Below are 115343 nucleotides of genomic sequence, written 5' to 3'. Positions count from 1 at the left end.
TGTAGGTTGGATAGGATTGTTTGTTCCGGTATTCGCAACGGATTGAAGCGTTCCTGGTATTTGTACGCCGTTCAGGAACAAGGCGAAAGCTCGAAGCTCGCCAGCCGCTAACGTGTTTGCATTAGCGTTCCAAGTCGCGTAGTAAGTTTGGTTCGGATCAAGAAGGATATCCGTGGAGCCTGCAACGTGTGATATTGCTGTTCCGTTAATCGTCCCGTTAACAGTAAACGGCACACTGGCATTACCTGCTACGGCTACGTTAACCGGATTTAATACAGTGGCATTGTTCGCCGTTACTAACGGACCTGTTACTCCGGTTGCACCTGTCGAACCCGTCGCTCCTGTAGCTCCCGCCGGCCCTGCTGCCCCCGCTGGTCCTGTAGCTCCCGTTGCTCCTACTGCGCCAGCAGTTCCTGTCGGACCCGTAGGGCCTGCTGGACCCGTTGCTCCTGTAGGGCCTGGAGGACCACCAGATGGACCCGTTGGCCCCGGAGGACCCGTGGGACCAATCGAGATTGGTGTGTTCAAAATACTGCTTAGCTTACTGTCCAATAAATATTCCTTCTTCGTCAATTCACGTATCGTATTTCGTACACTCTCATTCATCGTGAGCAAGTCACTAAATGTAGCTGGAGGTGAAGTCACCCCAGGCAATGTACCAAGCACATACTGAAGCTTCTCTCCTTCAGCGTTTAAGATGTGACTTAAACCAAGCTCCTCCAATGCAATCGATGACAAGAGCAACGTGATTGCATCATCGCGTGTCACAGAGATGATAGGCGTAATATTCGGAATATTCGATTGTGACATTAGATAACCTCCTGGTCTGCTAAGCTATTTTGTAATGATAAAGACATCGTATTAACCCGTAGGTAAACTCGCATCCGGTTTTTGCTGATAAACTTTTATTTGCGCATAAATATAGTTAAATGTTTACGAGATATATGTAGGAGGAAGGGCAAAGAAGACATCTGCACTAAAGATCTAGGGAAGAAGTTGAGATACTAGGGATGTGCAGCGGTAAATGAGCACGGCGACTTTGTCAACCTCACGGCAATACAACAGAGAGTAAGCATCAATGGTGGTTAATCGATTTACTGACATTTTCTCGCCTGCATCATGAAAACCCCGACCACATGAGATCGGGGTTTTGGCTGCGCGATGAACAATATTATTTGGCGTTCTTATCTGGCTGATGAATGCCAAATACATTTCCTTCAGGGTCAATGTAGTACCCTTGCCATGCCATTCCGGGAAGCGCATACTTGGGTAATGCGACCTTGCCTCCAAGGCTAACAATTTGTTCTTCAGTAGTATCATAGTCACCTACTCCAATCGTACATGCATAACCATTCATAGCCTGACCTGGTTCTGGAGAGGCCCCTCGGCGCTGCATCAAAGCACCGTTGATACCCATTTCATTGGCATCGCCTGTCACAGCTCCAAAATAGGGCATTCCAGCATAAGCGCTCCAATCCTCAAATGTCCATCCAAATACCTCTCCATAAAACTTCTTGGCACGCTCCATATCGTCTACGTGAATTTCGAAGTGAACGATTCTGCCCATGATGTCCTCCTATGATTTGATTTCCTTACATGTATCTGTTCCTTTTATTATGCTTCCCTTCCTCGCTTGATTTATTTTGTTGAGTCAATTAGCAGTAGATATGACTAAATTACTTCCACTAATATCGACAGCGTGATCGTTTATATTTTTAGTTAAGCAATTCGTTCCAGCTTATGGTATCGTATTTTTATAGTGCATGTCATAATATAGGGGCTGTATGGAAATGATAGGAAATACAACAGCGAAAGAAATGACGATATTTGATCATGCTGGAAATACAATCAAGACAGAAGATCGAGAGATTCGAATTGTTGCTAAGTATGAGGAACCACTGGTGGTCGTTCTAGGAAATGTGCTCAGTGATGAGGAATGCGATGAGCTCATTGAAAATGCTAGAGAACGATTGCAACGCTCAAAAATAGGTGAAGATCGTACGGTCAATCAAATTAGAACGAGTAGCGGTGTGTTCTGTGAGGAGAATGAGACAATTACAACAATTGAGAAGCGAATCTCTCGAATTATGAACATTCCTATCGACCATGGTGATGGCTTGCAAGTTCTACAATATACCCCTGGCCAAGAGTATAAACCGCATTATGATTTCTTTGCAGAGACGAGTCGAGCAAGTGCTAACAATCGGATTAGTACGCTTGTGATGTATTTAAATGATGTGGAGGAAGGCGGAGAAACGACATTCCCCATGCTTAATCTTTCTGTTTCCCCTAATAAGGGAATGGCGGTCTATTTCGAATATTTTTACAGTAATCATGAATTAAATGAGTTAACTTTGCACGCAGGTACACCCGTGATCACAGGGGAAAAGTGGGTTGCAACGATGTGGATGAGAAGACAAACTTTTCGATAATCTTAGATGTAATCGTGTATATATATGAAATGGCGCCCCTATTTATAGAGGCGCTTTTTTTCATTTATATATCTTATACTAAACCAAATATTTATTATTTAACTAGTATGATCAATTCATTATTATCGATTTTCTTTTGAACTCTTTTTGCTAGCTCTGTATTTGTTACAGAAGAGAGAAATTCGGACGTTTTGACACAATCTCTACCTTTTAAATTGTTATGCATATCCATTGATTTATGTTCTATACCATTAAATCCATGCCAGGATTGTGCTAATTGTTGAACAATTGTTAAACCGTTATTTTCATGAGCTGTTGCAAACTTTTCCGCCAAATCTTTGCCAATAGTTACAGACATAATGGCATTCCATAAAGCATGTCTAAATGCATTACCTTTGTCTCCATCTATCCAGCCTGGGTATTGATCTCTGGTAATTTTATCGGTGTTAGTTTTTGCTAGGTTAACGATTAAAGCTTGAGCAGGATATTCAATAGCTAATGACTTCTCAGCCGCGTTTAAAGCAGCCCAGCCTGAACTAATACTGCGTAAGCTTGCGACCCCGCTACGAACCGGAAATACAATATTGGATAATTCCTCTGTACTGAGTTGAGGATTAGCTTTTTTTAATTCAATGATGTTATGAATAAATTGAATATCACTCTGAGTCATGTATGGACTCATTCTGTCAAGACTTTGAGATGAACCACTCTTGTTTTCTTCTAACAGCATTTTAATTTCATTTTTCATATGATTCAGTTCTGCAGGGGAACTCTTTTTTGAATTGGAATTAAAGCTTGCGTAAGCTGTCCCCCCATCTATAGTTCCGTATGCATTGGCGAATGAGGCTCCGGGAAGCAATAAAGAAAAAGAAAGGACAGACAAAAGCGTAGTTTTGAACAATAATGTTTTTTTCATGTTATTATCCCCTTCCATATTTTGTTTCTAGCTAATGGTATCTTACTGATGATCTTCCTTCAAGTAAAAAATTGTCAAATTATACAATGCAAACTTACTTTTTTATTTAATAGATTTGCAACTTGAAAAAACACTTTATTGCCTTATAATGGTACATATAAAGGAGGTCGGTAATGGTGGTAAATCACTTTGCCAGAACTGGCAACGACTCATGCAAAGCCTAGTATAGGGGCGATTCTTTGCGTGGGGCTGGAAACTGATCGTTAGCGTTTTCGCCCGGAAGCTGATTTCGTTTCTAATCATGGGCTTTGCACCTTATTTGCAAGATTCCACTTTTTAAAATAAGGGGCTGACAAGCATGAGTGTACCGTTTATTAGAAACCATCAGTATAATGTAGTAAAAAAGCAGGCCGATATATTGCACAATGCCTGCAATACGGTCGCCGATCCGAAAGTCGTGGAATCGGTAAGGTTGGGCGCGCACGACAAAATTGTAGAAGCGTTCCCGGATGCGACGGCGCTGCAAAAACAAGCGCTGGAGACGATTTTGGCGTTAAAAACAGCGGGAGATTTTCAGCAGTATTTGCGTTCGCTGGAGCCTTTGTTGGCGGAGTTTACGCCAGTGACGGATAAGCAGCTGAAGAAGCTCTTTCCGAAAAATAAAAAATTGAAGCTTCCCGATTTGGCTGCGATCGATTATCGTTATGTCACGTATCACGGCTGGACCGACATCGCGACGAATAAATTATTCATTGTGTATCATCTGAACGGGCAACTCGTCGGTGTCGAAGGCAGATTCACTCCAGTGAACAAAAAAGTGGTCTGTTTTTTGTGCAACCGACATACAGAGGGTGCGTTGTTCTCGGCAATTACCAAGTCGAAACCGGCTAACGCATCGCCGGATTACTATAAGGCAATCGGTAACTACATGTGCGTAAACAGCGACGCTTGCAATGCGAATATAACAGATGTAGCTCCGCTGGAAAAATTCATTCATGCCGTCATAGGATAATCGAGTTTAAGTTCGAGTTCGATATATCGCCGCGGCGCTTCGAGTAAAATGAAAGCAAAAGCATCGTTCCGCTAATATGGAACGATGCTTTTTAATTAAGATAAGATTTCAGCGTGGATGAACACACTGATACACATAAACACATCTATAGAGCCAATTTTTCATGAAAAATTCGTGTTAGGTTTAAGTAAATCTATATAAGATTTATATCCCACAATGGCTACAATTAAAGAACCAATTAAGAAAAAAATGGACCCGCCAAGAGTAAACAATCGTCCGATAAAGGTTACTCTCGCTTCTTCGATCTGTTCTTTATTGTTTTTCATTTACGTCACTCCACTTGGTTATTTATCTTATAGTATGCCCGCACGAACAATAGGTTCTTAACCGGTGCCTTGGTGGCATCTACGGTTATCGTCGATTAACCCTACATTTGCGACGGGAAACTAAGCAACGGCTTCTCTTCCCTTTTCAAGATTACGAACGGCCATGATGATTTTTGCACCGTTTGCACTTAGTATAGTCGATGCTTCAAGTCCAAGTCCGCTGTTGGCACCTGTAATTAAAATCAGTTTTCCAGCTTGATTTGTAATTTGTTCTGATTACCAACTTCCGTTCCCCATGTTATTTCCTCCTCATTTGTGGTGCTACAACTTATCTTGCGATTAGTATATAGAAAATTGAGAACAGACTGGATAATCGAATCCGTGATCGTTGTAGTTAAAATGAAGAAGATGTCGCGAAACGGTAATCGGAACAGGGAGATCGTTTGTGACGCCACCGCAAATATGAAAAAAGACACCTTCGCGGTGTCCTTTTTACGTTAGATGGTATGTATTCTTTCTCCTGTTTGCGCCGCTAGTTCAATGGCTGTTATTAGTCGGTGTAAATACGACGCATAATGGAAATCGGGGGTTTCGTGCTGATCCCACAGGATGTCACTAGCAAAAGATTGATGCGCGCGATATACATTGGTGAGAGGTGCTTCTTTCGAATCTTCCATCAGGAGGTTGAAATCATCCGGTTGGCTAGAAATAATCGTCTGTGTCGAATCGTACTTTAACAATGAGACACTCAAACCGCCGTATTGCGGATGACCAATAGATCGATTCTGGTAGAGCCGGATGACACCTTGCTCACCTTGGATTTCCAATAGGAATTGAGGATAAGCGCCTCCTTGGAGATGAATGGCGATTGGGATATGGTCATTGATTTTGCCCTGTATAACGTACTGATCCTCTATATTTTTATTCATGATCTGATCGTGATCAACGATACGAGCTTCGGTATAATGGGTGTGGTGATTGGCTTGAACCTCAGTAAACCGTCCGAATAGGAAAGTTACGATATCTAACGAATGCCCGCCATTAATGGATAACAAGGTTGCTCCGTTTGTGCGGTCAAGAATATAGCTACCGCTCGCGTCTACCCAGTTGCCTTTTGCTTGCGTTGCTACTTTCATATTTATAGACAGAACGTTTCCGATTTCGTTCTTATTGATAAGATCTTTAACTAATTTCACTTCATCTGTTTGTCGTGATTGTAGTCCAATGGCATGCCTGATCGAGGATTGACTCAATTCTCGCATGATGGAATCGATCTCGCTTGCAGTGACCGCAAGGGGCCATTCGCAATAGATATGTTTGTTGGCCTGAATGGTGTTCAGTACGACTTCATGATGGTAGGGGGCTTTAACGCTAACAATGATCATATCCACGTTCTTGGATGCAAGCATTTTTGTGTAATCGTCATAAGCTTCAATATCTCCAATTTGCTTGGCTGCTTGTTGGGCTGATTCCATATTTGTTGTCGCAACTGCCGTTATTTCATGGTGCTCACTCTTAATCAGAGCCGGAATATGTGTGGCACTAGCCCAGCGATTGCGAATGGAACCACCGACAATGCCAACTTTTATTTTTTTCATCACAAACGACCTCCCACTATTTACTAACTAGCAGTATAATATGGTCCTGACATCAAAAATAATGTATATATTTAATTGATAAATCAAAAAAAATGATAGGTTAGGGATGGTTCGACATGGATATTGAAAATATGAGGGCTTTTATGGCCGTTGCCGAACATGGGAGCATTTCATCAGCTTCGCGGGAACTGCATCAACTGCAATCCAACATGACAGCAAAAATAAAAAAAATAGAGAGTGACTTCAATACGGCGTTGTTTTATAGAAAGCCAAGAGGAATGGAGTTAAACGAAGAGGGGAAGAAGCTCTATGCTCAGTTTAAGAAGATCGTATTATTGTGGGAAGAAACGATCAGTATGATGAATGAAGAAAGTCCGGCGCTTAGGCTTGGCTTAATGGTAAGTAAACATCCTAGCAACTTCGATCACGCCATGAAAGTGCTATATGAAAAATACGATAACTTGACGGTTACGATAAAAACAGGGAGCACGCAAAAAATGGAGGAGGAACTTGCGAACGGGATCATTGATATTGGATTTTTAGTGGGGAAAACGAACGTGAAGTCGCTTCAGCATGAAAAATACGGAACTGAAAAACTAGTACTAATCGGTAAAAACTGCGATAAGCCGCTACATACAGTTCTGCAACATGAGAATCTAATTATTTCTTCTGTAAATTGCTATTATAAAAAAGTTTTCGATTTGTTGCTTGAGGAGCATCAGGTGATTCGAACCGATTTTGTTGAAATTGCGGCCTTAGAATCGATGATTAATATGTGTCAACTGGGTATGGGCGTGACTTTGATACCCGAATCAGATGTTGCTAGTTTAGGCATACATAACTATAAAGTGATCGATCATCACGATTGTGATATTGAATCATTCATCTGCTACCGCAAAAATCATAAGATCACAAGAGTTGAGCAACAATTAATGAGGATGGTTGTAACAGCGGATGAAATTGAGAAATAAATCAGTCTGATTAAAAGTTAAAGATCTAGACAGTTACGGGGCAATTTCGCAGGTGATTCAGAATTGTAACTACACCAATAGAAATTTATGTAAGATTATCTTACTATTATAGGATTCGTCCCAGCTTGCAGTACCGCGCAGGTTTTGAAACTGGATAGGCATTTAAATATATGTGAGTCTATATGAACCCCGGGTAAGCAACTGGGGTATTTTTGTGCGTAATTTCATAACAGTTCGACATTATGTACAGGGATAACTTTTGTTTTTTTTAATGGACCGATGTTTAATTATCAATGAATTAAATACATATCAAAGTTTTGTTGAGTACACCTAGTGTTTGTTCTTCTATAAAAAAGTATGGAGTAAAAGGAGGCAGTTATTAAATATTTGGTAGTTTTTATGAGTGATGCTCAGTAGTACAACATTAATAATTGAGCAGGAAGATATTTAAAGTTTATAGAAGAATATGATGACTATTACCAATTAATATGACGACATTTTAATTATTTTGCTGACATTTTTCGACAGACATAAATTTATTTTTGTATTATACTACTAAAAACATCTTAGTTGATCACTCATAAGAGAGGTGGATGACGTGTCATGGTATGCTTTGTTTTTAGAAACAGGGAAAGAAGAACAAGTGAAAAAAATGCTCGAAGACAAATTTCCAAACGAACAAATCAGGTGCTTCAATCCACAGAAAGTTGTACCGGAGAAACGACAAGGCATTATTACAGACACGACGAGATCTTTGTTTCCGGGGTATTTATTTCTCGAAGTGAACCTTACAACTAACATTTATTACAAGATTCTTGATACGCCTAAAATACGTTATATGGTAAATTCAGGTAGAGTTAAACGAGATCATAGTTTTAGTTATTTTACATCTATTTCGGAGAATGAAATTGAGTGGATCTTAAGTTTAACGGATTGCGGAGGAAAGCTTGTAAAGAGTGATGTGTTTGTACATCACGAAAAAGTAATAGTATCTTCCGGCCCGCTAATGGGATTGGAATCAAAGATAAAAAAAGTAGATAAAAGAAAACGGCGAGCGAAGTTAGAAATTTCACTCTTAGATCAAGTGTTTACGATAGATGTTGGCGTTAATATACTTAATAACCTTCCAAGCTAATTCATTTATAAAATAATCCAATGTTTACAATCGCTGTTTTGATACGTTGCAAAGTTGGAGGAACATAGCTATCTCCTGCGGTAGTGCAATGTTAGTGTTGCATGAAAGGGCGGAAGCATGCCAATTTACGGCCATTTTTGCGGCATATGCTTTCGTGAGATCAAGCGTTACTAAGATGAAAAATTTTTCTGGAAAATTCATAACGGACTACAAGACAGGGATTGGTCATAGCCCCGTCAAGTGGACAGTAAAAAAAGAGTATGTTAAGCGGCGATCAATTCCCGGCATTCTACTGGGGAGAGGTCGCCTAGTTTTTTCTGAAAGCGTTCGTGGTCGTAGTATTCGATGTAATTCATAATGAATTGGTGAGCTGTAGTGAAAGCTTTCGATTTTTCCAAATACAGTTTTTCTGTCTTCAGGTGTGAGAAGAACGATTCAACACATTATGGAATACAACAGATGGTTTAAAACCAGCGAAAGGACGCTTTTTAGGTGGCATAGAAAATCCCCTCCGGTTGACAGTGTTAAATCCATGATACCACGGACTCTTTTTTTACTGTCTACCATGAGGGGATAATACCACTATAACACGCTCGAAAACTTGTTCTTTACGTAGCAATAAATCGAATTTGTATGCATCGCAGGTCAGCTCGTATAACTAAGGGAGATAAGGACTGCGTGCAGATGCGATGATGCAGCTATTATTTCAAGTTCGGTGTACTTGCAGGAACTGTTCTAGCTTTAGTCGCTTGCTCAAAGGAATAAGCAAGGTTAAGCAGCTTTTGTTCACTGAATGCTGTACCGAAGAACGAGATACCCACCGGTACGCCTGCTTCAACTGTTCCCGCAGGTACAGTTACTTCAGGGAAGCCTGTAGCGGATGCCACATAGCTTGCTGCATAAGTATCGTATGCATTACAAACATAGCTAGAATCTTGTTTGTCAAAGCGGTTGGAAGCAGGGCAAGACATCGTTGGGAACACGATTGCGTCCAGCTTGTTAGCCTTCATAATTTTTTCAATTTCCTTACGAGTCTTTGGCATTTCTTTTTTAACGATGTTTTTGTACTCTTTGGAATAAAGCGTATCTGCTTTAGCCAATGCTGTCTTCAAGCCTTCCAAACGCGCTGGGTTAACAGGCGTCGCGGAGTTCAATACTTCAGGAGATTCGCTGATCGCGATTACCTCTTGCAGCGTTTTAGGTCCCCCCGGAGGAAGCGTGCTCAAATATTTTTCGAACTGGCTTTTGAATTCTGCACTGTCCACAGGTCCAAGAATTGGCGTCCAAAGGTAATTGGTTTGCTCAGAGAATGTAACGGGAACAACTTCTGCTCCCATGCTTTTCATTTTATCGATAGCTTGGTTCGTGATCGCATCTACTTCAGCATTGTCGCCGAAGAATTCAGTTGCTACACCGATACGGGCATTCTTCATCGAAGAACTGTTCAACGAATTAGCGTAGTCTTTCACATGGCGGTTCGCAGAGCTTGTCGCTTTATCTGCTTTGTCTCTTCCAGCCATTGCCGTAAGTACCAAGCTTGCGTCCTCAACACTACGTGCCATAGGACCTGTTACATCTAAAGAAAGGGAAGAAGGAATAACGCCACCACGGCTAGTCAATCCCATAGTTGGTCTGATACCTACTAGACCAGTAGTATTAGCTGGGCCTCTTACAGATCCGGAAGTATCTGTTCCAAGTCCGAATACAGCAAAGTTAGCTGCTACAGCAGCTGCGCTACCACTACTAGAACCGGAAGCATCGCGATCCAAGTTGTAAGGGTTAAGTGTCAATCCACCCATAGAGCTATAGCCAAGTCTGCCGTAAGAAGCAGCAAGCTCGGACATGTTTGTCTTAGCGATAACAATTGCACCAGCATCGATAAGCTTCTGTACCGTGAATGCATTCTTAGTCGGGTATTCCTCTTTCAGAGCTACAGAACCAGCTGTTGTCGGCATGCCTACCACGTCAAAATTGTCTTTAACGACAAATGGAATACCGTGAAGCTTGCTTCTTGCTCCTTTATATTTGCGTTCAGCATCAAGTGCTTTTGCTGTTTCAAGTGCTTTCTTGTTAACCGTGATAATTGAATTAATTGCAGGGCCATTTTTATCAAAAGCCTCAATACGTTTCAGGTAATATTCTACTAGTTCTTTCGATGTAGTTTGCTTTGTTCTCAAAGCGTCTGACACTTCATCGATGCTCTTCTCAAACGGGTCAAATGTACCTTTTGCTCTTTCGGCATTTGCAATATTCCACGGTAAAATCGCGGAAAATAGCAAAATAGCTAGGAAAGCTTTGAAATTCAAACTTTTTTTGCTCATGTTGTGTTGTGCCTCCTGATGTCTTTTTGATAGTTCAAATTGCTTATTTTTCTCTCCCCTTAACATTTATCGTACGATCCTCCGAAAAAATGAATAGAATCCGACAAAAGTCCTCATATTTCGCAAATCTTTCGACAATATATAACAAATTTTTATTTTTTGCCGATAATATGTAATGAGATCACTTCAATGTTTAGCAAAATGGGGGAGAAACAACTTGAGAATGAAAGTGCAGTGGAATCTAAAACTCCAACTATTGGTTACGATGGTCATTCTGGTATTATTATCGACATTATCGATGGGACTCACGATAAACCAGGAAGTCAGAAAAGATATGGAAGAGAAATTCTACGAAGCTACAAGCAAGGAAATTAAGCAAGTAAGCGGAGCTATTAACTTATATTTCACTACGGTGAATGAATCGGTTGAATATTTTGCTAAAAACAATCTCGTTAAACAGATCGACAGTTCCATTACCTCTTATGCGAATGCAGTGGGAAAAGATGGAACTATTCAGATGACTCCGGCTAAAAATGGAGGTCTAGAAGCTCAAATTTATAACTTCTTCTTGGATTATTCCAAGACACATCCAAACGTGCACTATATTTATATGGGAACGAAGGATGGTGGATACATACAGTGGCCAGACGGAACGTCCGTCGACCAATTTGACCCAAGATCTAGAGCGTGGTATACACAGGCGATAGAGAATCCCGACAAAGTCATGCGTACGGGAGCTTATGCTGCTTTAACTACTAAAGCACCGATTGTTAGCTCATCAAAATCCATTAAGGATGCCAAAGGCAACATCGTAGGTGTTCAAGGTGTAGACGTAAGCTTGGATTTCCTGACTAAGATTATCGATGAGATGAAGATCGGTAAAACAGGTTATGTCATTTTGACGGATCAGTTTGGTACGATTCTTGCAAATCCTAGAAACCCAGAAACGAACTTTAAACAGCTAAAGGATCTGGGCGTCGCACAATTTGCTGACATCGACAAGATGTCAGGCAAGAACGTGGACTTCACTTTGAATAAGGAAGAAAATACAGCGAGCATTTACATTTCACCTGAGAATGGGTGGAAATATATAGCGGTTATGGACCAGAGTGAAATAGAGGATTCGGTCAATGCGATTCAAAAACTCATTTTCCTTGTCATGGCTATTATTGCTTTGATCGCGATTGGGGCAGCCTTGTTCGTATCTAGCGCGATTACGAAGCCGATAAATGCTGCTGTTCAGTATTTGCAACAAATCGGTGGTGGTAATCTGGCGATCGATATTCCGCAATCCATGCTGAACAAGCGAAGTGAAGTAGGCACCATGGTGCGGGCAATAGACGCAATGAAACGAGATATCCAGGACTTGATCGGTGGGATTTCTAGTTCGGGGCATATCGTTTCTCAATCGGCAGTCAGCCTGAAAGACAGTATGGATCAGACGCAGAAGGCTTCGTCATTAATTACGGAGTCCATCATTCAGCTTGCCTCTGCTTCAAGCGATGAAGCGAATACCGTTACGGAGGGCTCTGAAAAAGTTGAAGAACTTGGCGGCGCGATTGATCAGGTTACGACATCTACTCAGGAAATACTAGAGATTGCTCGTCGTACAAGTGAACTGAATCGTCGCGGTATCGTTATTGTGCAGGAGTTGGTCGGAAGATTTAACAGTACGTTGCAATCTTCAGAGGATACGGCACAAGCGATTAATCAAGTGAATGCAAGCGCTGGCGAAATTAGCAGCATACTTGCTACTATTCTTGAAATTTCCGGCCAGACGAATTTGTTGGCCCTGAATGCGTCGATCGAGGCTTCAAGAGCAGGTGAATATGGACGTGGATTCTCTGTGGTAGCTGCTGAGATTCGCAAGCTCGCGGAGCAATCTGCTTCCGCTGCGAACAATATTAGCCACATTATTTCAAATGTAAATAATCAGGTGGGAGCGGCTGTTCAGGCCATCGGCACATCCCGCGAACTGTTTAAGGACCAAGAAACAGCGGTTCGAGAAACAGAATCGATCTTTAACGATATTATGGTTTCTGTGAACAGCCAAATGGATAAGACTAGCAAGGTTGACGGTCAAATCCAGATGATGGTTGAGAAGCGATATGAACTGACGGACGTCTTTACGAATATTTCAGCGATTACGGAAGAAAATGCTGCTATTACCCAAGACGTGTCGGCGGCAGCTGAGGAGCAGTTGGCTACGATTGATGATGTGGCCGTTTATCTGACGCAGCTCAAAGGACTTTCCGAGGAGCTTGAGGAAAACATTAAGAAATTTAGCATATAGACGATACGTAGTTGATACGTAGATGATACGTGAATTGTGCATCGCATTGAGCCGACTGAATATGGTCGGCTTTTTGCTTTAGCTGCTACATATCGGTAAACTATTTGCAGTGGAACGTCTGTATGATTCACATGAGGAGGCAATAAGGTTGAACATTATCGAAACAGAACGATTAATCATTCGTGAGCTAACAACTGACGATGCGGAGTTTATTGTTGAGCTTCTAAACACGCCCTCGTGGCTGCAATATATCGGCGATAAAGGCGTAAGAACGATTGCGGATGCACACGGCTACATTTTGAACGGGCCCGTTGAAATGTACGCCCGATTGGGCTTTGGTCTGTATTTGACGGAGCTGAAGGAGAATGGGACTCCTATTGGGATCTGTGGATTAATAAAGCGGGATACTCTAGACGATACGGATATTGGCTATGCGTTTCTTCCTGAATACTGGGGGCAGGGGTATGCTTATGAGGCAGGTTCTGCAACGATAGATTACGGAACAAATGTATTGGGCCTAAGTCGTATTTTAGGCATAACTTCTCCAGACAATTATCGCTCAGCGAATCTTCTGAAAAAGCTAGGGATGCAGTTTGAGGGAATGGTTAAGCTTTCGGGTGATGCAGAAGAGATAGGCTTGTATGCATTTGATGTGCAATAGGTAGGTACGTTTCGACATGAAAAAGGACACCACGCGGGTGTCTTTTTTTGCGTTGGAACGGATATGGGACTCGCCCCACATACAATCAAACCAAGCTCTTTATGTCACGTAGCATCGTGTCAGCAAAATCAGCCAACAGCTTCTTTTCCAAGCAGTCGCTACCGCCGCATGTGCGCTCATGTCCGGCATACTCCTCCAAGCACGTTTGAATGAGCTCGTGGTACTGACTTGGCAGAAACTTGAGGCCCCACTCGCCGCCCTCTTTTTTAGAACAAATTGAGCTTTCCTTTAAATAAAACAGTACTCTACACAAGTTCAACGTGATGTACATCGTATTACTCAAAATGTCCTCTGAAGCATTCTCGATATCATAAAGAATCGACGCTAAATAATATTGTCTGTCGATAGGCTTATACAGCTCGCTGAGCGGCTTGCCATATAAGGTTTGTCCGCGATAATAGGCTACTACGAGTTGGGAAGCCAAGTCGTTATCCTCGTACCCTCCGCACAAATAGTTGTCATCCGATGCGTATCTTACGCGATGGAAGTCGGAGTAATGGAACTCACACGGCGTTGGATAGACGAAAGGATCTAGGACTTTTTCCAAAATGACATGAAATTCAGGTCCTCGTGCATCCGATATTTCATCATGCAATGCCAAGGCTATTTGCGTTATATGTTTATGATTGTCCGCTGTTAAACGGTCTTTGACGACGACGATAAAATCCACATCACTTTTGTGGGGATTAAAGCAGCCCATTGATAGCGAACCATGTAAGTAAATGCCTAGCAAATTGTCTTGGAGTTCTTCATGAAACAAGGCAACAATGTGGTCTAAGTATGACTGAATGTTCAAGTCGATTCCGCCTTTGCAACGTGATATTAAATACCCACGAGTAATTGTAATCGCTTTATTTCCTACGCAAGTGTATCATGTCCATCCATTAAAAGGAATGAAATCGCACCAACTTCAAACCGGCAACATACAATAGCCTATATGTTAAAAATAACCACGGGGGGAAGACGATGATCCAAATAGCAGGTATGAGCCCAGGGCAAATCAATATGTTGCCATTAACGTTCTTTGAGAAAAATATTGTGGTAAAGAAGGCGAACAGCCCCGTACTATATCGTTATGATTCCCTTGCAGCATTAAACTTTGAGTTGAAAATGAGATCGAATATTGTGCGAGCAGCTAACGCTTTACTTGCTAGTGGCGCAGACTTTGCCACATTCCAAGAGTCTCGATGCAACGAGCAATTTTGGTTGCGCACGGAAAACGGCGGATTCCAATTGAGAAGTGATGTGCTGTCCTCTGATGGGATCGACGATATTTTTCGAAATGGAAGGCTCTATGCGTTTGAATGTGCGGAGGCTGTGGTCATCATTTTGTATAAAGCGGCTTTAGATACGCTCGGTAGAGAGAAGTTTAACACGTACTTTAACAACTTGTTCTTAATGGGTTGGAATCATGACAGCAACTTGCTGTTGAGAAGGATAAATAATAGCGAAGAGGCTTACCCGGGAGATGTACTTTATTTCGAAAATCCTGACTATGATCCTAGGACCCCAGAATGGCGGGGGGAGAATGTCATTATGATTGCGGATGACTTATATTTTGGACATGGTATAGGGATTACAACGTCGGCGGCTATTATTAATTCCCTCAATAAAGCTAGAGCACCTGGTAGCTACACTTCGGCTTATCTGAAGGATGAAGTGATTTTCGTGGACTTTGAGGAGCTTCGTAAGTTGAAGGCCAGAGGATTCTTTGTGTTATTGGATCATGGAAATGTGGTTGTGGCGAAGGTGGGTTCGACGAGTTACATTTGGAAAAAGAAGCAGGCGAGTGCATTTAGGCGGGGTTGAGTAGGTGACATTGGTTTGGCGATATCTTCGGTCAGGGACAGATTCTCATCCTTACCAACATGAAAAAGGACACCGTAGGGGTGTCTTTTTAATGAAACTCATAGTTCACACAGTGTTTTTGAACTATAGCTACTAGATCTGAAAATTGATATTTGTGGTTTACCATGTCTACTGTGAAGTCTTCAGCTTTTTGGAGATCCATTTTAAAGTGCAAGCCATTGTATCGTAAAAATATGACGAGAGCAGTAAACGCAGTACGTTTATTAGCATTTTGAAAAGGATGATTTTGACCGAGTGATTCAAACAAAGCGGCTGCTTTTTGGAAAATAGTGGGGTAATCATCGGTTCCAAAAGCTGATGATTGTGCCCGGAGAATAGCAGATTCGAGTAGACTGGGATCTTTTACTCCAATCTGCTCTCTTGGGCTGTAACGCTGAATCATAGCAACATTGATAGCAATAACTTCCTGAACGGTTAAAAATCTAGTCTGCGTCATCTATCCTTGAGACCCCGTAGTGTTTGATCGTATTCGCCTATGACGTCGGTTAAAGTATCCATAAAATCATCACTTATACCCACAGGTAAGGTTACTTTTGTTGATTTTTTAATAATAATTTCTCCAGTGGATTGATTTACAACAATGCTCACTGTATCCCCTTGTTCAAGTCCAATTTGTTTTAAAGCATCCGTCATGGTTAAACCTAAGCTGTTACCGAATTTAGTCACTCTTCGTTCCATTTCGCTCTTCCTATTCAATGAAGTTCCTCCTTTTCATAGTATTCAATTGTTATAACGATTATACATGCTGCGATTCATAATTTAACGGGAATTTTCCATAGAGCGCCAAAAACAGAATTTGCTTTGGTAGATGTCGTCAATCTGAATCCTACACACTGCCGAACAGTCACAGTTCAAGTATGAAGTCCGCATTACTCAGGCGGAGGATCGTAACCTGATTACGAATGTGACAGGGGTAACGAAAGTTACTTTTGCACCACAGCAGGGAGATACCGTGCTTCAAAGCAATCTCGTAAAAATAACTTAAAGTGACTCGGTTTAAAGAGCCTATTTTGATCTGTAAACAATTTCGAAATGGGTTCTTTTTTATGTGCCTAACGAATTGGTTGACATTGGAACATGCTACGACTATATTATATATAACCTTATGGTTATATGAATGATGGAGTGGTGCACATGACTGATATATATCGGGCACTAGGTGACCCGACGCGCCGCACTATCTTGCATTTGCTGGCAAGAGGGGATAAGACGCAGACCGAAATTGTGCAATCCTTCAGCATTTCACAACCTGCCGTTAAGAAGCATTTGCAGATTTTGCTGGATGAAGGTCTTATTCGTGAACAGAAGCAAGGGAAATATCGGCTTTATTGTCTGGAACGAACATTGGTGCAAACGGCGTACCAATCCCTGCTTGATGATTTAGGCTACATACTTGAAGACCAGTTGTCCAATCTTAAAGTGTATCTGGAGAGAGGGGAAACGAAGCATGAGTAACGTTCAATCCACTAAGTCTATTGAGTCTGTTAAGTCTACTAGATCTGTTAAGTCCGTAAAAAGAGACATTGTCATTCAAGCACCTTTGGAAAAAGTATGGCAGGCGCTTACAGTGCCCAAGCATTTGAATCGGTGGTACACGAGAGAGGCGGAAGTCGATTTCCGTATCGGAGGGCGAATGAATTTGGCTCACGGATGGGGAGCGTATACAGCAGGCGTTATTACCGAAATTGCTGATTGCAAGCGGTTCGTATTGCAAAGCGAAGACATGTCGCTCACGATTACGACGTTGGCGCAGGAAGCCGACGGCGTGCGGGTGACAATTGAGTATCAGATGGAGTTTCCGTTCGGAGAGGAAGGACAAGCCATGGAAGAGAATATGGCTTATGGGACGTTGGAGTTTCTCAAGAACTTGAAAAGTGTATATGAAAACGATCAAGATCGGCGCGCTAATATGTGGAAAACGTGGCTGGGAATTCAGCATACGACGGTGGGGGAGAGCGAGGAGCGAGTGGACACGGACACACTTGTGCAAGGCACGAAAGTATTATCCGTTCGTGAAGCAACGCCTGCTGAACAAGCGGGTCTTCAGCCAGGAGACATCATTACGAAGGTGAACGATAGAGCGATTAGTAGCTACGCTGAATTGGAAATGGTCGTGAATGAATGTGACATTCATGAACAATTGACATGTACGATATGGCGTGATGGCCGATTCATACAACTGCAAAGCGGCCTCGCGCCATACCCAGTCGCATATAGCGCCTAAACCGTTAGAAAAAGAAAGAGCAGGCTTCTGTACTAACATCGGTTGCCTGCTCTTTTTTGCTTTACGGGTGAAGGGTTACTCACACCATTATGTCAGTAAGTTTCTGACTCCGAAGAACATGTGGAAGTAGAATAAGCTTGCACAATCCGCGCGGCTTCTTCCTTAACTGCTTCCGCTAACGATAAAGGCTCGATAATTCGAGCCTGTGCGCCCCAACCAAGTAGCCAAGGGATCACGTCTTGCACTTGCCGTGCCTTAAGCTTTACGACAAGACAATCTGTACGTTCATCAATAGATTCCATGTAATAAAAACGGGATTCCTTCACTTGTTGCGATAAGCTTAACGGAAAAGTGACTGTAACCAAAAGATTGCGGTCATCCGCGGGCATATGCGCTGCTAATGAGAAGTGATCTGGCCGTTCAAAATACTGTTCCAGCGCTTCGAGCGCACGAATTCGATCCAGCCGGAAATGGCGGATCGCTTGGCGCAAGCAGCAGTAGGCAACTGCTACCCACACATCTCCGGTATGCACAATACCGTAGGGGTGGATCGTGCGCTCCGTCTCGACCGATCCGTTATTCTTAGCAGGCGTCTCATAGCGAATATGCAGCGCTTGCTGGCGCTTCACGGCTTGCTGCATACTGCCTAGCAGCGGCTCGGTCTTGTTACGGTGCAACGGCGTAACCGTACAATCATGTGGCAGAAAGCACAGCTGCCCATGAATGTCCTTCACCCGATGAAGTCCGGCCTCGTTCAGAAGATCCTTCATCTTGGCGCGTGCACCTTGTGCATACGCCAACCAAGATTCATCTAGTCTACCGCCGATATGTTCCACTCCCGTCAGCAACAACATCGCCTCCTCGGGATGAAGCAGCACCGGCGGCAAAAAGTACCCTTCCATCAGCGAATATCCGATGCCGGGGATTGAAGAAATAGGCACTCCCATTTCTGTTAGCGCCTGAATATCTCTGTAAATCGTGCGTACGCCGACTTCATACAGCGCAGCCAAGTCCTCCGCTCGACATACACGTCGCTGTCGTAGTTCAAGCACGATCGCCATCCGTCGATCGGTTCGATTCATTCGATTTCCCCCGTTCCTGTACATTCGATCCCTTTTCCTCAGTGCTTGCTGGCAAGCTTCCTGAAACCGCGGGCTTTCAGGATTGATTTTACAAACCAAGTTCGCTATGCTAAGGCCATCTGCTATCTTACATTTGAACGAGAAAGTGAGCCTAATTCACAATGAACAAATGGATTGATTATTGCATGACCAAAAGAGGGACGAGCCTGACCAATCCTTTTGGCCCTGATGTACATGTTATGAAGGTTGGGAAGAAAATGTACGCGTTGTTTCCAACGGACGGAACCCCTCACGTAAGCTTGAAGTGTGATCCACAACGTGCAGAGGCGCTGCGCGAGCAGCATACCGAAGTCACGCCAGGTTATCATTTAAATAAAAAGCATTGGAACACGGTCTCGCTAGACGGGAATCTAACCGTTGAGGACATAGAGGCGTTCATTGATCATTCCTATGAGCTAGTCGTTCAGTCGATGACGAAGGCGGAAAGAGCTGCTATCGGTTCGTGAGCCTGCAAGTAACATGCCCATATATGATAGAACCAGAACACCGATTCATGATTTTTGAAAAATAGAAAAGGATGTGCTCGCTCGTGAGCCCATCCTTTGTTTGCGTTCTTTTACGTTTTCCAGGTACTGAGTCCTATATGATTTCCGAATTCGTACGGTATAATCTAACCAACAACTAAATACTATTTTCTAGGAGGTAATTAATTGGAACAGTTAAAGAGAATGTTGATCACATGTTTACTGTTAGCCTCCATCGCGACTCCTGTGAATGCTTCATCCGCAACCGCTCCTGCCAACCCATCAGACCAATCACCCATGACCATTCATGAAATCTATCGCCCACAAGGCGAAGGAACCTCAAGTTCGAACAACATTTCTCCCATGCAAATCAAAGGTGACCTCAGGTATTGCAATAAAACGAAAGATACGGGTAGTTGGTTCTTAAGAATTGTGGAACATGAATGTAAATACGAAACCCATCGAACAATGGGTTCTAAGCTCGTGAAATATGATTCCAAGCCAATGACGAATCAAGTCATGTTAATTAGTGTCGCTAAAGGCCAGTCACAGCGATTAACCTCATCTGTCACCCAATCCAAAACGATAGAAGTCTCACAAAGTGTAAGCGCAAGTATTTTTGAAGTAATCAGTTCATCATTAACACAAACCGAAACAGGCACCATTTCCAAAACGTATGAAGTTTCGACCGAATACACAGGCCCTGATCCTTCTTCCCCTTACAATTCACGAGATTACTACAGCGCGGTAGGATATGATCAAAATGAGATCACTATTGGATATGGAGATATCATCACTCAGCGAGTAGAAGTGTATATGAATAATAAGTTGAAAAAAAGTAGTGAAGTTGTTAAAAGCACCCACGATTCTCCTTTTCATTCTATTTTTACAGTCCAAGTCCCTAAAATTCTAACTTACTCCGTTGATGTAAATCGGCAATAACTTGAGAACCAGAGCACTATGAAGTGTAGTTTACAGCACATAGCAGACTAATATCACATAAAAAAGCTGCTCAAACAGATGAGCAGCTTTTTCGTGATCTTATTTTATAGTGTACGGGGTCGGGTATAAACGCTTTTGTGCGCGCTGCTGTTCCAGTATCTTCATCATCCACTCTTGAACATTTCTGCTATGAAGCGTTGCTACCGAAGGGTGGGCAAGGTTACATGTTTCAAGCGGATCGTCAGTTAAGTTATACAATTCATACTCATCAGGAACAGGTTCTGTTTTAACATTCATTTCCCATTGTTCGGCTGGATCATTTCCAACGGGCTGGCAGGTGACATCTTGCTTAGCAGGATGGCTCCAAAATTGTTTGTTATCAAAGTAGCGGGAGAATTTCCACAATTGCTTGCTGTTATTGCTTGGGAACGTCATCAGTACGGTCTCAATATGGTTAGGCTGAATAACAGACGAATAGGGCTCGCCCAATGGATTTACTTGGTGCTGTCCGCGAGTAACATCATCTTCTGTCATAAAATAAATGGGCTCATCCGCTATTTTGTAATCGTGCTGCCCGAAGATGAGGGGCGTAAGGTTACGTCCTACAAGTGGGTGGGCATCACTAAACCTTGGCTGCAAGCGGCGTTGAATTTCGGCGGCATCTATATTTGCTAGTCCAAGCATAGTAGGTATGAGGTCGACATGGCTCGTCAGTGTGTCCATATGTTTGGAGTGAGGAAACAGATGCTTGTTATGAATAAGGAAAGGAACATGTAAAAATTCTTCATAAGCACAGTAAAACTTTTGATGAAGATTTCCATGAGCGCCTAACAAATCCCCATGATCGGATGTAAAAATAACAATGGTATTGTCATAAAAGGGGGATCTGGTAAGTGCATGAACCACTTTTAACATTTGTTGATCTGCATTTTTTTGTAGCTGGTAATAGAATTGACGGTAAAAAGGTCCATCACTAATAGGTTGTAAAGCCTTTGGATACACATCACGATAGCTGGCTTGGCAGCGCGGTTTTGTAAATAGCGGTTCGTTTATGGTCGGAGGGGGAGGAATCTCTGGCATGGGATCAACTTCGAACCTGAAAAAAGGAATCTGTGCAGTAAGATCACCATACAGCACAATATCGTGCGGGTTCACAAAGGAGGATACGATTAACCACGGCGGCATATTATGGCCTGCCCTTTTTTGGCGACTTAGAGACTCGATGAGTTTAACGGATTCATCGGCGTACACTTCATCCCTACCGCTTAGCCCAATAGCTGCAGAGGAAGCGGAATTTCGTGGATTTTTCCCAACAGGGTCGGGGCCGATCCAATCCGAGAATCCGTAATCTTCTAAACGATTAGCCTGAAAATATAGTTCCTCAAGTCGTCTATCAGGTACACCTGTCCACGGGTGATAACTAGGGATACTCTTGTGTGTGCCAGGGGTGGTAATATCCGCATTGGATATATGCCACTTCCCTTTATAGTAGGTTTGGTATCCGGCCTCACGAAAGTAGTCTCCCATGGTTGGGACGGTGTTTCTATCTAACCAGAACATATCAGAGTCGAAAGCTTCTTTTGCGATTCCATCTGTCTGGCTTACTCCATGTAGTGAAGGATAGTGGCCCGTAAACAGAGTAGCCCTACTGGGACAACATGCCGTGCTTCCAATATAATGGCGGTGGAACTCCACACTGTGAGACTTTAAATATTGGTGTGTTGTGAGATGGTTTTTACGCCATTCTTTTATTTCGGGAGTTTCATAAATAGGAGGATACCGCTCTTCATCTACGAGCAGTACGAGAAAATTAGGCTGGTCATTCATAGCATACACATCCTTGATTAGTCAGGTTGTTCCTATAGTTTATGAGGTGTGCTCTTTTTGTATGTTGGGGAAGTTGCGAATGGCACTTTGCATGACAATTTTATGAACGCTACCGTACAGATATATTTTTCCATCCCTTGTTATGCTACAATGCAAGTAAATGTACGGTATCGTACAGAAAGGAGGTCGTTGTAAGGTGCCCAAAATTATCGTAACAGAAGATCAATGGATTCAAGCAGGGATAGAATGCTTTGCACAGGGCGGAGTAGAGGGACTAGTCATTGAAAAAATGTCAGCGGCATTAGGTTGCAGCAAAAGTAGTTTTTACTGGTACTTTGATAATCGTAATGAGTTTATTAAGCGCATCGTGGAGAAGTGGGTAGAGCAGACGACGAATCAGGTCATTCTCGACACTTCGAAACAAGAAACGGTAGATGAACAAATCATCAATTTGTTGGTTCAGATGTTCTCCGTCACAAGAAAAGGAGATTTCTTATTTTATTTAAGAAAGCTTTCTAATCATGAATCTGCCTATTGCTCCATGCTAGACAATGTAGAGCAAGTAAGGATGGAGTATGCTCAGGGGCTATTTTGTAAGGCGGGACTACCAACCGAGATTGCTAATCAAAAAGCATGGCTCCTCTATCATTATTTCCTAGGTTGGTACGAGCGTCATAAACAGGATCATTTTACGGAAGAAGAAGTTCATCTTCATGTTGATATGCTGCGGAAGAACTTAATCGGAATCTAGGGAGGGCTTATATTGGTTACTTTTCTAGCTTGGGTTACTGGGGGAATATTGTTTCTGTTGAGTGGCGTCCATATTTATTGGGTGTTAGGTGGGAAAAAGGGGGCTGTTGCAGCCATTCCTAGCAATGGCTCGAAGCCACTGTTTAAACCATCAAAGATCGGTACCTTGATTGTTGCGGGAGCTTTGGCAATAGCAGGGTGGCTTGTGCTTGAACTAGGAGTCATGAAAGGCCTGCTTTTTCCTGATTGGTTAATAGGATATGGGGGATGGGCGCTATCAATCGTATTTATTCTCCGTGCAATCGGTGAGTTTAAATGGTTGGGCTTCTTTAAAAAAGAGAGAGGCACCCTGTTCGCAAAATGGGACAGCGCTCTTTATTCTCCGCTCTGTTTGGTTATAGGGATTTGTATTGTTTTTATTGTTTCGGGGTGAAAAGGGTTTAAAGCTTTTTTCAGGCTTGGGTTCAATGTGGTCACTATTTCACTGAGCCTGCTTTATGATAAAATGGAAATCATAGAAATGATATGGAGGTGGCGAAATGCGCTGGCAAGAAGTACAGGAACGATTTCCAGAAGAATGGGTTGTTTTAGAGGCTACGAAGGCTTATTCAGAGGGGGGATATCGATACATTGAAGAAGTTGTTGTAATTGATAAGTTCGCTGATTCTACGGAAGCTCTTCGTCGCTACAGCGAGCTGCATAAGCAAGAGCCAGGTCGCGAATATTGTTTTTTTCATACTTCCCGATCTGAGCTGGTAGCTAGGGAACGTTATGTTGGGATTCGAGGATCAAGATGAATATAACTGAAGAATATGGTCTGCCTTTTGTACGGCTGAAGGTGGTTTTTAAGGGTAAGGAGCTAGAATTAAATAGGGTGCTATTAGATACGGGATCGGCAAGTACAATATTTAATGCCGACTTGGTTCGAGATATTGGGATCATTCCAGAAGAAAATGATGTAGTGGAAACCATTCGAGGAGTGGGTGGAGTTGAGTATGTCTACACGAAATCTTTGGATGCCATTCACTTTGAGGATAGGTCGATCATACATTTTCAAGTCGAGATCGGAAGAATGGACTATGGTCTTGAGATTGATGGAATAATTGGTTTTGATTTTATAAAAGCAGCAGGTCTAGTGATTGATGCTAGTGAAATGACAATAAGATATTAGTTGTCACTATAGGCGTAAATTCCAGAGTTATTTTTTAAAAAGCCTCATCATTAAAAAAGCGACCTCGTAATCGTAAGGTCGCTTTTTTAATCCGAACTATTATTTCTTACTCAAATGCTCCCAATACAGCTTGGTCTCGCTAACCACCACACCCGACAAGGCCAGTAACGCTACGAGATTCGGCAAAGCCATTAAGCCGTTCACAATGTCCGACAGCTTCCAGATCACATCCAGCTTAATAAATGCACCCATGCCGATGATACAAATAAACACAATGCGATAAGGCAATATAGCCTTCACCCCGAACAAATAAACGATGCAACGCTCACCGTAGTAATTCCAACCGAGTATCGTTGTAAAAGCGAACAAGATCAGGCATACCGTCAAGATCACTGATCCAAACGGCAGCACCGCGTCAAAAGCTGCCTGCGTCATCGCAGCGCCTTCTGTCGAGCCATTCCATACGCCCGTAACGATCAGCGTTAAGCCCGTCAAGGAGCACACAATAATCGTATCGAAAAAGGTACCCGTCATCGACACGAGTCCCTGCTCTGCCGGCCACTTCGTCTTCGCGGCCGCAGCGGCAATTGGCGTGCTGCCTAGTCCGGACTCGTTCGAGAACACGCCGCGGGCGATACCGTTTTGAATCGCCATCATAACCGTGGCTCCAAGGAATCCGCCGCCAGCCGCTGTTGCGTTAAAGGCGCCGTGAAAGACGAGTGATATCGCCTGCGGAATTCGATCCGCGTAGGCAATCAGTACGATACAGCTTGCTACAAAGTACACGATAGCCATCGTAGGCACGATTGTTGTCGCCGTGCGGCTAATGTTCTGAATGCCGCCGATCGTCACCAAGGCAGTTAGCACCGTAACAACCGCTGCGGTGATCACGACAGGAATGCCTAGGCTTACCTGCGTGGAAGAGGCAATCGCGTTAATTTGCGGGAACGTACCGATCCCGAATAACGCCACAAGCACCCCGCTAACTGCAAAAAAGACAGCCAATGGCTTGAACTTCTTGCCAAGCCCTTTCTCTATATAATACATCGGACCGCCTAGCACTTGTCCGTTGTCATCGATGCTGCGATACTTCACGGCTAGCAGCCCTTCCGCATACTTCGTCGCCATACCGAAGAACGCTGCCATCCACATCCAGAATAACGCACCTGGCCCACCAACCTTGATGGCGGTTGCCACACCAACAATATTACCTGTCCCGATTGTCGCAGCCAGTGCCGTAGCGAGTGCACCGAAGCTGGAAACATCACCTTCGCCTTCATTTTTAGCCTTAAATACAAGCTTCAAAGCCAAAGGCAGGCGAAACAATTGCAGTAAGCCAAGCCGCAACGTAAACAAGATTCCCGTTCCGACCAGCAATATAAGCAGCGGCGGCCCCCATACAATTTTACCAATACTGTCCAACCATTGTTCTACCATAATGACCATTTCCCCTCGCAAAATGTAAACATAAAAAGAGCCAAATCAGCTGATTTGACTCTGGGGACATGTGTGCAGAATAATGTTCATAGCGTAAGTTAGTTCTGCAATTTGCAAACACATGAAAAATGATGAAAATAAACGAAAATTCATGTATTACCATGCAAAAACAAGTAAACATTCGCAAACTTGCGAATGTACGTGCATACATGCAGCAAAAATAACATAGATACAAATCACTTACGATATCTATTTCTACATCCCTGTCCTTTTACCTGAGAGTTTGAGCGAGTCTATCCAACTCGCTTTGCCCCTTCGGTGCCCCATAACGGAGTCTCTCCAGAGTCCTGTCCATTTACGGTCCTGCTTGCCACAATCAATAATCGAATCCATTGATCTGATCAAGCGCCTGAGAGCGTACCCCTTCGGCCAGACATATGCCTATCTCCCGCAAACTTCATCCAGTTATAAAGTTGTAAATTACATTGTAGAGAACAGACTACCATTTCGCAAGGGGGAAACTAATGGTAATGAAAGCCATATTTCATTCAAAACGTCACAACAGTATCAATAAAAAGTGACTTCAGGAAACGCGTCACTAACACCGTCCATTAACTCGCCGCCAGTTCCTTTTAAATGCTTATTAAAAAAGTCCAGTACGTACTGATTCACAATAAACGCGGATCGTTCGCCGTGTATTTCGCCCGTTGCGCCCGTAAACTTCAATAACTCAGAAAACAGCTGGAAGTCTGTAAAGTTAAAATGACCACTACCTTCTACAAATAACAAGCTACCACCATGTTTAACGACACGATCCATAATGGCTAACTCAGCAGCAATATGTTTCTTGAGTTGTGCATCGGGAACTTGACCTTGCTGGCTCTTTTTAATAATGTCTCGATAATTGTCGGTTTTCATAAATAGAAATGGCTTATTAATGTCCGTTCGATTGTCCACTTCAATAATCGTTCCATCCATGTTAATCACGGCTTTAATGTGAGGGTTCAAGTAACCAGCATTGAAAGCCGTAGCTCCTCCAAAAGAATGCCCCATCACGCCGATGTTATGCACATCTATTTTCCCTTTAAATGCACGGCCCACCGTTCCCATCGTTCCAGCATTCAGCTGCTGAAATTGTTTAATCACAAAATGAACATCTTCCGTCCATACTGCTCCAACTTTTTTACCAACCTCATAAAAATTACTTCCATTTATCTCTGTCGTATAGCCAGTGACGTTTCCAGCAGGAAAAGCGGTTGCCACACTACTATAAGTGTGATCGATGGCGGCCACTATGTACCTATGACTAGCTAAATGTTCAGCTTGTGCAGTATGCATGATTCTGCTCGTTCCCATCCCATGGCTGATTAGCACTAACGGATATGGCTTTGTAGCAGGGTGCAATTCTGCATGTTCGTAAGAATGGCTGCGCGCATATTTCCAGTAGTCTAGTAAAGATGAGGGCAGTTTAAACAGTTTCGCGTACTCCTGCATATAGGTTTCAAATATGTCCCGTTGTTCTGGAAAAAGCGCTTTGCTCTGCCTACGCGTGTTCTTGTCAGCTAGATCAGCGGGATACCAGACTTGCACCATTAGCTCCCGTTTGTCGCTTTCATCGTCAGTGAACATTTCATCTCGGTTCGTGTCCGTAAAATGAAAAGTTTGAGTGCCTACCTTAAGCAGTCCGCTCGGTTGGGGAAATTGGATAACGGGTAGAGACACGGACAAATAAGTAGACACGCCGATCATGAGGAATGCCATCGCATATGAAATATAAACGACGGGTCGCCACATCTTGATTCGGACACGACTATTAGCCCGTGCATTCCTCAACAAGACGCTACCAATCAACACAATTGTCACGACATACGCCATAATGAGCTGCCATCTGTAGCCCTCAACAACGAGGTGGGTGACGAGCACAAGCATGCTTACTATACCGGTAATCCAGCTTGTTTTGCGCGGGAACTTGGTATGGAATATGCTCGTAATTAATAACGCAAGGCATGATACAACGAGTAAGATTTCATATAGTCTCATGGTCTTATTTAGACCTCCTTGTTAGATAACGATCATATTGGGGTGTCTATATCGTAATCATGGGAGGTTAAAATGAAGACGTTATTTTGTTTAAGATTGGTTTAATTTCACTTGTGAATGTACTGGAAAATGAATGCTATACCCATGACACCTGTCATGTATAAAGATATCAATTAAAATGATATAATAATGCTCAAATACTAATATTAGAACCTAGTACTAAAATATAATTTTAAACTAGATGACTATACTATATAGAATGGAACTTGATGACGATGAAAATAGCATGGATTACAGATAGTACTGCATTCATACCTGAAGATTTGAAAAATAACCCTGACGTATATGTGATGCCGCTGGGCATTATTTTTGGCAATAGCGAAGTTATCGACGACAATGGTGTTGATTTAACGACTGAAATGTTATATCGCCGTATTCGCGAGGAGAAAGAAACTCCGAAGACGTCGCAGCCCCCGATCGGTAAGTACGTAGAATTGTTCGAACAATTGAGCGTCAACTATGATTGCGCCATTGCTATTCACGTCTCCGATAAGCTATCTGGAACATTAGCAGGTTGTATAGCTGCTACGGATCTAGTTTCATTTAAAGTTGAAGCTGTGGATTCGAAGTCGATGTCCTATGCCATCACCACTCTAATTTATAAAGGAATAGAGATGGCTGAACAAGGAAAAGACTATAAGGATATTGCAGAATTCTTACGCCAAGAAGCTTCTAAATCGGAAAACTATATTGTGTTGGGCAATTTAGATCAGTTCTACAAGGGCGGCAGAATGTCCGGTACCCAGTATTTATTGGGCTCTTTGCTCGGCATTAAGCCGATGCTGCGCATTCATTCTACAAGCGGGGAATTTGAGCTGTTCGAAAAAGTTCGGTCAGAGAAAAAAGCATACTTGCGCATGGTTGATCTATTTAAACAAGCATACGTGAAAAATAATATTCAACAGTTGCAAATTATGCACGGCAACGTACGAGACAAGGCAGAAGCGCTCAAGCAGGAGATTAAGAAGCAGTTCCCAAGCTTGCAAATCATCGTTGGTGAGATTAGCTCTGTTATCGCCGTGCATGCTGGCGAAGGCACGATGGCTGTGATTTGGCATAACGAAGAGCAGAAATAGCATCGCCATAGCATGGATGATGGTGCCGTTCCTGTTCAGAACGATAACTATGGTATAATACACGTTATCAACATAGTTTATGGAGGAACGGATATGCTTAGTTTTGCAGAAAAGTCCGCTATTGTGGACGCATTTCCTGAATTAGAACAGAAGAAAGTGTCGCTTGGACGCCTCAATTACCATTTTGAGGAGAGCGCTTACGATAAAAAGATCGTCGTGTACCATTTGCATCCGAACGGTAATGGATTTGTGTACGCAGGTCATTTGGACGATTATGATACGGACGATAAAGGGTTTGTGAACATTCGTGAATTTTCAGCGGAAGAGTTGAAGTCCATTATTGAGCGTTCGATACGTTCTTTGGCGACTAACGAAGCTGATTTGTCCACGCAAGCAGGACAGTCTGAACAGGCTGAGCAAGCTGAGCAAGCTGAACAGTCTGGACAGTCTGGACAGTCGGAATCGGTAATGCTGGGACAGACTCATAAAGAGCGCTGGACGGATGAGAACAATCATGTGCTTGATCTTTACTTAGATGACGAGGATCAAATGTGGTATATTTACGCAGGCGAGAACTTGGATACGATATTTGAATATTATGAAGAAGCGGCTGAGTACCTTGCAGAAGAAGGATTTTCTCTTTCGCACTCTTAGGCGATAGCTGTATATAGAGGGAGTCGATACGTGTAGTACATCCAAGTGATTGGACTACACGTATCGGCTCCTTTTTTACGTCCTTTTCACATGGTAATCTGCCCAATGGTCGTTTCAATCAAACCATACTTCCTTTAATGTTCGTATTCCGTCATCGATGTTATCCTCATCAATCCCGCCAAAGCCGACGATAAATTCATGAACTTTAGGTACAATTCCATGTTCGTCACACTTGTCCTTGCCCCACCATGTAAACGACATCGGAGCGATACGTACCCCAGCCTCTTTGGCAAGCTGAACAAGTTCCGCTTCGGAACGCTCATGTTCGATTTTTAACATAAGATGAAATCCAGCATCCTTACCTGTCACAACCGCCCGATCACCCATATGCTGCTGAATGGATTGGATCATTTGGTCATGCTTCCTGCGGTATAGCAGCCGCATTTTTCGCAAGTGTTTATCAAAGTAACCTTTTTCAAAAAAATGATGCAAGGCAATCTGATTCAATCTTGAAGCAGAATGCTCTAAATACAAATCCCATTTCAGCTGATGATACGCATACAACATAAACTTCGGCAGCACCATGTAATGAATACACAACGCGGGTGCAATCACTTGAGAAAAGCCGCCCAAATAAATGACGGGCGCATCTTTCACCATCCCCTGCACGGACGGTATCGGCCTGCCGTGATAGCGAAACTCCCCGTCATCATCATTTTCGATAATAAAGCCGTCCGTCTGCTTGGCCCACTCTAACAGCTGCATCCGTTTCTGAATCGGCATCGTAATGCCGCGCGGGAACTGGTGCGACGGGGACGTGTAGACGACTTTTGCCTTGCTACTATACAGATGGTCGATGCATAATCCATCTTCCTGAAGCGGGATCGGCACAACCTCATAGCCATGCTTCAAAAAGGTGGCCGGCAGCAAGTGATAGCCAGGATCTTCAATCCCGATGCGATTGCCGCTATGATTTTTTAGCAATAGGCTCAACAAGGAGGCCAATATGTACTGATCGGCGCCGATAACGACTTGCTCGGCGGTGCAGCGCAATCCGCGGAATTGTCGCAAATACGTCGCGATACTTTGTCTTAGCGCAGGCTCTCCTTGCGGATCTCCATACTGAAGTAGTTGAGGATTGGCAAGGTGCTCCTGCAAGAGGTTTTTCCATATTCGATAAGGGAAAATGGAAAAATCATTTTTGGAGATATGAAAATCGTACCGGTAGTAATGGGGATCGCGCGCGGTTATGGCGCGAGCGGCGGCTTGATTCATTTGTCCCGTTTGTCCCCAGTGATGGTCTGTTCGTTGATAAATAGGGTGTAAAGCTTGCACGTAGTAGCCGCTTTTTGCACGGCTTTCGATAAATCCTTCTGCTAGTAGCTGTTGATAAGCGAGTTCAATTGGGGTTGTGCTGATGTTAAGCTGCTCCGCTAGCTTGCGCAATGAGGGTAGGCGCGTACCTGCCGTCAGATTTTCTGCGATGATTTCATGTTTAAAATACTCATATAACTGGATGTAATAGGGGGATGTGCTCTGTTCATCAAGCAAAGGGGCCAGTAACATGTCATGTATCCTCCATCTGTCCTTTTATATTATGTAATTCTGTCTATTTGAAAGTATACAGTTATTCCATACGATAGGTACATATTCTAAAAGGGGGCTGCGATGATGAATACGAAGCAGAGTAGATTTTTGGTAGGGGAAAACGTGTACTTACGTCCACTGAATCGGGAAGATGCGGAGCTGTACTATGAACAATTGTACGATAGTGAAACGAGAAAATTTACAGGTACGCATAAACATTACACAAAAGAGCAAATCGCCAACTACATAGATAGCAAAGCTCACGATCGTTCGAGTGTACTATTATTAATCGCATTAAATGAAACCGATGAGGTCATTGGCGACATTGCGCTTCAAGATATGGATGGCATTAATCGCTCAGCAGGCATTCGTATTGCGATTAGCCATGAAGAACATCAGGGACAAGGCTATGGACAGGAGGCGATGTTGCTTATGCTTGAGTACGGATTTGGCTTGTTAAATTTACAGCGCATTGATCTAGAGGTGTTCGCTTATAATGCCCGTGCGGCTCACGTATATGAGAAGCTAGGCTTTGTCAGGGAGGGCGTTCGCCGACAAGCACTCTACTACAATCATCAGTATCATGATGTGATCTTGATGGGGATGCTGGTGGACGAGTATCGGGCGAAATATGTGAGCCGCTAGAGTCGATGATCAGTGTGAGAAGAAATAGGCTCTTCATATTGAAGAGCCCCAACTTGTCAAGAAACCTCTGTTTTTTACGAGGAGGGTTTCTCTTCATTGAGATAACGGCAAGTAGCTTCGCGCTTATCGGTTGGTAGTCAGTTGATCCCTTGTGCCCTTGTGCCCTAACCGTAGGTGGTCAGCTGATTCATGGTGCCTCCTCTCTTAACGGTCGCCACAGTTGTTATTTCAGCGAATATGAATCCATTCAATATGTAACGGTTATGATGGCGCTTATTACGATGAAAACAGCTGGATTTTGAATGAAATTCGAGAAATAAGCTCACCTATAACCATTAGAAATCAAAATGAGCTAAATCTGGCGATATAGCCATTGTGGCAACCGTTAAGAACTAACTTTGCTTTCTCGACAGCCTAGGCTCTTCATAATGAAGAGCCGTTCTTGTATGAATAATTATCATCCGCTTGCAGTAAAATAGTGCTGCCTATGAGAGTATAGGCAACACTATTTATAAACACACATTATTTCGTTTTATGCTGTTTTACTAGATCCATACAACAAAATCAACTTCATTATTTTCTGATCTCCAAGCAGAGCCTGAACCAACCTTTTTCGTTTGGAATAAACTTTTATCAAAAATCTCAAAGCTAGTAACTTAGAATCGAGGATAAGCGTACCATACAAGACAGTTATTGTAGGGGACTGCTCTCATTAGAGTTAATTTCTATCCGTAAATTAGAGCCTCCCGATTGAATTCCGTTCATATGGAAAGAAATTAGTTTTAAGTCTAATAGCCCTTGCATTCGTTTTAAATCCGACTATAATGATATGTATACACAGATAAATAGATAAATAAGGGTGAGATAACGATGACGCAAGCTGTAGATTTCATTGGCCGACGGAATGACGACTATTTGGATTTATTGAACTATGCGATCTCGATTGGGGATAATGAATGGAAGCAGCACATTGTGAAGGTTCTGAAAGAGCTGAACCATTCTAAATGTTATATACAGCAAGAGTGGAAGCAGACTGTGGTTAATATGCTGTGGCATCAGTTTGACCAAATTAACGAAACGATAATGGTGTTATATCAACACATTCGTGAGAGTCAGGACGTTTATGACAGGCGGCAATTGTTCGAACAAATTTGGGAGTTGAAGCAGCAGCGGTTAGCTGTGACGAAGCAGATTCAGCGAGAATCTTTAAATGAGGGGATTTGAATGGATTCCATTCTCGTTTCTCAGGTATAGAACGAGAAATTAAAAACGGGCATGCAGTTAACTGCTCTGCCCGATGAAACGGTTCTCGGCAATGTTACAGATTGCCGGAATAAATGAAGTTTATGCGATTGTCTCGAAGCATTAAGGCCACGGAACGTTATACACGTAAATTATGATCAGCTATTCGTGTGTTTGTCCATTACATGCTAGCTTGTTTCATTTCACGCATCATTTGCATCATCATTGTCATCATTTCATCGCAGGCTTGCATGTTGTTCATCATCATGTCCATGTCCATTCCCATGTCCATCATGCTCATATCCGTTTTGCTGCAACATTCCATCATCATCTTCATGCTGTTCATTTTGCACATCATTTCTTCCATGCACATATTCATCATCATTTGCATACACATCTTGTCCATTTTTTTCACCTCCTACCTAACTCCTAATACTTATTTTACCAACGATGTAAGGGTACTATATATTTCATCATTTTTCAATACATTTCCAAAATAAATTTTGATATTTTTATTATATTTTCTTTTTAATCCCAACTATTCTGATTATTATTCCACGACTAGGGGGATACGCCACACAAAATGGAAGCGTATACAATAGTCGATCCTACGATCAAATCTTAAAAAAACATTAAGATTGTACTTTTAGGCTCGATTACATGAAACATTTTCCTCCTTTTCGGACTCTATACTATAGGGAGAATTATTTTGCCCAAACCAAGATAACTGGGAGGACGAAACGAGTGAAAAGGAAATTTACCGTGCTTGCTGCATTTATTATGTTGTTTTCTTTTTCGAATCAGGCGCAAGTAGAGGCTGCCCCGACTATTCAAATTAATGTCGATGGCAGCAGAGTGTATACGGATCAAGCACCAGTAAAAGTGAACGGCCGAGTGTTGGTCCCTTTTGCAGCGATTTTTGAAGCGATGGATGCGAGTGTGAATTGGAACCAAAGAACGAAGACGGTTACCGCTAGCAAAAGTGGCAAGACTATTACGTTGAAACTTGGCTCAAAGACAGCTGTAGTCAACGGTCGCACTGTAAAGCTAGATGTTCCCGCACAAACGAAACGAGGGAGAACATTGGTCCCAATTCGATTCGTTTCCGAGTCCATGGGAGCTAGGGTGTGGATGCAGTCTAATACGGTATATGTAACTACACCTAGTGATCATTCATCTGGCGGGTCCGGTGGAAACAACGGAGGCTACAAACCACCTACAGACCATTATGACAACTTCACTTCAGTAACGAGCGTAAATGCTCATGTATCTGGAAATAAGGGAGACGGGCGTGATATTTCGGTCAATTTCTCCAGAGCATCGAATGAGAGCAGCGTGAGTCAGTACCGAGTTATGGTTGTGAAATCAGAGAAAGCATCCAATTTCTTCACATCAACAGCACGCTCGGTTTCTTACAGTAATTATACATCTGTCTATAAGAACGGCAGCGATCATTCCCTTTCCTTGACTTCAAGTACAAGGGATGTAGACGGTGATCTGTTGCGGGCTAATCAATCCTACAAAGTATTTGTATTAACGGACGGAACCAATGGCAGAAATTACGGTCTTTCTAATCCTTCACAGACGATTTCGCTCACTGAGGGTAGCTCTGTGTTAGGTGTCTCGAATATCCAAGCTTCAGATCGCAGTGATTATGGAGATGGACGTGATGTATGGGTAAGCTTCTCCAAAGCGCAGCAAGAGGATCAACTGTCGAACTATCGCATTATGCTTGTGAAATCAAGTGATGCGCACAGATTCGATTTGTCGGCTGCAAATGCAGTATCAAGCTCGAACTACTCGATCTTGAACAAAAACGGCAACTCGACGATGTCCACTACGTTAAGTTCGTCAGCTCGTGACACGTCTGGCAGCTACATTCAAGGCGGGGTCACTTATCAAGTATTCATATTGTCCGTAAGTAATAGTTCAAGTCAGTATTCGAATAAGCTGACGCAAGGACCTACATTTACGTTGAGCCACTCGATTGGAGTGCCTACGATTTCGAAAGTCGAAGATGTAAGCAATCATGGCGATGGCCGCGACTTGCAAGTTCATTTCAGCCGTCCATCTGATGAGTCAAAAATAAGCTATTACCGCGTCTTTGTCGTTAGACAACGTGATGCATCCAACTTCAATCTGAGCGATGCTAACAATGCGTCTAGCTCAAGGTATTACGATGTGTCGAAGTCGGGTTATTCCGACTACAAGGTAACATTGTCATCCAGCACGCAAGATACTCAAGGCCATTCCATCCGTAACGGAGAGAACTACCAAGTATTCGTTATGGCGGTTTCGAACGATAGAAACAATAACAGCAATACATTGTCAACGGCTTCTCATTCGATAACGTTGTCGCAGAACAATTCCAGTACGAACGCGCCAACTTACGTAACAGCGCGCGACATTGCTGACTATGGCGATGGTCGTGATTTGGAAGTTTCGTTCAATCGATCTTCAGATGAGTCGAACATTAGAAATTATCGGATCATGGTTGTGAAATCATGGCGTTCAGGCAATTTCAACTTGTCAGATGCGAACAATGTAAGTAGTGGGAATTTTACGGAAGTAGACAGAAGATACAGTCATAATAACAGCTATTATACGACGACGCTGTCAGCTAGCACGCGCGACACAGATGGTAACTTGATTAGAGCTGGAGAAACGTATCAAGTATTTGTATTGGCAATGGGCTACAACAATTATTCCAATGGATTATCATCTGCTTCCAGTTCCATTCAGTTGTCAGGCCACTCGAATACCGGAACGGCAACAAATGTACATGTAAGAGATATTCATGATTACAATAATGCATCGGACTTGGAAGTATCATTCCAAAAAGCCGCCAACGAATCAAACATTAGTCACTACCGTGTAATGCTCGTGAAGTCATGGAATGCAAATCAATTTAATCTGACAGATGCAGAGCGCGCGCACAGTCTGAATTACACGTATGTGAATAAAACAGGCAGTGATATTCGAGTGACACTTCGTGCGGATGCCCGAGATGTAGACGGTCACGAAATTAGAAGCGGTGTCAAGTACAAGGCTTTTGTATTATCGATGGGTGATAGTTATTCCTCAAGTCGAAACGCACTGTCTTCTTCTTCAAATGAAGTTGAATTAACAGGCCATTCTACTGTAGGTGCAGTTACGAATGTAGCCGCATATACAGTAAGCAATTACGGCACAGCACGCGACATTGAAGTTACATTCAATGCAGCACCTAATGAGTCGAACGTAGCTGAATACCGTGTAATGGTTGTGCGTTCCGATCAGCCATTCCAATTGTCTGAAGCAAATGGCGTATACAGTGGCAATTACACTTCAGTATCAAGACAAGGCAATGGTAATTCTGTTAGATATCCATTGTCAGATTCGACAAGAGATGTAAGAGGGAATCACATTGTATCAGGCGTTTCGTACCGTGTGTTCGTATTGACGGTAGCGGACGGAAGAGGCTCACAGAACGTGCTATCTGCTAGCTCCAGAGAGTTCACACTCAACGGCCATGCGACTCAGTCTGCTTCAAATGTGAGAGCAGAAAGTGATAGAAATAGCTCAAGCGCCAGAGTGTATTTCGAAAAACCGAGTAACCAAAACAACATCGCTTATTATACCGTTATGGTCGTTCCATCAGGCACTAACTTTACTTTGGAAGAGGCGAATCGTGTGTCCTCGAACGGTTATAAAGTTGTTAACACGTCTGGGGACAGCTTGACGATACTGTACACCTCTGATAACGACATATACGGTAGAGCAATTACAACTGGAACCGTGTATAAAGCGTACGTTCTCTCCAAAGGGTACCAAGATGGAACAAGTGTATTATCAGCTTCATCGAATGAATTTGCGTTATAAAAGAGTAGGCTGACATAGCGATGCTGTGTCGTTCAAAGGCTGTTCTGTGAGTAGTGTGGGTAGTTGTCAGCCACAGTAAACCAGATGCCTAAAGAGTTGCTTTTCAAGAAAAGGTCGAGTTCGGGTGCAGAGTGGTACCCGGACTCGGCCTTTTTATTGCTGGAAGAGCGGACGGGTGTATATGAAAAAAAATAAATATGAAAACGTATACAAAATACTATTGCTAATGTTTCCGAAAGAATCTATTATGGGTATATGTGGAAGTTGGTTTATTTAACAGTGGTTAATGCATCAGTCAAAGTATCTTGTACACAAAGTTGAGGAGGAATTAGGATGATTAAAAAAGTGATCTTAGTTGGAGTCCTAGGAGTTACAGGTATGATGGGCGCAAGTTTGTTGGATAACGGGGCGACACAAGCAAGTGCTGCTAATTGGAGTAACAATCAAGGGGCTCTAGCCCACGTAGAGCAGTCTGTAAGTTCACAGCAAAGCGTGACCAAGCATTACTCCATTACAACGGGCGGATCTTCCGCTAAGGAACCTTTTTATGTAAAAAAGGGACAGCGAATTCATATTCAAAAAAAGGGTAGTCCCGAGGTTTCTTATACGCTAAGCGACAAATATGGTAACAAAATTGGCAACTACTCGCACTCCATTATTTATACACCTAAAGAAGAAGGCAACGTTTATGTTCAATACCACGCTCCATTTGTTTATGAGGAGAAGTTGAACTTTACTGTAACGTATACCATTCAATAAGGGTTTAGCTTAAAGGACGGGCCATCTCTATTGTAGAAAGCATCTACGGTAGAGGTGGCCCTCTTTGCATTTTTATAGGACGTGAGCTTGTCTACCTACTAAGGGCTGATGCGATTGCCTGTGGTTAGGGAGACTGGGAGACGGGGAGTCCGCCTGCGCATATACCATTCGGCTATGAGCAGGTTAGGAACCCAGCACAGCCAAGCGATGACGATATAGCTGGTCTCAAAAGCCTCGCCCCCGAATACAAATAGAAAGAGGGGAATCCATATACGCAACGTCACGCTTGCGAGCGTAAGTGCAAAGCTGCGAATCATCCAGCGGCGATGAGCCTGAATGTCTTTTTGCAAAATACGGCGAAAGGCCATGAACGTGCAAAGCATCCACGCGATAGATAATGCTGCGAAGCCTAATCTAGATACTGGCCCTCCCGTTGCATACATGGCTAAGTAGAGTCCGCTTATTCCCCCGAAGGCAATGCTAACTACATAGATCTTGCCTGCCATACGGTGTGCTCTTAGCCAGCGTTGTCTCCATTTTTCATACAGGAGAAAAGGTCCAAGGACAAGCGGGAACAGGCTGCTGCAAATATGAATGTATAGGACGATATACCAAATGGATTTTAGCTGCCCCATGATTGCGATTTTACTGGTTAAAAATGAATTGTGACTTGCATCAATGAACGTGTATTGAGCGATTGCATAACCGGCAATTGCGAGTGAACAGAAGAGTAGTAGTCCGAGTTCCCATTTTTTCATTATGATCACCTTTATCGTTATTTATTGATTAATCAATCACAAATACTCGGAAAAAAGGCTGAACGATGTTGTATCGTCAGCAAGGTTTAAGATGAGGCATATCAAGTACCGTAATGACATTAAGCAGCATGCCGACGGATAAGAAGTAAAACGTTCTTGTTTCAGGTTGCTCTAAGCCTGCTGCTGTAAAACGTTCGAGTATAGCATCGTGTACGCGCTGGAATGAGGCACGCATGGCTTGACGGATGGGTTCGTCAGGGATCGCTTGAGCTTGAACCTGAAGAATAATTTCTTTGCGATACAGGTTGGTCAGTTCTGTATAGGCTTCTGCCATATGGGCCTCCAATTGATCAAATGGAGCTTCGATCCGATTAAAGGCGTCCACGATACGTTCGCATGAACGTTCCAAGGCCGCAATAAATAGGCCCTCTTTGCTTTCGAAAAATTTAAATACGTAGGGCTGCGAAATACCTGCCCGTTCGGCAATTTGTGCTGTCGTGGCACGGTAATAGCCTAGCTCGGAAAACACTGCAACAGCCGCTTCAATAATATCTTCGCGGCGGTTAATTTTAGCTTGTGGGGTGCCTTTTTTGCTATTATTCGTTGCCATGCCCTAGCTCCTCTCTGTATGTGCTGAACTGTTAGTGATTAATCAATCACTAACATCATAAATCGTATTGGAAAATTATTCAACAAAAATGTGTAGTGTAGACATCCTCGTTATGTGAGGACGAAAAGGCGAGTATTATTATTCATATTTTCGGTAAAATGTGTTATAATAAGAGTATTGAAATTAGCCGTAGGCCTAATCATAATGCCCCGAACAAACCGTGTTTGGGGCATTTAATTTTAAGGCTTATGAGTCCAGAATAGAAAGAGGGACGGTCCATGTACAATTCTCGGAAAAAGCCTCAAGATGAAATGGTTGAAGAAGTCACTTCCATATGGTCTTGCACAAACGATGAGTGTAAAGGGTGGATGAGGGACAACTTCTCCTTCGCCAGTGAGCCGACTTGCCCCCAATGTAAATCTCCAATGGTCAAGAGCGAAAAGAAATTGACTGTGCTTGTCAACACAAGTCCGAATCAGTCCAAAGACTAACGGCTAGGGCTAATATGGAAGCCGATCTTATTCATGAGGTCGGCTTTTTGCTTTGGACGCGTGAGTGCTTACACGCCTGCTTTCACGGGGTTGTCCCACAAGCAGTGTTCAGCCACAGTCGAACAGCTACTTAAAGAGTTGATGTTCAAAAAAAGGTCGAGTTCGGGTTAGGATGGACGTCTGAACTCGACCTTCTTAATTGACTTAAGAGTGGGGCGGTGCATTTTTTAACTCAATAGCGGATTTTTCGTCCATGATGGGCGAGTAATTTGACTGTTGAGATACCCAGATGCTACGTGTATCTATGTGCCTACGTGAATCTTACTTTCGGACAAGCGTCATATGCCAGCTATCTGAGCGGCTTAAGGAGCGTGTGTTTTTGGCTGTGTTTATCGCGCTGACAAGGAAAAAGATAAGGACATCGGCCCCAGAATCGTTGTTGAATAACACTTTATTCGGTGTTAACTCGCCAAACCCACCTTTTGCAATGAACTTACCAGGTGAAGGTTCTGCCTCTATTTTAAGCGAGAAAGCATCATTATTAAGTAAAAAGTTAAGATCCCTCAATATGAGCTTCTGCCCGTTCGGAACCCCAATTACAATCTGTTGCAGCAATACGGTTTTACCAGGACCGACGTTAATTGGACACTTGCCGCCAACGATCCCATTAAGCTGAAACTGTGACATCATTCATCCTCCTCAAAAGTCTAGTACGATAAACTATTCGACAGTAGCTTGAATGGATATAGGACAGTGTCACGCTGTAACCCTTTAAAAGGAATAAAAATAGCCCAACTTGTTAGAGCCAAGTTGGGCTATGCTGTGCGGAACTACTCGGTTATGTGCTATGCAAACGTATAATACAATAAATTCCTATAAAATGGAATTTAAATTACTAAGGGGTTGCGTTCCAGATGCTCGTCCTATGGAATGGACTTTTATTGAAAGTCAGCGTCCCATTGATACTGTTCACGTTGGATGCGATGAACCTCATCGAACAAGCCGCCCCAAGGCTCATGCGGATATTGCACCATCATCCGATACAGCCGCAGGAAGCGGTCCTTCGGCAACTTGTGCGCGTAGCGCCGTACAAAGTTCGGGTACGCCAGCACATAGTGCTTCGAGCGAACAGCTGCGCCAGCGATGGCTGCTAAGCTGTCAACGCCGCGCGTCATGCCGAGAATTTCGGGCTCGAAGGACACGGTGTAACGGAACGTCGCATCTTTAATAAGTTCACGTTTAACCTTGGCTACTTCGCTAATGTAATCGACCAGCAGAGGGTCATAGTGATTTATCATGAGCGAGTCCAGCTGCAAATCCATATCTTTACGCAAGATAAAGAAGTGGAGCAGGGCGAGCTGCTGCAACCGGATTTTGTCGTTTCGTATTAGCGTAGCAATTTCGCGCAGCTGCTCATACGTGAGCTGCTTATCGTGTTCCCATGAGGCAATTGATGTTTCCCAATTGCGATATAAGCCGTTCATAATGAGGCTCTGCTCACGGTGGATGAGCGCGTCGAGGTGACGATGAACGTCAATCGCCGCGTTCTTCCGCTGGAATAGCCAGAGCAGGGTCACAAGCAGAGCTCCTGCCAGTGCGCAGATGACAGCTTGCTCTCGTGTGTCGCTAAATACGACACTACCTAGTGCCAACACAGTCGCGATAAGTCTAGTTGTCCATCTGGAGCGGTTCGCAAGGCGGGCAGCCTTCTTCTCAATAGAGGTGAGTGCCGATTTGCCGCAAAACGTACATTGCTGCTCTTGCAGCACCGTGAACTGAGTACACTTGTTGCAAGTTTTTAACTTTTGGTACGCATATCTCGTTATATGATAGGGCTTAAAATGTACAGGTTGTTTTTTCATTTGTAATCACGCTCTGGGTTCAGCATGGCAAGCAGACGACGATCTATTTCTTCTGGCGCTGGCGTATGCTTGCGATGGTAATAAGAAATAATCAGCTTTACGACGACAAAAAGAAACAAAATACTCAAAAATCCGTATCCAATCATAGAGGGAACCTTCCTTTTGCTGATTGTATAAGTAGGTAGTATAGCCTAGCTACTACTTAACAGCTAGCTAACCATAATCGTAAATAATGTTCAAGTTATTAGGTTAACATTATAGCACACCGTCATAGGTATGGTAGAATTAGTAATTATATTGTCATTTCTTAAAAGATTTTGTTAGAATTTTGTCGGGTCGGTATCAGTAGTAGTACTCGTACTACTAGTATTCAGTAGCAGTACTGGCATCGGCATTGTTCGACCGAGAAACAACGAGTTAACTATCAACCTATAAAAAGGAGTATTTATATGCTTCGAAGAGCGGGGAGAGCGCAGATGACAGCACAATCACAAAAATCACGAAAAGCACCAGCATACATTATCGTTCAGCTGCTGCTTATCATTTCAATGTTTATGGCGCCACTTATCGGCAGCCTACCAGTAGCAAGCGCTGCTACGCAGCAATCTTCCAAGATTGACGCTATGCTCGTCGTGGATGTCAGCAATTCGATGAACACCAGCGATGCCAACAAAATCGGCAACGAGGCGATGAAGATGTTTATCGACATGTTGTCCACACAGGGGGACAGAGTCGGGATTGTCGCATACACCGATAAGATCGAACGTGAAAAGGCGCTGCTAGAAATTCAATCAGCTGGGGATAAGCAAGAGCTGAAGCAATTTATTGATCAGCTTAATCGCGGTGCGTACACCGATAATGCGGTGGGGGTTAAGGAAGCGGTAAAGCTGCTTAAACGTGGCGCTGATCCTGCTCATGAACCGATGATTGTCTTATTGGCTGATGGAAACAATTATTTGAACAAAAAATCTTCCCGAACGCAGGAACAATCCGACGAGGAGTTAAGCCAAGCGGTAGCGGATGCGAAAAAGCAAGGCATTCCGGTGTATACGATCGGGCTCAATGCCGATGGGAAATTAAATAAGAACGTATTGGCCGATATCGCCAACAAGACAGGGGCAAAATCGTTTATTACGGATTCAGCGGACGACTTGCCGCGTATATTGAGTGAAATTTTCGCTAGCCATCTTAAGCTTAAAATGGTACCGATCCAATCGATGAAAGGAAATGGCTCCTTTCAAGAAGTGACGATTAACGTACCCAATGCTAACGTACTGGAAGCGAACATTTCGATTATGTCAGCGAAGCCTGTTGAGGTTAGGTTGACTGACCCTGCGGGTAAGAGCAGGACGATTCCTTCCCAAGATGTGATGCTGGCGAAGTCGAAGAGCTACAGCTTATTGAAGCTGCTTCAACCAGAGCAAGGCGATTGGAAGTTGGAAGTCAAAGGAGTTTCCCAAGACAATATTGATATTAATCTTGTATTTAACTACGACATGGAATTGACGATGGAGCCGATTCCAGCGAAAACATATAAGCAAGGCGACGAGATTGACATTCGCGCTCAGTTAGTAAGCAACGGGCAGAAGGTACAGAACTCGGAGCTTTACAAAAATATGAATGCTGTGCTGCATGTTAAAGATGTGGATACAGGTGACGTCGAAGAAATAAAGCTGAAGCATGACGGTGATCATTTTGCCGGAACGTACCAAATTGCAGAGAAGCATGACTATGAATTAAAAGTAAGAGCCGAGGAGCAGAGCTTCTATCGGGAAACGAAGCCAGTCAAGATTAGTGCCAAATCGGGCAACGGAACAGCGGGATCGAGCAAATCAGGTTCAGGCTCGGCATCCGAGTCAGACGAAGGCTTTCCTGTCGGAACGGTTGTGATCGGGACAGGAATAGCTATCGTGGTTGCTGTTGCCGCATATTTCGCATATGCAGCGTACAAAAAGACAACACGGGGCTTCGTTGGTCAACTTGTCATTGAAATCCGTGATGAAAATACAGGCGAAAAGACGCATCCGCAATATAGGAAGTTGACGGGCTTTAAAGGCAAATTCAATCTCCATCAAGTGCTTCAACTTGCTGCGGAATTGAAGGAAACCGACAAGATTGTATTCGTTCCAAGCAAGAACGACCGCATCATGCTGCGCAGCGGCGCGGACAGTACGATTGAGAAGTCAGGTCGTGCAATCGACACGAGCAGCGGCTATGAACTGAAGAGCGGCGATCGAATTACGGTTCCGCTGCGTAACGTGGATAAGACTATTTTGATCGAATATCTCGTGTAAATTAGCGTGTAATACAGCGTGTCATACAGTGAATGGAATGGATTGAGTTGTTAGAACTTACAGCCTAGGAGGAAATGAAATGAAACCGGTAGTGCGCGAACATATTCAACAGTTGGATGTATCACTTGGCGGTGGCATTGTCAGTGAAAAGATTCGTGTCGATACGATCGACAACCCGATACTTATTATCGGGCTAGGCGGCACAGGGATCGATGCGCTGCTGCGCTTAAAATATCAAATTAACCGCCGCTTTAAGCTTCCACAAGATCCGATTTCGAAAAAGAAGCTTGATAAGCCAGCTAATGTAGAGTTTCTAGCGTTTGAAACGAATGAGCAGGATCGCGGCAAGCGATATAAAGGGATCGGACTCGACCCGTTAAATGAATTTGTGCTGCTCTCCAATGCCGAGATCGGCGGGCTGCTGCAGAACCGCAGCATTTTGGAGCCGTACATTACGGATTGGCTGTCGCCAGAGCTCAGCATTACGGACGGCATGAACGGTGCGGCAGGTGTCCGCCAAGCGGGCCGCTTGCTGTTGTTCACAAAGATCAATCAAGTCGTACAGGCGATCGACAAAAAAATTAAAACGTTGTCGGTCGGCACGAACAAGAAGCTGATGGTGTTCCTGCTGACAGGTTTATCTGGCGGAACAGGTAGTGGCTGCTTCCTCGACATTTCGTACATTGTACGAGGTATTATTGAGCGCGACCACGGTTCGGCGGGCATTGACCGCGTCAACACACTCGGCTATTTGTTTACGCCGGACGTGAACTTATCGAACCGCAGCTTGAGCGAGCATACGCGCGAGTATATTAAGAAGAACGGCTATGCTGCATTGAAAGAGCTGGACTACTGGATGAACGTAGACAGCCGTGGTGAGCGGTTCCAGCAGCGTTACGGCAATATTTTGACGGTTAATTCACCGTTAGCGCCATTCAACTTATGCCATCTCATTTCGGCGACGAATACCGAAGGCAAGCTGCTTGAGAACGCCTATGACTATTGCATGAACGTAACGGCTGAGAACATCACGAACTTCATTTCCAGCGAGGAGAAGCAGTCTGGTGAAGAGTTCGCAATTCACGACTATATCAGCAACATTCGGACGAATATCGCGCAAATGAATAAGGCGTACCCAGCCAACTATGAGTACAACATCATCGGTGCTTCTTCGGCTGTGCTGCCGATCGAAGAGATGACGACATATTTGGGCTATCGCCTGTTTAGCAAAATGGACAAAATGTTCGAAAAAGCACCGACTCAGGACGATGTTGAGAAGTTCGCCCGCAAGCTGGGCCTTGATCTCGATACGATGGTCAAAACGTTTGAATCACGCGTCCCAGAGCCGTTACCGGGCTATGAAAATAGCGAGCGCTTAAGCTACAACAACGTGGTGAAAATGCAAGTCGTCAACATGGACACCGAGCTGGAGCAGAGCTTCTTGGCGCGTGCCCGCGAGGAGTACATTAAAGCGAAGAAACAGTTGCCAGGTGAAATTGTCGGACAGTTTACCGACCAAATTCGCCGTATGTTCCTTCATCCCGAGCAAGGACCGTTCTACGTATCACGGCTTATTCATACGGAAAAAGGGTTCTGCTTGCTGAAGATGCTGCTCTCGTACATTGAAACGCTGAAGGAAAATCTGCACCATATCCCACGCGACATCGAAACGGCGCAAGAGCAAGCGATGCAGAAGCTGGGGGATGCGAAGAGTGCATTTGTGTCAAAGGATAAGAAGAAGAACTTCTATATCGATGCAAAAATAAACGAATATTGGTTGCATGCGGATTTGGAACGTACCGAGCAAATGATCGAGTTCTACGAAGATTTGCATGCGCTGCTAAATAGAGAGAACAACCGGATTTATAGTGTGTATACCGAAATATTGAATGCCCTTAATTCGATCTTCGATAAGAATGGCGACATTTTGATTAACGGTGATGAACAGACCGACCATAAAGGCAATCGCACGTATTACTGGAATATCGTCAGTGTGCCGGACATCGCCAAAACGATTAGCAAAGTGATGGAGCAAAAAGAAGTCGACGATCTGATTCGTGATTTTGCTACTGAACTGTTGGAACACTCGGATCAATGGATTAAAGAGCAGGATATCGACATCGTTAGCTCGATTTCCGAATTTTTGACCGATAAGTTTGGCGACTTAATTACGCAATCGATGGAAGAGTTCTTAATTATGAAATTCGGTCACGATGAGTCGATTGAAAAGTTTGTCGAGCGCAACATTGCGAGCAAGCTGGATGACGAAGCTGTTCCGGTATTCCATTTAAGTAACAGCTCCGGCAACTTGTACTTCCCGTCATGGGGCTTCGTATCGGTACCGTTGCAGGCACCTAGCATTTTGAAGGGGATTCGCAACTATCAGAACAATTCGGTAGGTAAATCTCACTTTACGATTAAAGAGAGCAACGTGAAGAACCGTATTTTCTGGTTGAATACGAAAAACGGCGTGCCGTTGTTCGTCTATACACCGCTTAAAGTGTACGAGGAAAGCTACGAGCGGACGATTTTGGACAAGGAAGGCATTGGACGACATCTTGTGCAGACGGACAAAGTGAACTGGACGTATTTGCCGTCACCGATTCCACAAAAATCGTGGGGAGATACGTATGTGAATTCGCGTGTCCAAGATTACAATGGGCGTATTCGGGCAGCATTCGACAAGGCACTTGAGTTGAAAGTCATTGTGGAAAAAGGCGTAGATCACAACACGAGCAATCGCTTTGAAGTTAAATTTACGAAGCCATTTGATCTGGCAAAAGTGCTTGGTGGCTACGATATGCAGCTGCAAGCATCGAAGCCGAATTTGGGCGAGGTGAAGCGGGCATTTATCGACTTGAAGCGTATGCTGACGGATGGGCTTGAGCCAGAAGCGACGAAAGATATTTTTGGCAGCATTAATGAAGAGTTGGCGAAGGAGAACTTGATCCGTACTCCTGAATTGATTGACCGTGTTCGTGAAGAGTTGGCGAAGTATGAAGCGATTCGTGCGAAGGCGGCTGAATTGGAGCAAGTGCTTAGCTTGCATCAGGATGAGGAGAAGTTGCAGGATCAATTTATCGAAGCATTGTATACAGGGACGATTTGCAAAAAAGGTGCGCTATTCGTCTACGATCGCGATCCAGAGGAAGAGGCATGGGAGCCGTTTGCGAATCTGATGAAAATTCGTAGTTACGTGGAGTTCGAGGTGTACGAGCAGTTCCGTGCTTTGGATGAAAAAAGCCGCAGCACGCTTATGCGCAAGGCGACACGACGTGCTGGCGAGTTGACGGCGTCTGAAGACGTTACGCCGCTCTTGGAGAAGCTGGAAGAGCTGTACTCGGCGTTCCTCGAAGCGCGCGACAGCTTGGAGTACGAGAAAGTCGAGTTGGCTAACGGTGAGGAAGCGTATCAATTTTACAAGCAATTAGTTACGAAATTAAACGCTATTCGCAGAAAGTTGAAATAAATGATGAATGCATTGTTGGAACCATTCGCAACTGAATATGCGGCTGCGGAAGAGAAGTTGACCGATCAGGGCGACGATCAGAGCAGCATACATTATCCGGCTGTATTTTTGTTTATCGGAGATAAGACGGTCGATGCGATTGACCCGATCATCCAGATTAACGACAAGAAGTGGGATAACAGTGATGGTGTGATGTACGTTCATATCGGTTCACAAGCAGCTACAGGCTCGGCTGTCTCAGCGGACTCAACTAACCCGAAGAACTCGACGTTCTCGAAGAGCTCGGAGATTTCGACAGTCTCAGCAGACTCGACGATCTCAACAGCCTCAGTAGATTCGGCAGTCGCAGCAGGTTCAGCGGTCTCCTCTGTTTCACAAGGGGAGACCCAGGAGACCCGCGAGACTGGCAGGCAGCAAGGGCTAAGTCGGCTAAGTACCCTTGCTCTTCCTGTGCCTGCACGCTCAGATGCAGAGAACGGGAAGACGTTGCGCAAAGAGGTGTATGACGCTTTTTACCGCGAAGAACGATTGCTCGTTGAGTTGAATCGTATGCTGCGGCAAGTTAGTCATCAGATTGCGGATTACGGCCGATTGTATTCGTCGTTTGATCGCATTCATTTGTCCATCATTACGCGGGTCGATGATCCGCTTAATGTGTTCGTTCCCGAAATATCGCTGCTGGCGAAAGCGATTTTCAATCAGTCGTTCAAATCGGTGCAAATGGATTTGTTTACGTTAATTAGTGAGCGCGAGCAGGTCGAGACGTTTGGCTACTCCAGCTCGGTAGGCGTCGCTTTTTTGCGAGAGCTAGATGGCATGCAGCGTGCGGATTATACCTTTTCCGCCCGCTTGCAGGTGACGGAAGATGGCATCTCGATTCCGGTAACCCATGCGGCTTCGCCGTTGTTCGACCTTGTCTATTTGCTATCAGACAAAAATGAACGCGGTATTTCATCATTTCGTGACATGGACGACAACTATGAAATCATTTGTCACGTCAGCTTGCTGAAAAACCGCAAGTTGAAAGATGCGGCTCATGAGTTGAACTTGAACAGTTACAATAATACGTCGTTCAAAAATAACATCATGACGGAATCGGGCCGTCAAGGCTATGTGTCCGCTGGGTTTTCCAAAGTAAAGCGGCCGAATGAATCGATCGCGTTGACGGTGCTATATCATTTCTATCGCCAATTGCTGCTGCGCATGCAAGCCGAGCTTCCGTGGTCAGCGAAAGAGAAGCTGACCTTCTTCGGACTTGATGCGGCGGCCATGGCAGGACGCACAGCCACTGCTGTCCCTGATGAAGGGAAGCTGGGCGATATGAGCGGAATTATGACGCACGATATGAGCTACAGCAAGCTGAAGCGGATGTCTTTGCGTGAGGCGGAAGACGCGCTATTCGGAGATGGCTGCCGCGTATATTTCCGCAGCAACTATGAGCGCGAAGCGGAGCAATACGTGGAGCAATTTGCTGCTGCCGAGCAATTGCGTGGTGCTGTTCAGCAGCATATGACTAACCAGCCGCAGCTTAGCTTTTTCCACATCTATCAATGGACAGATGAAGCAAATGAGAAGGATAGCGTGCTCAAAGAGCTGCGCTTAACGATTCAGCAAATAGCCAAGGAGCTGGAAGCGTTGAAGATAGACCTTGAGCAGCTCTATGTGGAGCGGGTCGAGGATCAGTCATTTCAACGATTGCCACTTATGGATAAGCACAATTTGCGCAGCTTTATTCGCTGCTTCTTCGATAAGGTGTATCGCCATAAGCTTGAAATATTACGCTTAGAAACGGAACTTAAGCTGCATCGTCGTTATGAGTTGGAGCTTGCGCATTTGCATGCGGACTGCAAACGTCAGGTGCAGCAGTTGGAGCAGTTGGAGGAACAACTGCAACGAGCAGCCACGGACAGCATTCGTATGGCTGACGATTATATCGGACAGAACATTTTAGAATATTACGGACGGGTTACCGAAACCGTTATGCACGAGTTCGAGGCTAAGCGAGGCGCTACGGCTTTCTTCGAAGAACGGTATATCGGTCATATTCCGCGGCTGCTAGACCAAGGAATTGCAGCACTGTGCCAGCGATTGCTGCACGTGTGCCGTCATGAACTACTCACGGCTGAGCCGTTTCAGCAGACGTTCGAAGAGGAGCTGTTGCGACGGGCCAATGTGGCGGTCGATTATAGCAACAAGCAAGTGCTGTCGAAGGCGGAGCTGTTTAAAAAGCTGTACGCCACTTTGGAGCACAACGCGGAAATTAATATTCGGCTCTTTGATTACACGCATGAGCATCGCTATGAGGAAAAGTATTTCTTCGGCGATCATACGAGCGAGTTTATCCGCTATGCCCGAAGTGCGGACGAGACATCACGCATTTACAAGTTGGGCTGCGTGCATGAAAAGCGGAGCAGTGGCGTGGAGAAGCTCAATTTAATGGGTGGCTTCCATCTCGAGGATCTGATGTATTACCGGAACGGTAAAGTGTACTATGAGCACTATGTGGCGAGCGGTTACGAGTTTCATGGTATGGAACAGAGTAGACTGCCTGAGCTGCGCTAATGTCGTGAGTGGCTACCTAGTTCTTCATTTCTACTTAAACGTTCAGGGAACTTTTTGAAACGTCATAACAATAGGATACCTTGTGAAAGGATGCAATCAACATGCAGCGAAAAATAAATTTGCTCTTAGTGTTGTTCAGCTTGATCGGAGGCTTTATTGGCTTTATTGCGGGTGAAATTGTGCTGCAAATGTATACGGGTGAGCTGCCGGGTATCGTGCTGACAGGCCTGTACTTCGGCATTCTTGCCTTGTGTATCGGCCTGTCTTGCCTTGTGGCTGAAATGATCAAGCCACAGCTCAACGGTCAATCATGGCGACAGCGGTATGTGGCCGCTTCTTGGAAGCTGCTTATACCAGCGACACTCGTAATGCTGTTTGTACTCGGGCTGGCGCTCGATTTTGTATACAAAGTCAATCTTGGCAGTGTGAAATCTGTTAAAGATATTGTGCTCGTGATCGACAATTCGGGCAGCATGGAAAAGACCGATCCGCGAGACGATCGGTATAAGGCGGCTAAACAATTAGTAGGTGAGATGGATTCAGATAAGAGAGTAGCTATCATCACGTTTAATAGTCAGGCTGAACTGTTACAGCCGTTTGTGCAATTATCGGATCAAGCTACCAAGGATAGTGTAATGGGGAAGATAGATTCCATTAAGAAAACGACAGATGGTACAGACATTGGTCTCGCTATGACAGAAGCTATGGATCACATTCGGGATCATGATGAATCTGGACGCGGTAAAATGGTCATTTTGCTGTCAGATGGGTTTAGCCAGCTCGATCGCAACAAAGTGTTGTCTCCATATATCGAGCAGGGCATCGCAGCGAATACGATTGGGCTTAGTCTAGTAGATGCGCAAGGCTCGAATCTATTGCGAGACATCGCAGAACAGACGGGCGGACGTTATTACGATGTTGCCAATACCGAAGATTTGTCGTTCATATTCCAAAAAATTTATGACAGCATCGATGATCGCTCGCTTATTACCGAGCGGAAAGGTCCGTTGAGTGATAGCACCTACTATGCAGTACTACGCGTTGTAGCGCTTGTTCTCATTGGCGCGGCAATCGGTGTGGCACTTGGCCTCGTGTTCGACAATCGCTTTCTTGCTAGAAGCTTTGCGATCGGCGGCGTGGTGGCTGGACTTATCGCTGGCTTGCTGCTGGAAGCGGGCTTGTCAGGGCAATGGTTTACGGACGGTGTAACGCGCTTGTTAGCAGACCTTATTTTAGCAGGTGTGATCGCCATGTTCACGATTATTGTCCCGATTAAGGAAAGCGGTCAGCTATACGATGCTAGAAATCGGGCTGGTCGTGCCGGGCGTGCAGGAGATGGCTTTGCCGAGCGGCCAACGGATAACACAAGCAGAGGATTTTAAAGACGGGGAGGATTAACGACTTATGCAGTTCATCGAAGCGGATTCCACTTCGCCCGTTATTTCCGATTGCGTGCACCAAATTGATGACGATCGCTGCACACTGCGCTGGCGCTGGCCGGACGGTGTGCAGGCCGTATTTATTCATAAAGCAGATGCGGATGCTGTTAGGAGCGAGCCGACTTCTGCCTCTCAGATGAAGCTATATACGAAAGATGAATACAAAGCGAATAACGGTTACCATGACCGAATTGAAGGTATCGGGCGGTACGTGTACACGATTTATGCCTGTGCCAATTCGGCAACGATTGCAGACACCGTGCTTATTCGTCAGCAACACGGCGAGAATCAGCTGCTAGTGAGCACAGGCAAGGCCAAAATTTATTTTTCCATTCGGCATAAAAGCAGCTTGTTTCGCAAATACAAGACGGTGCAAATCGAGGTGAAGGCGGAAGTGCCTTTTTCCAAGGACGTGCTCTGTTATGTCAAAAAACAAGGCGGTTCGCCGCTGAACAAAGAGGACGGAACGATGTATCCGTTCGTGGGGGATTTTGCAGCTGGTCGCAATGTGCTGCCTGTGATTGAAGTAGGCAAGGACGATTATGTGCGCTTATTTTTTACCGATGGTCGTCGATATGGGCATATGTACGAGTTAGTACCGGAATAGGGAGGCTAATGAGATGGGCATTTTTGATTTGTTCAAAAAAAAACCGAAGGCGGCACCGAAGCCGCTATTTTACGATATTGTGTGTCCGTACTGCTTCAGTAAATTTTCCCCGGAGGATGTCGTCTTTCGTGCGGCCCACCATCGGGAGGACGATGAAAATTACGCCTTGGGCGAGGATGAGCTATTAAACCGGTATCGGGAGCGTTTTGGTCTCGATACCGTTTACGATATTGAAGCGATTATTCAGCCGCATGATATACCGGAAGAGCATCGTATGTATTCGGATAACGTATTAATCGGACTGAATGACCGCTATGGCGTCATGACGCGACGCAGACTGTGTCCGAAATGCCATAACGAGCTGCCTGTAACTGCGGGCAAGGTCCCGAGCAATATTATTTCGATTATCGGAGCGTCGCAAGTCGGGAAATCGGTGTACATGACGTCCTTAATTCATACGTTGCAGCACATGACTGCGGACCATTTCGATGCAGCGTGCATGCCGCTGAACGCGGAAATTAGCCGCAAATTCCGTACGATGTACGAAGAACCGCTATTTGAGCGGGGCGATTTGCTCGCTTCGACGCAAAAAGAGAAAATGCAGGAGCCTTTCATTTTCCAATTCGTGTTTAAAGATGAGTCGAAGCCGCCGCTTACGCTAGTGTTCTTTGACGTCGCTGGTGAGGGGATGGTCGATCAGGACTATCTCGGGCTGCACGGTCAGCATATTAAAAACTCAGCGGGCATTTTATTTATGGTTGATCCGCTGCAAATCCGCTCGATTCGCGAGAAGCTGCGTATGAAATACGGCGACAAGCCAGGCGAGTGGGTGTCGCAATACGATGAGCCGCGTGACGTTGTGCTAACGATGTTCGGCGATTTCATCGCATACGAGGACAAGACGAAGACGGACATTCCGACAGCGGTCGTGCTGGCGAAAAGCGATATGCTGCATTCATTGAAAGATGAAGATGGCGAATATATTAAGCCGAACAGCAACATTTTTCACAATATGGTGCACCGAAAATATTTGGATTTGACCGAATTTGAGAACATTGATGGTGAGGTTCGTCGTTTTATAGAGAAAGTAGACCGCCCGTTCAAAGGCACGATGGATGTGTATTTTTCGGATACGGCCTATTTTGCGGTGTCTGCACTCGGTAGCAATCCGGTCAACCAGAAGCTGCAAGGGGTAGTTAGCCCGATTCGGGTTGACGAGCCGTTCATTTGGTTGCTTTATAAATTGAATTATATCGAAGGGAGAGAGGAACAGTGAGTTCATTTCATCCCAAGCCGATTCAGCAGCAAATGTATACGCGGGAGAGAAGAGGTATTTTTCGCTCTACCGAAGGTTACGATACGATTGCCAAATCGAGAGGGCTGGATAGCTCGTTTATTAAAAAGGTAATTCACCCGTTCTGCGTATACGATGCCCCGACTGAACTGACTGTGCGTGGCGAGAAGGATGCTGCGTTATATCCCGCAGCGATGCATTTGTTTCATACCGATAGCGGGGAAACGGTGCTCGGGGTCAGTCAGTATCAGGCGGCGGACTTTACAGGTTTGCGCAGTGCCTTTTTTGCGCACAACTATATCATTTCTGCGGAGCAGTCCGCGGAAATTGTGGCGAACTACCCGTCGTGGCTGAACGCCTCCTTTACGGATAGCTACGATATTGAAAGAGGCATGGAGCTTGCTGAGCTGGAACGCTTGCCTGTGGTCGGGAAGCAGCTTGCAGCCTCATCTCACAAGGCGCTACTTACAGAATTGAACATCCACGAGAAGCTGTTCAAGCAATTGCTGTTTGCGGTTATGTCTGCTGTCGCAGGCAAGAAAAAAGTGTACGTCGCGCTGGACGTTCCGATTGAGCACGTATCGGAACGAGCAAAGCTGCTGCTCGAGGTGCTGTATGCATGTTTGCCGCATGCGATTCGACGGCAGCTCGGGTTTATGACTTATGCGAATGAGCCGCAAAGTAAAAAAGCGATTCATTTGATGTTCGTGGAGAAGGGCAGCTTGCGCCCTAACGACCGCAATATCGAGAAGGATTATACTTTCGATATCGCTACGGGGCGGGTAACGAATGTCGAGTTGGATTGGTCGGCCCAGCCGTATTTGGATTTCGCATGGAGCAATCTTGGTCGTCTGGAGCGGGCAGAGAGCTTCTATTCGTTTGCCGAGTTGATGCTGGCGGATATGGAACTGCCGCGTAAATCAGCGCTGACCAGCTATCATGAACTAGCTGTCCTCTACCAAATTGAAGAGGGCGGTATCGCTAGTTATGAGGCGAATAAAAGTACGGTTCTGCGGAGCTTGCTCGATTATTTGGCACCACAAGGAGCACTCGTAGGCAAAAGAAGGCTGAATGAGTTGTTTCTCGCGTTGTTTAAGCGCGAGTTCGACGCTGTTAAGTTAGGTGCCGTACCGGAGCCGTCGCTTGTTGAGTGCTTTAAAGATTACTATCGACTTGCTGGGAGCGGCATCGAAGGTGCGTTGGTCGAATGTATGATTCGCACCATTAATAATGCGTCCGCACCTGCATTTTCAACATCATCTTCGTTTGCATCGTCTAATTCGCCGAGTCGCAAGACGGGAACAGGTGTCTCAGCTTTTTATGAAATAGTTGAGCAGAATCCAGCGCTTAGTAAGGCTTTCTTTGATAAATTGCTCGACAGTGGGCTGGCGGCCACATTGTTTGAGCCGTATATATTGACGAAGTTTCAAGCAGCTCCACGAGCAAGGGATGTCATTAATTCGGTGCAGGAGTGGAGTAGAATTCACCCACAGGTGCTGAGGCTGCCTGCTTTTGCGGACTTGGCAAAAGGGCAGTTGGTGGACAAGCTTGAACGGGAAGTGGATTTAGTTGCGGCAGTGAATGAGGCACGTGAGCAGTTAGGGAAGTTGCGTCATGCTTCGCTAAGCGATGAACTGTTCAATTCCTTTTACGTGACGGTAAGTTTAATGTTGTTAACGAATGTGAAACTGGACTCGTTGACGAAAGAACAGTTGCTGCAAATGGATTTGTTCAAGCAAGCAGGCGAAGTTAGTGCATTAGTGGCGCCGCTTGAGCAACGGCTGAAATCGAAGGCAGCGGTCATGCAATCCGCTTATCGCTGGTTTAGTGAGCGTGCCCCTGATGAAACGGTATTCGACGGCATTACGTCGATGGAAATGGACAGTGTGCAGCAATTAGGGCGCTCTTGGTTGCAGCATGAAGTTGAGCCAACTCAATTCGAGCGCATGGTGCTGGCCTATTATCGGATTGCGAATGACGACATGCTGATTGAGTACGGAGCATTGCTTCATTTTGTGCACAAGCATGCAAAAGAGAAGCAAACCGTGTATGCGTTTATCAATTGGTCGGCCAAGCATCCTGACTTTACGCAAGGAAGAAAGCTGCATCCAACTTATGCAGCGGCCATTTTAACTTATTTTAAGAAGCATGATCGGGATGCGTTTAAGAAACGGTCTAATCGCAAGCAATATTTCAACACAGCGGTTCCTACGCTTAAAGTGGTGTATGACAAGGCCAAGTTGGAGTTGTCATCACCGCTGATCCGATTTTTTTCACGCAGCAAAAGATCGATTCTGCTAGGTAGCATCATCTCCGTATCCGTTGCCGTAATTGGTGCGGGGGCTTATTATGGGCTACAGGCCGCGGGTGTTATTAATAAGGATAAGGGGCCGGTTGCACAGGTCGACGTTCCTGCGTTAACTCCTGTAGATACTGAAGCTTCGAAAGAGGCAGGAGCCACATCTAAAGATCCGAAAGCTGGGGCCGAAGAACCTTTGGTGTATGTGGAGCAGGTGCAGGGAAGCGGGAAGGCAGGCAGTACTGGCAACGCTGCGGGCAAAGGCGGAAAGATGCAAATGGTGTTCCGCTTCGCAAGCGAGCAAGTGTGTCAATCTTTTAGCGCGACTAGTATTGTGATAGAAAAGCCTGATGGTACAAATGAGGCATTTGGCGCGTTTAATCCGGTATCGATGTGTGATGCGAAGTCCGATGATAACCCGGTTAAAGCAAATAAGGGCAGCCAAGACGGTGAAAATAGCAGTACAAGTACGGCTAACAATGAAACTGCAGGTAGTACTCAAAATAATGAACGTAATGAAAGTAATGTAGCGAACAACAATTCTAAAGCGGCAGTAGGAGAAGGCGAGAAGCCACAAACGCTGCAAACGCCGCAGGATGGACAGGCGCAGCCTAATTTAGAGGCATATCCTTATTCGGTCACATTCCAGCTTGGAACAGGTGTCGACATACCTAAGGATAGCAAAGTCCGTATTGGAGAGAAAGTGTACCCGCTGTTAGATATGCAGAGTGAAACTGTGAAGAAAGAAGGTTCGAAATAGGCAATCGGATAGGTTATCAATGAAATTGTCACTGCTTTGAAATAATAAGCAGTGACAATTTTTTGCTTGATACATGAAATAATAACGTCAAGTTTACTGCTCTATCATTCTAAACTGTAACGCGTAGGATGGACACTTTTTAAAAAAATGCTATTACTCCAACGGGCTACCGTTCACCTAATGATAAATAGGGACTCGATTCTTTATTTTACACAAAGTAATATCATACCCATAAGTTGATTGAAATTCTAAAAAATAAAACAATTGAGACAATTGATTATTTTATACCAATTTTTTAAATTATATGTATAATGATAAATGTAGTACATTTCATATTTATGGGAGGTAATGTTCATGTTGAAACGTTTTACTTTTTCACTCCTTTCGGTAGCGATGTTGCTATCTATCGGAACAGGTGCTGCTTTTGCACAGGAAGCGCCAAAACCGACTGTTAAGGCAGCTAAGGTTGAAGATGTACAACAGCAAAGAGGGAGTTTGTACATCTCTTGGAACAAGAAGTTTAGAGCTACTCATTACCAAGTTTCCTTGAGGGAAGTGAACACTGGTAAACATGAAATTCCAGAAGAAGTAGTTCGCCACCCTAGAGATTTTTTCAATAAAGCAGGCTTGCCTTTTGGCAAATACAGAGTTTGGGTTGGCGCATACATTGGACATCCCAAATTTGGTGGACAATTAATAGGGAGCTCTTCACAGGAACTCTATATTTCCGGCCATCAACAAGTGCATCTTAATCCGTAAGGTTTCCCCCCTCATCTAGAATTGTCAGGTCTACTAACAATCGCTTAAATGCCCCTTAGCTGACAGACACTTTATCCATCAAGAATAACAATGTTATTTACGTTGTGGGTAGTGTCAACGAAGGCTGTCACTGCCCACTAATGAACTCAATCCCCCATCACTGTAACGATCTCAATGAGTAATGTAATTACCTATATTAATGGGAGGTTACGTTTATGTTGAAAAAGTTTACTTTTTCTCTGCTTTCCGCTGCGATGTTGCTTTCGCTCGGAACAGGTGCTACATTTGCTCAAGAAACTGCAAAGGCGACTGTTAAGGCAACTAAGGTTGAGCAAGAAAATAGACTGTACGGAGCAATCAATATTTCGTGGAGCCGAGTTAGAGGAGCTACTCATTACCAAATTTCAGCGAGAAATCTGAATACTGATGAGCATGTAATTCCAGAGGAAGTAGTTCCATCAAGTTTTTTTAGCCTAAAGCGCAGTGTGCCTTATGGCGATTACAGAGTTTGGGTTGGTGGATATGTTGGACATCCCAAATACGGTGGGAGATTGTTATTGCAAGATCAAGTGCATGTCACTATTAAACGTCCGAACACTAGTGTACGGTTAACTCCAAACAGGCCATAAGTTAGTTTTCAGTAAATTATCAACATACTAACAAGTGTTTACGCTCTAAGTGGACAGATACATTCCCAACATGAATATTGTAAGTTGTTTAAAGGGTAGTGTCTTTTTCAGACACTACCCTTTAAATCATGTATACGTAAAATAGTTTTAGATGGGCTCTACTTTGTTGGACAGAAAATCACATAATTTTTCAGAAGAGAATGAATTTATTTATTGCTTTACGTTATCTCAAAATCAACGGTATGCCAACTGCTGTCTAGATAAATATGTTATTTCGGCTGTATGTAAGTGAGTGAGGAAAAGCTGATGTTGATACAAAGCTAGTTAATTACTAGGTCTCACTTTAAGAGCGCTGTGATTGTTGAAGTTTTGCAAAAATACGCCATATATCGTATGTTGAGCAAGAGGTGATGAGATGAAGACGGTGCTCGTCGTGGATGATGAAGCCAAAATACGTGAAGTAATCGTGTCATATTTACATCGTGCCGGCTATCGTACCGCAGAAGCGGGTACGGGGCTAGAGGCTATACATATAATTGAACAGCAAAATATGAATATGGTTGTGTTGGATTTAATGCTACCTGATTTGTCTGGGGAGGAAGTGTGCCGCAGCGTGCGCAAGCTTAGCTCGGTTCCTATTATTATGCTGACGGCAAAGTCATCGGCATCGTCGAAAATTAATGGCCTGACGCTAGGTGCGGACGATTACATCGTCAAGCCGTTTGACCCGAATGAGCTGGTAGCCCGAATTCGTACGGTTCTGCGGCGGACAGAGGGAGAATCGCTGCTCGCCGATCGGATGTCGTTCGATAACGATGCACTCACCTTAGATGCGGTACAGCATAAAGTATATGTGCATCAATCAGAAATAGGCCTGACGCCTAATGAGTACAAGCTGCTACTCGTTATGGCTAGGCACCCGCAGCGTATGTTTACACGTGAAGAGTTAATTGAAAAGGTGCTCGGCTTTGATTATGTGGGAGATGAACGTACTATCGATCAACACATCAAAAATTTACGCCAAAAGGTAGAGGCTGATCCAAAAAAACCGCGTTACATTGTGACGGTTTTCGGTAAAGGCTATCGTTTTCAGGGCAGCTAGGGGTTGAAATTATGCGAAATCATAATCGTTTGTCTGTCCGTTGGACGTGGATTTTATTTTCATTAACCGCGTGCATTTTGCTTATGGTGACGGTTATCGTCGTCTCAAGCATTCATATGCATGTAGAGATGTTCCAGGCTGAACATGCGCCAATTTCGGATGTGCACATGACAGACAATTGGGGCAAACATTTAGAGCAGGCCATCGTGGAATCGATATTGTGGACGCTGTTAGGCGCCCTATTGTTGGCGATTATCGTCAGCATGTATGTCGCACGGAAAATTTCAGCTCCTCTAGTTGAGATGAAGCGTGTTGCCGAATCGATGGCGCGCGGAAAATATGCCGCGCGGATCGCACATCATCATACGGACGCCGGTGAGTTGGGGCAACTAAGTCAGGCTATTAATCATTTGGCGGCTAGGCTTGAGCAGCAGGAGCAATTGCGCGTATCGATGACCGACAATATTGCCCATGAGTTGCGCACACCATTAACGACGTTAAAGAGTCATATGCTTGCTTTACGAGACGGCGTATGGGAAGCAACGCCGAGCCGCATTGCGTCTTGTTACGAGGAAATCGAGCGCCTAGCTGGCCTCGTCGATGATTTGCAGGAGCTGAATGAGTTGAAGCAGCCTGAATTTGGGCTCTCATTTTCCGAAGTGAAGTTGGATGAATTGGTGCAAGAATCGATTCAGCTAATGGAAGCCGCTTACTATGAAAAAGGAGTCGCCATTTCTGCTCACCTTGCAAGTGACGTACATATGAAGGGCGATCCCCAGCGATTAAAGCAGGTGCTGCTTAATTTATTATCGAATGCGTTAAAATTTACGCCTGCATCGGCAGGTCAAGTTCATGTGCTTGTGCAAGACAATGTGGAACATATTGAAATCATCGTCGAAGATAATGGCATTGGTATTGCGGCTGACGATATTCCGTTTCTGTTTGAGCGATTTTATCGTGCAGACAAGGCACGGGGGCGATCAACAGGCGGAAGCGGGATTGGGCTATCGATTGTGCAGACAATCGTAGAGGCGCATGGTGGCGAAGTGTGGGCGGAGAGTGGAGCGCAGGGCAGTCGCATTCATGTGCAATTTGTAAAAGAGAAGTTGTAATCGGGCGGTTTCGGGTAGCTGATCATTAACCCCTCTTCATCATTTCTTCAAAAGTTATCGTTACACTTATGAGACGGCGTATGCTGTGGAGAAACTATTGAAGAACGTATTTACGAAGAGGGGCTGATTGAGGAATGAAGCAACATTGGGTAAAAGGGACGGTCATCTTTACAGCGGCTGCCTTATTGTTAACAGGGTGTTTTGAAAATGAAAACCAACCAACGACGGGTGCCGTTGGTACACCAGATACAGCGCAATCAGCGGTCGGTAACACGAACGGTGCGATCCCTTGGTTAGCTACAAAAAACACGACCCGCATCAACACTTCCGATCCGTATGAAGCGGCTGTGCTCGTATCGCAGACATTATGGATGGCGAATCGGGATGACAATCGTCCGGGCGGTGTCGTAATCGCCAATCCGGACGCATGGCAAATTGCCTTAGCGAGCACGGATCTCGTGCATCATCCGAACAATGGGCCCGTCCTATACGCGAGCAAGGACGAGATTCCAGCTGTAACCTTGAATGAGTTGAAGCGGCTGCAGCCAACAGGTGTGCCTGCCAATCAAGGCATACAAGTCATTTTGGTCGGAGACTTTTCGGCTAAAGTCGAGAATCAGTTGAAGCAGGCCGGCTACAAAATCGATAAGCTAGCAGGCTCTGACCCGGTGGAAGTCGCCAAACAAATCGACGCCTATTACGCCAAGGCTGCTGGAGAGTTGCCGATGTCTGTTGTAGTCGGCAACGTAGATGCACCAGACTATACGCTCCCTGCGGGCAACTGGATTGCTCATATGCCAGAGCCGCTATTGTACGTGAAGCAGGACGAGCTACCGCAAGCGACAATAGAAGCTTTGCAATTGCGAAAAGGCAAAGCGAACATCTATTTGATGGGCCCAGCGTCGATTATTTCAGACAAGGTTGCCCAACAATTAGGGCAATACGGTAGTGTTAAGCGCATCGCAGGTAAGGATGCGTACGATCAGGCCGTAGCCTTTTCCAAGTATCAAGATAAGGCTACTGGCTTTGGCTGGGGAGTTACGACACCTGGTCATAACTTAAGTTTCCTAAGCAAAGACAGTTCGCCAGCGCTAGTCGTTGCTGCTGCTCCGTTCTCGCATTTAGGCAAGCATGCGCCTATGATTTGGACGGATAAGGACAAGATGCCTAGCTCCGTCATGGACTACGTTATGAGCTTGCAGCCGAAGTACAAGCAGTCGCCAGCGGAAGGGCCATACAACCACGCATGGATTACGGGTGGAGAGAACCTTATTTCGGGACCAGCTCAGGGTGAGATCGATGCCATGCTGGAAATCGTCTCCGTTACAGGCGCTGGGCACGGTGGTGGCCATGGCGGTGGGCATGGTGGCATGAATCATGGTCAAGCGCCAGCTGCTGGAGGACAGCCATCGCAAGCGTCACAACCGGCAACGCCAGCACAGCCTTCAGAACCGTCACAACCAGCAGACGCGACAGACCCAGATAAAAAGGAAGAAGATACTCATAGCGGTCATTAAGATGCGACGGTTGGTATTGCTAACTGACTCGGCGTCTCGATAAATGTGCTGGATTAAGGTCAGGGAGAACGATAAGCTTGGAGCTTCTCCCTGACTTTGTTATGTTTACTTCCTTGCGCCCATCTATGGGGCTGTTTTTGAACGATGTTCATTCATAACTAAGCTGAGTTTCTTAATTAGCTCTTGCTGGGTAAACGGCTTGGAGCGTCCCCACTGTATGACGCGTACCATAAACGGTTTTTTCGGATTTTTCATATGATAAAATCCGGGGAGGCGCATGACGCGCGCTAAATTTTTGACAGCAGGATCAGAATCGAACCTGCGGGCAAGCGCGTCTTGGATGGCGACAAATTGCTTGGTGTCGCCGTTCTTAATTGGCCAGTACACATGATAGCCGTTATACGTTTCGACGATTAGCGCATTTTTAATGTAGGCCCAATGTTTGCGGAGGAAGCGCCGTTTGAGCTGGACGATACGTTGATCGCTGCGGTTGGCTGTAAATTGGTAGCCGCCGTGTTTATTCTTTTTTACCGTGAACGAATCGAGTGGGTCATAATGGTACTTATTTAGCTCTTCGATACGCTTTTGCAGCATCGGTTTGGTTGTAAATGTTTCTTTTACTTTATTTAAATCGACGTCAATAAATTGAGCCTGAACGTTATTAATTTCGTGATCTTTTGTGCCACCTTTGTTAATGACCATACAGATCGCATAACCAGATGCATTTTTTTTCATCACATCGCTATTATCGCTGGAACTTGTAGATTGGGTTTGGGCTATGTTTTTTTCGAGGCTGCTTAAAGATTTAACGATCTTATACGCTTTTTTCGGCTTAACCGCATAGTGCGAAACCGCAAGCTGGGCATCGCTTACTAACAGTAATCGTAGTTGGTCGCTATCTTTGTAGCGCAGCTTCGTTATAAATTGATGCGTATCGCTGAAAATTTGGCGTGTGCGTAAAGCGTACTTCGCAGCCTTATGTGGCACGCTCATACGAGACCACGTTCCTTTCATCGAGGGTACATATCTTCGGCGTTCTCTATCATTCATATTCGAGTCAGCTTAGACAAGTGTGGTGGTCGGCACCCATTTTTCAGCCTAACATGTAACCATGACGAGTGAGGACTTATACATATTGCCGCAAAAAGTGGAGCATTTCCTTCCACGTCTCGCGATCACCACTTGCCGCGGCTGGCACCGTTACTTCGTCGTTAAGACAGTTCGGTGGCAAGTTCGGCACAAAGAAGCTGTGTCCAGCATCAGGTAGCCGCAAGTGCTGCACCGTATAGGGGTATTGATGCTGTGCTAAGTGATCCAACACCTCTAGTGACATTTCGGAAGTAGGCCCTAGTTCATCCTTATCGCCAGATATAAGGAGCAGGCTCGCTTTCATCTGTTGGACAGGAATACGGGAGCGCTCTACGGCAGCTTCATTCTGCATAGCTCTTATATGAATATCGTGTAACTGTGCGCGGTCAAAGTTCAGAGAAGGATTGTAGTCGTCTGGATAAGGCAAAAAGGCAAACGGCTGCCCGTTATATGACCATGAGGACACTGGTAAGGAGCCGCGCATGGTGATCCCTTGCATGACACAGTGAGCTGGGGCGTAGGCGACGATTGCCTTTAGCTCCTCGGGAAACGTCGATCCTAGCAGTAGAGATAGCTCGGCACCTTTCGAAATCCCGATCACACCGATACGATTGCCGTTCACTTCGGGGCGGGATTGTAGCCATTTGATACAGGTGCCAAATTGCTCTAACGGCACATCAACCAACTCAGCGGGCAAGCCATAGCTGCCAGCGTAATCAAAATACGCTACGGCCATCGTGTTGAAGCCACGAGAGGCCAGGAGTGCGGCTACTGTCTCGGACCATGCGAAGCCGCCTCCTGATCCGCCGACTACAATTAAGGCGGGCAGCTGTGTTGCTTGATTAGTTAAGGCCATAAAATATTTACCTATAAAACCTTCGTTCGAGTCGGTGCAAGAGATGCATGAGACGCCTTGCGATAAATAACGGAGTGCAATGGATGTTGTTGCTAGTAAAAGGGAAGCTGGAATGGATGCTTGCTCTTGGTGATTTTGTTGCGCCTGATGTGCTTGTTGGTCTTGTTTCTCTTGGTAGTGTTGCTGTTCTGGTTGCGTTTGGTGTAGTTGGTGTACTTGGTGTACAGAGACGGTGTAGGTCGTAGGAGTAAGATCTGATTTTAAAAAATAGGGAATGGATCTGGGGTCCATCCAAGACAGCTCGCCCGTTGGCTGCTGGAGTCGAGCTGACCAGAATAAGCCTGCGGCATCCACGCCGTCGTAGCTGCCTTCGAGCGGAGCCACGGCGGACAGGTCGATCACACCTTGCTCGTCCGCGATAAACGTCGCTGCGGATCGCCAAGTGCGTCCGATATCGTCCAGCATCTCTGCGCTTATGTGATAAGGCTGATCGGGTTCCAAACCGATCATACGCAATTGCGGTATTTCATCTGCAAGTACACTTGTTCGTTGATCCAATATCATAGGGGCCATGTTACATTCCCTCCTTGTTTATGATCATTCTTTATTAGGATTCGCCGGCATACGTGTTAAGCAATCTTGCAGCTTGTGCAGAAAGCGCAGCTGCATCTCATGCTGCTCGTAAATATGTTCGAAGCATAGCGTGATATATTCTGGCAGCAGAGTGGCTGCCTCTTTAGCGCTTTGCCCTGCCTTCATATCGACCAAGTCTGCTTCCACTTGGCGAATTTGCTGGCTTACCGCTGCTGTTGCTATGTCTGGCGACAGCATATGAAGGAACGAAATGGCCGTGTACAACGTCGTTGGCAGTTGAACAGACGAAACCGTGAGCGAATGCTGCAAGAGCTGCATCAGTTCTGCTCTGCCTGCTTCGGTAATCGAGTAAATCGCTTTTGTACGATGTCCGGTGTGCTCCACTTGCTCGACACGCACAAGTCCTTCGGCTTCCATTTTTTTTAGTGCGTGATAAATAGAACCGGGTAGGATGCCTGCCCATTTATCAGTTTGGGACATTTGCATATGCGTCTGCATTTCATAGCCAGACATTGACTTGTAAGTTAATAGTCCGAGGACCATTAGACGTGTCAATTACATCACCTCAAATATGTTTATTCAACGTTGACTATACGTTGTTGACTATAATATAACGCGTATTTTGTTGTATGTAAATATTTTCTTTTGAAAAATGTGGATTTAACGAAAATTAGTGTTTAACTTCTCGCGAAGAAATGATAAATTGTAGGCAACATCGTGAAATAAGGAGGAGCTAGTATGCCGAAGACATCATCTCAATATATGACCATTGGCGACCTCATCAAGAAATACAGATGTGATTCGCATTTAACCCAAGTTCAAGTGCAATCCATGTCAGGCGTTACTACGGCAAGCATATCGAGAATCGAAAGTGGAGAAACAAGGCACTCTGATTTTAAGACGATTAAAGCTATTGCAAACGGCCTGAACATTCCCTTTGATCTCTATATCCCTCTTTACATTGAAAATGAAAATAGACCGGATTCGCTGCTCGCGATTTTACAAGAAGCGATCCAAGTCTCAGCTCCTATTGCCATTACAACTCACATCGCTACCAAATTTCTCGAATCACCACTGGATGATAGTATTGATTTAACGGAGAAATTGTACAAAACCACAGCAACAATGACCGATCCCTCCATCCAACTTATGTTATACAACACGATCATTCACCACTCTCGTGAACATGGAATTATGACCTACATGGCTAAAGGAATGTACCAACAGTATATGATTGAGCGCAATGATTTCAGTAAGCTACTTCTTACGTATCAGTCTGGGAGAAACATATTACACTACGTCAACTTTTTAAGTGATGATGAGAGCATCGTGTTTCATTATAGTTTAGGTGTGCACGCTCTTAGCCTGATGCTTTATGAAGAATCGATAGAGCTTAGTGCATTTGCTGAGCGGAATGATGCAGGGAGAAATAAATGGAACGCGACGAAAAACCTCTTTTTATGTACATATCATTTGCAACGGTTTGATGAAAGCAAGCATTACTTGGAAAAGTATAAGAAATTGAAAGATACACAAATTGATAACGATGCAATCATGTTCGAGGCGATGTTAAGCAAATATACAGAAAGTACAGCCGCAGCGTTGGAGAAGCTGAACTCTTATCTGGAACGTTCATCACAGTACAATTTGGTGTATGTCGTATCGGAATTGGTTGATATTTATTTGCAGATCGATGATTTAAGCGCAGCGGTTGAACTGCTTAAATATGAAGAAGACATGGTGGAATCATTGAAAGATAAGCGTGCAACACCTGATAAGAGAGCTAGATTAGCTTATTTTTATCGAATAGTTGGAAAGGCGTTCTTACATCAAAATACGGAACGAGCTTTCGACTATTATCTCAAGAGTGCAGCGGCGTATATGCAGATAGGCTTGCATGAAAAAGCGTTGGAAAGCGTATCTTACATACACGATGCGATCATTGAGGATAGTTCGCGGTTTAGTACCGATATTTTAGTCAAAATCAATGCTTTGTATGCAAAGGCGATGAATAAAGCGTACTAAAGTTGCAGCAAAGACTGGCTAAGCCGAAGCGCCCCTTGAGAATGAACATCTGGATGTTTCCAATGTCTATTCTCAAGGGGCGCTTCACAGATCGACGGGAAATTTCATGTGATGGCTAGTATCTACCTTACTTTCGGCTCCGTTTTCGTCCGTGTCACCCACGCTCCACCTATCAAAAACAAGCCGCTAACATAGAAAACAGCGACTAAACCTGCCCAAGCACCAACTACGCCAAATAGGAGTGGGGCAATCGTTTGCGACAGTCGATTCGTAGCAAGCCGCAATCCAAGCACTTCCCCCGTGCGTGAAGGTGGCGAAGCGTTGTACGTTGTCGTCATCGATAGGGGTTGTCCGCAGCCTAAGCCGGCGCCCATAAGTCCGCTTAAACAGGCCAGCACGATTACATGAGACGTTGTTGGTACGAGTAAAAAGGATAATCCAGCTACGATAATAGAAGCGAATAGCACCTGTTCTCTACCAAGAGACGTTGTAAGTTTAGATAACAGTAGTCTAATTGCAACCATCGTTACTCCTTGAATCGTAATAATCCACCCGATGGTCGACAGGGACAAGCCCCACTGTTGTCCCAAGAGTGGGAAGTACGCGATAAATATATCGCGCGAATAAAGAACGAGAGCGCTGGTAAATAGCGCTGTGCGCAACATCGGACTGCTGAGTAATTGTAGTGACTGGAAGAAGGAAGCAGGGTGTTTCTGTTTGGAACCTTTATTTGATACGCCATTAGATGGATGTAGATCAGAGTTGGATACGGATTTCGTTATTTGAGGGATACAAAAAGACAAGACAATGGGTACTATTCCTACCATGCAAGCAGTCAAAAATGCTGCTCCATAAGAGTAGTATTGTGCCAAATAACCGCCAGCAATGGGCCCAATTACGCCACCTAATGCGACAGACATACTGAACATACTGAAATAATGATCTCTTTTTTCGGGTGTAGCCATATGGCCGAGTACATTTTGTAGTGAAATATTGATAAAGATATGGGCGACGCCTACAACAGCTTGGGAAACATATAACGCCCACATGAAAGGGAAAAAGAAGGGTAGCGATAACGCAAGTGTCATACTTATAATGCCTACTATGACAGGAAGCTTGTCCCCGATTTTATCGGCTATGCGTCCAGCTTGGATGGCGAAGATGAGCGGGAAAAAGGCATACGTGGCAGTTAAGAGTCCGATTTCAGTCATGTCAGCTCCTAAAGTGAAGGCTTGCAAGGAGATGATAGGCCTCGTAATGCTTAACATGATTTCAAAGCCAAACACGATACTAATGACGTAAAAGATCATAGATGATCCCTCTCTTTGTTCATAGTAAAATGTTTTGCTATTATAGCATGCTTAAAAGAACGAACGGAAGATGACCATGGCCAACGGTCGGAGCGTAAAAAATATGAAAAAAATGATCATTATTGATACTTATTTAAGATTTGACGTTAATGTATCCCTGACGAGGAGAGCATGATAGGATGTCAATAACTTAATGAAAGCGCTGTCATAAGTGAGGGCGCAAGGAGGAGACGTTCATGAAAAGTTACAAACAACGGTGGTTAATAAGCTTCGTAACGATGCTGACTGTGACGATGATGGTGAGCGCATGCGGTAGCAGTGGAAGTGGGAGCAAGGGAGCTAGTACGACGTCAACGACTACGGAAACGAGTGCAGGAACGAGTAAGGAAACGTCCACATCGAATGCAGCTACGAATTATCCGGAAAAGGCGATAACGGTCATTGCCCCGTCTGGTGCAGGTGGCGGTCTGGATGCAACAGCACGTGCGCTGTCCAAGGTAATGAAAGAGACGAATCTCGTTAGCGAATCCATTATTGTGGAAAATCGTCCAGGGGGCGGGCAAGCAGTCGGAATAGCAAGCTTTGTGAACAAGGACGGCAAAGACTCACACAAGCTATTCCTCCCATCGGCGCCGATCATTATTAATCATTATAAAAAAGAAGGTAATAGCCCTTATTCGCATAAAGATTTGAAGCCGCTTGCGCAGTTGACCAAGGATTACGGCGCGATCGTCGTCAAGGCGGACTCTAAGTACAAAGATTTAACCTCGGTGCTGGATGACTTGAAGGCCAAGCCAGGCGATGTCACGATTGCAGGCGGCTCTGCTCCTGGATCACAGGATCATCTGATCGCGATGTTGCCAGCAGTTAAGGCAGGAGTTGATCCGAAGACGATTAAATTTGTCTCTTATGATGGCGGCGGGGAGGCGTTGACCGCTTTGCTTGGTGGTAATGCAGACGTATTGTCCTCTGACATTTCGGGACTTGGACAGTATTTAAAGTCCGGTAAGGTGCGGGTGTTAGGCGTATCGGCCCCAGAGCGCTTGAGCGGTGAATTCGCGCAAATTCCGACGTACAAGGAGCAGGGCGTGGAGGCAGAGTTTGTGATTTGGCGTGGCGTATTCGGTCCGAAAAATATGGACCCTGCTGCGATTTCATTTTGGGAGAAGGCGTTAAAGGATATGACCGAATCGGAAGCTTGGAAAAAGGAACTGGCGACGAATGGCTGGGAAAATGGCTACAAAAATGCAGCAGATTTTGAGGCATTTCTAACGGAGCAAGAAAAATCGATTCAGGAAATACTTGGATCTTTAAGTATGTTAAAATAGAGTTGTTCTATTGAAAAAGAGAGGCACGGATTGTGCTCTCTTTTTCCGCTTCATACTATTTTTCCGCAGAAGGGTAGGTATTTAGCATGATGAATGAACAAGACGTAAAGGCTTCTGTGCAAGAAACGTTTGGAGCTAACGCTCACAAATATGTCGCGAGTGAATCGCACGCCAAAGGCGATGATTTATCACTAATGGTAGAGTGGATGCAGCCGCAGACGGATTGGACGGCACTGGACATTGCGACAGGCGGAGGACATGTAGCCAAGAACTTGGCGCCTCATGTTGCCCACGTAACCGTAACAGATTTAACACGCAACATGCTGGCTGCGGCACGCGGATTTATAACCGAGCATGCCGACAATGTCAGCTTTGTCGTCGCGGATGCGGAGCAGCTGCCTTTTTTGGATGGCACGTTCGATATCGTGACATGCCGGATTGCGGCGCATCATTTTCCGAACCCGAGCCAATTTGCTAAAGAAGCGGCACGTGTGTTGAAGCCGCATGGCAAGCTGCTCTTTATTGATAATATTGCTCCAGAGGAGCCTCATCTCGATACGTTTATGAATACGGTCGAGAAATTGCGCGACGACAGTCATTTCCGCTGCCATACGATCTCGGAGTGGACGGCGTGGCTGGAAGCGGAAGGGCTTGTCCATGTGCAGTCGCGCACACGTAAAAAAACGCAGTCCTATCCAACATGGGTACGTCGTACAACGCGTTCTGACGAGCAGATCGAGCAAGTGACGAAGTACATATTGGATGGAACACCGGAGCAGCACACGTATCACGAACTGCAAGTGGCCGACGGCAATATCGTGTCCTTTTCGATTGATGAGTGGATGGTTCTGTTTGAAAAAGGCGCTGACAACTAATTTTTATTTCTAATTATTAAGGTAGTAAACGTTTATACTTTCGTTCAGGGCGGCCTACCGTCCCGTAAATAATATCAATTTCCAGCTCCTGCTGGGACACCATAAATTCTAAGTATCTACGTACCGTAGAATGGCTCATGCCAGCTAAGGCGGCAAGTTCATCCGCGCTGACAGCATCGCGAGTATGGTTAAGATGGTCGCGAAGCCGCTTCAGGGTGAGCTTGTCAATGCCTTTAGGCAGCATAGTCGCAGCCAAAAAAGAGGAACTCGAAGCTCCGCCGGTAGTAGCGGCTAGGGGTGTAACAGTAAGAAGGGTCGTGTCCCGTTTACTGCCCGTACTCTTGTCACCGGGGATAAACAGGCGATCGACCTCTGTTTGCTCCATTAACAAACCTGTTCGCAATTGCTTTCGCACAGTCGTATAACGTTGAAGCATATCGTTAAAACGATCGATCATAATGGGCTTAATCAAATAACCGAACACGCCCCCACGTATTGCTTCGCTCACCGTATCCGCATCATTTGCCGCCGTAATCAAAATAATATCAACCCCACGGTGCTTACGTCTTATGTTCCAGAGCAGTTCAATGCCACTCATATCAGGCAAATATACATCTAGCAGCACGATTTGTGGCGTAAACACTTCTAGCAAATCCAGTGCTTGCTGCCCCGTGCTGGCCGTAGCGATGACACGAAACGAATTACGTTGAGCGAACTGCTCAACGATTTTTGACGCAATCTCATCGTCTTCGACAATCATAGCTGTTATCTGTTCTGTGCTCATGTGGTTTACCAGCTCCTTGGTCAGATTGGTGCTTGCAAGTTCTACCGCCGCAAGAACTACAACGGTCACATCGGTCATGTATCGTCTGTTATTTTTGGAATAACGACCGTAACACGGGCCCCCCCTAGATGACTGTGATCCATATACAACTGTCCACCTATAATAGAAAGAGCATGCTTAACGAGCGCAAGTCCGAGTCCGCGGTTCTCTCCTTTTTTTGTCGTATAACCGTCTATAAATAAGTACTGCTCATCCTGTACCTTAATGCCAGTTCCGTTGTCTTCAATATCAAATACGATGTCGGCTCCTAAATCGGTAAACGAGACGCGCACGATGCCCTGCGTGCCATTCTGTTCCTGCGCAGCTTCCATGCCATTGTCGATAATGTTGCCCAAAATGGTGACCAGTGCTTTAGCGTCAGTCTGAGGGTGCAACTGGGTTAGGCTGCTGTCGGGATCAATATCGAGTGTCACTTTTAACTCTTTGGCGCGATTTAGCTTGCCGAGCAGACACGCAGCCAGAAGCGGTTCAGTAACGGAGTTCATTAAAAAGGCGATCGTATCTTGCCTTTCTTTGACTTCATTAGAGATAAGGTGCAGTGCTTGATCATACTGCTCAAGCGTTATAAGTCCGTATATCGTATTCAAGCGGTTTAAAAATTCATGGTTTTGCGCTCGAATATGGTCCGTTGCGGCTTTCATTTTGGTAAATTGCTCGACTAATTGTTCGGCTTCTGACTCGGTCTGCAAGGTGAATACGGCACCGCGTACGGTATGATTCAATTGAATGGGGGCGGCTTGCATCGCGTAGAGCTGGTCTTGGATAAAAATACGCTGATGGCTTAGCTCGACTCCTGTTCGCGCAACGGTTTGCAGCGCTTCATGGAGGTGAGGTAGTTGCAGCTGTTCCCCAACATTCCATTCGCTGCCTTGCAGTAGTTCTCGTGCACGCCGATTCATCGAGACGATGTTGCCTTGCAAATCGACCGCGACTATGGCTTCGCGGATCGAGTCGAGTGTGGCGGCTTTTTCTTGGAACAAAAAAGCGATCTGCTCCGGCTCCAAGTTGAAAATAAGTCGCTTCACTCTGCGAGCAATGGCGTATCCCGCGAGCAGTCCTGCGGCAAGAATGATGGCCGTGAAATATACAATGTGGCGACGATATGTCATAATCGTCTCATCAATATCATGAAACAGATAGCCGACCGAGGATACGCCGATAATGTCGCCGTTGCTGTTGCGGATCGGTGTTTTTGCTTTGATGGCCTGACCGGAAATACCTGTTCCTTCATATATAATGGATTCGCCGCGGGCAAAGACTGGCTCATTGCTGGAACCCATCACTTTGCCGATATGTTCTGTCTTCTGGTGGGAGTAGCGAATGCCGTCTCGGTTCCCGATGACGACGTAGCTGGCTCCCGTATGAAGGCGGATCGCTTCAGCGATGGGTTGGATGATGTCCGAAGGTGCTGCGGTTGCAAAAGCTTGCGCAATTCGCTCATCCATTGCTGTAAGTTTGGCGACGGACATGGCCTGGTCGCCGATTTGCTTATGCATTTTATCGCTGAACAGCATAGAAAAGACAGCGCTTGCAAAAATCATGCTGGTGCATACGACGATCGCGATGAGCAGCATGATTTGGGTGCGCAGTGTAAGGCGAAATGGGATGCTGGGCATGTGAATATGCATGTGGAACGTCCTTTTGAATATGTTTTTGGTGTGCTGTTTATGTTGAGCTTGAAATTTGATGTTGAACTTGGGATTTGATATTGAATTTGGAATTTGATATCGAACTTGGAATCGAACGCGAATTTAGGAATGAATTCGAGATTGAAATTGAACTTGGAATTGAATGCGACCTCGAGATTGAAGTTGATTCAGCTAAGACGTTCCTTGCAGACTGTATGTCTACTTTCATGACAGAGAAGCTGTCAGTCCACGATAGCAATATACTTCGAAATGAATAGGGATACTAAGAGTTATTGTTGCATGGCGAAATTGTTGCTACGGAACAACTTATTGATATATTAGCAGAACGATCGGTGGAATTCACTAGTTTGTCACAATTCGCAGGGATAAGTGGAGTGGCTGGCACAATTGGTAGGTTGGTAGGTTGGTAGGTTGGTAGGTTGGTAGGTTGGTAGGTTGGTAGGTTGGTAGGTTGGTAGGTTGGTAGGTGTGGGGTCTGGGTATAGAATGTGGCATTCACTCTAATGTGAATACTGTAAATAATGTGAATGTTGTGAATGCTGTAAATTGTGTAAATGCTGTGAATGTCGTGAATACCGGACGTAGCGTAAATACGGTGAATACGAAAAGGAGAGGTGAATGAGATGGATCAGGAATTGCAACTATTCGAAATACCGGATCATATCGCGCCACAGCTGCGCATTTTGTTTGTAGGCTATAATCCGAGTCTGAAATCGGGGCAGACGGGGCATCATTATGCCAACCCGCGCAACCGATTTTGGACGATTATACATCAGGCGGGCTTGACGCCGCGTCGTTATCACGCGGAGGAAGACAGTGAGTTGCTGAAGCTTGGCTATGGCTTCACCAACATAGTAGCCCGCCCGACGCGCACAGCCGCGGAAATTACCCGCGACGAGTACGCGGAAGGGCGCGAGCAGCTACGGGCGAAGATTGAACGCTTTCGCCCACAGTACGTATGCTTCGTTGGCAAGGGCGTGTACGAAGCATATAGCGGCAGAAAGGATGCCGTTTGGGGCATCCAGCCGGAGTCAATTGTAGCGGGAGTGCGTGATTTTGTCGCGCCGTCATCGAGCGGCTTGGTGCGCATGCCGTTGGCCGAAATCGTGAGCATTTATCGAGGGCTGGGAGAGGTCGTTGGTGATAAAGGTTAAGCGTTTAGAGGGGGGGGGAGCATTGTCCAATGGATGATGGATTGAATTCAATCCATCCGATTCTACCTTTGAGACGAGGAATGCGATTTATTTTTGTAAGATTGAATCCATTTCATAATACCTTTAGCTGCTTAGTGATTTGAGAAAGCCTAAAGCTAACAAAAGTAGTGCCAAAGTGGAGTCCATGATGTTTGTTGAGTTGAGCGCACCCGACACCGATCTATGGCAAGCGTACTGTGGCTATTTATGGGTCGCCCCTCATCGCTTACCTCTAACGGTTACAGCAGTTGTTATTCCTAGAAATAACCGCAATTTTAAAATCTAACGGTTAAGGTGGAGCTTATTCTAATGAAATTAGCTGAAATAGCATTCAAAACGTCAAATAAGCTTTCTAAATAACCGTTAGAAATCAACATCGATGAATAGGAGCGATATAAGCTCTGTAAGATCCGTTAGCGGCGGGTACCATGCCATGAGAATCAATACTCAGTTGAACGCTTTATGGTAACTATGGTGAATGTGATAACTTTTGCACGACATATTACAATCGGTCACATAAAAAAGAGCCAAGGATTAATCCTTGGCTTTGTAAGCTTATTTCACTGCATTGAGTTTAGAAGCTAACTGTAGAGTGCAGCAACACTAAAATATACGGGACTCTCGTTACTCTTTCTGGTAGTTTAATGACTTATGAACGATCATCAACAAATGAGTTGTCATGTTGCCTCTATTAGCAGCACGACGACGGTTGATATTGCTGAAACAACAGCATTTGAAAATTGTGCCTACGTCATTTGTGGCAGCCGTAAGCTATTTCTTCTATATAAACCACATATATGATCTCCAAAAATAAATACTAGCCTGGCCCCAAGAAGGTTTCATGCTGACATCATTATGTTCTATACCGAATGGTGAGCTGTCATATTTGCAGTCAGCATCCACTCCAACGATGTAAAAAGATGCGGTAAGAGGAGTTCATTTTCATCCACTTGAGCAAGAAACTGTCCGCCCTCCCACATCGCGACGATGAGTGCGGCAGTCTGCTTTACAGGCAAGCATTCATTTAGTTGCTTGATCCGAATTCCTTCATCGAGTAGTTGCTCTATGACAATCAGTTGATCCATAAAAAATCTTCTTACTTTCTCGCGAACAGCTTCGCTTTCTCTGGCAGTCTGGGCAAACACAGTGAGAAAAGGGCAGCCTGCTTGGCAATTCCGCTGAAAAGGGTCAAAGCATAACATACGAAGCATAAATTCAATGCGGGCGACGACGGAAACGTGATGTTGGGAGACGATAGATGACGTTCTTTCAGAATAGTACTCTACCATCCGGTCGATAATGGTGAGCAGAACATCCTCCTTACTTTTAAAATGATAATAAATATTCGTCTTGGAAACTTTGCTTGCGGCTACAATATCATCCATGCTTGTCATTTGATAGCCAGTTGTTAAAAAAAGTTCAGCAGCGACATGAACGACAATTTCACGATTAGAATGTTTTTTTCGACTCATATTGGTAATTTACGCCATTTTAAGACAGTTTTCAACTTTATAATTATGCATATATAGTAAAAAATAGGTTAAAAAACATATATTTCGGATAATGGTTTCAAGCAGAATTGCTCACTCTGATCGCCATTAGGATAAATCGTCATCGAATTGACCCAAAATCAATAAATATCGTATTTTGTCGACTCTTGAGAGATTTTGTTAGTTGAGCTATAATCAAACCTATACACAATATATGATTAAATATTCACATGAACAGATATGGTTAAAATAACAGAAAAGAGCACACTATTCGAAAGGATAGGTCGCAAAGCTATAGGGGCTACCGCTTGCATACTCTACGCAGGTTAAGCCAGCCAGTTGCCTGTCATCGCAACGGTTATAAAGAAGATGACATTAAAGGGATGAAGCTTCTTCATCCTGCACAGAAAGGTCCTCCTCTAACCAAGGTAAAGGTCTCTTTCTTGCTGCAATGTCGTCTTTTTTTCTGCCCTTATAGAGCCCTTTGTCTCTTTGAAAGGAGGTTATAGATAGAGAGGGACAAGTTCTAATATATCTCTAACATCACGATTACAATTCTAGGAGGAGAAACATGCGAACTAATTTCAAAAAATGGACAGTATTGTTGATGACGACGGTAATGTGCTTCTCGATCTTCTCAACAACTGCTGGTGCAGCAAATCGTCCAACAACAATGGCACCGAACGGAATCGTTACAACTCCACACTACTTGGCTTCTGCTGCGGCGTTGGAGGTTCTTGAAGAAGGCGGTAATGCGGTTGATGCGGCTATCGCTGCACAAGCGGCTTTGGCGGTTGTGTATCCACAATACACAAGCATGGGCGGAGATGCATTCTGGCTCATCTACAACGCGAAGACTCAAGAAGTTAAAGCGTTGAACGCAAGTGGTCGCTCGGGCGAGAAGACGACAATCGATTTCTATAAAAATAAAGGCTTCGATAAAATTCCTTCCCGTGGTTACTTGGCAGCTAACACAGTTCCAGGTACGGTTTCTGGATGGGGCGAAGCTTACAAATATGCAGAAAAAACAATGAAATTGTCCATGGACTGGGATGAGTTGTTGGAGCGCGCAATCCACTATGCGGAAAAGGGCTATCCTGTAACACCTAACCAAGAAAGATGGACAAAAACGGCTATGGATCCTTCGAATAAAGAGTTGAAGGACTTGGGACGTTTCAAAACGTTTACGGACGTATTCATGAAGCCTAACGGCGAGTACTACAAAACAGGCGATGTTATGGTACAAAAAGATTTGGCTAACACGCTGAAGAGAATTGCTGATAAAGGCGCTGAAGAGTTCTACAAAGGCGAGACTGCTAAAAGAATCGCTGCTGACATTCAAGCTAACGGCGGCTCCTTGACTTACAAAGACTTTGCTGACCACAAAGCGGACTGGGTAAACCCAATCTCCGTTGACTACCGTGGCTACAAAGCTTACAACGTACCACCGAACTCTCAAGGTATGGCTTCCTTGTCTATCTTGAACATTTTGAACAACTTTGACTTGAAGGGTATGGGCGAAGGCACAGCTGACTACTACCACGTGATGGTTGAAGCTACAAAGCAAGCATTTGCTGACCGTGATAAATGGTTGACTGATCCAGAATTCGTTAAAATTCCAGTTGATCAATTGTTGTCCAAAGAGCATGGCAAAAACTTGGCTGCACGTATCGATATGAAAAAGGCAGCTGAAAATGTAAAACCGCTTGACCCTAAAGGTGACACAGTATGGTTGGGAATCGTTGATAAAGACGGTAACTCTGTATCCGTAATCCAGTCTCACTATTTTGACTGGGGCGCAGGCGTAGTTGCAAAAGACACAGGTGTTCTGTTGCAGAACCGTGGTAGCTTCTTCTCCTTGGATAAGAACCATATTAACGACTTGGAGCCTAAGAAACGCACATTCCATACATTGAACCCTGCAATGTTGATGAAAGACGGCAAGCCGTTCATGTTGTATGGTACGCAAGGTGGCGAGGGACAACCTCAGACACAAGCGGCACTTGTTACACGTTTCGTTGACTTCGGTATGACGGTTCAAGACGCTATTGAAGCACCAAGATGGTTGCACGGCCGTAACTGGGGAGAATCTGCTAACGGACTAAGAATGGAAGGTCGTATTCCACAATCCGTTATGGATGAAATGATTCGTCGTGGTCATCCGGTGAAGAAGATTGAAGACTACACAGACCAAGTTGGTCAATCCGGTATGGTCGTAATTGATCCGAACACCAACGTTAAATTTGCTGGCGCTGACCCACGTGGTGAAGGCGCAGCTATCGGCTATTAATCGTTAATATAACGGTAATGACGGATGAGGCAGGTCCAGGTGAACTGGACCTCCTCTGAAGTCCCCTCAACATATATAGCATGTAATCACATCATGATGCTAATACACACCTTCGAACATACATGCGGCTTACCCATAACTAGAGAACTTTATAGGATAGAGTGGAGGAATTATTAATGGACGCAAATGTCGGACAAGATTCGGCTCATAAAGCCGACAGTCTGATTCGCACGTGGTTTACAGGGAACTTGAAAAATAAGCTTATTGTCTGGTTTCTAGTTGTATCGTTTATTCCGCTCATTTCAACGTCTCTGTACGTGTACAATACAGGTACACAAAAGACGATAGAGAAACAAAGTGATTCTTATCTAGCACTTACGAAAAGCACGGCAATGATGATGGACTCTTATTTAGATGAACGTATGACGGAGATACGCTTGCTAGCGTCAACGACAGACATTCGCTCAGATGATCATGTACAGAAATCGGCTTATTTGCAATCGTTAAAAAAGGTAACTCAGGCGTATGACGGCAACACGTTTATTGGTACGGATGGCCTTGTGAAAGCAGACACATTCAAAGACAGTATCGGCATCAACTTGGGAATGCGTCCGTTTTTCAAAAACGGGCTGGAAGGCCAAGAAACGTTTACGAACGTAATCTTAGCCAAGACAACGGGCAAACGCTCTATTATTATGGCCTCTCCTGTTAAAGGAGTTGACGGCAACGTAAAAGGTGTGTTGACAGGGCTTGTCAATTTTGAAGGATTTACATCTAAGATTATGAAGGATTTGTACATTGATAACGGTGTCGGCTATCCGATTGTCATGGACAACCAGGGCAAAATTCAACTCCATCCGAATAAAGAGCTCATCGGAAAGACGGCGAAAGAAGCGAAGCTATCTGCTGGATTGACGACGATTTTGGATGGGAAGAAGGCGGAAGCGGCTTCATATACATATAGCGAAGCGGGACATAATTATACGGTAGCATATGCGCCAGTATCAACAGCTGGATATAGTGTGTACATGCATATCCCAGAGGATTCAATTACGGCTGCTGTAGCGTCGATTAAGACAAACGTAACGATTATCGTTCTACTCGTAAGCTTAGCTGTGATTGCACTTGCTTACTTTATTGCACAGCAAATTACACGACCAATTATAGCGGTGTCAAATGCAGCGGAGCTTATTTCTCAAGGCAACTTGAGCCTTGATGAGTTGCCGGTGAAGTCGCAGGATGAGGTCGGCAGGCTGACGACTGCGGTCAATACGATGATTAGGACGCTGCGCAGCTTTATCGTGCAAGTTAACCGTACGGCTGAAGACGTAACTACGTCAGCCGAGGAGTTGTCGGCAAATGCGGATCATACGAGCAAGGCGACTGAGCATATTGCGGTGTCGATCCAAGAGGTAGCGGATGGCACGGAGAAGCAAGTGAAGAACGTCGAGGAAAGCGTGCGCTCGATTCGTGATGTAGCGGAAGGCGTGCAGCAAATTGCAGCTAATGCGCAAGGCGTGGCCAACTCGGCGATGAGTGCATCCGAAAGTGCTGAAATTGGAAATCGTGCTATTCAATCGGTGGAGCGTCAGATGGAGTCTATTCATACGACGGTGAACACGATTAATGAGACGGTGAAACGCCTTGGTCAGCGTTCGGCAACAATTGATAACATTGTGCAAGTGATTTCCGGTATTGCAGGGCAGACGAATTTGCTGGCGCTTAATGCGGCCATTGAAGCGGCACGTGCTGGTGAGCATGGGCGTGGCTTCGCAGTCGTTGCTGGCGAGGTGCGCAAGCTGTCCGAGCAGTCGGGGGAATCGACGAAACAAATAGCGGAGCTTTTGGCTGCGATTCAAAAAGAAACAGCAGAGGCGATTGAATCGATGGAGCGCGGTACGCAAGAAGTTGCGGTCGGCATCGAAGTTGTCAATCAAGCGGGCGAGTCATTTAATGAAATTATGAACGCGGTTCAATCCGTAGCTTCACAAATTCAAGAAGTGACGTCTTACTTGGTGCAAATGAACACGAGCACCGACTATGCGGTCTCTCAAGTCCATGTCATTACGCAAGTGGCAGAGCAATCGGCTGAAGGCACGCAGAGTGTATCTGCGGCGACTGAAGAGCAGCTGGCTGCAATGGAGCAGGTTAGCTCCTCGGCGACGTCATTGGCGAAGATGGCGGAAGATTTGCAGTTGCATGTGCGTCAGTTCAAGGTGTAGAATTCGTCAAATCGATTTGACGGTAACTTAGAATAAATAGAAGGCCTTTAATTCCACGTAGTGGTTTTAAAGGCCTTTTTTTGAAATCAAACGCGAAATTTAGTTGTAGTAAAGTGTAAAGTCGAAAACGATTTTAGCGTATCTAATTTTGAAAAAGTAATGAAAGTACCACTTAAAGTCATCGTAGTCTACTAATCGTTGAGCTAGATTTATACTACGATAGAGCCAAGGAGAAATCCTTAAATTTAAGAAGGTCAAGGAGGTTTTGAACATGAAAAAAGTGCTATTAAGCTTGGTCGGTGCAGCGTTGATTACGGGTGCTTCGGCAGGTTCGGTGTTTGCTCATGGTAATTCTTTCGCTAAAGCTAGCGAGATCAAGAAGGTGGCTGAAGAAGGAAGTGTAACCTGGACGGATGATGATTATTTTTACTTCATCCCTAAATCAAGTCGTAATTACAGCATTAGATTGATTGGCTTAACGGCAGATGCTGCTTTGCGTCTTTATGATAAAAACGAGAAGAGCATAGCTAAGTCAAACAACCCAGGCACCGCAAATGAAGAAATTGTTCATTACTTGGAGGCCAATACAAAGTACTATATCAAAGTAATTGGTATGGATAAAAATAATAAATCATCTTACATACTAGACATCAACAACGCGAATTAAAAATGGACTCGACTCAGCCAACTTCTACGAACGGTAGAAGTTGGTTTTTTTATTGAGCGCTTTATAGCTATTATTAGAAGGAGTTACAAAGATACAATGGTTAAATTATAATAGTTGAATATACTAAGGATTATAGGAACGATCCTTAACACTTAACAGTTAACAAGTTGGACGACAATTGTTTGGGAGGTTACATTCATGGCCATTGCCGAAATTACAGTGATTCCAATTGGGACAGCCACAACGAGTCTGAGTGAGTATGTCGTGGGCATGCAGCATGCGCTGGAGCAAGTAGAAGGCATTCGTTATGAGCTAACATCAATGGGTACCATTGTGGAGGGGCCGCTGGACCGGATATTTGCAGCGATTCAAGCGCTGCATGAGAGCCCGTTTCAAGCAGGGGCACAGCGCGTGTCTACTGCAGTTAAGATTGATGATCGCCGTGATAAGGTGGCTTCGAGTGAGCAAAAGCTGCAATCTGTACGGGACAAATTGAATCAATAAATAGGTCGTTAGAAGCATTGTCAATGGGAAATCCAACTTTACCATAAATTACATATGAACTAAATGTTACATGCATACCGCTCCCTATGATAGAATATTGGCTGTTGGTTTTTGACAACCTAACACAACATGGTATTGCTATTGTACAAAAAGGGGAGCTTATTGTAATGAGCAAAGAAACACAACAAGTAAGAGTGGCGACCATTGATCCAAGTGCACTTGGATTGTTCGGTCTTGCGATTATCACACTAGTAGCTTCGTCCTCCAAGCTTGGTTGGACGGACGGGATTGCATTTGTACTGCCTTGGGCTATTTTCCTTGGTGCATTTGCACAATTATTCGCTTGTATTCACGACGCGAAAAAAGGTAACACGTTCGGTGCAACAGCATTCGGTGCCTTCACGTTCTTCTGGCTTGCAGTCGGTATGTCGTGGATGATTCAAAATGGCGTATTCGGTGAAGCACTTGCTGCACAAGCTGATCCTCGTCAATTGGGCGTTGCTTATGTCGGTTATTTGATCTTCTGCTTGTTCATGACAATTGGCGCAATGGAAACGAACAAAGTATTGTTCTATACATTTGTAGCGATTGATTTCTTGTTTATCGGTTTGGCAGGTAACGCATTTGGAATTATGGCGCACGCGATGCACATGTTGGCGGCTTACTCTGAATTTGTTATTTCCATGCTTAGCTTCTACGGTTGTGCAGCATCTGTGCTTAACATCCACTTTGGACGCACATTCTTGCCAATCGGTAAGCCTTTCGGCATTTTCAAAAAGTAATTCATAGCTTATATATAAACCCGGTCTGTTGCGGATGGAATGTCCGTATACAGCGCCGGGTTTGTTTTATGGAATCTGAGGAATAGAGAGTACGGTCTTGATATACGGCTCTTGCAGCAGGTCGACCGTTTCCTTGGCCTCGGCTGTGATATCTGTAATAATGCCGTCCACACCTAACGTATAACATTTCTCCACGCCTGCTGGATCGTTGACGGTCCAGACGTATAGCGGCTTACCTTTTAATTTAGCCGAAGTAATAATGCGCGCATTCACCCATGACTCTTCTAACACGAAAAAGTCGGCGTTGAAGTCCACGTCTCGTGCAAACGTGGCGAAAATAACATAACCTACTTTCAGCTCAGGTGCTGCCTTTTTTAAGTCCTGAACGAGCTCGTATTCAATGGCCTGCGCGACAACCCACGATTCTGCCTTATGGCGTCGTATCGTGTCTACAAACGTACCTACTAAGTCATGTTCATAACCGTGAGTTTTTAACTCGACATTGAGCTTGACCCGTCCCTTCATCGCTGTCAGCACTTCATCAAGCGAAGATACATAACCTTCAAACCCATTTTGGTGCAGCGGAAATTGTTGCAGCTGCGAGAGTGTCAAATCGTATACATTGACGTTATGCCCAGACAACCGCTTTAAATTAATATCGTGAATAACGGCTAATTTCCCGTCCTTCGTTTGCAATACGTCAAGCTCAATGTAGTCAGCGCCTGCAACGATAGCAGCATCGAATGCTTGCATCGTATTTTCAACGCCAGATTGGACATCGCCACGATGAGCCATAATCGTGAACTTATCCGGTGCTTCTCCGAAATGAGTTAGTTGGGCGGTTACACCCCAGCCGACAGCGATCATAATAAGCAGGCCAAACGTTGCAAATTTAGTCCGGTGCTGCTTTACAAAATAACGACGCTGCTCGCCTTTCTCCCATACGGTCAAATCCAAGTCGTCCGAATGGAGCTTAATGCTGCCTTCGCCTGCATAGCGCAAATATAGTCTCGTAATGACGGTAATAAATAGAGGCGTCATCACAAGCGTAAGCGTATAGGCGAGCACACTAATCAGCCAACTGCCGCCCAATATGACCATCTCGGGAATTTCCCTACCGCCTAGAAAGCTAAGTGCGACGATGAATAGAATAAACACGAACAGCAAAAAGCCAACAAAAAGCATGACCCACTCGATGATCATTTTGAACAGGGACCATTTGCTCTTCCAGAACAGCTTCATGCTTTTTCGAGCGGCATACCAGAAATGGTTTGTATGTTCCAATACGAGAATAGGTAAAGAGTATACACATAACAAATTTAAGACGAACACGAATGTCGCAAACAATATAAATATGGCTGTACCTAAGCCAGACTTCATTAATTCGCCTGTAATAAAGTTCGGAATAACAATGTTAGGTAGCAGCGATGAGCCAAAGCCTGCGCTAAGCATCGGGAACAACAGCAGCAAGTACATCGTTAAGCCGAATACACCGATACGCCATAACCCAGACAGACGTGACATAGCCTTTAGCAATACAGGGCGGATGCGAACGGTTTGACCTTTAGCGCCGTAATAGGCGATATAAATGAGGACGGCAAACTCGACGTAGATGAGCATCACGGCGACAGGTGCCATTAAGATAAGGCTGAGCAGCCCGTATTTACTGAATATGAAGCGTAGTAAATCGTGATTGGCTACGGTGTTATACCCGCCAAGATCGAGCATTTTATTAAAAATGAGCGACATAAACGGAATAAACAATCCAAGTGTAAGCAGCTTATATACAAGTTCGAATAGTAAAAATGGACGATAGGCATGTTTCCACACTTGAATGATGGCTCGTGTATTTTGAAACGATAATAAGCGTTCTTTTTTTTGATTGATTCGATTGAATAATCCCATATATTCAACTTCTTTCTAAGTGGAGCTAAGTGTATGACGACATTTTACATATGTACTACTTCACATTATAAGGCTTTTTCCTAGAAAAATATAACTACAAAATGGAACGTATATTCGCTAGTAAATGATTGTCATCACGTTATTGTATGAAGAAAAGGGGATTAAAGTCGTAACTAGCTCTGAAAATAAGGAGGAAGACCTAGGTTGTTGTCGAATACCCAATATTTATATAATTTCATGTAATTTTCAATATGGTGATGAAGGAGAGTTGTCGTTGCAATGAGGTTTCTAAATAAATTCGGCGTTGAAATTATCGTCGTTAAAACGAAAGCTTTTCTTCACAAGAAGAGTTAGTACAAGCCATTACATCCATCCTGCATAAATTTTCACGCCGTATCTAAGGACTAAGAAAACACAAGAAAAAAACCACATCATGGATACTATAACACTCGATAAAATTGAAGGTTTTTTTAAACGCCAACATCAAGGGCCATTTTAACGGTGCATATAAGTATTTATCTACATCATAACCATAACATTGAGTTTGAATTCCCCTGTTAAATAGATAAAGTACTAGGTATAACGTTCTGCTATTGCAGGCGTTTTTTATTTTTATATGTCGCAAGGTAATCAAAAAAAAGGATAGCTTTGCGCATTGCTGTATACTCTCAATCAGATAATTTGTGCACAAGTGGTGTAGGGAAATGATGTGCAGCAACGATGAACTACTGCTCCTTATAAAGAGAGTCTTAAAAAGTGCAGCTAGATAATGCGATAAAGGAATAAAAAGAATGTCCGGTCTATAATTACGAAAAGGAAGGTCCTATAATGAAGCAGCCTCGCAAATGACCTATGCAGTACCGAGGGTCTAAAACGCAAAAAGTTGTTGCAAAATCAGCATGTAATAATCGAAGCTCATACTTCAAAATTGAGACGGGAGGGCGTACATCTAGCACTCCTGTAGCCATGCGTATTGGTAAAGTTTCGAGATTTAATTGGTATCTATTCTTTGAGAGGGATTATACGTTTACTGGTGACCAATTAAAGACTGTGTCTACTTACTTAATAGAGGCTCACTGTGTCCGCAACGATAGTCATTAGCCGCAAAATGAGAAGAGAGATGCCCTGTCGTCATGTTCAACGACTTTCGAGACATCCCTCTTCTCACGAAACGGCTTGATCCAAGCTATTGTATCTACTATGAAAATTTATAAAAATTCAATCCTCAATTTACACCCAACCGCGAGCTTGCATTGCCTCGGTAACGCGCTTAAGCGAAATCATATACGCTGCCGTACGAAGATCCGTATCGTACGTCTTCGCTAAATCACGAACCGCTTCGTACGACTGTACGATCGTCGTTTCTAGCTTCTCCAATACTTCGGCTTCGCTCCAGTAGTAGTTCATTAAGTTCTGTACCCATTCAAAGTACGACACCGTAACTCCACCAGCATTCGCCAAAATATCCGGAATGACGATGGTACCCTTTTTGCTCAAGATGCTGTCTGCTTCTGGCGTCGTAGGGCCATTTGCTGCCTCTGCCACGATACGTGCCTTGATGCGTGCTGCATTTTCCTGCGTAATTACGTTCTCAAGCGCAGCTGGAATAAGGATATCTACATCAAGCTCTAGCAATTGCTCGTTCGTGATATGACACGATGGGCCATAATTAGCGATAGATGATTCGTCTTTCAATTGTTCCACACGGTCAATTTGCAATCCGTTTGGATCGTAGATACCGCCACGTGAATCACTTACGGCGATGATTTTACAACCAAGTTCAGCTAACAGCCGTGCTGCAATGCGTCCCGCGTTGCCGAAGCCTTGAACCGCGACAGTCGCTTGTTCAATCGGTAGGCCGATGTCTTGCAGTGCGGAGCGAATCGCGTATACGCAACCTTGCGCCGTAGCGTTCGTACGTCCTTGAGAGCCGCCTACGATAATCGGCTTCCCTGTAATGACGCCTGGAGAATAATGTCCTTTAAGGCGGCTGTACGTATCCATCATCCAGCCCATAATTTCTGGTGTCGTATATACGTCTGGTGCGGGGATATCACGTTCAGGGCCGACAATGTCAGCAATTGCTTCCATAAAAGCACGGCTCAAACGCTCGAGTTCGCGCTTGCTCAATGTGCGCGGGTCGCATATAACGCCACCTTTACCGCCGCCGTAAGGCAAGCCGACAACGCCACATTTGAATGTCATCCACATGGATAGCGCTTTAACTTCATCCAGCGTTACATCGGGGTGGAAGCGAATGCCACCTTTTGTTGGCCCGATAGCATCGTTATGCTGGGAACGGTAGCCTTCAAAAATGCGTACCGTGCCATCATCCATTTGTACGGGAAAGTTGACAGTGAGTACGCGCTTTGGTCGTTTGAGCAATTCTGTAATATGCAGAGGGAGTTGTAGCTTAGTCGCTGCTGCATCAATTTGCTGTTTCGCGATTTCGTACGGATTTAGCGTTTCTGTCTGCTCGATTTGTGCGGTTTTCATAGATATCAACTTCCTTTCAACTGGAAAATAGGAATGCTTTTCAAACATTATAAATACAACGTACGGATTTGAATATAGAAAACCAAACAATAAATGGTAATATTTATATGATAACGCGATCTTTTTTGCGTATTTTTATCCAAAAAAATATGTTTTTAATACAAAAGCTTTATGTAAACCCTTACATTTTGCGGTTATGCATTTTTTAAACACGTATCGTGACATTAATGAAAGGATGTTGTCATGCAAATAAATGTGTAGATCGGAGGGGCTGTGCTAATATACGAAATATCACAATATATAGAAGGTGAACCAATTGAAAAAAGTCGCGATTGCATTGATGGTTGTTGTCGTATTTGGTGTCGTGCTGGGTGCTGGATTGGTGCTCTCGGGAGTAGACCTCGCAAAGGTGAAGCAGCAATGGGGTGCCACGAAAATGTACGTTCAAATTACGAACAATGGGGATAAGCAAGGTGCGGACGAGGACTCGTCACGTTATTACTATCAACTAAAAGCGTATGATAAAGATGGCACAGAGACGCCAATTACATTTAGCGCGCATAAAAACTTGAAACAAAATGCTTATCTCCTTGTGCATGTAAGGGAGTATACAGATGATAGAGGAAATCACGAAGTAGCCACCTATGAAGAAATTCAATCTGAGGAAATACCGCAAAAGGCTAAAGAGAAGATGGACAACACAGTACAAATGACGAACTAACTCATTTCAAATAAGCCCAGCTTATCCTATCTTACTATAGCTCACTCTAGCTCATTCTAGATCGTACATGCTCATTCATAAACACTTGCTTGTTTTTACTGCTAATCAGTTAGTCAGTAAAAGGAGCAAGTGTTTTTTATTTTCCATGTACAGATGGGAATGATTCAACACTGTTGCAAATGTTGGGATGAAATGGTATGAAAGTTATGGTAGGATACTTCGTTATTAGAAGTATGGCTTAAACGTATAACGAGTTAATATTTTCGCGGTTTCACGATTCAACGATTTAACGGTATAACGAATTCAGGAGGATAGCAAATATGAAATCTTATCGGTTGTTTCTTACCACACTAACGGTCACAGGCTTATTGCTGTCAACAGTTCCTTTGTATGCAACTAACGTGTCAGCTGCATCGAAACAAACAGCTTCACAAGAAGTGGAAACGATGACTGAACGCGAGTCTGAGCATAATGAGCTGACCATATCTCATATAGATGCCCATGTTAAGGATGCTGCATTACAAGCAATAAGAGAAATTGCACCTAATAAGGTAGTAGAGCTGAATGAGGTCGTGTTATTGCCAGATAATCGGTATGTGATTTATTCGAAGGAAAAAGATGTCGATGTCACAGTCGAGCAGTCTGGCAAGGTACGTTCGGTTAATGTGCAGTTTAAGCTGCACGAAGTAGACCCTTCTTTAATGGATATGGTAAAAGGTCATTTGCAACAAATGGATGCTAAGCGAACGTATACGTTCGATAAGATAACGCGCAGTAAAGCTCATTTTTCAAATACAGATAGGTATTCCTTTATGGGCAATAATAAATTGTTTGTGGAAGTGAATGCAAAGAGTAATCTGATTACGTATGTGTCGACTGAATATGCGGTAAACGGTGTCGAGAAGAGTGCACTGGATACGGCAAAAACGGCGATAAAGCAGTTTTCGGGCAAAGATGTGGCTTTTGATAAGGCGCTGCGCGTGCAAGTCGGTAGTGTTGACCTATGGAAGCTATATGATCTAAAGGCGGATTATGTCGTCAATATTGAGGCAAACATGGGCAATGTCGTATCTATTTTGGCCAAAAATAAGTACATCGCACCTAAGCAAGGGCAAACGAAAAAAGACGTGTTTGCTGTTCCTTTCTATTCAAGTGAGCAGGCGATAAATGCGGCAAATTCCATGGTTCAACAGCTATTTAATGTTCAGTTAAGTGGAACTAGCGTAGATGTGAAGTTAGATATGTACACGTTCACGAAGCAAGGGCAGCCTTCCATTCGCGGAGTGATTAATAGTAAGGGAGAGTTCTGGCAGTTTAAAATGTTGGAGACGAGATAACAGCTACATATCGTGTCATATTCGTCTTATGACAGTTTGTCACTATGCCATATGACAAATGAGCAGGTATATTCACCCTTAGACATCTGATTGGTGTGAACACATATTAGGGAAAAGGGTGAATGTATTTGTTTAAGAACAGTGTAAAAATGTTGATTGTAATCATGCTATCGGGAATGTTGGCGCAAACGAGTCATGCTATGATTGTGCCGCCGAAGCCGACCGAGAACACCAGCCTTATTGTGCAGGATGTTACTATAGTAGATGTGAAGACAGGGAAGCTTAAGCCGAATCAATCGGTTGTAGTCACAGACAACCAAATCGCACGCATTGATGATACGAGTGATATCGATGTTCCTGATAAAGCTCGTATTATTAAAGCCTCGGGGAAGTATCTCATTCCAGGCTTGTGGGATATGCACGTGCATATGGATAATTATATGGATAGCGCCGTGCCTCACTTTTTGGCAAATGGAGTGACGGGCGTTAGAGATATGGGCTCTAGTCTCCATCATGTTCAAATAACACACAAACTAAATCAAAAAGGCACGTTAACTCCCCGCATCGTGTATTCCGGCAAAGTCGTTAATAAATTTCCGAATAATCAGGTGCCACCGCATCAATACAATTTGCAAACTGAAGCAGAAGCCCGTAAAGCGGTGCGGCAGTTGAAATCATACAAGGTGGATCATGTTAAAATTTACTCTCACATTTCGGAGAACATGTATAAGGCTGTTGTTGACGAAGCAAACAAGCAGCAGCTACCGATTAGCGGTCATTTACCTTTTACCGTAGGAGCAGGAGTAGCTTCTAATGACGGTATGAGAAGCTTTGAGCATTTGCACGGTATGCACATAGCTACGGCTTCTAAACAATCAGGCCTATTCAATCGATTTGTGAAGCAAGCAGAACAAGGCGCTCTCGACAAAGATCATTTGCTTTACTATGAATATGAACTTCAAGCAGCAGCACAGTATGATGCTGTGGAAGCTGGGAAACTGTTTGAAATTTTTAAAAAGAACGAGACGTATCAAGTTCCCACGCTTGTCACGATGACAAGTTTAAATACATTGGCTCCGGATGAGCGTATTCGATTTATTCAGCCAGCTATTCAACAGCAATGGGCTCAGATCATCAAACAGTCGCTAAAAGATAAAAAAGCGGGTGTTCTTCTTAAGAAAATGGAGCAGATTAATTTGGATTTAGTTCGCAAAATGAATCAGGCGGGTGTTCCGATTATGGCTGGTTCTGACGTGACGTATGGCATGCAAAATTTATATTACGGCTTTAGTTTACATGAGGAATTACAGCTGCTAGTTAAAGCGGGGCTTAGCCCGCTGCAAGCTCTGCAGTCCGCTACGATCAACCCAGCACGCTACTTGGAAAATGAGGATCAGCAAGGCACGGTTGAGGCAGGGAAACAGGCGGATCTCGTCTTACTAGACGCTAATCCGCTGACGGATATTCGCAACACAACTCGTATTCATGCGGTTGTGATGAATGGGCATTTGCTCGATAAGACAGCGCTCACTAACATGGTGAAGACGTATCCTGTCATTGAGGAATTCTCGCGTTCTCGTAAGAAGAAATAAGAGACTGCATGTGATAAATATGTTTATCGATGGAGGAACTTTAAATTACCCGCACTAGGCACTGCTTTTATAGCGGTGCCTTTTTGTTTTCGATTTACGAGATAGGTAAAACACGGTGAACTATATACCATTATTTCATGTCAAAAGGAGGGCACGCATATGTCCACGGGTTCGCAACTATATTTAACTATAGGCGATCTCCTTAGACAGCACAGAATAGACGCAGATTTGTCTGTCCCCCAACTACAAGAACTGTCAGGAGTTCATCGCACAACGATTGCAAGAATTGAAAATGGGGAGATTAAGCGATCAGAGTACGCCACTATTCAAAACATTGCCAAATCCTTGAACACTCCATATGAAGTGACTGTCGAACACTACATCTGTGTCGTTCCAAGAATTGATATACTGCTTTCGATTTTAGAAGAAGTTATATCATTAGGCAGCGCTTCACTAGCTTCAAAAATAGCCATCAAATATTTAGAGTCCCCAAACGAAGATAGCTTTGACGCAATCGAGAAACTTTACGATATAACAACCACCTGTAAAGCCGAGCCAGCACTAAAATATTTGTTGTTTCAAACCATTATTGATTATTCCCGTGATCACGGAGTCATGCTGTATCTAGCGAAGGGACAATTGCAATCGTACTTCATAGAACGAAACGACTTTACTCGATTGGAGTCCACGTATCAATATGGGAAACACATCTTAAATTATAAAAATTTCCTTTCACACGACGAAAAAATTTTGCTGTACTACAAGCTGGCGGTTCATGCTTACAGTTTGACACGTTATGATGAGTGCAAACATTATTACAACAAATATATCACTTTCAAATTTGCCGGAAGTGCTGAAAAACACCGAGTGGCTAACGCCTTAGTTGAAAGTAAAGTTGGTAACACTGCCTTTGCAAAGATTGAGCTAACTGCCTGTTTGCAAGATGCAGCGGACAATAATTTTATTCACATTGTAACGGGGCTGCTTGAAATTCATCTGCAAAATGATGACATTGCCGCAGCTCAAAAATTGTTTTCCTACGATGATAAGATACAGGGGATCGTTTTTTTAACGCCGATGGTAGGAGCTGAAATTGCTCGCTATTATAGAATAAAAGGGCATGTATTATCGGCTTTAGCAGAGTTTGATTGCGCAGTTGACGCCTACTTGACGAGCGTAGAGAAGTATACCTACATTTCAAAACGTGAAGAAGCGTTCGATAGCTTCCACCACGTAACGGAATTACTCCTTAACAACAACGAACTGATTGGCGTTGAGACTATTCGCAAAATCAACTCCGTGTGTGCTGCTCTACGAAAAAAAGAAGAGTTAATATGAAAACAAAGATAATCGGATTCATTTGTTTAGTGGTATTAATTATTGTGGTACCAGTAATAGACCCATCCGCTATTACACCAATGAGTGTGCCAGGCCCTGAATGGAAGCCATGGTAATTTAATTGTTAGAGCAGGTAACCATAAGTAAACCACATGAGGATTTGGGAAATAGCTGGCCTCATCGACTATAAGAAGAACTCACGTAAAGGTCAGTTTCAGACTGGCCTTTTTGAGTGTCGAAATACCTCCATATTTCCCCGTGGATTAATTAACCAAGTGATTATACACTTAACTAAGATGCCCGATCGGCGTATACGATGTATGTATACCAATGTACATCAGAGAAATCATTTTAGGGGGTAAACACATCATGAAATGGTACAAAAAAGGTTTAATCGGCTTGAGTGTAGCCGCATTACTTCTATCCGTTTCGCCTTTTACGACTGTAGTAACCGCATATACAAAAGAAGTCAGCCTTGCAAATGTGGATAAACAAATCATTTCCGTTGTTAATCAGACCATAAAGGAGTTAGTACCTAATCATAATCTAGAACCTGTAGCCGTTTCTGAATATAAAAACGATTTTGGGGTTCAAATCATAGAATTTGAATTAAGTGATGAATCTTCAAGAGTGTTAGTAAATAAAAAGAGTAAGCAGCTCATTTCGGCGTATATCCCATTTACGGGTGAAGAAGTTGATCCTGCGATAATGGAAAATGTGCTTGACCAGCTAAAACGGTATGATAGCGAGCTTGAATTTGAACTCAGTCATGCTACGCGCCTCAAGGAAGTAGAAGATAAGCGAGATGAGTGGATTTTTTATGACAAAAAATCATATGCGAATCATCTTGTTATGGATAACAAGACAGGGAATCTAATCGAGGTTCAGACAGACTATCGTATTTCTAAGCTAAATCCTAAATTAGTACAAGTAGCAAAAAAAGCCTTAGTGGATATGAAGGGGAAATCAGGAGCGGTCAAGCATGTTGAGCGTCATACGGCTAAGCGATATAATTATGACTTTTTTACGATTACGTTTGCTAATGGAAATAGGGTTAAAGTGGATGGTAGAACCCATAAGGTATACGTTGTCTACTTGAAGGAAAAGGATAAAGGCTCTGCTTCCACATCATTTACAAGCGCTAAAGTGAAAAAAACAGCAACACCGCTCGTTAAAAAACTATTTAATATTGATTTAAAAGATTACACGGTACCAAAGCCTATTTATGCATATGCTTTTAAAAAAGGTAGTAAGCCTACGATAAGTCATCCTGAAGTAGGTGGATACATCAATGATAAAGGTGAATTCTATCAGTTTTGGATTGATACGGGCGAAGCTATTTTTAATTAGCAGGTTAGGTTGAATTGTATTTATCTTGGGGGAACGCGTAGCATGAAATGGTACAAAAAATTAGGGATTGGACTCCTCATAAGCAGCTTCGCATTTATCGGTTGGTAGTCAGCTGATTCACTGTGCCTCCGCTCCTAACGGTCGCCACAGTTGTTATTTCAGCGAATATGAACCCATTCAACATTTAACGGTTATGATGGCGCTTATTACGATGAAAACAGCTGGATTTTGAATGAAATTGGAGAAGTAAGCTCACCTATAACCGTTAGAAATCAAAACGAGATAAATTTGGCGATATAGCCACTATGGCAACCGTTAAGAACTAACTTTGCTTTCTCGACAGCCTGAAGAGATATGCACTTATTAAAGTGCATATCTCTTTTCCATTAGCCGAAATAGATAGCGTACTGAAGGAAAAGGTATTGGCACAGCTTAAGAAATATAATCCTCAGCTTACATATGAATTAAAGAAGGATACGTGTATTAATACAAAAGGTGAGTTCTATGAACTGACCATTGCCATGCAATACGTGGAGTTGTTAGAACGCGTCGAATAAAAATAGTTCGGACCACAATGCGTGGAAGTCATTTTCTAACGGCATTGTGGTCTTTTTTTGCCTCGAATGCCTGCCGATCGATTTTTATCCAGACCAAATAGAAAAATTTTATATTAATTACTTAAAAATATTTGTTTCCTTATGAAACACAATAAAGGATTTTAAATTTAAAAATGGTAGTTAATATTTTTAAAGTATAAACTTACAAAACTAATTATGGATTTATTTACCTATAAGTCCTATAATCATATCGAAGTTAATTATACTAGGCGTTGTTGTTTCATAGTCGTAGTCATAAAGGCACAGCACATTCGCTCTTAATTAGGATGAAGACGGTGATCGTTTCTTGATGAGTGCATCAAGAAATAGTCACCTTTTTTAAATGAATGAGCTTAAGGAGGCACTTTCAATGCATGTAAATAAGCTGGAATCGAAGTCGCTTAAATCCATTACTGCTTTACTTGCTATTACCGGGCTACTAGCCACAGCAACACCGTTACATGCCGAACCTACATCTTCGACCAAAGATATATATTTTCCCGAATCTATATCTTTCAATGAAATTATAACTATTCCTGAATTTTCATCCGATACGGTGAAGATTTATTTCGACGAGAGCGGTAAACATAACTATGTGAGTAAGAACAAACACATATCGGAGATGGATAAAAAGTTCGTAGACGCAGCGCTTAAGGCGATTAAGCCATACTGGAAAGGCAAGGATGTGAAGCTAGAAAGAGCAGTTGTTACCGGACCCTATATTGATTTTTACACCAAAAACGATGAAGCGAACGTTACGTTAGATCAAAAAGGGACTCTCCTCTTCCTGCATATCGAAATCGAAGTCGCAGACGCTGGCGCAAAGGTGTTGGATGCCGCGAAGCAGTATTTGAACAAGCTAGATGGCAATCGCTCATTTACGTTCGAGAGGGCCAGTCGCTTACATGATGAATCAGGACAGAGTGTCAATCTGTCAGGGCATGATGTGCATATTACGGTTGATGTTAACACGAATAAAGTAACGAATGTAAATGTAACATTCAAAGCTGGGCAGGTAGATTACAAGACGCTCAAGGTTGCGCAGCAAGCGAGTGAGAGCTTTATCGGCAAAAAGGTAACTTTTACGGGAGCTTCGCGGATTATAGACAAAGAGGACAATTACTGGTCGCTTGAAGACGAGAAGACAGGATTTCAGGTGGCGATTGATGCGAAGTCAGGCCTAGTTATGCACATAGTGAAAAATAGCAAGCCAGTATATTATAAAGCGGGAGAACAGCCGCCGAAGCCGTCTGCCAAGCGTTATTATACGAACAAGAAGGCGATCGCAGTGGCAGCTCCTATGGTGAAAAAAATATTTGCAGTCGATATAAGCAAAGACTACGTCGTGAGTGGGGATTTGGAACTTTACATTTTCAGTAAAAAAGGGAAGCCTGATATTGTGGGGATGGTAGATGCCAAAGGGCAGTTTATTTCTTTTAGCGTTGATAACAGCTCTAGTAAATAAAGGAGAGAACCTTGTCAGGTGATGAGATGATCCATGGTTTGCGAAGCGACACCTCGGTATTCCGACAAGGTGTCGCTTATTCATCGTTGCGTTAACTGCGGCCGTTCATATGACAGCATAACATATCGTACATAAGGTCAATTTTACGTACGATTGCTTTGCTATAGACAAGCTCAACCTTTAATAGCACTTTCGTGATTAAGCCTAGCGTTTGAAAGGCTTTGCTAAAGAGATGAATCTTGGCATATTCGAGCGCACTAATAAAAAAATGGTCAAAAGCAGCATCATATTGCTCGATTCGGCAAAATAGATCCCCTTTAAGCCTAAAATAATAGGCTCGTTTTGACTGTTGCAGAGGTGTATTCATCGGCAGATTTAAAATGATGTCTTCGTAAGCTAGCAGTTGCAAAGCGGTGCTAGTATCGTTGTTGGCTAAAAGCAACTCCATTAATCCAGTAATGATATAAAGAAGACTGGCGTGTGAGCCTTGTTGCAGACAGTCATCTAAACATGTATAGAGTTGTTCGATAGCGTCCTCTATATGCCCTAGCTTTCCGTTGATTAGCGCGGCTGTAATGTTAGTAACTTCGGACGCTGCCGTAGTATGCGGGCGATTGGACATGCTTAACAAATGCTGTCCTTCGGCATATAGGCCTAGCTCATAGTACGCGCCACAAATGGTCAAGCGAGCGTACATGTTCATGCTGGGAGAGATTCGATGCTGTTCGAGCACGTAAGTGCATAACTGGATAGCGTCCTCGTACAGCATCATATTGTAGGCTTGGACGCCCAATATGTAGTGAAGCTCTACGCGATCTTGTGGGCATAAAAATTCAGCGTAATAGACCACTTCTTGGCCAAGTTTGTAGGCAGATTCATACTTGCAGGGGTCATTTTTCTCAATGTAGTATCGTTGAAGAAGTCCTCTAGTAAAATATTGTTGGATACCGTGGCTTCGCGAGTAATCCGTAATGATTTGGTATAACATCAGTTGCAGCTGAACATCTGTTACACTCGTCGCTGTCTGGTACAATTGTGCGACAAGATCATAGCTGTCTTCGCGCGGAGATTGTAACAATCCGGTGGCAAGCTTAATCATGGAGGTAGGGTCGGATGCTTGAATAGCTTCCAGCATTAATTCGTGTAGCACGTCGGGTCGGTCTTCAACCTGAACGTAATGGTGAATCAGTTCTTCATGCGGGATGTGCAAAATGGCAGCTAACGCTTGCAGCGTTCGAAATTCGGGGCGTTTTGTTCCTCCGTTTTCGATACGGGACAAGCCTGCTTTGTCGACGCCTGACAATTGTGACAGTCGCCTTAGTGAGAGCTTTATTTCTTGTCTTCGTTGTCGAATAAGGTCGCCGATCGTGGTGTAATGCAGCGACACGGTCTTCATCTCATCACCCTTTCGAGTAATTGATGGGTTACAGCTTGTTACAGCTTTTGACACTATATTACCATCATAGACCTTTTCTGTAAATTGATATTATAATGCTGAACGCACTTTTTCACCATTTTTTTGTTTGCGATTTCGTGCATAACGCTCTGCCCAATAACGTTCGCCCAGTAACGTTTATTCCAGCAACGCCTGTCCCAACAACGTCTGTCCCAATAACGTCCGTCCAGCAACGCCTGCTCAACGACGCCCGTCCCAATAAGAACAGAGCAGATTCGTCAGCCGCCCTGTTCTTATTTATCCTTTTTATAAGGCGGAGTTCTTCGCAATCGTTAAAGCCTTGCGGACGAGCTGATCGGCCTGACGCGTTGTCTCTGGCAGCCGATAATGCGGCGTCAATTGTAATATCCAATCGCACGCCGTACGTACCGAAATACGATGGCCGATGGACACATAAATCGGCTTAATGTTGTGCTGGGTCCGCAGTACGTGACCAATAACCTCATCCTGATCAAGCATAGGGGCAACAGAACCTCGTGCAGCGTCTGGCTCTTGTGCATCTCCGAGTAACTTTGTTTTCCCACATCCGATAGTAGGCACATCGAATAAGACTCCCAAATGACTTGCTAACCCAAATCTTCTAGGATGGGCAAGCCCTTGTCCATCACACACGATTAAATCAGGTGCTGTGGCTAGCCCTTTCAGTGCTTTCACGATCGGCGGCAATTCTCGAAATGAGAACAAGCCTGGAATATACGGGAACTGGACAACATCTTCCGCTATAACTGCCTCGACAAGCTCAAGCGTACTTGCATCCAATACCGCCACGGCCGCAATAAGCCGATCAGAATGTTCACTGTACGCGACATCAACACCTGCCACATATCGCACATGATTCAGTTGGTCGATCTTACTTACTTTAGTCGCTAATTGCTGTTGTAGCTTGATGGCGTCGGTTTCGCTTAAATTCCAAGGATGTTCTATAATTGGCTCCACGCTGAAAATCCTCCTGTTGTATCAGAATCCATTTTACCATTCGGGTGAAGGGAAACACATATGTGGTGGCGGAGGCGGCTGCTTTGCTTTTTCCTTCGGGTCCTCTACCAACTTAAACTCTATCATGTATTTCATCGTCATGTTCACAATTTCGAACACTTTACCGTACATATTTATTTTTGAATAATGTAACGAGCTGTAGATGTATGCGGGAACAGCTTCGCGAGCCATTTTTTTGCGTATAAAAAAGTCACCTTTAAGTTTATGAAAATGTGCTGTCCGATAATCTTGTAGGGGTGAGCTTATTGGGTATTCCATAATGCGGTCCTCATCTTGGATCAGATCGGCTGCGGCTTGGAGGTCATTTTGCTTCAAATATAATTCCAATAATTCCGTTGCAAGATGGACGTAGTTAGACGGTGAAGTAGTTGCTAAGCAAGTTTCTAGTTCGATTATGGCTGTTTTGGTTTGTCCTGTTTTGCCGTATAGCATGGCGGTCATGATGTTCTTGTTTTGTTCGGCGTCTGGTGAAGAGGATGTATTGTACATGTGCAGGAATCGTTTCGCGAATTTATATTTACCTAAAAAGTAAAAAGATCGGCATGCGGCATAAATAGCTTCCATTTGGTGGAGCTCATTTTTTTCCTTGCTATTAATGACGTGTGAACATAGAGCGATACAGTCATTAAATTGCAATCGCTTGAAAGCGTGTATGCTCATTTTGGCATATAATAATATCTTTTCTGGAGCAGAAAGTGACTTCACGTGCTCAAGCACTTGTTGGCCGAACTCGAATGCTATATCTAGTTGAGTGTCATCTTTACATTTGATTAAATATTGCTGAAGCAGGCTCTTCGCGATAAATATTCGGATGTGATGTGTCGTGCAGTATTGAATAATGGTCTCGTATAAACACAATTGAAGTCTGTCGTCCCATGACGTGGTCGTGATCATATCGTATAAACGTTTCACATTGAAAATGTTATACAGATTAGGGGACTCTAGCAATTGTGCGGCGATTGATGCCGTTAACTCATACTCATGAAGTGGGATCGTTGCGATTAGTAGGGAAAACCACTGTTCAGGTTGCTGCTTCGTGTCATTAAAGATGCTAATGATCATGGTAGGGGGCAGCTTCAAGCTTGTCATAATGGGAAAAATGGTTGCTAGATCAAGCTCCGTACCTAAACCTTCTTCTAGTTGTAATACAATATCTTGATGTACACCCGAAAGCTCTGCCAACTCGACTATGCTTAATTGCAATTCTTGTCGCTTCTGTTTCATTACACTGCCTATTTCTCGGAGTAATGTTTCTGGTGGCATGTTAAGCTTCATGGGCGTCACCTTCCGATTTATATTCATTACCCGTTTAAATTACCATATTTTTATGTGTTTGTGAATAAAAAAGAGAAGCTTCTTAATGAAGCTCCTCTTGTAGTCGTTAAATGTTCGGTTTTGGTTAGCGCCGTTGCTTGCGTAGTTGCTTACGCACTTGCTGTACGTTTGCGGTCATAATTGCGCTTCCAGTCCAGCAAGCCGTCGACACAAAGTGCAAGGTTAATAACAGCCAAAATAATCATGACGTACAATTCTGTCGACAGGAACACCACGATCGTAACGATGTTGTACACAATCCATAAATGCCATGTTTCCAAAATCTTTTTACTAAGCATATATTGCGCTATTAATCCAAGAACAGCTGTCAGAGCGTCCAAGTAAGGGAACTCGGAACCTAAGTATTGAATTTGATACCAGCTCCAAGCAAGCCATGCCATGACAATGATGATGCTGTAGATCGTCCAACCTTTTGCATCTAAACGAACCGTAGAACGTACATCTTCCGTACCGCTGCTCGTTTTCCAATAATACCAGCCGTATACGTTCAGCACGAGCTGAACCGCTGTTAACACGACCATGGCATAAAGTCCTTGCGTATAGAAAATGTAAATAAAGGCGGATACGGCCATAATGCCGAACGCGAAGTTTAGCACTCTCTCACGCGCTAACAGCCATACATTAATGATGCCTGTAACAGAAGCGAAAATCTCGATGTAACTCGACTTCATCGTGAGGCCGACAACAAGGCAGATGATGCTCGCAATAAGGACAAATATCGGACTTCTGAACACGACTTATTCTCCCCTTTGTGTCTTCTAATTAGGATGTAATTCCAGCTGGTATAACGTGAAAAATGTTACGCTCTTCAGGTGGGACTGTCAAGGAAAATACAGGTGCATACATAAAAAAACAAGGCCCCTAGCTTCGCGATTGCCGCGAGGTTAGAGGCCCTGTTCGGGGTTACAAAGAAAGCATATATACATGGGTTGTAAGCATCTTTGCAAATTACTGATGTAATATACTTTGAGTGTAAAATGAGATGCACAATATGTCAAGTTTTGAGTTGTCATATTTTGTTATTTAGTTTACAAATGCACAATAATGCGTGGTAAGTAGGTTGCCGAGTGAAACGGGGCTACTTTACACGGGAGTTATTTTTTACAAAATGAATAATATCAGCCACATAACCAAAAGCCAATGCGGTAACCGTGCCGGCCGCACCATAATAAATGGCGATTCGTCCAGTAGGGGCGTCGACCAGCGATGCACAAGGGAAAGCTACGTTTGGTACGTCGCCGACGATCTTGATTTGATTCTCGCTCTGGATTTGATTTTGATTTTGATTTTGATTTTGGTTCTGGTCCTGGTTCTGGGTCTGATTCTGGTTTTGGCTTTGGCTCATACATAAATCTCACTTTGCATTTGTCATGGTGATATAGCTATGTAACGGGAACCATTATTGACGCTGATATGTCGACGATTGTCGCCATATGGGCTGCACAGCGACACGAATAAGCTCTTGTGAGCGTTCGGGGTGTGCCATTCGCCATGCAATCTGTTCTCCGGCCCGCATCCCCATTTGTTCTTTAGGGATATGCACGGTCGTTAATGGGGGATGGGCGGTAGCGGATTCAGCAAGATTATCGAATCCGGTCAGTGCGATATCCTCTGGTACGCGCAGTCCGGCTCGCCGAGCGATCCGCTTCATATCAAGTGCTATTGTGTCATTGGCACAGACGAAAGCGCTAGGCTTGTTCGCCATTCGCGCAAAAGCTCCTTCCAGCTCAGCCTCCATATAATAGTGACGCGGGAGCATGTTCGTAATGCATTGCTCTGATCTTACGGGCAGCCCGAATTCGCGCATCGCCTGAACATATCCTTGCCAGCGCTCGGCGTAGCTTAGGCATGAGCCTATGTCCCCGACAAAGCCAATGTCGCGATGCCCTTGCGCTATCAGGTGGCGTGTCAGTTCAGTGGTACTGCGCTTGTTGTCGACAAGCAGCGTATCGCATTTCAGCAGATGCATGTCAAAATCAGCATACGTATCTACGAATAAGGCAGGAATACTTGTTGCGGCAATGCGTTCATAATATTGGCGTAAAAATGGGCCGATTGTAACAACGCCTGCGGGAGGTTGTTGCATAAATAGTTGAGGCAAGCGCAGCTCGCTCTCGTCTTCCATATCAACAAGCGTCATGGCTAGCGTATAGCCAGCTTCTTTTAAGGAGAGGTTTAACCCTTTTATAAACGGTGACCAAAAATGATTGCCCATATAATCGGAATGGGTGATTAAGGAAACAAGGTAATTGTTTTTACTCGCTGTTTTTGCAGTTTGCGCTGCTTCGCTTGCAAATCCATGGGTTAATCGATTTGCTGATTGCTTGGCCGATCCGTATGCCAAGTCGTGTGCTGATCCGCTCCATGTTGTACTCGCTTCACGACTGACATTCAGCTCGATGCTGGGATGTAGATCAAAATGGAGCTTGGAATAACCAAGCTCAAGCGCCTTTTGAACAATGCGCTGCCGCGTTGCAGGCTTCATACCCGGCTCATTGTTCAGCGCTTTCGAAACCGTGTTGCGCGAAAGGTGTAAGGCATCGGCAATTTGCTGCTGCGTAACTTTTTGGCTCATTGTGCACGCTCCATACTGGTGTTAGCAACAGTATAAGGGAGCTTTACATTTTTTACAAATGTAAAGTTGAGCGATTACGCTAGTCATTGGCTTAGCGACCTTTTTGCACCAGCTTTGCAACTATAGGTTAGCGTTGCTTGCCGGACGAGGACAGTGGACAGCAGGCAGTGGACAGTGGACAGCGGTGACAACATCTTGTGCGAGCAAAACCGCGTATAGCCAGCGATAGATCGTGTTAAAGCTTACTCGGATTTCAGGGGCTTCTAGCTTCGATCTTTCCGCTGTGCTAAAAATTTTTTCGTATGTATGTTATCCAATTAAACGTAAGTGCTCGAAATGACTTGGGTAACTTGTAAATCATACAAGCTGATAGAAACGCTAGAGGTCCGAAACTGCTTATTGACTGGAGGAAACCTAGAGGAGACTTGAAGCAAACAGAAATAGTGTCCAAGAGAGGTTAATGGTGTTTGTAGAATGGAGTGCACCTGACACCGATCCATGGCGAACGTACTTTGGCTATGAAACGCCCCTTATCTCTTATCTTTTACCTCTAACGGTTACAATTGTCGTTATTCTTACGAATAAACGCAATTTTAAAATCTAACGGTTCAGGTAGCGCTTATTCTAATGAAAATAGCTGAAGATGCAACAAAAAACGTTAATTAAGCGCGCTGATAACCGTTAGAAATCAACATCGATGAATATGGGTGAAATAAGCTTCGTGAGATCCGTTAGCGGCGGATGCCATCTTTTGCATGAGAACGTAGCGCTTCGCAAACTACCTACTCGTCAGGGGATCGTTCCCGAACTTCTTTTGAGCATCTTCTGTGCATCTTCTGAGCGTCTTCTGAGCGTCTTCTGAGCGTCTTCTGAGTGTCTTCTGAGCGTCTTCTGAGTTTCTTCTGAGTTTCTTCTGAACTTCTCCTGAACTTTTTCCTAACGCATTCAACCACCTCCACAAGGTACTGGCTCTCTTGCAAAAAAGTATAATAGCACGCTAGAGAAGTGCCTCCAATCGAGACGCACACCGAGTGACCTGTTTCTTTGTTATTTTGGCTTTCGTGACTTTTCCTAAGTTTACTGTTGTCTAAAATTTTGAAATAATGAAATGATATCGATAACACAAGCTAGATTATATGGATATTAGATTGTATGGATATCAAATGGTAGCAGAGGGAGTCTTTGAGAATGATAGGAATTGATCTTGGAACGACCAATAGTTTAGTTGCCTGCTGGGATGGCGCTCAGGCAGTTATCATACCGAATGTGCTAGGGGAGCATTTGACTCCTTCTATAGTAAGTGTTGATGACAACGGAGATATTTTAGTAGGTAGAGTTGCACAGGAAAGGCAAATTACTCATCCCCATTTGACGGCCTCCACCTTCAAGCGATTTATGGGGACGGATAAAAAGTATCATTTGGGCCAGCTGACTCTCACGTCGGAGGAGCTATCATCGTTCATCCTTCGATCGCTCAAAGAGGATGCGGAAGCTTATTTGGGTAAGCCAGTCACAGAAGCGGTCATTAGTGTGCCCGCGTATTTTAACGATGTGCAACGCAAAGCGACCAAGTATGCGGCCGAAATGGCGGGATTAACCGTAGAGCGGCTTATTAGCGAGCCAACAGCGGCTGCACTTGCTTATGGGCTGCACCAAAAAGGACAGGATACGAGCTTTCTCGTGTTCGATCTTGGCGGTGGAACGTATGATGTGTCCATCCTAGAAATGTTCGAAGGAGTCATGGAGGTCAAATCCATTGCTGGCGATAACTATTTGGGTGGCGAAGACTTTACCGAACTGCTCGTTACTCATTTTATCGAGCAGAAGCAGATTGAGTTGACTGATCCGAAGGCAAAGTCTGCTCTGTACAAGCAAGCGGAGCAGTGCAAGCGCACGCTTGGCGAGGAGCCTGTTGCCACAATGAGCCTGACGGTGCATGGGCAAGAATATAAGCTGCAAGTAAGTAGAGCAGAGTTGGAGCAGTTGGCGCTGCCGCTGCTTGTTCGTTTGCGTCAGCCTGTGATCCGAGCGTTGCGGGATGCTTCCCTTCAACCTACTGATCTTGATGGAGTTGTCATGATTGGAGGCACCACCAGAATGCCGCTTATTAAGCATACGATCGGACGAATGTTCGGCAAGGTGCCTTATGCGAGTATTCATCCGGATGAGACTGTAGCTTTGGGGGCAGCGGTTCAGGCTGCCTTGAAGCAAAGAGATGAAGCGTTGGAGGAAATGATACTGACGGATGTATGCCCGTATACGCTTGGAACGGGTGTAATGAAGAGATTGGACAACGGGCAGTTATCCAGTGGACATTACTTTCCGATTATTGAGCGAAATACCCCGATACCTGTTAGCCGAGTGGAACGATTGTACACGATAAAGGACAACCAGAAAATGATCTTGGTCGATGTATACCAAGGGGAGAGTAGACGGGTCGATAACAACCTAAAGCTTGGTGAGGTTGAGATTAATGTCCCGCCGGCTCCGGCAGGGGATCAGAGCATAGACGTAAGGTATACATACGACATTAACGGCATTCTTGAAGTCGAAGTCATTAGTGTAACGACCGGCAAGAAAGAGCGAATCGTGATTGAGCAAAATCCCGGCAAGCTGACGAACGAGCAGATTGAAGCCCGTTTGCTAGAGATAAGCAACATTAAGATTCATCCTCGCGACCGCGCGGAGAACAGGTTGCTGCTTGCTAGTGGGGAGCGCATGTATGAAGAGGCGCTGGGAGAGAAGCGTGAAATGATAGCTCGCTGCATACGAGAATTTGAACAAGCCTTGCAGACGCAAAATAGCCGAATCATTGAAAAAGCTGCTGAATTGTACAAGCAGCAGTTGGCTCATATGGAAGGATGGGAATATTTCACGTGAGAATATGGGATGTACTAGGTATAGAGCCTACGAAGGATATGTCCGTTATTAAAAAGGCGTATGCGGCAAAGCTCAAAATACATCATCCGGAGTCAGACCCGAGTGGCTACCAGCAGCTGAGGGAAGCTTATGATACTGCTCTGAGGCAGTCTAGACAACAAGCGGCACAAGCCGCATTTAGCGAATTGGATGAATTAGATGACTCCTACAATGAATCAGCTGAACTGACTGAACTAACTGAACTAACTGAACAGGTCGAACAGATCGAACAGACCAAGCATTCTATGGAGACTGTGCAAGTCGAGTTCAGACAAGAGACGTGGATGGAAACATACATAGCTGAATCTGACGAAGATGATACAGAGGAAGATGGCAACAGCCCATTTTATCGCCAACTTGAGAAGTTGTATGAAGATATTTCGCTGCGTGTGAATCTACACCAATGGCAAGCGCTGTTTAACGAAGACTTCACATGGGATATCGGGGAACACGAAGCGAGACTGGATGAGCTAATGGAGTTCTTGGGACGGAACAGTCATTTGCCGCATGAAGTGTGGAAATTGTTAGATGATACATTTGATCTTCGTGAAAATAGGGAAGAAATGCTGGAATGCTACGAAGAAGGGCTAGTTACGTATGTGTTGCAGCAAGTAGAAGGAGTCATGGCGCTTGGCTATATCTGTTTTGCGATTAAGGAGCCAGATGCTGCTCATGTTGAAGAATATTTAAACTTGCGTCAATCCGCGCAGTTTATGCTCATGAAAGATGACCCCGATATGAGGGGATTTCTTGAAAGCACGTTAGCAGAGGCTAATGACTTATATCAAGATGATCCAGACTTGCAACTGATAAGAGCGAAAAATTTTATTCAGCTTGAAAAAGTGGACGAAGCGCTAGTATGCCTCAATCACGCCATCGCGTTGCAACCTGTTCAAATGGAAGCGTATTTGCTGCGTGCACAACTACTATATGACGAGCGACGCTACGAGGAAGCATGGGTAGAATGCGAATCGCTGTTAGAGGGTTATCCTGAGCAGCAAGATGTCATATGCTTGTCCTTGCAATGTCATGTCGCAGTGGGGAATGTGGAAGCGGCATGGCAGCAGACGGAGCAGAAAATGGTCGCATTAAATCGCTTCTATCATTTTCGCCATGGTGTACAGATGTTGCGTTTGCGAAATAAGAACTTACATTCACAAAAATATAACAACTTTAGCCCCGAAATAAGGCGAAAAACGGCATGGTACGATTTACTTAACCATTTTGTTGTATTTTTAAATTTAAGCTGGATGACTTTGTTGGTGTATGGGGTATGCGAATTGTTCGTAGATCTATCTTACGTCTGGACGATTGTAGTCCTGTTTATTGTACTCAAGAACTTGTGGAAGACGTGTAAGACAGCGTATTTGTTCTCAACCTAACATCAGGAGGATGCTGCATGCTCAGTCAATACTCAAAGAAACAAAAAAAATCACTAGAGCTTTATTTTCGCTGTCTTACATCCGGCTGTATCCATGGTTGGATGAGGAACTACTATGTAGCCTATGAGTTTAAGCTCATTAATAAGCTATGGTGGAAATGGCCGTTTTTAGACGCGTTTAAACTATGGGAACTCAAAGATGATGACGATTTGAAGAAACAGATTGCTTGGCTGCTGGACGATGGGTGTCGTGAAGAGTATCGAAGTTTGCATGCTCATTTATTTGCGCTCTCCGAACAGGCACGCAACAAGTATGTGGAGGTTGGCGATGAAAAGAGTGATCATGCCAAGCTGGATGTCGTTCATAAATGTTTATACCAGCTACCTTCCGGTAACATTACCGCGTTTGGATGTGCTTGGGCAATTTATTTGAGCCGAATCGGTGTGGCCAAGAAGTACATTACGGAGGAAGAGGCTTGGGAAAACAAGATCAGAGCGGCCCGATTAATTCAGCAATCGTATAGCAGCTGGGATGACTTTTACATAGCATTTTTAGTGGGGAATCAATATTTCTCTGCTCACGAAGGCATTAAGAACTATGTGCGTATTACCGCGATGTTTGATTTGATGAGCGGCAGCTCTTTACTGTTTAACAAAGTGAAATGGGAGCAACCTTTGTTGCCGCATTAATCGTATAAAGAGTAGCGACCGTTTCCCAGTGGAGCTATTGGGAAACGGTCGCTGCATGTTATTCGGGTCTACTTCACTTGGAAGAACCAGACTAACTTATTTTTTTACCATACGGTTGTCCACTTTAGGGGACAACTCTTTTTTGTTGATGATGTAATCTTCAACAGTTTCGTACAAAGTAACGCCTGTGTTCAGCGCTTTTTTGCCTTTGAACGACTCGTAGCCGTCGCCGCCTGCGATCAGGAAGTCATTCGTAGCTACACGGTACGTTTTAGCTTCTTCAAGCGCTTTGCCGCCAACTTTTACGTCAGTAACACGGCTGCCAGCAGGTTGCTTCACGTCAAATGTAAAGGACATGCCGCCAACTTGTGGGAAGCGTCCGCCACCAGCTTCGATATCGCTAACGCCATTTTCAAGCGCAGCTTTCAAATCAGTGCCCGTAACTTCTACAACGGCTAACGTGTTAGGGAACGGAAGCACGTCATACAAGTGGCGTTTTGTAACTTCGCCGGCTGGGATAGACGTACGGATACCGCCGCCATTTGTCAAAGCAACATCTGCTTCGAAGCCTGGCATCGAGCGTGTGCGCTCCAACATTGCGTCAGCGATCATGTTACCCAAGTTCGTTTCTTCGGAGCGGATTTTATCACGGCCACCGTCCAAAGCAACGCTTGCTTTAGCAATTTTCTCGCTCAACAGTCCGTCAGCGTCTTTTTTCACTTTATCGACAAGCTTCGCAACTTCTTCGTCTGGCTTCGTATCTTTGTTGTACTCGATCAAGCCGCCGGAGAAGTGAACAAGCTCATCCTTGTGGTAGAACATATCTACGCGGCCAAGGGATTTGCTGTACTCCCAGTCTTGTACGATGTACACGCCATTTACAAGCTCTGGCTCATTAAGTTGCGTATGGGAGTGACCACCGATAATCAGGTCTACACCTTTAACTTCTTGTGCAATTTTGCGATCTTGTGCCAAGCCGGAGTGGGACACGAGAATAACGTGGTCCGCTTCTTTTTGCAATTTAGGAACCCATTGCTTCGCTGTTTCCACTGTATCTTCGAACTTCAAGCCTTTTACGTTGTCAGGATGCGTCGTAATTGGCGTTTCATCTGTTACGAGGCCAAGGAAAGCAAACTTCTTGCCTTCGATTTCTTTAATTACGTAAGGCTTCAACATTGGTTTGCCTTGTGCATCAAATACGTTTGCACCCAATACTGGGAACTTGAACATTTTTGTTAATTTCGTTAATTGTTCATGACCGAAATCAAATTCATGGTTACCAGCGACCATCATGTCATAGCCGAGTGGGTACACCACGTCTGTAACGGACTCGCCTTTGGACAAGTTAACGTAGATTGTACCTTGAATCATATCGCCTGCATCAATAAGCAGCGTATTTTTATTTTCTTCGCGAAGCGCTTTCATGAGTGTCGCCAATTTAGCGTAACCCATTTCTTTGCCGCGAGTATCTTCAGTAATGTGACCGTGCACATCATTCGTGTGTCCGATTGTCAAATGCATTGTGATGGAATCGCCCAAAGCTTTAAAGAACGCTTCACGGGAAATTGTTTCACCTGTCAATTCAAGTTCAACGCCTGCTGCTTTAGCTGCTTGCTGCACGAACGATGCAGAAGCTGGAGTATTCAGTTGCTTCAACTGCTCGGAAGTGACAACGTTCTCTTGCTTCGCCCATGTCAAAGCCTTGCCAGCCCAGTGACGGATAGATGCGTCAACTTGAGTTACCGATCTCTCTTTATCTTGTACACGTGCCAACATAACAACAACTTCTGCCATTGTGACAGGGCGCTCTAACGCCAAACCGTCTGTAGAACCAGAAATGTATTGCTTGTTCTGCATCCAATCGATATGATTAATCGGTTTAAGTGGTGCACCATAAGCTGGACTTGCAAGTACTGAAGCTAAAATCGCCGTTAAAGAAACGGCTACCCCTAATTTCGTGCGTTTCATTATGACCCCTCCGCCATCTGTGTATCATTAATAGTAGTATGGTACTAATACCATCGTAGGACATGTTCGACATCTCAACAAGAGGGAAAATAAAAGTTTTTTAAGGAAAAGCAGTTCAAAATAATCCTCTATTGTAAATCGATCACATATATTGTTTACTTTTTCTTCAATTGAAATTGAAATGGATATGGCATTTTCTGAAAATTTTATTTATTTTGAAATATGTGCTGCAAGTAGGTTGAAAATGACGACTGGAATTTGCGTTGGCCTGTAAAAAAAATGATGTTAGCGGCCATGAGTTACCGCGCAAGATTGCTTCCATGTTAGGTGAAGCGGGTGTGGGCTCGTCCACGAATGAAATCAGGCGCCTGCCAAGGGTTGGAGTCGCCATATTCGTATGCAGATTAGCTTTTCTTTTTACGTCTTACCGCAATGACTTTTATAGAAGCAAGTTGTTTGCTAGTGAGAGGCTTCACATAGGCGTAGCTGTGTTTGCGCTTGTTTTTTACACGTCCAGTTCCAGACACGACATTAGGTTTAGCTACATCCACATCGAATATTTGTGCAAGCCAACTAAAAGGATAGCTAATCGAACGTAGTCCATTTGAAGTCGATGCAAAGTTTACGGCGGCAACAAAATTGTCGCTATTGCGCAGCCATACAGAGCCGGAGTCACCTGGCAACGACACGGGAGTTGTACCTAGGACAATGGTTTGATTGCGGAACTGGATGACACCGAGATTTGCATATGTTCCATAATCGACATTAATGTCGGTACTTATGGACTCAACCGTTCCTGTAACGAATCCGGTTGTGCGCCCCTCTTTTCTCTTATTTTTGACACATCGTATGCGCCTGAATTTTCAGGGGGACTGGGCAATTAAACTATTTTTAGGGACACAAGCTGATGAAATCACAATAGCATACTGTCTAATATCCTAGATTTAAAAAGCTGACATCTCATTTACTAGATGTCAGCTTTTTGTAAGGAAAGATAAGATAAGTTCCGTGTTATCCCTTCATTTCAATTCAGCATTAAGGTTGCAACGCTTGCTTAAACTGCTCCGTAAGCAGGGGGACTACTTCAAATAAGTCGCCTACGATACCATAGTCGGCAATTTTAAAGATAGGTGCCTCGGGGTCTTTGTTAATGGCGATAATGACCCGTGATGAGCTCATACCCGCGACGTGTTGGATAGCGCCGCTAATGCCTGCGGCGATGTACAGCTCCGGCGTGACGACTTTGCCCGTCTGCCCAATTTGCAGCGCGTAGTCGCAATACCCCGCGTCACATGCTCCGCGTGAAGCGCCAACCGCGCCGCCCAATACGGCGGCCAGCTCTTCCAGCGGCTTAAAGCCGTCTGCGCTGCGTACGCCACGGCCGCCTGAGATGACGACTTTGGCTTCGCTCAAGTCGATTTTGCCTGACGTGTTTCGTACCACGTCACGGATAATCGTGTGCAGCGTAGGCTCTGGATAAGCAATCGCCTCCGTGTCTGCCGTGCGCGTTGCATTAGGCGCCAAAGGCGTGATATTGTTCGGGCGCACCGTCACGATCCAAGGGAAAGCGGTGAACGCTTTTTTCTCCAACGCTTTGCCAGCATAAATAGGACGTGTAAATAACGTCTCGCCGCTACCGTCCACTTCAATCGCAGTAACATCCGAAATCTGACCAGTGCCAAGCTCGGCGGCCAACTGTGGCGCCAAATCTTTGCCGATGGCGGTATGCCCGAAGAAAATGGCATCGGGCTGTGCCGATTGCACGACCGCATGTAGAGCAGCAAAATAAGCTTGCGGGTTGTAATGTTCTAAGTCGGCATGCTCGACTGTATATACGCGATCAGCGCCGTACTGCGCCAACTCGTTCGCCAATGCGCTTGCGCCAGCCCCAAGCAGCACGGCTGCTACAGCCGTATCGGTTCCGCCAGCTGTGCGTGCTGCGCTAATCGTTTCATAGGATACTTGGCGTAAAGATCCGCCTCTCGTTTCAGCTACAACAAGAAATGTTTTGGACATGATAAAGTCGCCTCCTTATGAATGCAAAGAAATAGGAATTAAATGACCTTCGCTTCTGTACGCAGCAGACGGAACAACTCTTGTGCCTGCGCTGCCGGCTCGCCGGAAATGATTTTTCCAGCTTGGCGGGCAGGGGGGAGCTGTAGCTCTGTGCGTGCTGTACGCGCAGCAACAGCTCCAACATCAAGATTCAAATCGTCAAGCGATAGCTCGCGGAACGGCTTTTTCTTTGCCTTCATAATGCCTTGCAAGGAAGGATAGCGCGGCTCGTTCAAGCCTTGCTGTGCTGTAAACAAAGCGGGAAGCGGCAGTTCAACCACTTCGAGATCGCCCTCAGCGTCGCGGTGAACGACTGCTTTGCCAGCGGCGATGTCCAGCTTCGTAATGGAAGAAGTGTGCGGAATGCCAAGCATTTTTGCCAATCGGACAGCAACTTGACCTGCTCCGTTATCGACGGAGAAATTGCCGCCGAGAATGATATCGTACTGCTCCTGCGCGATAAAGGCGTGCAGCGCCGCCGCTACAGCTTGCTCATCATGGCCGATGCGGTCGTCATGAATAAGCACAGCTTCGTCTGCCCCCATGGCCAGCGCGGTACGCAGCGCTTCTGCCGCTCGTTCAGGGCCGACCGACACGACCGTTACTTTTCCGCCTGCATCGTCGCGAATTTGGATAGCTTGCTCAACCGCATACTCGTCATAAGGATTAATGACGAATTTAACGCCGTCTTCGTTTACCGTACCTTGCTCGACAACGATTTTTTCCTCCGTATCAAACGTTTGCTTTACTAAGACGATAATGTTCATCTTGCACTACCCCTTTCGTTCATAAATGGATGAAGTAAGAGAATGCCGAGTAACCTCGCAGCAAATGCATCTAAGGAGAGTAACATACAGTTACACAGGCCAACATTAGGCTAAAACTCAAAAGAGTGATCTTCGACAACGTTAAACGTTACAGCTTGCTAAGGTGCTTCAATACCCTTGAAAAAGAAGTTAACCGTCCCATCAACTTGCGCGGACAGCGAATATTTTCGGCCGGAAATCAACCAAGAAGTTACGACCTCATCCATCGCTCCAAACAAGAGCAATCGTGTCAGCTTCACATCTAGATCGGGGCGGAATAGGCCCTCTTCGATCCCTTTTTGCAGCAGCTGCTCAATTAAGGTAATATATGGTTTGATCGCTTTACCTATTTCTTTGCGCAGATCTAGCGAGCTTTGACGCAGCTCAATTTGAGTCACGAAGGCAAGGTCAACATTGCCCTCCAGCTCCGTATAATGAATCTCACACACCTTACGCAGCGCTTCCTTCGCGCTGGTCGTCTGCTCGATGGTTGCGTGGAATTTACTCACAAGCTCGCCCAGCTTCTCCTGAAATAGCGAGATAAGAATATCCTCCTTCCGCTTGAAATACAAATAAATAGTACCGTCAGCGACCCCAGCCTCTTTAGCAATCCGAGCAACTTGAGAGCGGTGATACCCGTGCTCGGCAAACACTTTTAAGGCGGCTTCGAGAATTTGGGTATATTTTTCTTTTTTATTACTTGTCATGGAATCACCTCGGTGTTAAAATATGGCTAACCGATGAATGAATACTCATTCAGTTGCTGCTATCATAAAATACAAACATTTCCTTGTCAATGACATTTGCGACTTCTATGCGATGAAATCGTGCAACTGTCGGGGCGTGTAGAGTGGTCTACTAAGCTATTGTCTGATCGTGTAGGGGGAGTCGAGTTTGTATCTTCGTTATGAAGGAGCAATTGAAAGCGCTTTATTATAAAATGAATGAATGTTCATTCGTTTTCTATCATTCACTCGATAATTAAGCCATGGACATCTCAGAAAGGAGTTGGTTTTGATGCCAGGAGCGTTCGTACAGCTGTTGCTGTTTTTGGGCGTCACTGGACTCGGCGTCTATTGGTTCGCCAAAGCGGTTTACCATCGTTACTTGTACGTCAAGTTAGGGCAGCCAGTTGATTGGAACGGGCGAGTTAAGCACAATTTGCGCGAATTTATGGGGCAAGTATTCGGGCAGACGAAGCTGATGAAGGACCGCAAAAGTGGAATCATGCACTTGGTAATCTTTTATGGATTCCTCATTTTGCAGCTGGGCGCAATTGATATTATTTTCAAAGGACTGGCAGGTTACTCGTTGCCCATTCCGGGATTTGCTGCCTTCGAACTGCTGCAAGAGGTGACAGTTGCTTCTATTCTAATCGCGATGGGCTATGCTGCTTACCGCCGTTACGGAGAGAAGCTGAAGCGACTGAAAAGAGGCTGGAAGCCGAGCCTAGTTCTTTTCTTCATCTATAGCTTGATGCTGTCTGTCTTGTTTACCCAAGCATTTAGTCGTTTACGTGAAGGGTTGGAGCCGTCATGGCATGCTCCATTTTCATCGCTAATTGCAATGCCGTTCGAATGGTTAGGCATGTCGACAGGGGCAGCGACCGTGCTGTATGTCATTAGCTGGTGGGCTCACTTGCTCATTTTGCTTGCCTTTCTGGTGTATGTGCCGCAGTCCAAGCACTTTCATCTTATTACGGCACCGCTTAACATCATTTTGCGGCGTACAGAGCCTGTAGGGCGGCTTCGCAAGCTGGATCTCGAAGACGAAGAAGCGGAATCGTTCGGCGTCGGCAAAATCGAGGACTTGACGCAGAAGCAACTGGTTGACTTATATGCATGCGTGGAATGCGGCCGTTGTACGAATGTATGCCCAGCCGCGAGCACAGGGAAATGGCTGTCGCCGATGCATATGATTACGAAGATGCGTGACCATTTAACCGAAAAGGGTGCGGCTGTCACCTCGAAGTCCCCTTGGGCTCCTGCATTTGCGTTCTCAGGCGTGCAAACGCATGCGATGCAACTGGAAGGGCAGGATCTTGGAGCATGGAACGGGGCAGGCATCACTGATATTGGCGCGACGATGCAAGCACAGACTCAGTCTTGGTTGCCTGTGGCAGACGGGCGAGCGCCAGGCGAACTGGAACTTGTCGGCGACGTGATGAGTGAGTCGGAAATATGGGCTTGTACGACGTGTCGCAACTGTGAAGACCAGTGTCCCGTCGGCAACGAGCATGTCGATAAAATTATTGATATGCGCCGTTTCCTCGTCCTTACGCAAGGCAGTATGCCGCATGATGGACAGCGTGCGCTGCAAAATATTGAGCGCCAAAGCAACCCATGGGGCATCAGTCGTAACGACCGCATCAAATGGGTGCAAGAGGTTGACCCAGAGGGCGTTCTGAACGTCCCAACGGTCAAGGATAACCCGAATTTCGACGTGTTGTTCTTCGTCGGCTCGATGGGTTCCTATGACAACCGCAGCCGCAAAGTGACGCGGGCGTTCGTCCGCTTAATGAATGAAGCGGGCGTCAATTTCGCTATCCTCGGCAACGAGGAGAAAAATTCCGGCGACACGCCGCGGCGCATGGGCAATGAATTCCTATTCCAACAGCTGTGCGAAGAAAATATTCGCACTTTCCAGAAATACAATGTGCGTAAAATCGTCACGACTTGTCCGCACACGTACAACACGCTCAAGAATGAGTACCCCGAATTCGGCCTTGAAGCCGAAGTGCTGCACCATAGTGAGCTGCTTGATGAACTTGTTCGTCATAGTCGCATCGTGCCTAAGCATACGGTAAGTGAGCGTGTAACGTATCACGATTCTTGCTACTTGGGGCGCTATAACAACGTGTACGACCAGCCGCGCAACGTGTTGCGTGCGATTCAAGGCGTAGAGCTGTTGGAGATGGAGCGTACACGGGAAAATGGCATGTGCTGCGGGGCTGGCGGCGGCATGATGTGGATGGAAGAAACAGCAGGGAAAAGGGTGAACTTAGCCCGCACAGAGCAGGCGCTTGAAGTGAAGCCAACCGTGATTTCATCGGCATGTCCATTCTGTCTAACGATGATGGAAGATGGCACGAAGCTGCTGAACACGGAGGAAAGCGTGCAAACAAGGGATATTGCGGAGCTGTTGGAGCTTGCTGTATTTGGCCCCGTCTCGTCGGGGGATAAAGAAGCTGTAACGGTGTAGCTGGAATACAAACCTTTCATTTTCACAAGGCATATCTACAACAAGCTGTATCCACAACAAGGCATATCTACGAGAAAAAAGGACATCTACGAGTCTTCACTACACCTACGATTAACGACACTCTACCTTACATCTTGAGCGTTCACATCAAGCACCATCGCACATGAAGCATCACCGCACATCACGATCCCACATCACGATTTCGCACCAAGGCCGAGCAGCATCATGTTAACTTCATCTATCGCAACTCTACATGTGACAACTTAGACCACCCATCATCTTTCATACGGTTACAACATATTTAACGATATAAAGTTCGCCATTTTCCGCACAGGAGGGTTTCCGAACATGGTCAAACCGATTCAGCAAGCCGCCGTTATTGGCTCAGGTGTTATGGGAGCGGCGATTGCCGCACATTTAGCGGGTGCAGGTATCCCCTGTCTACTGCTTGATATGGTCCCAACAAAGCTTACCGAAGATGAGGAAAAAGCAGGGCTTACGCTAGAGCACCCTAAGGTGCGCAGCAAGTTCGCGACGACCGCCATTGAGCGGCTGAAGAAGACGAATCCAGCGCCGTTGTACAGCGAAGCCTTTGCAGCGCGCATCACACCAGGCAACTTAGAGGACGACTTGCATAAATTGTCCAAGGTGGACTGGGTGATTGAAGTCATCGTGGAGCGTCTCGACGTGAAGCGGCAGCTACTGCAACGCATCGAGCAAGTATGGACGCCAGGTACAATCGTGTCCTCGAACACGTCAGGTATCTCGATTAACGAGATGATCGAGCCGTGTGGGGCAGAGTTTAAACGACATTTTTTAGGCACTCATTTCTTTAATCCGCCACGCTATATGAAGCTGCTTGAAGTGATTCCAGGGCACACGACTGACCCTGAAATCGTGAAATACATGACTGCCTTCGGTGAGAAGCGCCTCGGCAAAGGTGTTGTGGCAGCTAAGGATACACCGAACTTTATTGCGAACCGCATCGGTACGTACGGCTTGCTCGTTACGCTGCGTGAGATGCTGCAAAAAGGATACACCGTCGAAGAAATCGACGCCGTTACAGGGCCTGCTATGGGCCGCCCGAAAAGCGCGACATTCCGTACGCTGGACCTTGTCGGTCTCGACACCTTCGTCCATGTGGCGGGGAATGTGCACAGCACGACGACGGATGAGTCGGAAAAAGCTATTTTTGATGTTCCGAGCGTGCTGCGTCGCATGGTTGAGCAAGGTTGGATCGGAGAGAAGCAGGGTCAAGGCTTCTACAAAAAAGTAAAAACAGCAGCCGGAAAAGAGATTCAGGCGCTGAAGTTAGAAACGATGGAGTATGCGCCTTCGCAAAAGGTGAAGGGAGCTTCCCTTGAAGCGGCCAAGGCTGCCAAAGGTACAGCAGGCAAAATGAAGGCGCTCCTCGGAGCAGGTGACCGCTATTCGGAGCTGGCGTGGAACGTGCTGAAGCCTGTACTGCTCTATTCCGCTCATAAATTGGGCGAAATCGCGGACACCATTGCCGACATCGACAATGCGATGAAGTGGGGCTTCAATTGGGACCTCGGTCCGTTTGAAGTGTGGGATGCCATCGGTCTTGTAAAAAGCGCACAGCGCATGGAGGCAGAAGGAGATGTGCTGCCACAATGGGTGAAAGCTTGGATCGAAGCGGGCAATACCAGCTTCTACGTGAAGCAAGCGGGAAGCAGCGCGTTCTATTATGACGGTGCATTAACGACCGTTGAAGCTCGTCCGGAGCATATTTCGCTGTGTGCGTTGAAAGAGCAGAGCCGAATTGTGTTGTCCAATTCGGGTGCGAACTTAATTGACATCGGCGACGATGTAGCGTGTCTGGAGTTCAGCTCGCCAAATAACGCGATTGGCGGGGACATTTTAGCGATGATTCAAAAGAGCGCGGAAGAAGTGCGGAACAACTATCGCGGTCTCGTCATTGCAAATGAAGGACGCCACTTCTGCGTCGGCGCTAACTTGATGCTTCTATTAATGGAAGCGCAGGACGGCGAATGGGATGAAGTAGACGGCATTATTCGCTTATTCCAGAACAGCATGATGGCGCTAAAACGTTTAGCGAAGCCAGTCGTTGCTGCACCACACCAGATGACGCTCGGTGGCGGAGTCGAGGCGTGTATGCCAGCGGATAAGGTCATTTTCTCAGCTGAAACGTATTATGGGCTCGTTGAAGTTGGGGTTGGTCTTATTCCAGCGGGTGGAGGTTGCAAAGAGGTAGCACTGCGCACGAGCCGTTTGGCAAGCAATCCGGAGGTCGATTTACAGCCATTTATGAATAGCTACTTCGAAACGATTGGTATGGCTAAAGTGTCGACAAGCGGTCATGACACGAAGCGGCTTGGCTATATGGCACCGCAAGATTCGGTCGTTATTAACCAAGACCACC

Annotated in this window: 96 protein-coding genes, 1 pseudogene and 2 riboswitches (2 of these 99 only partly in view); of the genes and pseudogenes, 55 read left to right on the top strand and 42 right to left on the bottom strand. The window is 44.8% G+C overall.

Going from position 1 to position 115343, the window contains the following annotated elements:
• Positions 1–810 carry the 5' portion of an alpha-helical endospore appendage domain-containing protein gene (locus KIK04_RS09000; RefSeq protein ID WP_232277928.1) on the bottom strand. Its footprint begins 120 nt before the window's first position, so only the first 810 of its 930 coding nucleotides appear in the window; its start codon is at positions 808–810; the stop codon falls past the left edge of the window.
• A 361-nt stretch (positions 811–1171) separates the two neighbouring features.
• Positions 1172–1567 carry a VOC family protein gene (locus KIK04_RS08995; RefSeq protein ID WP_232277927.1) on the bottom strand — a complete coding sequence of 132 codons (396 nt, stop codon included), beginning with the start codon at positions 1565–1567 and terminating at the stop codon, positions 1172–1174.
• Between the two features lie 223 nt (positions 1568–1790).
• On the opposite strand from KIK04_RS08995, the gene KIK04_RS08990 reads away from it, so the two are divergent.
• Complete coding sequence (locus tag KIK04_RS08990; protein WP_232277926.1) at positions 1791–2432, top strand: 2OG-Fe(II) oxygenase; 642 nt, start codon at positions 1791–1793, stop codon at positions 2430–2432.
• Positions 2433–2526: 94 nt separating this feature from the next.
• Here the strand turns inward: KIK04_RS08990 and KIK04_RS08985 are convergent, their stop codons facing one another.
• Positions 2527–3348: a DUF6973 domain-containing protein gene (locus KIK04_RS08985; protein ID WP_232277925.1), complete on the bottom strand. Its 822-nt coding sequence runs from the start codon at positions 3346–3348 to the stop codon at positions 2527–2529.
• Between the two features lie 358 nt (positions 3349–3706).
• On the opposite strand from KIK04_RS08985, the gene KIK04_RS08980 reads away from it, so the two are divergent.
• The gene (locus KIK04_RS08980; protein ID WP_232277924.1) at positions 3707–4360 is read left to right on the top strand and encodes a FusB/FusC family EF-G-binding protein; all 654 of its coding nucleotides are present in this window, start codon (positions 3707–3709) and stop codon (positions 4358–4360) included.
• 161 nt (positions 4361–4521) lie between these two features.
• On the opposite strand, the gene KIK04_RS08975 is transcribed toward KIK04_RS08980, so the two are convergent.
• From KIK04_RS08975 to KIK04_RS08965, 3 genes are all read right to left on the bottom strand, one after another.
• Positions 4522–4686, bottom strand: coding sequence for a hypothetical protein (locus KIK04_RS08975; RefSeq protein WP_232277923.1), 165 nt, complete (start codon positions 4684–4686; stop codon positions 4522–4524).
• 120 nt (positions 4687–4806) lie between these two features.
• Complete coding sequence (locus tag KIK04_RS24190) at positions 4807–4923, bottom strand: hypothetical protein (RefSeq protein WP_269671028.1); 117 nt, start codon at positions 4921–4923, stop codon at positions 4807–4809.
• Between the two features lie 260 nt (positions 4924–5183).
• On the bottom strand, positions 5184–6284 hold the full coding sequence (locus KIK04_RS08965; RefSeq protein ID WP_232277922.1) for a Gfo/Idh/MocA family protein: 1101 nt from the start codon (positions 6282–6284) through the stop codon (positions 5184–5186).
• Between the two features lie 116 nt (positions 6285–6400).
• On the opposite strand from KIK04_RS08965, the gene KIK04_RS08960 reads away from it, so the two are divergent.
• Both KIK04_RS08960 and loaP read left to right on the top strand, forming a co-directional pair.
• Complete coding sequence (locus KIK04_RS08960) at positions 6401–7255, top strand: LysR family transcriptional regulator (RefSeq protein ID WP_232277921.1); 855 nt, start codon at positions 6401–6403, stop codon at positions 7253–7255.
• A 598-nt stretch (positions 7256–7853) separates the two neighbouring features.
• Positions 7854–8390 carry an antiterminator LoaP gene (loaP, locus tag KIK04_RS08955; RefSeq protein WP_232277920.1) on the top strand — a complete coding sequence of 179 codons (537 nt, stop codon included), beginning with the start codon at positions 7854–7856 and terminating at the stop codon, positions 8388–8390.
• 263 nt (positions 8391–8653) lie between these two features.
• Here loaP and KIK04_RS24410 read toward each other — a convergent pair.
• Both KIK04_RS24410 and KIK04_RS08950 read right to left on the bottom strand, forming a co-directional pair.
• A pseudogene (locus KIK04_RS24410) lies at positions 8654–8833 on the bottom strand (IS3 family transposase); the annotation flags it as partial.
• A gap of 258 nt (positions 8834–9091) precedes the next feature.
• Entirely contained in the window at positions 9092–10711 is a 1620-nt protein-coding gene (locus KIK04_RS08950) for an amidase family protein (protein WP_232277919.1), read from the bottom strand.
• A gap of 189 nt (positions 10712–10900) precedes the next feature.
• On the opposite strand from KIK04_RS08950, the gene KIK04_RS08945 reads away from it, so the two are divergent.
• The 3 genes from KIK04_RS08945 (at position 10901) to KIK04_RS08935 (ending at position 13665) form a co-directional block, all read left to right on the top strand.
• Entirely contained in the window at positions 10901–11086 is a 186-nt protein-coding gene (locus tag KIK04_RS08945) for a hypothetical protein (RefSeq protein ID WP_232277918.1), read from the top strand.
• On the top strand, positions 11046–13004 hold the full coding sequence (locus KIK04_RS08940; RefSeq protein WP_232277917.1) for a methyl-accepting chemotaxis protein: 1959 nt from the start codon (positions 11046–11048) through the stop codon (positions 13002–13004). Before KIK04_RS08945 ends, KIK04_RS08940 begins: the two co-directional genes overlap by 41 nt.
• 148 nt (positions 13005–13152) lie before the next feature.
• Entirely contained in the window at positions 13153–13665 is a 513-nt protein-coding gene (locus tag KIK04_RS08935) for a GNAT family N-acetyltransferase (RefSeq protein ID WP_232277916.1), read from the top strand.
• A gap of 85 nt (positions 13666–13750) precedes the next feature.
• Here the strand turns inward: KIK04_RS08935 and KIK04_RS08930 are convergent, their stop codons facing one another.
• A complete protein-coding gene (locus KIK04_RS08930; RefSeq protein WP_232277915.1) occupies positions 13751–14521 on the bottom strand; it encodes an aminoglycoside adenylyltransferase domain-containing protein in 771 nt (256 codons plus the stop codon).
• 170 nt (positions 14522–14691) lie between these two features.
• On the opposite strand from KIK04_RS08930, the gene KIK04_RS08925 reads away from it, so the two are divergent.
• Positions 14692–15534 (top strand): protein-glutamine gamma-glutamyltransferase, encoded by an 843-nt coding sequence (locus tag KIK04_RS08925; protein WP_232277914.1) that lies wholly within the window; start codon positions 14692–14694, stop codon positions 15532–15534.
• Positions 15535–15622: 88 nt separating this feature from the next.
• Here the strand turns inward: KIK04_RS08925 and KIK04_RS08920 are convergent, their stop codons facing one another.
• Both KIK04_RS08920 and KIK04_RS08915 read right to left on the bottom strand, forming a co-directional pair.
• On the bottom strand, positions 15623–16030 hold the full coding sequence (locus KIK04_RS08920) for a type II toxin-antitoxin system death-on-curing family toxin (protein ID WP_232277913.1): 408 nt from the start codon (positions 16028–16030) through the stop codon (positions 15623–15625).
• Positions 16027–16272 carry an AbrB/MazE/SpoVT family DNA-binding domain-containing protein gene (locus tag KIK04_RS08915; RefSeq protein ID WP_232277912.1) on the bottom strand — a complete coding sequence of 82 codons (246 nt, stop codon included), beginning with the start codon at positions 16270–16272 and terminating at the stop codon, positions 16027–16029. Before KIK04_RS08915 ends, KIK04_RS08920 begins: the two co-directional genes overlap by 4 nt.
• Positions 16273–16728: 456 nt before the next feature.
• Between KIK04_RS08915 and KIK04_RS08910 the strand changes: the two genes are divergently transcribed.
• Positions 16729–17049, top strand: coding sequence for an ArsR/SmtB family transcription factor (locus tag KIK04_RS08910; RefSeq protein WP_232277911.1), 321 nt, complete (start codon positions 16729–16731; stop codon positions 17047–17049).
• Positions 17042–17818, top strand: coding sequence for an SRPBCC domain-containing protein (locus KIK04_RS08905; protein WP_232277910.1), 777 nt, complete (start codon positions 17042–17044; stop codon positions 17816–17818). The genes KIK04_RS08910 and KIK04_RS08905 overlap by 8 nt, the downstream gene beginning before the upstream one ends.
• Positions 17819–17910: 92 nt before the next feature.
• On the opposite strand, the gene KIK04_RS08900 is transcribed toward KIK04_RS08905, so the two are convergent.
• A complete protein-coding gene (locus tag KIK04_RS08900; protein ID WP_232277909.1) occupies positions 17911–18900 on the bottom strand; it encodes a helix-turn-helix transcriptional regulator in 990 nt (329 codons plus the stop codon).
• A 185-nt stretch (positions 18901–19085) separates the two neighbouring features.
• Between KIK04_RS08900 and KIK04_RS08895 the strand changes: the two genes are divergently transcribed.
• Positions 19086–19406 (top strand): MmcQ/YjbR family DNA-binding protein, encoded by a 321-nt coding sequence (locus tag KIK04_RS08895; RefSeq protein WP_232277908.1) that lies wholly within the window; start codon positions 19086–19088, stop codon positions 19404–19406.
• Between the two features lie 204 nt (positions 19407–19610).
• On the top strand, positions 19611–20366 hold the full coding sequence (locus KIK04_RS08890) for a hypothetical protein (protein ID WP_232277907.1): 756 nt from the start codon (positions 19611–19613) through the stop codon (positions 20364–20366).
• 99 nt (positions 20367–20465) lie between these two features.
• Here the strand turns inward: KIK04_RS08890 and KIK04_RS08885 are convergent, their stop codons facing one another.
• Entirely contained in the window at positions 20466–22193 is a 1728-nt protein-coding gene (locus KIK04_RS08885; protein WP_232277906.1) for a sulfatase family protein, read from the bottom strand.
• Between the two features lie 196 nt (positions 22194–22389).
• Here KIK04_RS08885 and KIK04_RS08880 point away from each other — a divergent pair, with 196 nt between their 5' ends.
• The 4 genes from KIK04_RS08880 (at position 22390) to KIK04_RS08865 (ending at position 24114) form a co-directional block, all read left to right on the top strand.
• On the top strand, positions 22390–22944 hold the full coding sequence (locus KIK04_RS08880) for a TetR/AcrR family transcriptional regulator (RefSeq protein WP_232277905.1): 555 nt from the start codon (positions 22390–22392) through the stop codon (positions 22942–22944).
• Between the two features lie 12 nt (positions 22945–22956).
• A complete protein-coding gene (locus tag KIK04_RS08875) occupies positions 22957–23376 on the top strand; it encodes a DUF3995 domain-containing protein (RefSeq protein WP_232277904.1) in 420 nt (139 codons plus the stop codon).
• A gap of 106 nt (positions 23377–23482) precedes the next feature.
• Positions 23483–23740 carry a hypothetical protein gene (locus KIK04_RS08870; protein ID WP_232277903.1) on the top strand — a complete coding sequence of 86 codons (258 nt, stop codon included), beginning with the start codon at positions 23483–23485 and terminating at the stop codon, positions 23738–23740.
• Entirely contained in the window at positions 23737–24114 is a 378-nt protein-coding gene (locus KIK04_RS08865; protein ID WP_232277902.1) for a retropepsin-like aspartic protease, read from the top strand. The genes KIK04_RS08870 and KIK04_RS08865 overlap by 4 nt, the downstream gene beginning before the upstream one ends.
• 99 nt (positions 24115–24213) lie before the next feature.
• Here the strand turns inward: KIK04_RS08865 and KIK04_RS08860 are convergent, their stop codons facing one another.
• Positions 24214–25551 carry an alanine/glycine:cation symporter family protein gene (locus KIK04_RS08860; RefSeq protein ID WP_232277901.1) on the bottom strand — a complete coding sequence of 446 codons (1338 nt, stop codon included), beginning with the start codon at positions 25549–25551 and terminating at the stop codon, positions 24214–24216.
• Positions 25552–25804: 253 nt separating this feature from the next.
• A riboswitch (glycine riboswitch) is annotated at positions 25805–25904 on the bottom strand.
• A gap of 214 nt (positions 25905–26118) precedes the next feature.
• The gene (locus tag KIK04_RS08855; RefSeq protein ID WP_232277900.1) at positions 26119–27591 is read right to left on the bottom strand and encodes an alpha/beta hydrolase family protein; all 1473 of its coding nucleotides are present in this window, start codon (positions 27589–27591) and stop codon (positions 26119–26121) included.
• A gap of 269 nt (positions 27592–27860) precedes the next feature.
• On the opposite strand from KIK04_RS08855, the gene KIK04_RS08850 reads away from it, so the two are divergent.
• Both KIK04_RS08850 and KIK04_RS08845 read left to right on the top strand, forming a co-directional pair.
• Positions 27861–28727 carry a DegV family protein gene (locus KIK04_RS08850; protein WP_232278662.1) on the top strand — a complete coding sequence of 289 codons (867 nt, stop codon included), beginning with the start codon at positions 27861–27863 and terminating at the stop codon, positions 28725–28727.
• Between the two features lie 93 nt (positions 28728–28820).
• Positions 28821–29381 (top strand): hypothetical protein, encoded by a 561-nt coding sequence (locus KIK04_RS08845; protein WP_232277899.1) that lies wholly within the window; start codon positions 28821–28823, stop codon positions 29379–29381.
• Between the two features lie 114 nt (positions 29382–29495).
• On the opposite strand, the gene pdxR is transcribed toward KIK04_RS08845, so the two are convergent.
• Complete coding sequence (gene pdxR, locus KIK04_RS08840; protein WP_232277898.1) at positions 29496–30947, bottom strand: MocR-like pyridoxine biosynthesis transcription factor PdxR; 1452 nt, start codon at positions 30945–30947, stop codon at positions 29496–29498.
• Between the two features lie 105 nt (positions 30948–31052).
• On the opposite strand from pdxR, the gene KIK04_RS08835 reads away from it, so the two are divergent.
• Together KIK04_RS08835 and KIK04_RS08830 are read left to right on the top strand one after the other, a co-directional pair.
• Positions 31053–31613, top strand: a complete 561-nt coding sequence (locus KIK04_RS08835; protein WP_442951164.1) for a GNAT family N-acetyltransferase — start codon at positions 31053–31055, stop codon at positions 31611–31613.
• An 870-nt stretch (positions 31614–32483) separates the two neighbouring features.
• Positions 32484–32837: a hypothetical protein gene (locus tag KIK04_RS08830; RefSeq protein ID WP_232277896.1), complete on the top strand. Its 354-nt coding sequence runs from the start codon at positions 32484–32486 to the stop codon at positions 32835–32837.
• Between the two features lie 199 nt (positions 32838–33036).
• Here KIK04_RS08830 and KIK04_RS08825 read toward each other — a convergent pair whose 3' ends face one another.
• On the bottom strand, positions 33037–33261 hold the full coding sequence (locus KIK04_RS08825; RefSeq protein WP_232277895.1) for a hypothetical protein: 225 nt from the start codon (positions 33259–33261) through the stop codon (positions 33037–33039).
• 338 nt (positions 33262–33599) lie between these two features.
• On the opposite strand from KIK04_RS08825, the gene KIK04_RS08820 reads away from it, so the two are divergent.
• Together KIK04_RS08820 and KIK04_RS08815 are read left to right on the top strand one after the other, a co-directional pair.
• On the top strand, positions 33600–36716 hold the full coding sequence (locus tag KIK04_RS08820) for a copper amine oxidase N-terminal domain-containing protein (RefSeq protein ID WP_232277894.1): 3117 nt from the start codon (positions 33600–33602) through the stop codon (positions 36714–36716).
• Between the two features lie 333 nt (positions 36717–37049).
• The gene (locus KIK04_RS08815; protein WP_232277893.1) at positions 37050–37475 is read left to right on the top strand and encodes a hypothetical protein; all 426 of its coding nucleotides are present in this window, start codon (positions 37050–37052) and stop codon (positions 37473–37475) included.
• 98 nt (positions 37476–37573) lie between these two features.
• Here the strand turns inward: KIK04_RS08815 and KIK04_RS08810 are convergent, their stop codons facing one another.
• Both KIK04_RS08810 and KIK04_RS08805 read right to left on the bottom strand, forming a co-directional pair.
• Positions 37574–38233 carry a DUF2306 domain-containing protein gene (locus tag KIK04_RS08810; RefSeq protein WP_232277892.1) on the bottom strand — a complete coding sequence of 220 codons (660 nt, stop codon included), beginning with the start codon at positions 38231–38233 and terminating at the stop codon, positions 37574–37576.
• A 76-nt stretch (positions 38234–38309) separates the two neighbouring features.
• Positions 38310–38843: a TetR/AcrR family transcriptional regulator gene (locus tag KIK04_RS08805; RefSeq protein ID WP_232277891.1), complete on the bottom strand. Its 534-nt coding sequence runs from the start codon at positions 38841–38843 to the stop codon at positions 38310–38312.
• Between the two features lie 278 nt (positions 38844–39121).
• Between KIK04_RS08805 and KIK04_RS08800 the strand changes: the two genes are divergently transcribed.
• On the top strand, positions 39122–39334 hold the full coding sequence (locus tag KIK04_RS08800) for a cold-shock protein (RefSeq protein ID WP_232277890.1): 213 nt from the start codon (positions 39122–39124) through the stop codon (positions 39332–39334).
• A 321-nt stretch (positions 39335–39655) separates the two neighbouring features.
• On the opposite strand, the gene KIK04_RS08795 is transcribed toward KIK04_RS08800, so the two are convergent.
• From KIK04_RS08795 to KIK04_RS08785, 3 genes are all read right to left on the bottom strand, one after another.
• A complete protein-coding gene (locus KIK04_RS08795; RefSeq protein ID WP_232277889.1) occupies positions 39656–40024 on the bottom strand; it encodes a hypothetical protein in 369 nt (122 codons plus the stop codon).
• A gap of 248 nt (positions 40025–40272) precedes the next feature.
• Complete coding sequence (locus KIK04_RS08790; protein WP_232277888.1) at positions 40273–41103, bottom strand: hypothetical protein; 831 nt, start codon at positions 41101–41103, stop codon at positions 40273–40275.
• Between the two features lie 89 nt (positions 41104–41192).
• On the bottom strand, positions 41193–41342 hold the full coding sequence (locus tag KIK04_RS08785) for a hypothetical protein (protein WP_232277887.1): 150 nt from the start codon (positions 41340–41342) through the stop codon (positions 41193–41195).
• 330 nt (positions 41343–41672) lie between these two features.
• Here KIK04_RS08785 and KIK04_RS08780 point away from each other — a divergent pair, with 330 nt between their 5' ends.
• The 12 genes from KIK04_RS08780 to KIK04_RS08725 all read left to right on the top strand — a co-directional run bounded on the left by KIK04_RS08780 (position 41673) and on the right by KIK04_RS08725 (position 61039).
• Complete coding sequence (locus KIK04_RS08780; RefSeq protein WP_442951146.1) at positions 41673–43490, top strand: vWA domain-containing protein; 1818 nt, start codon at positions 41673–41675, stop codon at positions 43488–43490.
• 79 nt (positions 43491–43569) lie between these two features.
• Positions 43570–46959: a tubulin-like doman-containing protein gene (locus KIK04_RS08775; RefSeq protein WP_232277886.1), complete on the top strand. Its 3390-nt coding sequence runs from the start codon at positions 43570–43572 to the stop codon at positions 46957–46959.
• Positions 46960–49521 (top strand): FtsZ/tubulin family protein, encoded by a 2562-nt coding sequence (locus tag KIK04_RS08770; RefSeq protein ID WP_332330008.1) that lies wholly within the window; start codon positions 46960–46962, stop codon positions 49519–49521.
• 101 nt (positions 49522–49622) lie between these two features.
• The gene (locus tag KIK04_RS08765; RefSeq protein ID WP_232277885.1) at positions 49623–50903 is read left to right on the top strand and encodes a vWA domain-containing protein; all 1281 of its coding nucleotides are present in this window, start codon (positions 49623–49625) and stop codon (positions 50901–50903) included.
• A 22-nt stretch (positions 50904–50925) separates the two neighbouring features.
• Positions 50926–51567 (top strand): beta-mannanase, encoded by a 642-nt coding sequence (locus KIK04_RS08760; RefSeq protein ID WP_232277884.1) that lies wholly within the window; start codon positions 50926–50928, stop codon positions 51565–51567.
• A gap of 13 nt (positions 51568–51580) precedes the next feature.
• Positions 51581–52843, top strand: coding sequence for a hypothetical protein (locus KIK04_RS08755; protein WP_232277883.1), 1263 nt, complete (start codon positions 51581–51583; stop codon positions 52841–52843).
• Entirely contained in the window at positions 52840–55920 is a 3081-nt protein-coding gene (locus KIK04_RS08750) for a GAP1-N2 domain-containing protein (RefSeq protein ID WP_232277882.1), read from the top strand. Before KIK04_RS08755 ends, KIK04_RS08750 begins: the two co-directional genes overlap by 4 nt.
• Positions 55921–56274: 354 nt before the next feature.
• Positions 56275–56679, top strand: a complete 405-nt coding sequence (locus tag KIK04_RS08745; RefSeq protein ID WP_232277881.1) for a hypothetical protein — start codon at positions 56275–56277, stop codon at positions 56677–56679.
• Positions 56680–56894: 215 nt separating this feature from the next.
• Complete coding sequence (locus tag KIK04_RS08740; protein ID WP_232277880.1) at positions 56895–57308, top strand: hypothetical protein; 414 nt, start codon at positions 56895–56897, stop codon at positions 57306–57308.
• Positions 57309–57723: 415 nt separating this feature from the next.
• Positions 57724–58410, top strand: coding sequence for a response regulator transcription factor (locus KIK04_RS08735; protein ID WP_232277879.1), 687 nt, complete (start codon positions 57724–57726; stop codon positions 58408–58410).
• A gap of 11 nt (positions 58411–58421) precedes the next feature.
• Positions 58422–59522 carry a sensor histidine kinase gene (locus KIK04_RS08730; RefSeq protein ID WP_232277878.1) on the top strand — a complete coding sequence of 367 codons (1101 nt, stop codon included), beginning with the start codon at positions 58422–58424 and terminating at the stop codon, positions 59520–59522.
• 134 nt (positions 59523–59656) lie between these two features.
• A complete protein-coding gene (locus KIK04_RS08725; RefSeq protein WP_232277877.1) occupies positions 59657–61039 on the top strand; it encodes a cell wall-binding repeat-containing protein in 1383 nt (460 codons plus the stop codon).
• Between the two features lie 123 nt (positions 61040–61162).
• On the opposite strand, the gene KIK04_RS08720 is transcribed toward KIK04_RS08725, so the two are convergent.
• The 3 genes from KIK04_RS08720 to KIK04_RS08710 all read right to left on the bottom strand — a co-directional run bounded on the left by KIK04_RS08720 (position 61163) and on the right by KIK04_RS08710 (position 64133).
• Entirely contained in the window at positions 61163–62053 is an 891-nt protein-coding gene (locus KIK04_RS08720) for a DNA-primase RepB domain-containing protein (RefSeq protein WP_232277876.1), read from the bottom strand.
• A 112-nt stretch (positions 62054–62165) separates the two neighbouring features.
• Positions 62166–63557, bottom strand: coding sequence for an acyl-CoA thioesterase/bile acid-CoA:amino acid N-acyltransferase family protein (locus tag KIK04_RS08715; protein WP_232277875.1), 1392 nt, complete (start codon positions 63555–63557; stop codon positions 62166–62168).
• A 24-nt stretch (positions 63558–63581) separates the two neighbouring features.
• Positions 63582–64133: a PadR family transcriptional regulator gene (locus tag KIK04_RS08710; protein WP_232277874.1), complete on the bottom strand. Its 552-nt coding sequence runs from the start codon at positions 64131–64133 to the stop codon at positions 63582–63584.
• A 183-nt stretch (positions 64134–64316) separates the two neighbouring features.
• On the opposite strand from KIK04_RS08710, the gene KIK04_RS08705 reads away from it, so the two are divergent.
• A complete protein-coding gene (locus tag KIK04_RS08705; protein WP_232277873.1) occupies positions 64317–65603 on the top strand; it encodes a helix-turn-helix domain-containing protein in 1287 nt (428 codons plus the stop codon).
• 122 nt (positions 65604–65725) lie between these two features.
• Here the strand turns inward: KIK04_RS08705 and KIK04_RS08700 are convergent, their stop codons facing one another.
• Positions 65726–66913, bottom strand: coding sequence for an MFS transporter (locus tag KIK04_RS08700; RefSeq protein WP_232277872.1), 1188 nt, complete (start codon positions 66911–66913; stop codon positions 65726–65728).
• A 236-nt stretch (positions 66914–67149) separates the two neighbouring features.
• Here KIK04_RS08700 and KIK04_RS08695 point away from each other — a divergent pair, with 236 nt between their 5' ends.
• Positions 67150–68241, top strand: a complete 1092-nt coding sequence (locus tag KIK04_RS08695; protein WP_232277871.1) for a tripartite tricarboxylate transporter substrate binding protein — start codon at positions 67150–67152, stop codon at positions 68239–68241.
• A gap of 89 nt (positions 68242–68330) precedes the next feature.
• A complete protein-coding gene (locus KIK04_RS08690; protein WP_442951163.1) occupies positions 68331–69116 on the top strand; it encodes a class I SAM-dependent methyltransferase in 786 nt (261 codons plus the stop codon).
• Positions 69117–69132: 16 nt separating this feature from the next.
• On the opposite strand, the gene KIK04_RS08685 is transcribed toward KIK04_RS08690, so the two are convergent.
• Together KIK04_RS08685 and KIK04_RS08680 are read right to left on the bottom strand one after the other, a co-directional pair.
• Positions 69133–69900, bottom strand: a complete 768-nt coding sequence (locus KIK04_RS08685; RefSeq protein ID WP_232277869.1) for a response regulator — start codon at positions 69898–69900, stop codon at positions 69133–69135.
• Between the two features lie 74 nt (positions 69901–69974).
• Positions 69975–71576, bottom strand: a complete 1602-nt coding sequence (locus KIK04_RS08680) for an ATP-binding protein (protein ID WP_232277868.1) — start codon at positions 71574–71576, stop codon at positions 69975–69977.
• Positions 71577–72232: 656 nt separating this feature from the next.
• On the opposite strand from KIK04_RS08680, the gene KIK04_RS08675 reads away from it, so the two are divergent.
• Positions 72233–72763, top strand: coding sequence for a mismatch-specific DNA-glycosylase (locus KIK04_RS08675; RefSeq protein ID WP_232277867.1), 531 nt, complete (start codon positions 72233–72235; stop codon positions 72761–72763).
• Between the two features lie 899 nt (positions 72764–73662).
• Here the strand turns inward: KIK04_RS08675 and KIK04_RS08670 are convergent.
• On the bottom strand, positions 73663–74274 hold the full coding sequence (locus KIK04_RS08670) for a TetR/AcrR family transcriptional regulator (RefSeq protein ID WP_232277866.1): 612 nt from the start codon (positions 74272–74274) through the stop codon (positions 73663–73665).
• Positions 74275–74543: 269 nt separating this feature from the next.
• A riboswitch (cyclic di-GMP riboswitch) is annotated at positions 74544–74639 on the top strand.
• Between the two features lie 224 nt (positions 74640–74863).
• On the opposite strand from KIK04_RS08670, the gene ggt reads away from it, so the two are divergent.
• From ggt to KIK04_RS08645, 5 genes are all read left to right on the top strand, one after another.
• Positions 74864–76582: a gamma-glutamyltransferase gene (gene ggt / locus KIK04_RS08665; RefSeq protein WP_232277865.1), complete on the top strand. Its 1719-nt coding sequence runs from the start codon at positions 74864–74866 to the stop codon at positions 76580–76582.
• Between the two features lie 176 nt (positions 76583–76758).
• Positions 76759–78804 (top strand): methyl-accepting chemotaxis protein, encoded by a 2046-nt coding sequence (locus tag KIK04_RS08660; RefSeq protein WP_232277864.1) that lies wholly within the window; start codon positions 76759–76761, stop codon positions 78802–78804.
• 271 nt (positions 78805–79075) lie between these two features.
• Positions 79076–79471, top strand: a complete 396-nt coding sequence (locus KIK04_RS08655) for a PPC domain-containing protein (protein WP_232277863.1) — start codon at positions 79076–79078, stop codon at positions 79469–79471.
• Positions 79472–79669: 198 nt separating this feature from the next.
• The gene (locus tag KIK04_RS08650; protein WP_232277862.1) at positions 79670–79975 is read left to right on the top strand and encodes an MTH1187 family thiamine-binding protein; all 306 of its coding nucleotides are present in this window, start codon (positions 79670–79672) and stop codon (positions 79973–79975) included.
• Between the two features lie 167 nt (positions 79976–80142).
• On the top strand, positions 80143–80757 hold the full coding sequence (locus tag KIK04_RS08645; RefSeq protein ID WP_232277861.1) for an acetate uptake transporter: 615 nt from the start codon (positions 80143–80145) through the stop codon (positions 80755–80757).
• 66 nt (positions 80758–80823) lie between these two features.
• Here the strand turns inward: KIK04_RS08645 and KIK04_RS08640 are convergent, their stop codons facing one another.
• Positions 80824–82662 (bottom strand): glycerophosphodiester phosphodiesterase, encoded by a 1839-nt coding sequence (locus tag KIK04_RS08640; protein WP_232277860.1) that lies wholly within the window; start codon positions 82660–82662, stop codon positions 80824–80826.
• Between the two features lie 1230 nt (positions 82663–83892).
• Entirely contained in the window at positions 83893–85158 is a 1266-nt protein-coding gene (locus KIK04_RS08635) for a Glu/Leu/Phe/Val family dehydrogenase (RefSeq protein ID WP_232277859.1), read from the bottom strand.
• A gap of 316 nt (positions 85159–85474) precedes the next feature.
• On the opposite strand from KIK04_RS08635, the gene KIK04_RS08630 reads away from it, so the two are divergent.
• From KIK04_RS08630 to KIK04_RS08605, 6 genes are all read left to right on the top strand, one after another.
• Positions 85475–85879 carry a YxeA family protein gene (locus KIK04_RS08630; protein ID WP_232277858.1) on the top strand — a complete coding sequence of 135 codons (405 nt, stop codon included), beginning with the start codon at positions 85475–85477 and terminating at the stop codon, positions 85877–85879.
• Between the two features lie 320 nt (positions 85880–86199).
• Positions 86200–87216, top strand: coding sequence for a hypothetical protein (locus tag KIK04_RS08625; RefSeq protein ID WP_232277857.1), 1017 nt, complete (start codon positions 86200–86202; stop codon positions 87214–87216).
• A 149-nt stretch (positions 87217–87365) separates the two neighbouring features.
• On the top strand, positions 87366–88808 hold the full coding sequence (locus tag KIK04_RS08620) for an amidohydrolase family protein (protein WP_232277856.1): 1443 nt from the start codon (positions 87366–87368) through the stop codon (positions 88806–88808).
• Between the two features lie 159 nt (positions 88809–88967).
• Positions 88968–90146, top strand: a complete 1179-nt coding sequence (locus KIK04_RS08615; protein WP_232277855.1) for a helix-turn-helix domain-containing protein — start codon at positions 88968–88970, stop codon at positions 90144–90146.
• Positions 90147–90515: 369 nt separating this feature from the next.
• Entirely contained in the window at positions 90516–91496 is a 981-nt protein-coding gene (locus tag KIK04_RS08610; RefSeq protein WP_232277854.1) for a hypothetical protein, read from the top strand.
• Positions 91497–92462: 966 nt separating this feature from the next.
• Complete coding sequence (locus tag KIK04_RS08605) at positions 92463–93557, top strand: hypothetical protein (protein ID WP_232277853.1); 1095 nt, start codon at positions 92463–92465, stop codon at positions 93555–93557.
• A gap of 91 nt (positions 93558–93648) precedes the next feature.
• On the opposite strand, the gene KIK04_RS08600 is transcribed toward KIK04_RS08605, so the two are convergent.
• The 6 genes from KIK04_RS08600 to KIK04_RS08575 form a co-directional block, all read right to left on the bottom strand.
• The gene (locus KIK04_RS08600; RefSeq protein WP_232277852.1) at positions 93649–94953 is read right to left on the bottom strand and encodes a helix-turn-helix domain-containing protein; all 1305 of its coding nucleotides are present in this window, start codon (positions 94951–94953) and stop codon (positions 93649–93651) included.
• Positions 94954–95259: 306 nt separating this feature from the next.
• Positions 95260–95949, bottom strand: coding sequence for a deoxyribonuclease V (nfi, locus tag KIK04_RS08595; RefSeq protein ID WP_232277851.1), 690 nt, complete (start codon positions 95947–95949; stop codon positions 95260–95262).
• Positions 95950–95982: 33 nt separating this feature from the next.
• The gene (locus tag KIK04_RS08590; protein WP_232277850.1) at positions 95983–97284 is read right to left on the bottom strand and encodes a helix-turn-helix domain-containing protein; all 1302 of its coding nucleotides are present in this window, start codon (positions 97282–97284) and stop codon (positions 95983–95985) included.
• Between the two features lie 149 nt (positions 97285–97433).
• Positions 97434–98078, bottom strand: coding sequence for a nicotinamide riboside transporter PnuC (gene pnuC / locus KIK04_RS08585; RefSeq protein WP_232277849.1), 645 nt, complete (start codon positions 98076–98078; stop codon positions 97434–97436).
• Positions 98079–98422: 344 nt separating this feature from the next.
• Positions 98423–98689, bottom strand: a complete 267-nt coding sequence (locus KIK04_RS24405; protein WP_442951145.1) for a glycoside hydrolase family 130 protein — start codon at positions 98687–98689, stop codon at positions 98423–98425.
• A 54-nt stretch (positions 98690–98743) separates the two neighbouring features.
• The gene (locus tag KIK04_RS08575; RefSeq protein ID WP_232277848.1) at positions 98744–99919 is read right to left on the bottom strand and encodes a LacI family DNA-binding transcriptional regulator; all 1176 of its coding nucleotides are present in this window, start codon (positions 99917–99919) and stop codon (positions 98744–98746) included.
• A 1182-nt stretch (positions 99920–101101) separates the two neighbouring features.
• On the opposite strand from KIK04_RS08575, the gene KIK04_RS08570 reads away from it, so the two are divergent.
• Genes KIK04_RS08570 through KIK04_RS08560 form a run of 3 tightly spaced genes read left to right on the top strand, consistent with a single transcriptional unit; the run spans position 101102 to position 104909 of the window.
• On the top strand, positions 101102–102799 hold the full coding sequence (locus tag KIK04_RS08570; RefSeq protein ID WP_232277847.1) for a molecular chaperone HscC: 1698 nt from the start codon (positions 101102–101104) through the stop codon (positions 102797–102799).
• Positions 102796–104220 carry a J domain-containing protein gene (locus KIK04_RS08565; RefSeq protein ID WP_232277846.1) on the top strand — a complete coding sequence of 475 codons (1425 nt, stop codon included), beginning with the start codon at positions 102796–102798 and terminating at the stop codon, positions 104218–104220. The genes KIK04_RS08570 and KIK04_RS08565 overlap by 4 nt, the downstream gene beginning before the upstream one ends.
• A gap of 17 nt (positions 104221–104237) precedes the next feature.
• Positions 104238–104909 carry a DUF1266 domain-containing protein gene (locus tag KIK04_RS08560; protein WP_232277845.1) on the top strand — a complete coding sequence of 224 codons (672 nt, stop codon included), beginning with the start codon at positions 104238–104240 and terminating at the stop codon, positions 104907–104909.
• Positions 104910–105005: 96 nt separating this feature from the next.
• Here the strand turns inward: KIK04_RS08560 and KIK04_RS08555 are convergent, their stop codons facing one another.
• The 5 genes from KIK04_RS08555 to KIK04_RS08535 form a co-directional block, all read right to left on the bottom strand.
• Positions 105006–106877 carry a bifunctional metallophosphatase/5'-nucleotidase gene (locus KIK04_RS08555; RefSeq protein ID WP_232277844.1) on the bottom strand — a complete coding sequence of 624 codons (1872 nt, stop codon included), beginning with the start codon at positions 106875–106877 and terminating at the stop codon, positions 105006–105008.
• A 404-nt stretch (positions 106878–107281) separates the two neighbouring features.
• Complete coding sequence (locus KIK04_RS08550; protein WP_232277843.1) at positions 107282–107566, bottom strand: hypothetical protein; 285 nt, start codon at positions 107564–107566, stop codon at positions 107282–107284.
• A 346-nt stretch (positions 107567–107912) separates the two neighbouring features.
• Positions 107913–108893, bottom strand: a complete 981-nt coding sequence (locus KIK04_RS08545; protein WP_232277842.1) for an electron transfer flavoprotein subunit alpha/FixB family protein — start codon at positions 108891–108893, stop codon at positions 107913–107915.
• A gap of 38 nt (positions 108894–108931) precedes the next feature.
• A complete protein-coding gene (locus tag KIK04_RS08540) occupies positions 108932–109699 on the bottom strand; it encodes an electron transfer flavoprotein subunit beta/FixA family protein (protein WP_232277841.1) in 768 nt (255 codons plus the stop codon).
• A 158-nt stretch (positions 109700–109857) separates the two neighbouring features.
• Positions 109858–110445, bottom strand: a complete 588-nt coding sequence (locus tag KIK04_RS08535) for a fatty acid metabolism transcriptional regulator FadR (protein WP_232277840.1) — start codon at positions 110443–110445, stop codon at positions 109858–109860.
• Between the two features lie 310 nt (positions 110446–110755).
• On the opposite strand from KIK04_RS08535, the gene KIK04_RS08530 reads away from it, so the two are divergent.
• A complete protein-coding gene (locus KIK04_RS08530; RefSeq protein WP_232277839.1) occupies positions 110756–112939 on the top strand; it encodes a heterodisulfide reductase-related iron-sulfur binding cluster in 2184 nt (727 codons plus the stop codon).
• Between the two features lie 348 nt (positions 112940–113287).
• Positions 113288–115343: the 5' portion of a 3-hydroxyacyl-CoA dehydrogenase/enoyl-CoA hydratase family protein gene (locus KIK04_RS08525; RefSeq protein ID WP_232277838.1), read on the top strand. Its footprint extends 341 nt past the window's final position; 2056 of the gene's 2397 nt are visible here — the first part of the coding sequence; the start codon lies at positions 113288–113290; the stop codon falls past the right edge of the window.

Source organism: Paenibacillus sp. 481 (genome assembly GCF_021223605.1).
Lineage (GTDB): Bacteria > Bacillota > Bacilli > Paenibacillales > Paenibacillaceae > Paenibacillus_B.
The sequence above is the reverse complement of the archived record's forward strand: the minus strand, read 5'-3'. Positions and strand labels throughout refer to the sequence as shown.

Bases quoted from the DNA above. Each gene is read 5' to 3' on its own strand.
- KIK04_RS08830 (WP_232277896.1), top strand. From the start codon at position 32,484: ATGACGCAAGCTGTAGATTTCATTGGCCGACGGAATGACGACTATTTG.
- KIK04_RS08920 (WP_232277913.1), bottom strand. From the start codon at position 16,030: ATGACGCAGACTAGATTTTTAACCGTTCAGGAAGTTATTGCTATCAAT.
- KIK04_RS08985 (WP_232277925.1), bottom strand. From the start codon at position 3,348: ATGAAAAAAACATTATTGTTCAAAACTACGCTTTTGTCTGTCCTTTCT.
- KIK04_RS08915 (WP_232277912.1), bottom strand. From the start codon at position 16,272: ATGGAACGAAGAGTGACTAAATTCGGTAACAGCTTAGGTTTAACCATG.
- KIK04_RS08995 (WP_232277927.1), bottom strand. From the start codon at position 1,567: ATGGGCAGAATCGTTCACTTCGAAATTCACGTAGACGATATGGAGCGT.
- KIK04_RS24405 (WP_442951145.1), bottom strand. From the start codon at position 98,689: ATGAGCCAAAGCCAAAACCAGAATCAGACCCAGAACCAGGACCAGAAC.
- KIK04_RS08765 (WP_232277885.1), top strand. From the start codon at position 49,623: ATGCAGCGAAAAATAAATTTGCTCTTAGTGTTGTTCAGCTTGATCGGA.
- KIK04_RS08755 (WP_232277883.1), top strand. From the start codon at position 51,581: ATGGGCATTTTTGATTTGTTCAAAAAAAAACCGAAGGCGGCACCGAAG.
- KIK04_RS08940 (WP_232277917.1), top strand. From the start codon at position 11,046: ATGGAAGAGAAATTCTACGAAGCTACAAGCAAGGAAATTAAGCAAGTA.
- KIK04_RS08760 (WP_232277884.1), top strand. From the start codon at position 50,926: ATGCAGTTCATCGAAGCGGATTCCACTTCGCCCGTTATTTCCGATTGC.
- KIK04_RS08690 (WP_442951163.1), top strand. From the start codon at position 68,331: ATGAATGAACAAGACGTAAAGGCTTCTGTGCAAGAAACGTTTGGAGCT.
- KIK04_RS08650 (WP_232277862.1), top strand. From the start codon at position 79,670: ATGGCCATTGCCGAAATTACAGTGATTCCAATTGGGACAGCCACAACG.
- KIK04_RS08775 (WP_232277886.1), top strand. From the start codon at position 43,570: ATGAAACCGGTAGTGCGCGAACATATTCAACAGTTGGATGTATCACTT.
- KIK04_RS08805 (WP_232277891.1), bottom strand. From the start codon at position 38,843: ATGGCAACGAATAATAGCAAAAAAGGCACCCCACAAGCTAAAATTAAC.
- KIK04_RS08540 (WP_232277841.1), bottom strand. From the start codon at position 109,699: ATGAACATTATCGTCTTAGTAAAGCAAACGTTTGATACGGAGGAAAAA.
- KIK04_RS08980 (WP_232277924.1), top strand. From the start codon at position 3,707: ATGAGTGTACCGTTTATTAGAAACCATCAGTATAATGTAGTAAAAAAG.
- KIK04_RS08535 (WP_232277840.1), bottom strand. From the start codon at position 110,445: ATGACAAGTAATAAAAAAGAAAAATATACCCAAATTCTCGAAGCCGCC.
- KIK04_RS08975 (WP_232277923.1), bottom strand. From the start codon at position 4,686: ATGAAAAACAATAAAGAACAGATCGAAGAAGCGAGAGTAACCTTTATC.
- KIK04_RS08785 (WP_232277887.1), bottom strand. From the start codon at position 41,342: ATGATTGGATACGGATTTTTGAGTATTTTGTTTCTTTTTGTCGTCGTA.
- ggt (WP_232277865.1), top strand. From the start codon at position 74,864: ATGCGAACTAATTTCAAAAAATGGACAGTATTGTTGATGACGACGGTA.
- KIK04_RS08815 (WP_232277893.1), top strand. From the start codon at position 37,050: ATGATTAAAAAAGTGATCTTAGTTGGAGTCCTAGGAGTTACAGGTATG.
- KIK04_RS08660 (WP_232277864.1), top strand. From the start codon at position 76,759: ATGGACGCAAATGTCGGACAAGATTCGGCTCATAAAGCCGACAGTCTG.
- KIK04_RS08705 (WP_232277873.1), top strand. From the start codon at position 64,317: ATGCCGAAGACATCATCTCAATATATGACCATTGGCGACCTCATCAAG.
- KIK04_RS08605 (WP_232277853.1), top strand. From the start codon at position 92,463: ATGCATGTAAATAAGCTGGAATCGAAGTCGCTTAAATCCATTACTGCT.
- KIK04_RS08800 (WP_232277890.1), top strand. From the start codon at position 39,122: ATGTACAATTCTCGGAAAAAGCCTCAAGATGAAATGGTTGAAGAAGTC.
- KIK04_RS08860 (WP_232277901.1), bottom strand. From the start codon at position 25,551: ATGGTAGAACAATGGTTGGACAGTATTGGTAAAATTGTATGGGGGCCG.
- KIK04_RS08910 (WP_232277911.1), top strand. From the start codon at position 16,729: ATGACTGATATATATCGGGCACTAGGTGACCCGACGCGCCGCACTATC.
- KIK04_RS08645 (WP_232277861.1), top strand. From the start codon at position 80,143: ATGAGCAAAGAAACACAACAAGTAAGAGTGGCGACCATTGATCCAAGT.
- KIK04_RS08740 (WP_232277880.1), top strand. From the start codon at position 56,895: ATGTTGAAAAAGTTTACTTTTTCTCTGCTTTCCGCTGCGATGTTGCTT.
- KIK04_RS08730 (WP_232277878.1), top strand. From the start codon at position 58,422: ATGCGAAATCATAATCGTTTGTCTGTCCGTTGGACGTGGATTTTATTT.
- KIK04_RS08990 (WP_232277926.1), top strand. From the start codon at position 1,791: ATGATAGGAAATACAACAGCGAAAGAAATGACGATATTTGATCATGCT.
- KIK04_RS08865 (WP_232277902.1), top strand. From the start codon at position 23,737: ATGAATATAACTGAAGAATATGGTCTGCCTTTTGTACGGCTGAAGGTG.
- KIK04_RS08700 (WP_232277872.1), bottom strand. From the start codon at position 66,913: ATGATCTTTTACGTCATTAGTATCGTGTTTGGCTTTGAAATCATGTTA.
- KIK04_RS08615 (WP_232277855.1), top strand. From the start codon at position 88,968: ATGTCCACGGGTTCGCAACTATATTTAACTATAGGCGATCTCCTTAGA.
- KIK04_RS08945 (WP_232277918.1), top strand. From the start codon at position 10,901: ATGTTTAGCAAAATGGGGGAGAAACAACTTGAGAATGAAAGTGCAGTG.
- pdxR (WP_232277898.1), bottom strand. From the start codon at position 30,947: ATGTTACTGGCCCCTTTGCTTGATGAACAGAGCACATCCCCCTATTAC.
- KIK04_RS08895 (WP_232277908.1), top strand. From the start codon at position 19,086: ATGACCAAAAGAGGGACGAGCCTGACCAATCCTTTTGGCCCTGATGTA.
- KIK04_RS08600 (WP_232277852.1), bottom strand. From the start codon at position 94,953: ATGAAGACCGTGTCGCTGCATTACACCACGATCGGCGACCTTATTCGA.
- KIK04_RS08655 (WP_232277863.1), top strand. From the start codon at position 79,076: ATGAAAAAAGTGCTATTAAGCTTGGTCGGTGCAGCGTTGATTACGGGT.
- KIK04_RS08720 (WP_232277876.1), bottom strand. From the start codon at position 62,053: ATGAAAGGAACGTGGTCTCGTATGAGCGTGCCACATAAGGCTGCGAAG.
- KIK04_RS08640 (WP_232277860.1), bottom strand. From the start codon at position 82,662: ATGGGATTATTCAATCGAATCAATCAAAAAAAAGAACGCTTATTATCG.
- KIK04_RS08850 (WP_232278662.1), top strand. From the start codon at position 27,861: ATGACGATGAAAATAGCATGGATTACAGATAGTACTGCATTCATACCT.
- KIK04_RS08925 (WP_232277914.1), top strand. From the start codon at position 14,692: ATGATCCAAATAGCAGGTATGAGCCCAGGGCAAATCAATATGTTGCCA.
- KIK04_RS08625 (WP_232277857.1), top strand. From the start codon at position 86,200: ATGAAATCTTATCGGTTGTTTCTTACCACACTAACGGTCACAGGCTTA.
- KIK04_RS08635 (WP_232277859.1), bottom strand. From the start codon at position 85,158: ATGAAAACCGCACAAATCGAGCAGACAGAAACGCTAAATCCGTACGAA.
- KIK04_RS08810 (WP_232277892.1), bottom strand. From the start codon at position 38,233: ATGAAAAAATGGGAACTCGGACTACTACTCTTCTGTTCACTCGCAATT.
- KIK04_RS08735 (WP_232277879.1), top strand. From the start codon at position 57,724: ATGAAGACGGTGCTCGTCGTGGATGATGAAGCCAAAATACGTGAAGTA.
- KIK04_RS08885 (WP_232277906.1), bottom strand. From the start codon at position 22,193: ATGAATGACCAGCCTAATTTTCTCGTACTGCTCGTAGATGAAGAGCGG.
- KIK04_RS08620 (WP_232277856.1), top strand. From the start codon at position 87,366: ATGTTGATTGTAATCATGCTATCGGGAATGTTGGCGCAAACGAGTCAT.
- KIK04_RS08795 (WP_232277889.1), bottom strand. From the start codon at position 40,024: ATGATGTCACAGTTTCAGCTTAATGGGATCGTTGGCGGCAAGTGTCCA.
- KIK04_RS08745 (WP_232277881.1), top strand. From the start codon at position 56,275: ATGTTGAAACGTTTTACTTTTTCACTCCTTTCGGTAGCGATGTTGCTA.
- KIK04_RS08610 (WP_232277854.1), top strand. From the start codon at position 90,516: ATGAAATGGTACAAAAAAGGTTTAATCGGCTTGAGTGTAGCCGCATTA.
- KIK04_RS08670 (WP_232277866.1), bottom strand. From the start codon at position 74,274: ATGAGTCGAAAAAAACATTCTAATCGTGAAATTGTCGTTCATGTCGCT.
- KIK04_RS08590 (WP_232277850.1), bottom strand. From the start codon at position 97,284: ATGAAGCTTAACATGCCACCAGAAACATTACTCCGAGAAATAGGCAGT.
- KIK04_RS08715 (WP_232277875.1), bottom strand. From the start codon at position 63,557: ATGGCCCCTATGATATTGGATCAACGAACAAGTGTACTTGCAGATGAA.
- KIK04_RS08575 (WP_232277848.1), bottom strand. From the start codon at position 99,919: ATGAGCCAAAAAGTTACGCAGCAGCAAATTGCCGATGCCTTACACCTT.
- KIK04_RS08950 (WP_232277919.1), bottom strand. From the start codon at position 10,711: ATGAGCAAAAAAAGTTTGAATTTCAAAGCTTTCCTAGCTATTTTGCTA.
- KIK04_RS08560 (WP_232277845.1), top strand. From the start codon at position 104,238: ATGCTCAGTCAATACTCAAAGAAACAAAAAAAATCACTAGAGCTTTAT.
- KIK04_RS08685 (WP_232277869.1), bottom strand. From the start codon at position 69,900: ATGAGCACAGAACAGATAACAGCTATGATTGTCGAAGACGATGAGATT.
- KIK04_RS08835 (WP_442951164.1), top strand. From the start codon at position 31,053: ATGAATACGAAGCAGAGTAGATTTTTGGTAGGGGAAAACGTGTACTTA.
- KIK04_RS08695 (WP_232277871.1), top strand. From the start codon at position 67,150: ATGAAAAGTTACAAACAACGGTGGTTAATAAGCTTCGTAACGATGCTG.
- KIK04_RS08545 (WP_232277842.1), bottom strand. From the start codon at position 108,893: ATGTCCAAAACATTTCTTGTTGTAGCTGAAACGAGAGGCGGATCTTTA.
- KIK04_RS08855 (WP_232277900.1), bottom strand. From the start codon at position 27,591: ATGAGACTATATGAAATCTTACTCGTTGTATCATGCCTTGCGTTATTA.
- KIK04_RS08530 (WP_232277839.1), top strand. From the start codon at position 110,756: ATGCCAGGAGCGTTCGTACAGCTGTTGCTGTTTTTGGGCGTCACTGGA.
- KIK04_RS08870 (WP_232277903.1), top strand. From the start codon at position 23,483: ATGCGCTGGCAAGAAGTACAGGAACGATTTCCAGAAGAATGGGTTGTT.
- KIK04_RS08725 (WP_232277877.1), top strand. From the start codon at position 59,657: ATGAAGCAACATTGGGTAAAAGGGACGGTCATCTTTACAGCGGCTGCC.
- KIK04_RS08770 (WP_332330008.1), top strand. From the start codon at position 46,960: ATGATGAATGCATTGTTGGAACCATTCGCAACTGAATATGCGGCTGCG.
- KIK04_RS08960 (WP_232277921.1), top strand. From the start codon at position 6,401: ATGGATATTGAAAATATGAGGGCTTTTATGGCCGTTGCCGAACATGGG.
- KIK04_RS08555 (WP_232277844.1), bottom strand. From the start codon at position 106,877: ATGAAACGCACGAAATTAGGGGTAGCCGTTTCTTTAACGGCGATTTTA.
- KIK04_RS08675 (WP_232277867.1), top strand. From the start codon at position 72,233: ATGGATCAGGAATTGCAACTATTCGAAATACCGGATCATATCGCGCCA.
- KIK04_RS08845 (WP_232277899.1), top strand. From the start codon at position 28,821: ATGCTTAGTTTTGCAGAAAAGTCCGCTATTGTGGACGCATTTCCTGAA.
- KIK04_RS08905 (WP_232277910.1), top strand. From the start codon at position 17,042: ATGAGTAACGTTCAATCCACTAAGTCTATTGAGTCTGTTAAGTCTACT.
- KIK04_RS08680 (WP_232277868.1), bottom strand. From the start codon at position 71,576: ATGCCCAGCATCCCATTTCGCCTTACACTGCGCACCCAAATCATGCTG.
- KIK04_RS08780 (WP_442951146.1), top strand. From the start codon at position 41,673: ATGACAGCACAATCACAAAAATCACGAAAAGCACCAGCATACATTATC.
- KIK04_RS08825 (WP_232277895.1), bottom strand. From the start codon at position 33,261: ATGGACAAGATGTGTATGCAAATGATGATGAATATGTGCATGGAAGAA.
- KIK04_RS08900 (WP_232277909.1), bottom strand. From the start codon at position 18,900: ATGAATCGAACCGATCGACGGATGGCGATCGTGCTTGAACTACGACAG.
- KIK04_RS08965 (WP_232277922.1), bottom strand. From the start codon at position 6,284: ATGAAAAAAATAAAAGTTGGCATTGTCGGTGGTTCCATTCGCAATCGC.